The following is a 115343-nucleotide window of genomic DNA, read 5'->3' as shown; positions in this document are numbered from 1 at the left end:
GATAGGTGATGTATCAGCAGTAATTACTACGGATACACCAAACGGACATCCGGGCGTGGCACAGGTAGCTATACAGCAGGGGAGGCATCTGGCTAAAAACCTGGTTCAGATCATTAATGGAGAAGCAACCGTTCCGTTTAAGTATAATGATAAAGGGTCACTGGCTACCATTGGCCGGAATAAGGCCGTAGCGGATATCGGCAGGATTCACCTGCAGGGATTTATTGCCTGGGTGATATGGGGCGTGGTGCACATCATGTCATTAGCGGGTTTTACCAATAAAGGAACTATATTTTTTAGCTGGGCTATATCCTATTTTACCAAAAACAGTGATAACCGCCTGATCATCCGTTATTTTGATATTGAAACCCGGGCCATTGATCCAGAGCCTAAGTAAATCAATACCAAAATAAAACAAATGCCGGAAAGCTTATAGACTTTCCAGCATTTGCTTTAATACAGCCTGTGCAGCCCAAACGCGGTTACCGGCTTCGTGCACCACTACGGAGTTCGGCCCGTCCAGTATCTCGTCAGAAAGTTCCAGGTTACGGCGTACTGGTAAGCAGTGCATTACCTTGGCATCATTGGTGATCTTTAACTTTTCGTTGGTCAGCATCCATTCCTCGTGCTTACCCAGGATGTTGCCATAAGGCTCATAAGCCGACCAGTTTTTTACATAGATAAAATCAGCTCCTTTTAATGCTTCGTCCTGGTCATAAGCTATGTTTGCGCCCTGGGTAAAGTCGGTACAAAGTTCATAGCCTTTGGGCTGTACGATGGTAAAATCAACATCAGCTTTGCACATCCACTCAGCGAATGAATTAGGTACGGCCTGTGGTAGTGGCTTGATATGCGGTGCCCAGGTTAATACCACTTTTGGGCGCGCCGTAGTTTTTAATTCTTCGATAGTGATGAGGTCGGCCAGGCTTTGTAAAGGGTGACGCGTGGCCGACTCCAGACTTACCACCGGTACTTTACAAAACTGTACGAACTTGTTGAATATCATTTCACTATAATCCTCTTCGCGGTTCCTTAAACCAGGGAACGAACGTACACCGATAATGTCTGCATACTGCCCCATAACGCCCGCGGCTTCGCGGATATGCTCTACCGTGCTGCCATCCATGATCACGCCGTCACGAAGTTCTAAAGCCCATCCTTCCTTATCGATATTAAGCACCATCACATTCATGCCCAGGTTAAGAGCTGCCTTCTGCGTGCTCATGCGGGTACGCAAACTTGGATTGAGGAATACCAGTGCCAGGGTTTTGTTTTTACCCAGATCCTGGTTGGCATACGGATCTTGTTTTAGCTGCAAAGCTTGCTTTACAAGTGCATTGATATCGGTAACATCATTTACAGAAGAGAATAGTTTCATTAGCCCGGATATTTAATAGCGAATTATTGGTTTAAAACATTTACAAAAGCCTCTAAAAATCTGTCGGCGTGTGCTTTGGTCAAATTTAAAGCAGGTAATAACCGTACTACGTTTGGTTTAGCTTCACCTGTGAAGATGTGGTGCTTGAACAGCAAATCCTTGCGTGCGTTTGATAGCTCCTCAGGTAATTCGATACCGATCATCAGGCCCCTGCCACGTACTTCTTTAACCTGCTCCAGTTTCTTAAGTTCCTTGATCAGGTATTCGCCAATGGTTGAAGCGTTTTGTAACAGGTTATCCTCTTCTATTACTTCCAGTACGGCTAAACCTGCGGCACACGCCAGGTGATTTCCGCCAAAAGTGGTGCCCAGCATACCATAAGCCGGTTGTATTTTTGGTGAAATAATGATACCACCCACAGGGAAGCCATTACCCATACCTTTAGCCATGCTATAGATATCGGCATTTACACCGGCAAAATCCTGTGAGAAAAATTTACCTGTACGCCCGTAACCACATTGAACCGAATCGGCAATGAAAACAGCGTTATGCTGATCGCACAATGAACGGATCTTTTGCAGAAAACTTTCGGGTGCTACCTGTATGCCGCCAACACCTTGTATGCCTTCAATAATAACAGATGATATTTCATTTCCATGACCGGCAAAGGCTTGTTCTAATGCAGCTTCATCCGCCCATGGTAAAAATATTACGTTATCTGTTTCATTAATTGGGGCTACGATCTTAGGATTGTCGGTAACGGCGACCGCCAAAGAGGTACGACCATGGAACGCTTTGGTAAAAGCGATCACTTTTTTCTTGCCATTATAAAACGAAGCCAGTTTTAAAGCGTTCTCGTTGGCTTCGGCACCGGAATTACACATAAACAATTGGTAATCATCCTTGCCGGATACTTTACCTAATTTAGCTGCTAATTCTTTTTGGATAGGGATTTCGATAGAGTTAGAGTAAAAACCCAGTTGGTGTAACTGATCCTCCAAACGTTTTACATAATGCGGATGGGTATGACCGATAGATATTACGGCATGACCGCCATACATATCCAGATATTCAGTACCATGATTATCATAAACCAGGCTGCCCTGGCCTTTTACTATATTGATTGGGTTAACAGGATATACGTCGAATAAATTCATTTTTGAAAAAGATAATAGATTAAAAACTTAAATTAAACAGTGCTGTAATTGTGGCGAAAGCTTAAAAAGCGGTCGCCTTAAGTCGTAGCCCTGCGCGCTCATCTAAGCCAAATAACAAATTCATGTTTTGCACTGCCTGGCCCGAGGCGCCTTTAAGTAAATTATCCAGTATGCTGATGATTAATAGTTTACCCTCGTGTTTACTCACTTGAATAAAGCACTTGTTGGTATTTACAATCTGTTTCAGATCGATGTTTTTATTGGTTACATGGGTAAAGGGATGGCCTTCATAATAGCTTTTATACAATTCCAACGCTTTTTCCTCACTCAGATCGCTATCAGTATAAATAGAGGCTATAATACCACGGGTAAAATCGCCACGATAAGGTATAAAGTTGATGGCTTTGTTAAAATCGCCCTGTAATTGCTTTAACGATTGACCGATCTCATTTAAATGCTGATGGTTAAATGCCTTATAAACAGACAGGTTATCATTACGCCAGGTAAAGTGCGATGTAGGCGCCAAACTCTGACCGGCACCGGTTGAGCCGGTTGTGGCTGCTACGTGTACCTCGCTATTTAATAAACCTTTTGAGGCCAGGGGTAACAAGCCTAATTGTAAACAGGTAGCAAAGCAACCTGGATTAGCAATGTTATCGGCGGTTTTTATGGCTTCACGGTTTAATTCCGGTAATCCATACACAAAGCTTTTATTTTTGAATTTTGAGCTTTGAGTCAATCTAAAATCCTGACTCAGGTCGATTATTTTGATGTGATCAGGAATAACGGTTGATTCCAAAAACTTCTTAGCATCACCATGGCCAACACACAGGAAAAGCACATCTATAGCAAACGACAATTCGCCGGTGAAACGCAGGTTGGTATCGCCAAAAAGGTCGGTATGAACTTCATGAACATAGTTACCTGTGTTGCTATTGCTATTTACAAAAGCTATCTCTACATCGGGGTGGTTGATGAGTATACGCAGCATTTCGCCACCTGTATATCCCGCACCGCCGATAATGCCCGCGCGTACCTTATTTGATGTTGATCCTGTCATTGTTGGTTGATGGATAAGAGTATAAAATAAATTCCAGATCGCTCCGGTCGTTATTACTGATAAAATGCTTTTGACCGGGTAATATCTCTATTCCCTGTTCTGGTTTTAATTCGGTAACGTTACCATCTATATTGAAAGTAGCCCTCCCTTTTAAAATAAAGAATACCTGTGTAGCTTTTTCGTGGTAATGCAATTGCTCGGCAGTATCCGGTGGCATTAATTCCTGCTTAACAGACAATGCTTCGGTGTCAATAAAGGTCCAGCCGTGGCAATCATCACCCCAATTATAATGCTCAAGGCATTCGCCCTTAGAGAAAGCCCCCCGACCCCCTAAAGGGGAAGTTTGATCAACTGTTTTATTTTGAGTACTGTCCATTTATATTTTGTTAAGCATTATTTGCTCCCCCTTCAGGGGGCTGGGGGGCATTAACTTTATGATAGATCATAACCTGGTTGCCGAATATTTTCGAGAATCCTTTAACATCCTCGCCAGACCATGAATTATTCATTTCGCCATAGCTGCCAAATTTGTTTGACATCAGATCGTGATCTGACTCGATACCTACTACCTGGAAGCGATACGGGTGCAATTGTACAAATACCTTGCCGCTTACGTTTTGCTGGGTATCTGTTAAAAATGCCTCCATGTTACGCATGATAGGATCGTGGAACTGTCCTTCGTGTAGCCAGTTACCATAGAAAGCAGACAACTGATCTTTCCAGGTCAGCTGCCATTTGGTCAACACATGCTTCTCTAAAGTATGGTGCGCTTTGATGATCACCATTGGAGCGGCGGCTTCAAAACCTACGCGACCTTTAATACCGATAATGGTATCACCTACGTGAATGTCTCTGCCAATACCATAGGGCTGGGCAATAGCTTGTAAAGCCTGGATAGCTTTTGTTGGGTGATCATATCTTTCGTTGTCGATGCCAATCAACTCACCTTTTTCAAAAACAAGTTCCAGGTTTTTTACTTCCGATTCGGTAACCTGGGTAGGCCAGGCCTCTTCAGGTAATCCTAAATTAGAGGTAAGAGTTTCTTTACCACCTACCGATGTTCCCCAGATGCCTTTGTTGATAGAATATTTGGCCTTTTCAAAGTTCATATCAACACCATGTTTTTTCAGGTATTCGATCTCTTCCTCGCGGCTCAGTTTCAAGTCGCGGATAGGGGTAATGATCTGTACCTCGGGAACCAGGATGTTGAAGATCATGTCAAAACGTACCTGATCGTTACCGGCACCAGTACTGCCATGCGCTACAAATTCGGCACCTATTTCTTTGGCGTAGTTAGCAATAGCAGTTGCCTGGCTTACACGCTCGGCACTTACCGAAAGGGGATAAGTGTTATTTTTTAAAACATTACCATAAATCAAAAAGCGAACACAGGTATTGTAAAAGTTTTTGGTTTCATCAACCACATGGTGCGAGGTAACCCCCATTTTGTAGGCACGTTCTTCTACTCCTTTTAATTCCTCGTTGCTAAAGCCACCGGTATTTACAATAACGGAGTGAACTTCGTAACCAAGATCCTGTGTTAAATATATGCAGCAAAATGAGGTGTCTAATCCGCCGCTATACGCTAATACTACTTTTTTCTTCATCGTTTTTTGAGCTTAAGGCTAAAAGCGGAAGGCTTAAAGCTTTTTCTTTTCAATTTATGTGTATTTGTTATTATAAATTCATTTTGCTTTAGGTATTTCACCCTTCGCCTTTTACCTTAATCGTTATCGTGATGGATCCTTTTCTTAATGGCATTTTCAATACGCTCAAGCAAGGTAGCCTTGTGGGTGATCCTTTTCATTTTCTCCTCATCCTGTTTTTGTTTTTCGGCAGGATCAAACAGCATAGCGGTGCACATGCAGTTTTTACGCTCTTTGCTCATCAAAATATCGTAATTGACACAACTTTTGCAGCCTGCCCAAAAGTTCTCGTCCTGGGTAAGTTCAGAGTAGGTAACCGGTTCATAGCCTAATTCGGAGTTAATCTTCATTACGGCCAAACCTGTGGTTAAACCGAATATTTTAGCTTCCGGGTATTTAGTTCTGGAAAGCTGGAAAATGCGGTGTTTAATAGCTTTGGCTAATCCTGCTTTACGGAATTGTGGATTAACAATAAGCCCCGAATTAGCCACAAAATCGCCGTGGCTCCAGGTTTCAATATAGCAAAAACCTGCCCAGGTGCCATCCTTATGCAGGGCTATAACTGCTTTGCCTTCCAGCATTTTATTAGCAACATATTCGGGCGAGCGTTGGGCTATACCAGTGCCCCTGGCTTTGGCCGATTCGGCCATTTCAACACATATTTGAGGCGCATAATCTACATGTTGTGCAGTAGCAACCTGAATATCAAAATCTTGTATGGTCATTAAAATAGATATTACCGTTAAATTAATTGGCTTTTTAAGCCTTAATAATTAGATGGTTTTTAAAAGAATAAGTTTAAATACTTTATTCTTTAGCGGTGGTTTTGTTACAGGGAATTAATTCAAACCCGTGGCATATAGGGCCTTCGTCGGGGAGGGCAGCATAAAAAAACAGTTGAAACCAAAGCAGCGGCAGCCGGAGCAAATGTTGCTCTTATTGCGGGCTTATTTAAGCTTTGTAGATTCATTTTTTTGTGGTATTACTGTGTTTTTAATTTGGGTGCAAATTATTGCATAAAATTTTACTTATGCAAGAAAAAAATGATTTAATAACGTTAAGATTATATTCGGTTTTTTGAGGTGGCGGTTTCAGCCTTTAAAGACCAATGATTCGATGGCATACCCACCAACTTTTTAAACCTCAGATTTTAACATTTTTTTGATCAAAAACAGGGCGAAAAACCTCAAAAATCTTTGAAAAAATATAGAAGCTAACACTTTTAACAAATTTTTAGACACTTTTCGCGGCTTTTTAAAACTTTAAAAAGTTTTAAAAAATTAGTCTAATATTTAGATCGACTTTCTTTTAACTCAACGGCCCGGTTATCCAATAAGGAGAACCGGGCCGTTGGCAGGCACAAGAATGCGTTGGTTTTCGCTCAGAAGAAGGGGAGCAGATAGTTTTGACGGCTCCTATCATTTACTTTTTCTCTTCAAACTTATCCAACACAAATCTTAACTTCTTATTGGAGTCATCTACTCTTTCGGCAGTTAGGGTAACTTTTCCGTCTTTACCTTCAATGGTGAGGATGTAGTCTTTTTCGCCGTTTCCATCTTCATCACTGATGGTGGTTTTGATCACTGATTTGCCCTCCTTAAATGGTGTTTTCCAGTCACAGGTGTTTGATTTGATAGTCCCGGTAAGCGTTTGTTTCCCGTTTTCGATATTAACGGAAATGTTTTTGTCGATTATTTCAATAACCGTTTGCTCATCGACAGCCCTCTCCAGGTTGTTACTGCCATCCAGATGTTCGGTTTTTGAGGTTACCAGATTTAATTTCTTGTCGCATTGTGCCAGGCAAGCGGCACTGCCCGCTAATAGCAACAGCAGGGCGATAATGGTTGATTTCATGGTTTTTGCTTTATTTAATTTGAAACTTAAATAAAGATAGGTGTTTTAAATAGTATTATGCAATACATAGTACTATTTTATGAAATAAAATTCTTAATTATTTGATAATGAATAAGTAAATTATTTAATTGAAGTGTATAGTTAAAAAATAAACGCCTGATTAACGCTTAGCCACGATATCATTGATGATCATATCGGCGTGGATACGCGAATTTTCGATAAACCATAGATGAGTATCTAAGCCGCCGCAAACTACACCGGCAAGATACAGGCCCGGCAGGTTGGTTTCCATAGTTTCGGAGTTGTACCGCGGAATGAATTTATCATCAGACAATACAATCCCCAGTTTCCGGAGGAAATCAAAATTGGGTTTATAGCCCGTCATGGCCATTACATAATCATTGGGAACGGTTACCAGTCCGTCGGGTGTCTGGATATCTACTTCGTGCTGGCGAATGGCCTGAAGGTTGGAATTAAAATATGCCTTGATGCTGCCTTCCTTAATGCGGTTAATGATATCGGGCCGTACCCAGTATTTTACCCGGCTGCTTACTTCGCTGCCACGGATCACCAGGGTTACTTCGGCGCCTTTACGATAGGTTTCGAGCGCTACATCAATAGCCGAGTTGCTGGAGCCCACCACTACTACCTTTTGCAGGGTGTAGAAATGCGGATCCTGGTAATAGTGTTTTACCTTGGGCAAATCTTCGCCCGGGATATCCAGGTTAACTGCGATATCATAAAAACCGGTGGATAGGATTACCCTTTTTGCCTGATAGGTAGCTTTGCTGGTGGTTATGGTATAAGAGCCGTTGTGTAGGGTAACATTGGTTACTTCCTCAAATAGGTTAATGGGCAGGTGATTGGAAAGCGCTACGCGGCGATAATACTCCAAAGCATCGGCGCGGGTTGGTTTGTTGTGCACGGTTACAAAAGGTACCCCACCGATCTCCAGTTTTTCTGAGGTAGAAAAGAAGGTCATGGTTGATGGATAGTTGTACAATGAGTTAACCAGGCAGCCTTTTTCGACAATAACAAAACTTAAACCGGCTTTTTGAGCAGCCAAACCGCAAGCCAAACCAATGGGGCCGCCACCTATAATGAGTATATCGAGCATGTTGCGAAGATAGGCAGTTTGAGGTTTTGCAGGAAGTAATATCGAATAATGAATTTTGAATGACGGATATCGAAGTAATTATACCAGCGTGCTGCGGTGATAACCCCCATCAATTAGCGCCCTGCTGCCTTATCCTCGTAAAGTGTCATCACGGTGCTTGTGGCCATGGCTACCACCTTGTCTTCTTCGTTTTTTACTTCACATTTATAATGGGTTATGGTTTTACCGCTTTGTAAAGGTGTAGCGGTTGCCCTTAATTTCGATTTCCATACAGGCCGGTAAAAGTTTATTTTTAACTCTATGGTGGTAAAGGACTGACCTTCTTTCATCAGGGTGGAGTGCGCTGTGCCGATGGCAGCATCGGTCAGTTCGCAGATCAATCCGCCGTGGACTGTGCCTTGCTGGTTGCCATGGATCAAGGTATCGGCGTCAATCTCAACGGTGGCGGTTCCATGATCTACAGCTGCTATACGGATAGCTAATGTTTGCGATATGGCTGTGGGGTACCTCACAATAGTTTCCATATCGGGGGTAAGGGTACCAGCTAACAGGTGTTTTAAGTATTCTAAAACTGGAATCTTAGGCATGATGTAATTTTGTATTGGTGAGCAAAACTAATTACAATACGGCTCAATTAAAATATACGGTTTGTCAGGATTTGGCCATAATAGATAGGGGGAGAATAATGAATAATGAATAATGAATGTTAAATGTTGAAGGGGAAATCATTATTCTGTTTAACTAAACGTAAAAGATCTCTCCTGACGCCTCGTTCAGGATGACAGTTGGTTATAATACAATAGTTAAATCCCTTTTGTCATGCTGAACGGAGTGAAGTATCTATATTACAACTAACATAGTGAAGAAGATCCTTCGTTCCTCAGGATGACAATTGATTTTAGAAAGAAGTGGGGATGGTTCGACATTAGGTATTGGATGTTCTATATTTATCGAACCGGGAATATATGGAGGTTTTTCCAAAAATTAGGGCACAAAAAAGGGTAAGCTACTTTTATCGCGCCGCTCAACTCTCTACCCTTGCTGTGTTCCCACCCTGGGGGAGTTCAAGAGGAGCTGGCCGTAAAAGACTTACCCCGGCGCAAATATAGAAAAAGGTTTGTTTATGGTTAATAAATTGTTAAAAAAGATAACTGATTATCGTTTAGGTAATTATCTCCCAATGTGCCACTAATTGATCCCGACAGCGGCTAAGCCGCCAGAGGTTTTTTGCGAAAAGGGATCGTTTTATGCACTTTATACCGATCATTTTTGTTGTCGATTTCCTTTTCCAGTATGGTTAAACATTCAGCCAAAAACGTGTCACGGTATTCCATTTCCTGAAAATAAGGCCATAATTTGTTGAATGAAGCTACCGGTATATTCCGGGCGATGGTAAGATGAGGGGTGATTCTCCTGGTTTTCATTCTTAAAGCACCTTTAACCTGGTTAAACCAGTCCTCGGTTATTTTATCCAAATCTACTTTGGCGTATATGGTTCGGAAATGGGGACCGTGCTTAAAAAAGTCAAATCCATTAATTTTAAGCTTATGCTGTGGTATGGTTCGCACCTTAAAGCCCACCATTTCATAGAAAGGAGTGAGGAGCAAGGGTTTTAATGTAAGCTGATGAACCTCGTCCCTAAAAGATTCGATGGTGATGTGTGCCCGCGCGTACATCCCCGGAAACTTCCCGATGCGTTTAACACATTCCTGTTTAAATAAGCCAACTTTTTTATCCACGTGCTCTGGAGGGGAAATAACGGTAAGATAATCTCTGTTGTTCATGACTATGTGTTTAAAAAAGGTTTATCTGATCTATTTGGTTATCGGCTGCTGCTTGTCGGCTCATAATAGCTTCGGCGGTATTGGCTGCGGCTTTTTTGTTTTTAAATTCAAAAATTTTAAACGGCCGCCATTGTGGCTCATGAGCAAATGTTTCGCGTTTAAGCATAACCAGCTCATTTACCCAAAAAGGTTCCACCAGTTTTTTATGACGGAAATTTGGCCATAAGCGTTCAAAATCGGGCCCGGCAACGTCGCGGACTACCGTTATATGTGGTACAATAGCTTTGCGGATGCTCAGCTTTCTTTTAAGCTGGGTTAGCCATTCGTCAACAGCAGGGGTGATCCTGATGTGGGCGTAAATGGTCATGCGGTTATGCAGATGCTGGAAAAACTTAAAACCATCTACATGCAATAAAGCGGGCGGCAGCTCATTCAGGCTTTTCTCCATCCGGATTAAATTGGTTTCGGCCATAAAGGGCTTTTGCCGCTCTAGGTGGTGAACCGAAATGTGTGCCGGTGAATCCATGCTTTTATAATTGCCAATTAATTTAGCGGAGGCTTTTTTATAGCGGGCAATTTCGTGCTTTATAGCCTCTGGAGGCGAAAGCAGGAATAAATAGTCTTCATACATGTACATGGCAGCTGGTTTTGATGAAACAAAAATGCTAATATTTTTAGTAAAATACTAAATTTATTTTCATATTTGTGCATGGATGTTAAGCGGCATATTGTACATATCGACCTTGATTCATTCTTTGTATCCGTAGAGCGCAAATTTGACCCCAGTCTGATAGGTAAGGCAGTGATTATTGGCGGCTCGGTTGACAGGGGAGTGGTATCCTCATGCAGCTATGAAGCGCGGGCTTATGGTGTACACTCGGCCATGCCTACCCGGCAGGCGGTAAAGCTTTGTCCGCATGCTATTGTGCTTCATGGCAGCCATGGTCGCTATTCAGAAGCCTCACGCGAGGTTACCCAGATCATCCATGACTCGGTACCGCTTTATCAAAAAACATCTGTTGATGAGTTCTACATCGATTTAACGGGTATGGAGCGTTTTCATGATTGTTACCAGATTGCCAGCAACCTGCGCCAAAAAGTGATCCGCGAAACCGGTTTGCCTATTTCTTTTGGAATGGCATCGGGTAAAACCGTAGCCAAAATGGCCACCAACCAGGCCAAACCCAACGGACAGCTATATATAAAGCATGGCGAAGAGCTGGCATTTTTGGCACCACTGCCTATCGGTAAAATACCGGGCCTGGGCGAAAGCACTTGTCAAAAAATGTATCAATATGGTATTGAAAAGATCGGCGACCTGCAGCGTACCAATATCCGTTTTCTGGAGGCTGTTTTTGGTAAGGCTGGAAAATATTTATGGGAAAAGGCCCATGGGATTGATCATAGTGAGATCGTTCCGCATAGCGACCGTAAATCGATATCAACAGAACATACCTTCGGCAACAATGTGAACGATCCGCGTACGTTGGAAAATATTCTGGTATCTATGACCGAGGAGTTATCCGGCAAATTGCGCCGGGAAAATAAGCTATCCTCCTGCATGGCCATCAAGATCCGCTATGCCAATTTCGAAACCCACACACAGCAGCAAAAGATACCGCTTACTGCTGCCGAGCATATCCTGATCCCAGGCGTTAAAAACCTACTCAAAAAAGCCTGGAACCAACATCGCCCCGTGAGGTTGATAGGCGTGAGACTAAGCGACCTGTGTACCGGGAGTTACCAGATCAATTTATTTGAGGACAACGAAGAGCAGATCAGACTTTACCAGGCTATGGACAAGATTAATTTTAAGTTTGGCGATAAAACCGTTTGCCGCGCCGCCGGCATGGAAATAGGCACACGTAATTTTAACCCATTTATGAGAGGGTGATAATGAGAACCAAGATATTAGAGTCAAGAACCAAGAAAATTATAACCTGCGATAGCTTTAGAGGCATTTATGCACATCAACAATAAATGTTTTTTGCCTTGATTCTTGACTCTAATATCTTGATTCTTGATCAGGACTCGTGACTTTGAGCTCCCTTTCGGCCATAAAGGCAAAAGAATCGCGGTAGTCAACAGATAGCTTATCGCCTTTGAATTTAAAGTGGTATGGAGTCCCGGTGCCAATGCCTTTGATGGTTAATTGGTTATTGCCCGTGTATTCAAACCAGCGGGAGGGTTGATCTGTAATTGCACTTGATGTATGCACTTCTGCTTTGGGTGAGCTTTGAACGGTTTTTTCTTCCCTAAGCCAGGCTTGTCGTTTTTTTCCGCAGCAATTCATATGGTTATTGGTTTTTGTCGGTTAGTTTAAATAGAAAGCATGCCGCCCCCGAGAGCGCCAGCCAAATGATGATACCCTGTAACCATTGATTACACATTAGTACAGCAAAAGGGATGGCTACCCACATACTAAGGCAATAAAAGCAATCGAGCAGGTCTCCGAAGAAACCCTGCCCGAAAAGCTTTCTGAATTTGATCACGATATCAAATGGCCCATCTTCCTGTGAAAACAGGTGCGAGATGCGCCAAATGGCCAGCGTGCAAATTATAAAACCGGTGACGTTAACATCTGTCATGGATTAAGGCGCTCCATCATAATTTGTGAATAAGCATTGTATGGCCCCGAATTACCTGTATTATAACCATTGGTGACCCTTTGACTAGCAGTTAAACCAAAGGAATATATGGTAAAGTATTCTCCGGTTTTGATCCAGCCATCGCCAACGGGCCGTGGTTGTATCTGTGCGCTCACCAGGCCGGGATTACTGTAATCGTCTTGTGTACCTTTGTAACCAGGGCAGGCATCATGAACATTTGATGGATTTGATCCTCCTGGAAATGTATGTGAGCCGATAATGGTAAAATCGCCCTCGATATTGGCATTCAGATCAAGCTCTGTTCCCGGGCATCTTCCCATGGTTAAGCTGTAAGTATCCACAAAGCCATACGGATCATTGGCTTCAAATGAAAATACCATAGGTGTTTTTAGCTGTGCGTCGGTAAGGCGATACAATCCGCAGCCACCGCTTACAATAGTATTGTCATTCAATATGGCGCCAGTCATCTGGAATTGCAGACCTTTATTATGGATATACAGCGCGATCAGGTCGGTAGCGTTGGTTACGTGAGCGCCAGCGGCATCATAGCCATCTACCCGTACATAAAATGTACCAGGTGTGGTTATACCCGCTATCACATCATAAAGTGCGGTATTGAGCTGCATGTACCTGTCGAAATTGGAAAACTCCCAGTCAACGCCATCTACAAATATTTGCCGCTGGATGTTCATATAAGCCGGAACCGCGCCATTTAAAGTTCCGCCCACAGCTGGATAAAACGGACCTACATCGTCGCCGATATAATTGGGCTGGTTACGTTTGGAGAATTTTGGATGCTTATAATTCTGACTTACATAAGTCCATCCCGATGTTCCGGCGCGGTTAACACGGATAGTGTACCATCTGATTTTGTTATCAATGGCGCTTTTGGTAGCATCATACATACAACCCCGCATATCGATAGTGCCGTTCCAGGCGGCGCACTCTACATGAAAGCCAGCAAGGGAACTATTAACCGATATTACCCCGTTTGATTCCAGGTAATTGGAATCCCCATAACGGCGCAGTGAAGCTGTGGATGTGGAAGCCAGAGTATTCTGGTTACCACCAATGAAAACATTACCTAAGCTGCCGATGAGGTTGCCATTAAAGCAGGCCGATGAAACATGTACCGTTGATTCCGGTAAACACAGGTCTATCCTGCGCAGGTTTTGAATATTGTAGTAAGGTGCGCTTTCATACAATACCTGGTATGGCGAATAGCCTGTTACTTTTACGATAATATCTGGGTACAATACCGTGTTGATATCTTCGCCCGGGCCTACGTCCGATGCATCTTCCAAACCTGGGAAGGTCATATCAAAACTAAAGCGGAAGATATAATTCCCGTTCATGTCGGTAATGGTATCGCCAAGTAAACGTCTGTCGCCGGTCCCGGTATAGGCACCACCGAGCAGTTCGGAACCGGTACGGTCATACTCCTCAAAGGTGAGGGTTAAATTGGAACCCGGGCCGCTTAGGCAATACCTGTACAAGCCACCGATATTTTTAGCCAGTGAAATGTTTTCTGCCGACTGTGCCAATATTTGTTTGGAAGCTACAGCAGGAGTAGAAGAGACCAACTGAAAATTACTGGCCGCGAATGCAGAAACGCTTTCGTCTGCCGCTTTTAGATTCCTTTTTGTTTCCACAGGAGCACTCCTGGTATACTGTAACGCGGTATTAGCTTGTGTGGCTTCGTTGGTTAGGTCAAAAACTATCGGTTTAAAGTATGGCGCCGGATCGGGTGGATTAACCGGGCCGGGTATACGCTCAGGATAATACTTATTGATATAATCCTTGAGCAGCGGGTTCTTTAATGCCTGTAACAGTCCCGGATAGGTATCGATCACATATGGGAACCTGCGGCAAGGATTAAAGATGCATGAGCCGCTGTAAAGTGTTACATTACCGTAAACAATAAAATCGTTGATGTTTACCGGGGCTGAACAGGTGAGCACCAGGTCGTCAAAATCGGTATCGTTACCCGCATCGTTCGATTGAATATCAAAAACATAGTTACTCCCTACCTGGTGCGGAAAGGTGAGTTTGGTTTCTGATGCCTGGAACCCTGTACCCGGATCGTTTTGAATAATAATAGACCATTGGCTCCCGGTTACAAAAACAGAGGTACCTGGTGTGCCCGGATGAGTGCCATTGGCTGATGTAGCGCCTTGTACCACAAAACGCTGTGGAAAAGCGGCCCCTTTTGATTTTACGGTAACTGTCCAGTTACCTTGCATTGCAATTATCATAGCTATTGGTTTTAATTGAGCTTACTCTTGGTTCGGATTTTCGGCTTACTCCACTGCTTATTACTAATTGGTACTGAAGCGACAGGGATGCTGTTAGGGCCGGCATTCGCTTGCGGTTGTATTATTATTCATAAAATGTTAATACACTTAGGCTGATGTAAAATTAGGTGCACGCTACAAGAATCAGGTTAGTATTTATACGTAATATGGCGAGTAGTTTTACCCGAAATACGTGCGGTATCAACGTCAAAGAAGTGAGGTGTTCTCGTCTTTTTTACCATTGGTCAAAGGGTAAATACCATTTGTCAAACTGATTTTATTACGTAGTTGGAGAGGGCTTTCTTTGAATAAAAAAGAAACAAGATGGAAACCACACAACGTCAAACCTACCTGGATTGGTTAAGGATTTTATCCATTGCCGGGGTATTATTCTTTCATTCGGCTATGCCCTTTGTTAGTGAAGATGGCTGGCATATCAAAAACGCGGAAACCAGTAACCTACTCATGGAGTCGAACCATTTTTTACACCTTTTTCGTATGCCGCTGCTCTTTTTTATATCAGGTACGGTGAGTTACTATATGATGCAGCGGCGGTCGACCTTAAGTTTTATTGGTTTACGTTTTCGCAGGTTGTTTATTCCGCTGCTGGTAGGCATATTTATCATTGTTCCACCGCAGATCTACATGGAACGCTTGGCGCATGGTTATAAAGGCAGTTTTTGGGATTGGTACCCGAGTGTATTTAATTTTGTACCCTATCCAAAGGGCGGTAGTTTCAGCTGGCATCACCTGTGGTTTATTGCTTATCTGTTTATTTATGATCTGATATTTGCCCCTGTATTTGCCTGGATGATATCATCAAAGAGTAATGCTTTCAAACAAAAGCTTGCCGTGCTGGCTCAAGGTAAATGGGTATACCTGTTAATGCTGCCCGGTATAATTTGGTTTACTTTCACCAGCTGGGACTATCCCGAAACTAATGACCTGATACATGATGGCAGTTATTTTGTTTATTGGTTGTTTTTTCTGCTGGCTGGCTTTGTTTGCATATTACAACCTAAACTAATGAACAGTTTGGAGCGTAACCGCCGGTTTGCTTTAACCATAGGTTTTTTAACCCTGGTGATGTGGGAGGTTATGAGGTGGAATAAAATAGAACCGCAGCATGAAGAAAACTGGCCATTTCATCATATACTGTTTTCTTATGCTTTTACCGCGCTAAGGCCTATAATAGCATGGGGTTGGGTTTTGGCATTAGTTGGTTATGGTAAACATTATTTTAACCGCAGCCATAAGGTGTTAAATTACTTAAACCAGGCTGTATATCCATTTTACATACTACACCAAACAGTAATTGTTCTGATTGTTTATTATATTGTACAGCTACGAAATGAAAGTATCTTGTCCAAATATATTTATACTGTAGGCATCACCTTTTTTGTAAGTGTGTTAATTTATCATTTACTGATAAGGCCCTTTGCTTTAATGCGGTTCCTGTTTGGCATGAAACCCAAGGACAAACCCAAACCTGTAGCAGAGGTGCCTATAGGGGAAATAAGATCAGCCGCAACAATTTCTGCCTGAAATTTATAACTTAACCATATGAAATTTTTCCGGAAATATGTTTTCCCAGGATTATATGGTCTGCTGATATATTTTACGATCAGGGCGCTGAATGATATTGTAATTGACATTGAGTTCTGGAAACGTTCATGGGCTCTGAATTCACTTGAGATAAGCCTGAGCATATTAGTGGGATATTTGGGGATTGCGCTTTTTGAATGGTTGTTTCGTTATTTTGATAAAAAAGGAAGTGTTCAGTTAAGTTATAAAAGTTTGGTACGGGAACTGTTCATTTTTGTACTGGCTAATCTAATATTGATAAACTTGATATTTACCCCTATGGCTGCTTTTACTGATGACGGCCTTTCATGGGCAGATGCGGTAGATATCAACCTTATCCCCACGCTATATGCCATAATTTATTACGGAATAACGCGTACTAACACCTGGTTAAGGGCCTATGTAAATAATCAAATGCAATTGGAAAAACTAACCAATGATCACCTGGAAACCGAGCTGAAGTTTCTGAAAGCGCAGTATCACCCGCATTTTTTGTTCAACGCTTTGAATACCATCTATTTTCAGATGGACGAAGATGTGGATGGCGCTAAAAAAAGTACGGAGCTGCTTTCGAGCTTGTTGCGCTACCAGCTTTATGATCAGCAGCAACGTGTGGCCATAAAGCAGGAGTTGGAATATCTGCAGGATTATATCCAGCTACAAAAGATAAGGGCCAGCCAGAAAATGCGTTTGAGCGTGTTTTTTGACGAAGAACTTGCCGATCAGCTGGTATACCCTTTACTTTTGCTGCCGCTGGTAGAGAACGCTTTTAAATATATTGGTGGTGATTATAAAATTGATATTTCGGCTACTACCATTGAAAAAGGAATGCTATTTAAAGTATATAATGATGTACCTGCAACCATGAAGATAGCGGATAACTATAGTGGCATCGGGCACGAAAATTTAAAACGCCGGTTGGAGCTCCTTTATCCAAACAAACACCGGTTGATAGCCGGTGGTGAGGCCGGTAGTTATATTGCACAATTAGAATTAGAATTTTAGAACATGAGCCAGATCAGTTGTATTATTACCGATGATGAACCTTTTGCGCGGAAAGGTTTAGAAGGTTATGTGAAAAAAGCAGGCTTTTTTGACCTGAAAGCCCAATGCGAGGATGCCATGGAACTGGGGGCTGTACTGGCTCAGCAACCGGTGGATCTTTTATTTCTGGATATACAAATGCCGCACCTGACTGGTGTAGACTTTATCAAATCGTTACCCGACCCACCTAAAGTGATCTTCACCACGGCTTTTAAAGAATACGCTACCGATGGCTTTGATCTTGACGTACTTGATTATTTGCTGAAACCCATTTCGTTTGAACGGTTTATGAAAGCCGCATACAAGGCTAAGGATTATTTTGAACTGCGCAACAGCAATATCAAGAAAGCAGATTACCTGTTTGTAAAAAGTGAGGGTAAACTGGAGAAGGTGATATTTAATGATATATTATATATCAAAGGGATGGAGAATTATGTAGAGATCCATTTCCCCGGCCGGAGGATCATTACCCATAGCACACTAAAAGCATTGATGGAAAAACTACCTCAACAGGTTTTCTTACAAACACATAAATCGTTTATTGTATCCACCCCAAAAATTACGGCTATTGAGGGTAATATGTTGCATATCAACCAGCATCAGGTGCCTATAAGCAGGCAATTGCGGGAGCAGGTGATGTTCTCGCTGGTTAACCAACGATAAGGCTATAACTCCTTCTTCATGAGCAGGTCGGTTTGCTTGTCGCTGCCTAACATAAAAGGGTGACTGCCAAATACTTTAAAGCCGTGTTTTTCATAAAAGCTTAAAGCTTTTTGATTGTGCTCCCAAACGCCCAGCCAAACGTATTGTAAGTATTTATCCTTTGCCATCTGAAAAGCGAAATTCAATAATTCGTGGCCTATCTTTTTGCCATGGTATTCGGCTAAAACATAAATGCGTTCTACTTCAAGAGCCTTGCCGTCTTGCAGTTCGGTTTGTGCGGCATCCAGGTTTATTTTGATATATCCGGCAATGTTTCCGTTAAGCAAGGCAAAATAAAAGAGCGAACCCGGATTGTTCAGTTCGGCCCTTACCCGTTTTGATGTAAAAGCGTTTGAAGCATAAGCCTCCATATTCTCCGCCGTATTCAGGTGCGCAAAAGAATCAAAAAAGGTCTTTCTGCTGAGCGCCAACAGAGTAGGGGCATCAGCTATGGTAGCTTTTTGTATAATGATATTATGGTCTGTCATCAAATTCAATAAGAGTCTTAATCAAATTGCTCCTTCAAACGCACCAGCCGATCAATCATTAGGTTAAGCTTCTCTTCTTCATTCTTAAACATGCGCGGTTTTAAATAAAACGTGGTAAATAAAAACCAGATAATTATGGAACCGTAAGTGATGAGTTTAAAAAGGAGGGAGGAGTTTGATAGTACTTCGGCGAAGTAGAGTGCGAGGCCGGCACTGATGAGTAGGATGTAGATGTAGTAGAACCAGCCGATGATTTTTGTTCTTGTTTTTTGGTAGGCCTTCAGGCTGTCAAGGTACTCTGAGGGATTTTGAGTGGCATCGCGCTTACTCAAAATATGGTAGTGCCTTACTACGAGCGACAGGTACATCAACATAGTGACCAACACTATCAGGATGCCCACGGTGGTAATCCACGATTTAAAAGCCAGAAAAAAGGTAACAATAAATGCAAACGCTGCTATAGCCACCATGGCCACAATGGTCCAGTATAACTTGGTAGTTATGCTTCGGATCCCCTTCTTTACCTGTTTCAGCACATCATCCACTGAAAGTTGATCTGGTTTTGGCTGTCCCTGCCAAACCGACATCAGATGATCAAAGTCTTTCATACTGGTTAAATAATTCTGTTAATTTTTGTTTTATACGATAAATCTTCACTCTCAGGTTTCCCTCTGATATACCCGAAATATCCGCTATTTCGGGGTATGGCACTTCATCAAGCACCATGGTTATTATAATTCTTTCCGACTCCTCCAGCTTTGAAATACACTTGTACAGCAAAGCTACCTGCTCGTTTTTATCCGATAGTTCTTCCCTTTTTGTTTCGGCTATTTGAGGGGTTAACTCGTCTTTAGCCTGTCTTTTTTCTGATCGTAAATAGGTTAAACAAGTGTTTACAGCAATGCGGTATATCCAGGTTGAAATCATGGCCTGGTTGCGAAACTTCTCTAAATTTTGCCAAACTTTTAAAAATGTTTCCTGTAGCAGGTCATTCGCGGCATCATCATCGCCGGTGTAACCATAGCATAAATGGAATATCTTTTTAGAATTAGCTTCATATATTTGCTTGAATGCTGCTTCTTTGTTGGCCACGCGTTAATAGATTTTTATTGTTAGATTAATGTAAAGGCTATATGTTACAACTGATAATCATTCTTTTTAAACCAAACCAGCTTTTTTTCGGCATCATCAAGCAGGGTGTTATAACTGTCCAGGTAATCAAACTGCAGATCTTCGTGTAGTTTTCCAATCAATCCGCGTATCTTTTCTACCTGCCGGGTTAATATCAGTCTGATAGGTTTGTAGGTGGTACGCCTATCGGCATATTCCAGGTAGTTCACACAAAAGTTCAGGAGCAATTCTATCTCTACTTCTTTTGAACCTGCAAACTTGGTGTACTTGCTCAGCAATCTCAAAATTTTACGCATACCCTTTGCCGCATGATAGCTCAGTGCTGATAGCTGACTGAACATAAAACCTGCTTCGCCTTTTACTTTTTCAACAAAAGCTGCCTCATCATAGGCCTCAAATAATAAGTAAGCCAGCAACTCTTTATTTTCCTTTTTATAACGTGCCAAACGGAGCAAAAGCTCCGATAGCTGCTCCTGCGAAAGGTGCTGAGTCTCTTTTTTTATATGCTGTAAACCGTATGTGGTAATACTCATAATAATTTAGTATCAAGTAGTTAGTATCAAGTATCAAGATTTATATAAGTAATCGTAAAAGGAGCTTTATTCCTGTCTTGATACTTGATACTAACTACTTGATACTTTTAAAATTATTAATTTTTGTAGTTTAGCGCCCTGCAATTTGTTATATGCCAAAAAATAACCTGACTCTCTACATCTTTATCGCCCTTGTTTTAGGTGTAATAACCGGCTACATTTATAATGTAAGCGTAATTAATGCCATCAATGTAAAAATTAATACGGCCGATGTTAATATTAAAACTATTAACACCAAATTGGCTTTATTAAATGACACTACTGCTGCCGAGCACATAGCCTTGAGGGCGCAAAAAGTACAACAAACAAAGATCAGTAAAGATAATAATTCTATTCGCGAGGATAAACTGGAAGGTTTTTCTATTTTAAGTGAGATATTTTTACGACTGATCAAAATGATCGTGGCCCCCCTTGTTTTTACTACGCTGGTAGTTGGTGTGGCCAAAGTAGGGGATATTAAAGCTGTTGGCCGTATAGGTGGTAAAACAATGCTTTGGTTCTTAAGTGCCACGCTGGTTTCCCTGTTGTTAGGCATGCTGCTGGTTAACCTGTTTCAGCCGGGTAAAGCTATGCACCTACCACTGCCTGATAGTCACTTAAGTACCGGTATCAAGAAAACAGCCCTGTCATTTATTGACTTTGTGGGTCACGTTTTCCCACGGAGTATTTTTGAGGCTATGGCCAATAACGAGATCTTGCAGATCGTGGTATTCGCTATGTTTTTTGGTGTGGCAACCGCTGCCATTGGCGAGCAGGGTAAAATCGTGATCAAAGCCATGGATGCTTTTGCACACGTGATCTTAAAAATCACAGGTTATGTAATGAAAGCTGCCCCACTGGCTGTTTTTGGAGCTATTACGGCTGTAATTGCCAAGCAGGGGCTGGGCGTGCTATCTACCTACGGTATTTTTATAAGCGAGTTCTATTTTTCATTGGTCATGCTTTGGCTAATCATTATTCTGGTTGGTTTTATCGTATTAAAGAAGCCGGTGTTTAAACTGATAGGACGCATAAAGGATGCTATGCTGATAGCTTTCAGTACATCAACCAGTGAGGCGGCTTATCCTAAAGTATTGCTTGAGTTGGAAAATTTTGGCTGCAGCAATAAAATTGTAAGTTTTGTATTGCCATTGGGCTATTCATTTAACCTGGATGGCTCCATGATGTATATGACCTTTGCCTCTTTATTCCTGGCGCAATCATATGATATTCATTTATCTTTCGGCCATCAATTATCGATGTTGCTGGTGCTTATGCTTACCAGCAAGGGTGTGGCTGGTGTCCCCAGAGCGTCGCTGGTAGTAATTGCCGCCACATTATCTATGTTCAATATACCTGAGGCTGGCTTATTTTTATTAATCGGTATTGATCCTTTACTGGATATGGGCCGCTCAGCAACCAACGTTTTAGGCAATGCCATGGCAGCTGCAGTAGTAAGTAAATGGGAGGGAGAGCTTGATAATTAGTGAATTATTGATTTAGTGAATTAGTGATTTTAAGTGGTTTTTTAATTATTGATTGATTAAATAATAATGGAAGATAATAGCAAAGCAGCCTTTGCGGAGATATTCAGACAGCGAACTAAAAAGTTTGTTGTAGATAATATTAAATTTTTTAGAACTTTGCCGCCGACGGAGGAGGCTAAAATCATAGGCAGGCAATTGTTAAGATCATCTTCATCCGTTGGAGCTAACTATCGGGCTGCCTGTAGAGCACGATCACAAGCTGAGTTTCATGCTAAACTTTCTATTGTTGTAGAGGAAGCAGATGAAGCTTTGTTTTGGATGGAGGTTCTGATAGATGCAGGAGTAGTAGTAGCATCAAGTTTATCGGCATTGGCAGATGAAGCAAGCCAAATTCTTAAAATAGCTTCCGCATCAAGAAAAACAGTATCAAAAAATAACGATGTTAAATAATTCACTAACTCGCTAATTCACTAACTCACTAATTAATCCCATGTCCGATCGTTCCAAGAAAATATTTTTTGCGTGTACTATTATAGTACCTTTTATAGTGTATTGTGTTTATTACTATGGTATGATGATCAAGAATGCGCCATACCGCTTCTCTGATTTTGATTCCATGACAATACAATTCGGTCCTGTTGATAGCCTGATCAATAAATATGATTCCAAAACAGGTGATTATCAATATGTAAATAAGAAAGACTCTTTGGTAAAAATGCATTTGCGTTTAACCAGCGATGATCTACTTTATCTGCACCACAAGGCTGCCGACCTGGGTTTCTGGGATTTTCCGGTAAAAGAACTGGCCGATAGTACCAAGGGCAAAAACAAATCGATACGCTACATTATCGAGTTTAAGTATAAGAAGAAAAGTAAGCGCGTAGTATACGATAGTGGCTTTGTAGGTGACGTTAGGTTGATTGATGCCAATAAAACCCTGATCAAGGAAATAGAGCAGAGTTTATATACTGCCGAAGAAAGATTGAAGAAATAAAATAGATGGTATTGTTTATTTAATAATCAATCCCTATATTTGCACCTCGAATTTTAAAACAATAATTAACAAACATGTACGCAATAGTAAGTATAGCCGGACAGCAATTCAAAGTTGCAAAAGACCAGCAGATCTTTGTACACAGATTACAAGGCGATGAGGGCGCTAGTATTGAATTTGACAGTGTATTGTTAGCAGAAAACGAAGGTAAATTCAAATTAGGTTCTGATTTGAAAGGTGCTAAAGTATCGGCTAAGATCGTGTCTCATTTAAAAGGTGATAAAGTAATTATCTTCAAAAAGAAAAGAAGAAAAGGTTACAAAAAGAAAAACGGTCACCGTCAGCAATTTACCAAGATCGAGATCACTGGTATTACATTATAATTAAAGTTTAAACCTGGAGTTGCTTATCAATTCCATAAAAATATTAAGAAATGGCACACAAAAAAGGGGCCGGTAGTTCCAGAAACGGCCGTGAGTCGCATAGCAAACGCTTAGGTATCAAAATATTCGGTGGTCAGCCAGCAATTGCAGGTAACATCATCGTACGTCAGCGTGGTACCCAACACAATCCTGGTGTTAACGTAGGTATTGGTAAAGATCATACTCTATTTGCTTTAGCTGATGGACACGTAGTGTTCAGAAAAAAAGCTGATAACCGTTCATACGTTTCTGTAGTTCCGGTTGAAGCAGCACCGGTTGCTGAAGTTGCAGCTCCTGCACCAAAAGCAAAAGCAGAAAAGAAAGTAGTTGAAGCACCAGTAGCCGAAGTTGAAACTGCTGAAGCAGCACCAAAAGCAAAAAAAGCAGCAGCACCAAAAGCAAAAAAAGCTGATACAGAAGCAACTGAAGAAGCCGTAGCTGAGTAATTAGCTAAGCTAACAGATATAGAAAAGCCCTGATCAATTAGATCAGGGCTTTTTTTATGCTATCGCGAGATGATTCGTATAGTGTCACTCGTAACAGCTTTAAGATTATTTTGATTGCTGAACTTACGTGGACTTGACATCGTTGCGGGAAAAACCACTTATTTTTATCGCTAAACATCATTTTAAATGAAGAATAAAAAGGGATTCGAAATCCCGGCAGTACCTGCTGTATTATTATCTATTATAAGTGTTCAAGGTGGTGCCGCAATTGCTAAAGGCATCTTTCCAGTATTGGGTGCTGCTTCAACTTCTGCATTAAGAATTGTTTTTTCTGCTATTATCCTGGTTGTTTTTAATCGCCCCAATCTAAAAAGCCTGTCCAATACGCAATGGAAAGCGGTGGCTTGGTATGGGTTAACATTAGGAGCGATGAACCTTGTTTTTTACATGGCTATTGCCCGCATACCTCTTGCGTTGGGTGTTGCCCTCGAGTTTATTGGGCCGCTGGTGCTTGCTATGGCCGGTTCTAAACGTGTTGTAGATTTTTTATGGGTAATTCTGGCAGCGGTAGGGATAGCCCTGATAGCACCATGGGGCAATAATGGGTTAGATGTTATTGGCGTTCTCCTTGCCTTACTTGCCGGGGCATTATGGGCTGGTTATATTGTTTTAGGCGGACGTATCTCAAAAATAATGGACGGAGGTAAAGCCGTGAGTATCGGTATGATCTTCGCTTCTGCCGTGGTATTACCAGCGGCTATAGGTAATGGATTATTAACCCATTTTAAACCTCATATGTTGCTGTCAGGTTTTTTGTTGGCCTTACTCTCGAGTGCCATTCCTTTTACACTGGAGATGAGTGCTTTGCGCAGAATTCCTGCAAAGACATTCAGTATCTTAATGAGCCTGGAGCCCGCTGTCGCGGCGCTTTCTGGTCTTGTTTTTCTCCATGAATACCTCTCTTTGAATGAATGGATAGCAGTAGCGCTGATCATTATAGCGAGTGCGGGAGCTACTATGAAAACAAAGAATCCTGTACCCGAATCCTGATAAAAAAAGCCCTGATCAATTTGATCAGGCCTTTTTCGTTATGCGTTCCCTTCATTTGTTGCAGATGCCACCGGTAGCATGGCCAAATGTGGTAATAATGTTGAATCAATACTCTCTTACCAATAAACTATCGGCAAACTGACGCAGGTATTGGCGGCGCTCCTCGGGAAGATTGATATTGTCCAATGCCTTGAATGCTTTGTCGGCAAAGGTGTGCATAGCTTCTTCGGCGTATTTCCTTATCTGCAGCTCGTTATAAATACCAGTAACAGCGGTTACTTTCTCAGGTATGTCAAACAGTTGCATGGCGAGCCAGTTATTCAATTCATGTGCCTGATTACCTTTAGCCAACTCAAGTGCTTTGATAAGCAGGTACGTTTTTTTGTTGGAGATGATATCGCCGCCAACCTGTTTCCCAAATTTGTCGGGATCGCCATAAACATCCAGTATATCATCCTGTAATTGGAAGGCTACCCCCAGGTTCACACCAAAATCATATAATAGCTGGGCATCTGTTAACGATGCTCCACCTATAATAGCGCCAATTTTAAGTGTACCACCTAATAGCACAGCGGTTTTGAGGCGTATCATGTTCAGGTATTCGTCGATGATCACGTTGCTGCGTTGCTCAAAGCTCATATCGATTTCCTGACCTTCGCATACACCGGTAGCGGTTTCATTAAAAACATCCATTACCGGGCGTAAAATAGCATCCGGAACCCGCATCATCAGTTTGTTGGATTCTACCATCATGGCATCACCAGAAAGGATAGCCACATTGGCATTCCACTTTTCGTGTACGGTTATCTGGCCCCGGCGCAGTGGTGCATTATCCATAATGTCGTCATGCATCAGCGTGAAATTATGGAAAACCTCTATAGCTAAAGCTGGTTGAACAGCACTTTCTACATCGCCGCCAAAAAGGTCACAGGCCATAAGCAAAAGGGCCGGCCGCAGGCGTTTACCTCCAAGAGTCAGTATATAACTTATAGGTTCATATAAGTCTGCAGGGTGTTGAGGGAACTCAAGCTTGTCAATAGCTTCAGTTATCAATGCCTGCAAATCAGTAAGTTGTTTCATTCTTTATTGATTCATTGGTTCACTGGTTCAGTAGTTCATTGGTGTTTTATAGTGGATAGGTATTAAACAAACCACTAATGAACCAGTGAACTAATGAACCGATGAACTAATCTTGTACTAATGAAAAGTCAATTTGTTTTTTAGTCAGGTCGACATTTTTTACCCTGATCTGTACTTCATCGCCTAATTGGTATATCTTCTTTTTGCGCTGACCAATAATGGCGAAGTTTTTCTCGTCCAACGTATAAAAATCATCAGATATATCGCGTAAGCGGATCATGCCCTCACACTTATTCTCAATGATCTCTACATACATACCCCATTCGGTAACACCCGATATGATACCGGTAAACATATTACCAACCTGGTCTTTCAGATACTCGGCCTGTTTATATTTCACCGAAGCACGTTCCGCGTCCGCAGCTTTCTTCTCCATTTGCGAACTGTGCGAACATAGTTTTTCATAATGTTCGGCATTGGCTGATTGACCTCCGTGCAAATAATGAAACAAAAGCCGGTGCACCATAACATCGGGATAGCGGCGGATAGGAGAGGTGAAATGGGTATAATGATCAAATGCCAGTCCGTAATGGCTGCTGGTTTTAGTAGTATAAATAGCTTTCGCCATCGATCGGATAGCCAGCTGGGTAAGCACATTCTGCTCTTTTTTACCCTCCACATCTTCCATCAAAAAGTTAAGGGATTTAGCCGTTTCCTTGTCCGATTTTGTATTTACCTTGTAACCAAAACGTGCGGCAAATTGCGCAAAGTTGGCCAGGGCGTCGGGCTTAGGAGAATCGTGGGCACGGTACACAAAAGTGTATTTATGTTTACCTTTACCCAATTTGCTCACATATTCAGCCACCTTGCGGTTAGCCAGCAGCATAAAATCTTCAATAAGTTTATGGGCATCTTTGCGCTCCTTTACATAAACACCTGTTGGCTTACCATGTTCATCCAGCTTAAATTTAATTTCGGTAGCTTCAAAACTGATGGCACCATTTTTGAATTTACGTTCACGTAGTTTATAGGCCAGGGCGTTAAGCTTTAAAATCTCATCTACAAAATCGCCTGCTTTATTTTCGATCACTTCCTGAACTTCTTCGTAAGTGAAGCGCCTATCGGAGTAAATGACGGTTTTACCGTACCATTCATTAATTACATAAGCATTTTCGTCCAGTTCAAACACGGCCGAAAAGCATAATTTTTCTTCCTTAGGCCGCAAAGAGCAAAGCCCGTTTGATAAACGCTCAGGTAACATAGGTATAACACGGTCGACCAGGTAAACCGAGGTAGCACGTTCCAATGCTTCTTTATCTAAGGCAGAGTCGGGTTCTATATAATGTGATACGTCGGCAATGTGAACACCAACCTCATAGTTGCCATTGTCTAACTGTTTGAATGACAACGCATCATCAAAGTCTTTGGCGTCAAAAGGGTCGATAGTGAATGTGGTGATGTTTCTGAAATCGCGCCTTTTGGCTATTTCGTGCTCCGAGATAACATCAGATATGGCTTCGGCCTCATGTTCTACTTCGGCAGGGAAAGATAGCGGAAAACCATACTCAGCAAGTATAGCATTCATTTCCGTATCATTTTCACCTTGTGCACCCAGTACATGCTTGATCCTGCCGATAGGGTTTTTTGCTTCGGTTGGCCAGTCGGTAATCTCGGCAACTGCTTTTATTCCATTCTTAGCACCATTCAACTCGCTGATGGGTATAAAAATGTCGTGCATCATTTTACGATCATCAGGAATAAAGAACGCGAAACGCTCCGACAGTTTTACTACACCGGTAAATTCCATTTTAGCCCTTTGGATGATCTCAATTACTTCACCCTCTTTACGTTTTCCTTTGCTTTTGGCATATACGTATACTTTAACACGGTCGCCATTCAGGGCGTTGCGCAGTTTACGGGGAGCTATAAAAATATCGCTTTCAAATTCATCATCAGTAACAATAAAGGCCGAGCCATCATTGGTTAGATCAACTTTACCTTCAATAAACGTTTTTAACTCCAGAAGTTGGAACTTACCGGGCGAAAGTTCTTTGAGTACTGATTTTTTGGCTTCGTCTTTTAATATATCAAATATGATCTCGCGCGCTTCGGGGTCGCGAACATTTAGTTTAGCAGAAACTTGTTTGTAATTTAACGGTGTATTACCGTTTTGTTCAAATACATCAAGCACCATTTGAGTGAGTACCTGAACTATTGAAGAGTTATTTTTCTTTTTAGACATACATAAGTATTTGGTCAAAGATACGGAATTTGGGCATTAGCGGATGGGGGAGTTTTTGAGGAACAAGGACATTTGGAACAAAGAACAAGGACAGGAAAAACAAAAGAGTTTCTGGGATGATGATTGTTGGTGTAAAGAATATAGAAAAAATCCTTATTCTTTGCTCCAAACATTCTTGTTCCCTGAATTATCCCTGCGGGATGGATGCTATCAGACGTTTGGTATAATCTTGCTGCGGGCGATAATAAATATCATCGGGGTAACCTGTTTCGACGATCTCGCCTTTGTTCATCACCACCATACGATCAGATATATGCTTGATAACGGCCAGATCATGTGAAATAAAAATGTAGGTAAGCTTAAACTCCTGCTGTAACTCACGGATGAGATTCAATACCTGCGCCTGTACGGATACATCCAAAGCGGAAACTGATTCATCGCAAATAATAAATTTAGGTTGCAGAGCCAAAGCGCGGGCTATAACAATACGTTGCCTTTGCCCACCCGAAAACTCATGCGGGTAGCGGTTAAAATGTTCAGGCAAAAGATTTACCCGTTGCAGCAGTTCCAGTACTTTTTGCTTACGTTGCGTATCGTTGCTATAAAATTGGTGTACCTGTAAAGGCTCCATTAATGACTGCCCAACAGTTAGCCGTGGATTTAAAGAGGAGTAGGGATCTTGGAAAATAATCTGGATATCCCTACGAATTTCGCGTAAGGCATCTTTTTTTAAACTGCCCAGATCCGTTCCTTCAAAACTTACAGTGCCATGAGTAGGTTCAATGAGGCGCAAAATAGTTCGGCCAAGGGTAGTTTTGCCGCAACCGGATTCACCAACGAGACCAAGCGTTTCGCCTGGATAGACCTCCAGGTTCACATTGTTTACGGCTTTTACCACTTGCCCTGACGGGCCCAGCAAACCCGGATTAATGGGGAACCAGGTAGATAGTTTATCAATTTTTAAAAGAGGTTGCTGTTCATAAAGCGCTTTTTTACGATTGGCGACTTCTGTTTCAGTATAACTGTATCTGGCGCGGATGCTCTCGATAGTTGTTGATTGAGTATCCGGGGAACCATCAGCATTAAAAAAGTCGGCTATAACAGGTAGTTTTTTTAAGTGCTGATCAGGGGAGGGCCTGCAGGCTAAAAGTCCTTTGGTGTAGGCATGTTGTGGATTATTGAACAAGTCAGCTACAGAAGCTTCTTCCACAATTTGTCCTTTATACATCACCAAAACCCGGTCGGCAATTTCTTTGATCACGCCCAGATCATGCGATATAAATATAAGGCTGCGGCAACGTGTACTTTTGAGATTTAACAACAGATCGATAATGGCCTTTTGAACCGTTACGTCCAGCGCTGTCGTTGGTTCATCGGCTATCAATATCTCGGGATTGCAGGAAAGAGCCATGGCTATCATTACCCTTTGTTTTTGCCCGCCGGATATTTGATGTGGGTAGCTGTCGAATATAGTTTCAGGTCGCGGTAACTGAACTTCGTTAAATAATTCGATGGTCTTCTTTTTGGCTTCAGCATTACTCAGCCCTAAATGGAGTTTTATAGCTTCGGTAAGCTGAAAGCCACAGGTAAGCACGGGGTTTAGCGAAGTCATAGGTTCCTGAAAGATCATGGCCATCCGGTTACCACGAATGTGGCGCATATCAGCCTCAGGTAGTTCAAATAGCTTGGTATCATTCAATAATACTTCTCCATTAACTACCGTTTGATCGGTATTGAGTAAACGCATCAGGGCAAGCGACGTCACTGACTTTCCAGAACCCGATTCGCCCACAATACCTACTGTTTCGCCTTTTTTTAAAGTGAAAGATATATTTTTTACCGCTTTGAATAAACCATTAGCTGTTTTAAAATTAACCGAAAGATCGCTTATCTGTAACATTTATTGGCCTATTATGGTAACCAGTTCATCTTTTATCAGTTCTTCACCACGGTAGCGTCTTAACAGCTGTGCCGTTGCTACAACATCTTTTTGGCAGTAGGTGCATATACGCTCGAGTTGGTTCAGGTTCCAGTAAACATCGCCAACCATGCTGCCATCAATATCGTCTTTTGGGGTGGGGATGTCAAATATGGCAGTAAGCAGGTTGAGTGAGGTGTAGTTTTTATAATCGCCAAATTTCCAGAGTTCCATGGTGTCGATATGTACAATTTCCCATGGTTTTTTCCCGGCTAATTGTAGCTGAGGTGGAAATGGCAACCCATTGATCAGTAACCTGCGACAGATGTAAGGGAAATCAAACTCTTTACCATTATGCGCGCATAAAACCAAGTTAGGCGCCTGACCGAACAACAGGGCCGAAAACCGGGCAAGCACGTCCTTTTCATCATGGCCCGCGAATGATTTTATTCTCAACCCGATATCCTTATCTTTGCTGCCTGTAAATATCCCCACCGATATACAAATGATCTTACCAAACTCGGCCCAGATACCAGCGCTTTTATAAAAATTTTCGGCGCTTTCATCCTTGCGGAGGTTTTGGCTTTTAAGTTCCCAAAGCTTTTGCAAATGTTCCGGTACCTGATCATGTGAACTGTATTGAGGCACGGTTTCGATATCAATTACCATTAAATTATGCAGGTCATACTGTTCGAGCATTGGAATTACATTTTTGTGATGCCAATATAATGAATGTTTGGACTTTGAACGGTTCTATGTTTTAAGTTATATAGCCAACAATTGATTTTTTGACACTTAACTTATTACATATTATGTGAATCCATTATTTACTCAATATTTCAAAGCCTATATTAATGGTATTTCCATTTCCGTCAACCAGGGTAAGTATATGTTTGCCTGGAGGCGGATTAAGGGCCATCTGGTGAAAATCCTGTGTTTCGCCAACGTACTGATCATCCAGGTGCCAGAATATTTTCATGCCCGGAACCCGGTGAGCAGCATTACAGATCATCCGGCCCCGGCTACCATCGGCTTCAAGAGGTACATATATTTTGGCGTCATCTTTTGGGTATATAACCTCCATGGCATTACCATTCTCTGCCTGAATACAACCCGCGCGAAAAGGCGGTAATACATGATACTGATAATCTTTGGCTTTATAATAGTACTCCATAGAAGGGGGGAGTACAAACCACTTTTTATTGATCATATTATCCGGCGATTCGCAATTCCCGCTTACCTGATACCGCCCATCGGCCGAGAGATGTATCAATTTATGATAGGGGCAAACGGGTGCTTTAAGTCCTGATTTAGGAACCAGCATATCGTCGGTGTTATCACAATACTGCCCGGCGCGGTAACCACTTTGATGGCATACCTTTATTTTGACCATTTCGCCGGTTGGCATTTCAAACCAATCGCGCGATACAGGTAATAACCGGAAGATCTCAAACAGCGCGGGTGCCGCGGTATTAATACCTGTTAACCCGGGCCGGCCTTCGCCATCAGTGTTGCCCACCCATACACCAACCACATATCGTGGAGTAACACCTATTGCCCAGCCATCGCGAAAGCCAAAGCTGGTGCCCGTTTTCCAGGCCACACGCTGGGTGGAGCTGAACTGCTGCCAAAGCATTTCTTCACCTGGTCTCATAACCTCTTCCATCGCCTGGAATGTATAATATATGGATGCTGCATCCAGTAAGCCCGTTTTTTCCAGGTTAGGTTTTACTACTTTTTGTGGTATACTATAAACGGGGCTATGATAATCTGCCGGGTTATACTGACCATGATACCGGTCATAATGATTAAGCACCCGGGCCATATCAGCATAAGCTCCGCTTAGCTCCCATAGCGTATTTTCGCCACCGCCTAATATCAGCGACAATCCATAATGATCTGCCGGTTTGGTTAAAGTAGTGATACCTGCCTTTTGCAAAAAGTCATAAAAACGTTCGTATTTAAATTGCTGCAACATTTTTACAGCGGGTACATTTAAGGAGCGGGATAATGCCCGTGATGCTGGCACAGCGCCATCATATCCCAAATCAAAGTTTTCCGGGTGATAACCTGCTATCAGTGTAGGTACATCAGGCAACAGGCTGTTAGGTAATATCAAACCGTTATGCAACATGGAGGCATATAATAGAGGTTTTAGGGTACTACCCGGGCTGCGTGGAGCGTCAATCACATCCACATCACTTTCCATCTGCGGGTCTTCCCTGTGTGCTATATTACCCGCATAAGCCAGCGTAGCACCCGTTTCTACATCTAAAACAATGGCGGCAATGTTATTAATATCATTAGCTTTCAGAAGCTGATGGTGCTGTTCCAGGATATCATTAACCTGCTCTTGCAAGGCGGAGTTTATACTTGTTTGTAGCCGGGTATCGCCGTCAGGGTGGTGCTGCTGATCGTTTTTAAACCGCTGAAGTAGGTGAGGAGCCTGCTGTGGTAAAGGTACCGGGCGATCTGGCACAGGTTCCAGTTCAGCCAAAGCTCTTGTTGTACTGTCAATGACACCTGCCTTGTAGAGACGCTGAAGCAATAAGTTTCGTTTTTTGAGTAATATAAGCCTGTTTCTGCCGGGATGCACTAATGATGGTGAGTTTGGCAGAACGGCCATCGCCGCCATCTCTCCCCAGGATAATTTGCTAGGATCGCGCCCAAAATACCGCCATGAAGCGGCATCCAAACCGATTACATTGGTGCCAAATGGAGCATTGCTGGCATAAAGTGCTAAAACTTCGTTCTTACTATGAGTAAACTCCAACCGCAGAGCCATAAATATCTCTAAAAATTTATTCCAGATATTGCGTTTGTGCTTAGTTGCAAGCCTAATGACCTGCATGGTTATAGTGCTGCCACCACTGGTTACTTTTTTTGATGAGATATTTTGTTTCAAGGCCCTGCCAAAGGCTAAAGGATCAAAACCGGGATGGTGCTCAAAGCGTTTATCTTCAAAGGCGATGATACATTGCTTAAACTTATAGGGCACGCTGTCATTATAGGGAAAGCGCCATTGACCATCGATAGCAATAGATGCACCTAATAATTGTCCATTACTATCATCAATAACATATGATGTTGGACTTTTAAATAACGGATTGGGCAAACAAAACCAAAACAACAGGGTTAAAACAGTCAGAAATATGAGTATAAATATTACTTTTGGTTTTTTTAAGTAAATTTTGACGTGTTTTAGTACGGCTTGCATTAAAATATTTTCAATAAAGATATAATAAGCTTATACCGAAGTATAAATATAAAACAATTGCATAGTTTGACCACAAAAACAATAATGACAATACAAAAATTATCCATTATCATCCCCGCTTATAACGAAGGTAATACGATACATTTAATTTTGGATAAAATTAAAGAGGTAAACCTTGTCAATGATATTCAAAAAGAGATCATTATTGTGAATGATTGTTCAAAGGACAATACAGAACTGGCCATTGCCACATATCAACAGGCTAATCCCGATATTAATATACAATACTTTAAGCATGAAGTAAACAAGGGTAAAGGGGCGGCCCTGCATACAGGTATATCAAAGGCAACAGGGGAGTATCTTATTATTCAGGATGCCGACCTGGAATATGATCCTGCCGAATATAATGACCTGCTAAAACCGGTAGTATCTGGTTTTGCCGATGTGGTTTATGGTTCAAGATTTATGGGAAGCAACCCGCATCGGATATTGTTTTTCTGGCATACCATAGGAAACAGATGGCTTACTTTTGCTTCAAATATGTTCTCCAATCTGAATCTTACAGATATGGAAACCTGCTATAAATTGTTTAACACGCAGATGATACAGGGAATTCCGCTAACAGAAAAACGATTTGGCTTTGAGCCCGAGGTAACCATCAAGATTTCGCGCATCCCGAAAATCAGGATCTATGAGGTGGGCATTTCTTATTATGGCCGAACCTATGAAGAGGGGAAAAAGATAGGGTGGAAAGATGGTGTAAGGGCCATATTCTGTATATTAAAGTACGGGTTGTTTAAAGCCCGGTAAAAAGTTTTCAAAGTTAACATCCCAATACATTGTTTGCCCGGCTGTTATTTCGGTAGCCAGGCTGGCCATATTATTTTCGTCGGGCTTAAAACTGTTCATTTTCCAGTTACCGGATGAGGCAAGTATACCTCCATCCAATTCATGATCGCCGTTTAGGCTGGGGATATATTTCAGGTTATTATCTAAACCAATTGCGGTTGCTTTGGTTAATGCTTCTTTACGTGTCCAAAGTAAGTAAAAGCTGTTAATAGAGCCCTGATTGGCAATATAATGAATCTCGTCTTTACTAAAATAATCGGCAAGAATCTCTTTATAACTAAAAGAAGGATCCATCTCTTCAGTATCTACGCCAACTTCTGTGTTTGATATAGCAATTAAAACCCAATCGCCTGCATGAGACACGTTGTATTTTAAGTTTTGCTCGTATATGTATGGCTTTTTGTTGGCACTGATAACAAATTTAATGGTAGTAGCAGGCTGATTGGTATACTTGCTTAGTAAACAGCGCAATGCTCCTCGGCTTAATACAAACCGAAGCTTGTCTTTTTTTTGTACATAACGGTTAGCTCTTATTATTTCATCAGGTAATAATACTTTAAAAAAGTCATCAATAAATGTCAGATTTGAACTGATCCTGATACGCCAAACATCAACCTGGCCATCATTTAACTTATAATCACAACTCACGCCATTTTGCCAATTAATATCATCCTGGTATTTGATATGAACTTTAATTAAACACATAATATGGTTATTTTGGGGCGACTTTGTTTAGGCAGCTTTGTAATATACTTGCAAATATTTTATCATTAGGGGCCTTAAAAATAGAATTATGTCCGCCAGGTATTTTATGTACGTTAACTCCTTTTAATGCATATGGTTTCCAGCCAAGATATTCAAAATCGTCCATGTAAAAAGTACGATCCTCGGCTCTGAACAATTCAATAGTAATATTTCGGGCCTCTAATTTATAATGTTTTTCGGCAAGTATATTCATTTCATCTATTTTATTGGCATAACCAAAAAAACCTTCTTGCTTTTCGTCCTTGAATATCTTCCAAAATAATTTGGTAAAACCACGTTTGGCTACCTTACCCGTATGTACCACTGTGCTCGCGAAACCATTAGGGAATGATAAATTATATATCAATTTACGTAAAAAAAACTTACCCCGTTTTGTTTGCGTTATGATCCATGGATCAAAATAAGGTGAACGATAAGCGTATGTATCAAACATGGCCAGCATTTTTACCTGTTTGCCTTGTTCTTCGAGCTGTTTGGCCATTTCAAAAGCAATGATACCTCCAAAAGAATAGCCTGCCAATGCATAAGGGCCTGTAGGGTTTTGGGCCATGATGGCCGCATTATAATGCGCCGCGATATCAACAATGTTATTTAATGGCTCATCTATACCGTTAAGGCCCTTGGCCTGCAGACCATATACTGGTTGGTCGGCATCCATGCCTGATGCCAGGGTGTTGAATAGCAATACATTAAGCCCAGCTCCGTGCACAATATATAAAGGCATTTTATTGCCCGAAGGCTTAACAGGCACCAATGAATCCCATACGATTGATTTGCCATCCATCTCCAGCATTAAAGCCAATTTTTCAATAGTGGAGTTTTCAAAGAGAGCAGCGAGGGGTAGGCGTTTACCGGTAAGTTTTTCAATGCGGGTCATTACCTGTACTGCAATAAGCGAGTGACCACCGAGCTCAAAAAAATTATCGTAAATACTGATGTTTTTGATCTCCAGGAATTCCGACCAAACATCGGCTACCAGTTTTTCCACATCTGTTCTTGGAGCTATAAATAGATGAATGTTTTCGGCTAAGTTGCCGTGCTGATCAGCCAACGCTTTTTTATCAACCTTACCATTAGGTGTTAAAGGCATAGCTGGCACAATGATCAGGTTATCAGGAACCATATAGTCTGGCAGTGCCGATCTTAATGCAGTTTTCCAATCTTTTACCTGATCGGTTTCAGATTCGGCTTTATAGTTATCTCCTGTAACCACATAGGCCATCAATTTATCGATACCATTATTATCGGGCCGAGCCAAAACCACCGCTTCTTTAATGTTATATTGATTAACCAGGTGATACTCTATTTCGCCGGTTTCAATGCGGTATCCCCGTATTTTTATTTGCGAATCTATCCGGCCCAGGCATTCGATTTCGCCGTTGCTGAGAAATTTACCCATATCACCGGTACGGTACATTTTACTACCGGCGACTTTTGAAAAGGGATCGGCAACAAACTTTTCGCTTGTTAAAACAGGTTGATTTAAATAACCTTTAGCAACACCATCACCACTAATATATATTTCTCCTGCTGTTCCAGCTGGCAAAGGGTTAAGATATTTATCTAAAATATAAATGGCTGTATTGTCAATGGGTTTGCCAATGGTGATAAGTGCATCATCGGCTTTTATCTGTTTTACGGTTGACCACACAGTTGTTTCCGTTGGGCCATATACATTCCACAAACTTTCCGCCCGGGCTACTATTTTTTCGGCTAGTTCTTTTGGTAATGCCTCACCACCGCAGATAACCTTTAGCGGAGTTGTGGTATCCCAGCCAGCCTCAAGCATAATGCGCCAGGTATATGGCGTGGCCTGCATAATGGTAATGCTTTCTTTTTGGATGATGTCAAGAAGTGCACGCCCATCTTTCGCTTCCTGGCTGTTGGCTATGATTACCTGTGCACCACTGATCAAAGGTAAAAATAATTCCAGGCCTGATATATCAAAACTTACCGTGGTTACCGCCAGCAGTTTGTCTGCGGCCGTAATACCTGGTGCTTTTTGCATACTGTACAAAAAGTTAATTAAGTTATGGTGGACTATTTGTACGCCCTTTGGTAATCCTGTTGAGCCAGAGGTATATAATATATAAACCAGATCGTCGCCATGTACCTCAACTTCTATATCACTTGCAGGATACTGATCAAGTGTAGGCCATATATTGTCAATCAGCAATTCTTTTGCAATTGCTGGATAACGTTCTTTATAATTTTCGGATGTAATGAGCAGAACCGAACCGGAATCAGTAAGCATGTGGTTGATACGGTTTAAGGGGAATTGCGGATCTACAGGTACATACACCGCGCCTGTTTTCATGATGGCCAGCATTACCAATACCAAATTCGCCGAACGATCAAGCACAAATGCTACTTTATCACTTTTTTTTACGCCCTCGCTGATTAGCAATGATGCCAGCTGATTGGCGTTTTCATTTAACTGTTTATAGGTAATCGATTGATCACCAAATTTTACGGCTACATGATCGCTAAATTCTTTTGCCCGTTGGCTGATCAATTGATGAAGACCTGTATCTTTCGGGTAAGCAGAGAAGGTATTATTCCAGCTATTTAGTTGATCGATAAGCTCTCCGGAGTTTTTAGGCGGAATATCGGCAATGAGTATATCGGGGTTATTTACCAGTTGTTTCAATAAAAATTCAAAATCATCCATCATACCGCGGATAGTTGATGCTTTGAATAATTGGGTATTGTATGACCATTCCAGGGTAAGTGCCTCATCACGTCCGGATATATTTACAAATAGTTCGAAACTTTCATATTCGCGGGGATTACTTATTAGCTGATGTTGTAATCCGTTAAAATTAACATCATCATCAAGCCCCATATCAATATTAAACATGACTGGCGCCAGGGGTATGCGCGAAGCATCGCGGGGGATATTTAGGTTTTTGAGCAGGCTGCCGAAAGTATATTGCTGATGCTCATACGCATCTAAAATAGCCGAAGTACGTTGTTTTAGATAAGTCCTGAATGAAAGTTCGCCCTTTGGATAACTTCTGAGTGCAAGCAGATTAACGCAATGCCCAACTAAACCGTAATTGCCTGTAGCCGACTGCCCCGCAGCAGGCAAGCCCAAAGTGATCTCGTCCTGACCAGTTAAGCGTTGCAAAAAAATCTCAAAAGCCACCAATAGTGTAGTAACGAAGCTACTGTTGTTACTTTTAGCCAGTTTTTTTAAAGAAGAAGTCAGTTCGCTGTCTAAATTAAAATCATCGCGGTGGCTTTTATAGGTGCGTATGGCTGGGCGTGGCAGATCGGTAGGAATATTTAAGGCGTGGGTACTGCCTTTGAATTGTTCAAGCCAATAAACTTCTGTGTTTCTATATTCCGGAGTCTGCTCAAATGCCAATTGTTCAGCAGCATAATCACTGAAGAGGGGAGCAGGGGATAGTTGCGGCTGTTCATTATTGCTATAGGCATTATATAGTTTTCCGAGGTCTTGCATCATAATGCCTATCGACCATCCATCGCAAACTATATGATGGGCAATGAAGGTTAACAAGTGTTTATCACTGGCTAATTTGATCAGTGATATTTTAAACAGAGGGCCCGTGAGCAGATTAAACGGTGTTAAAGCATTTTGCTGATTTTGCTCATCGATAAGTGTTTGTTGTTCTTCGGCTGAGCGATCAGTAATATCCTGGTAATTGATTTTGAAGGCCAACTCTTTATAAATGCATATATACTTGCCATCGGCGCTAAAACATGATCTGAGCGCTTCATGCCGGTTAGTCAGATCCTGTAGCGCTCTTAACATAGCCTTATGATCTAATATGCCTGAGAGTAATAATGAAAATGATTCGTTATAAGCACAATTGGCCTCATCGCCGCCAATAAGACAAGAAGCCCAGATTTCCAATTGCGATTCTGTAGAATGGGCTATGCCTTGTAATTCAGGTCCGGCAAAAGGATCAAATTCAACCGGAGTAGTATTATATGTGTAGACGGCTTCCAAAATCAGTTGTTGCTAACTTTTACCTGTAAATATTGTCCTGGATTGTTTTCGTCACTGATAAACCAACCCGGATTACCGTCTTTATCACGCCCAAGTTTTGCACCAGGTACAGGCGGGGTTGTAGCTAAGCCATTTTGCATAACATGAGTTTGTTGCTGTTTTTCTGATGGCATAAACCCTGAGGCTATTAGTTCTGCAACACTTTCCTTGAATTTACTGATGATCAGATCTACTTCCTCATCCGTATGGGAAGCGGTTAAAAAACAAGGGAAAAGATCCCAGATATGAATGCTCTTAAGGCGTAGGAGTGTAAACAGTAATTCGCCGTAAGCCAGTTCATATTTGAATTTTATTTTCCAAAGCGAACCAAAATAGGGTACGTAAACAGGAATGCCATTTTGCTCACAAATAACGTTTAAGGCATCGGCTAATCGTTTAGTTCGTGCGTTCAGATCTTCCTGCAATGATGGGCCCTGCTCTTTCATATACAGCAACGTAGCCTTCCCGGCTGCCAACGCTAAAGGGTGACGAACAAAGGTGCCCGCGAAGTAAGTAACCCCAGCCTCAGGGGTAGAGTCGTTGCCATATTGCCAGTTGCCACCATCCAAAGCATCCATATATTTGCTGATACCGGCTATAGCGCCAATGGGCATGCCACCACCGATAACTTTACCATAAGTGCCCAGGTCAGCCTTGATACCGAACAGGGCCTGCGCACCACCCGGATGCATCCGGAAACCCGTTATTACTTCATCAAATATTAAAACAGTTTCTGATTGCTGGGTTATCTCTCTTACTTTCTTTAGAAATGCTACGGGTTGAAATTCCGGTCTGCGGCTTTGTACAGGTTCAACCAGTACAGCCGCCAGCTCGTGGGCGCGTTCAGCTATTATTTTTAAAGATTCTTCGGTGCCGTAATCCAGTATCAGCATATTTTGCACTACTTCGGGCATAATGCCGGGAGCGGCTGGTACCGTCTTCAATTTTTTAGTCCCGCGAACAATCACTTCATCATTAATGCCATGATAAGAGCCGCTAAAAGCCACAATAAGCGATCTGCCTGTAACCGTACGAGCAATACGCATGGCACCTAAAACGGCCTCGGATCCGGTATTGCAAAGGGCTGCCCGATCAAAATTGGTAAACTCGGTGATCAGCTTACAAACGTCGCCTGCCAGTTCATGCTGCGGACCTATTTCATAGCCTTTTTCAACCTGCTCCAGAACGGCTTTTTTAAGTTGATCTGTTTGATAACCTAAAAAGTTTGATCCAAATCCATTCAACGCATCAATATATTCGTTGCCATCGATATCCCATACATGACTGCCTTTGGAGCGGTTAACCACCAAAGGATATACAATTTCTTTAGTCAATGGCCTGAAACCACTTACCACACGGGGATCGGCCATGTATGGACGATCTTTTTGTGTTTGTGCTTTACTGGCGCTGGTTTTTGTATTGTACTGGGCGGTCAGTTCTTTTAAAAACGCCGCTTGTTTGTTGTTGAGTTCCAGTGTTTGCTTTTCGATACGAGCCGTCGCGCCAAATGGTTTTTTTAATTCTACTTGTTCTTCGGGACTGAGTTCGTATGTTATTGAAGGCTTTGCAGGTGCTATAACAGGAGCGGGGATACTATTATTTTGGATAGTATTGCCTTGTTGAATACCATTGCCGTTTTGTAAAAGCGCAAGCTGGTTGGTAAGCAACTGCAATTGTTGCGATATTAACCCAATGATCAGATCGTTATTTCCTGCACTGGTGTTTATAGTTGGTGGTATAAATGCCTGTTGCTGTGCTACTACCGGTGCCGGTGCAACTGCTTCCGGCTTCAAAACATCGGCAGGGAGATTGGCATCCAGATAAGATGCCAGCAGGTTTAAGCTGTTATACTCTTCAAATAATTTCCTAAAAGTAATCGGCACATTGAATGTTTTTTTAAGATTAGTAGCTATTTGTGTGAGCGAAAGAGAATCGAACCCTATTTCCATAAAACTCAGCCCTGTATTAGCCGCTTCTATTTCAATGCCGGCAGCATCTTCAAATATTTCTTTCAGTTTAGTAATTAAAATATCTTTTCTCATTGGTATGGTTTGCGTGATCGGGTTTTCTGTTTGTTGAACAAAAGCATCAGCTATTGTTTCAATTTTATGAGTAATAGCTGCAGGTTCGAGCCAGTATCGTTTATGATCAAATGCATAAGTAGGGAGATCGATCCTTTTCCTGTTCTGGCCTTGATAAACAACATCCCAATTAAGTTCTAATCCGCTTAACCAAAGTTGTCCCTGTGCTTTAAGAACAGAATAACATTCATCATTGGTTTCGGTTTTCTCAAATCCTGATATAACCGTTGCTTTCCTGCCTGCTTCATGCTGGCGTGTTAAGGTAGCTAATATATTTCCGGGGCCAACCTCCAGGAAAAGCCTGTTTTCATCCTGCAGTAAAGTATCCAAGCCATCGGCAAAACGAACAGTTCTGCGCAGATGTTGCGCCCAATAGGCCGGGTCGGTGGCTTCTGCTTCGCTCATCCAGTTACCGGTTACGGTTGATATTAATGGTTTTACCGGTGCATTTAATTTTATGGATCTTACTGCCGCCTCAAACGGGGCAATAACCTCATCCATCATGGATGAATGAAAAGCGTGACTGGTTACCAGTAAGCGGCTGGGTATGCTTTTTTCGGATAGATCAGCAGCGAATTTATTAATAAGATCATCCGGTCCGGCTACTACACACAATTTACGGCTATTGATAGCTGCTATAGATAAGCCATTTGGTAATAACGCTATAAGCTGATCTGCCGTTAAGCGCACTGATAGCATGCTGCCAGTTGGTACGCTATTGATCAGCCTTGCTCTTTCGGATACTAAAAACAACGCATCTTTTAACGTAAATACGCCTGCTAAATGGGCCGCTACAAATTCGCCAATGCTATGGCCAATTAAAACCTCAGGCTGTATACCCCAGCTCATCCATAATTTGGCCATGGCATATTCCAGGATAAATATGGCGGGTTGTGCGTTTATGGTTTGTTTTATTTTTTCGTGTGATTGTTCATCCTCTGTTTCTGGATATAATATTTGCAGTAATTCCTCATGTATAGTTCCTTGCAAAAGGGCTATACATTCATTCACTGCATTGGCAAAAACGGGCTCGGTTTGATACAGATCGGCGCCCATTTTGGCATACTGCGAGCCTTGACCTGGAAACATGAAAACTATACCGCTAATGTCTGTTTTTAAGTTTTTTGAAGCGGACGGTTCTCCAGGTGTGTTTAATTTAGATATCAATTCTCCATTATTGGTCGCTAATACAAACCTGCGAACATTAAATTCCGCCCTGGTGGAGTGCAGGGTGTAGGCAATATCATTCAGATTGACTGTGGGGTACTTTGAAATATAGTTGCCAAGGTTTTGAGCATACTGATTTAAACTACTTTCTGTTTTTGCCGACCAGCAGATCAATTTCCACGGCTTATCAATTCCCGGAGGAGTTGTTTTCTCTTCAAATTCCTCCAATACCACATGTACATTGGTACCACCCACACCAAATGAACTCACACCGGCACGCCTGATATCATCTGTTTCCCATGGGTTTAATTGCGCGTTCACATAAAATGGACTATTGGAAATATCAATGTTCGGGTTGATATGCTGATAAAATAGTGATGGCGGTATTTGCCGGTTACGCAAAGCCAAAACCGTTTTGATTAATCCGGCAACCCCTGAAGCCGCTGTTAGGTGGCCCATATTACTCTTTACCGAGCCAATAGCGCAATACTGCTTTTTGTCCTGTTCGCCAAAAGCTAGATTTAAACCTTCTATTTCAATAGGATCGCCAAGAGGGGTGGCCGTTCCATGCGCCTCTATATAGCTTATAGATGAAGCCTCGATCCCGGCATCATCAATAGCCATAGCGATAGCACCAGCCTGACCTTGAGCACTTGGCCCGCTAAAACTACTTTTAACCGAACCGTCATTATTAACGCCAACACCTTTGATAACACTGTAAATGGTATCGCCATCTTGCAGTGCATCTTCCAGATTTTTTAGTAAAACAACGCCTGCACCATCGCTAAAAACGGTTCCTGTTGCCAATTCGTCAAACGGGCGGCAATGCCCATCATTACTCATGATGGATCCTTCTTCATAAAGATGCCCGCTTTTTACAGGCGAAGTGATGGATGCCGCACCTGCAATGGCCAGCGAGCATTGTCCGTCGCGTATACTGTTTACGGCTTGAGCCACTGCCAATAAAGATGTCGAACATGCGGCATAAACGGCTACTGCAGGGCCTTGCAGATTTAATTGATAGGCTGTTCTGGTAGCTATATAATCTTTTTCATTTAAGAGCCGCACCTGGAAATGACCTATCTTTTCTACTATATCAGGATTGGTTAAAACATTGTTATCGTAATAAGTATTGTACCCACACCCGGCAAAAACACCAACAGTTCCCATGTATTTTTTAGGCAGGTGTCCGGTTTTTTCCAATACTTCCCAGGCTATTTCCAGGAATATACGTTGCTGGGGATCCATTAATTCGGCCGATCGCGGGTTGAAACCAAAAAACTCAGCATCAAACTTATCGGCCCCATCAATAATACCACGAGCTTTAACATAAGCAGGATTGTTTTTTATTGCAGTTGGAATATGTTTGTCTATTTCATCAACACTAAAAAAACTGGTTGTTTCGCGCCCTTCGGTTAAAAGTTCCCAAAACTCATCGATATTATTGGCTCCTGGGAACCGGCCAGCCATGCCGATAACAGCTATATCGCGGTTAGCATTATTCTCTTTGTTTTTTTTGCGGATTGAAAACTGTTTTGTTTCGTTTGTGCCGTTTAATAAACCTTCTAAACCCGCTATGGTAGGATATTGGTAAAGCTTAGTGATGGGTATAGCATAATTGTATTGCTGTTTTAACTCACTTACTATTTTTAAAGCCAGTAACGAGTTACCTCCCAATTGAAAAAAATTATCATCCAAACCAATCTTGTCCAACTGCAATAAATTCATCCATACAGTGGTGATATTTTTCTCTGTTATTGTAGATGGTGCTTTGTATGAGGTAGAAAGCTCTGGTCTTTGCAAATTGGGCTGTGGTAAAGCCTTACGATCTACTTTGCCACTGGTGGTTTTAGGTAGCTCATTTAACCATATATAAGCAGAAGGCAACATAAAATCGGGTAAATGCTTTTCTAAATGCTGACGTACCTTATCTGTATTTTGCGGTTTATCGGATGCGACAAGATATGCCAACAGTCGTTTTTGCCCTGCGGCATCTTCGCCAGCAATAACCACGGCCTGCCTGATGTTTTCTAACTGATTTAACAATACCTCTATCTCGCCTAATTCCACGCGGTTACCCCTGATCTTTACCTGGGTATCTTTACGGCCTAAATATTCAATATTACCATCCGGTAAATAACGGGCCAGGTCGCCGGTATGGTAAATGCGCGTGGTTTTATTTTCTGTTTCTGACCAGCTAACGAATCTTTCGATGGTTAGTTCGGGTTTATTTAAATAGCCTTCAGCTAAGCTTATACCAGCAACGCAAAGTTCCCCCGTTTCTCCCTCAGGTACTTGATGAAACAATTCATCCAATATAATGATGTCGGTATTATCAATCGGTATACCAATATTCGGTAAAAATGGCCAGAGCGATGGATCGCCATCCAACTTTAGTTGTGTTACTACATGAGTTTCTGTTGGGCCATATTGATTATATAATGTACAGCCGGGTAAAGTCTTAAAAAAGCTGGCAATCTGTGGGGTTATTTTCAATTGCTCACCTGCGGTCATAATCTCCTTTAGACAGGTAGGAAAAAGATCATTGCTAACGGCAGCTTCGGTTAAATACTGAAGCACCACGAATGGTAAAAATATCCGGTTTATCGATTGTGACTCAATATATTGTAAAAGTTGAACAGGATCTATTCGCAATTCGTCATTTATTAGCACCAGCGTGCCGCCGGTAGTAAGGGTAGCGAAGATCTCCTGAAAAGACACATCAAACGTAAGCGGAGCAAATTGCAGGGTGCGCGAACCCGATGCGGATGTAGAATGATCTTTTTGCCATAGTAATAAGTTTACTAATGCCAAGTGGCCCATCAGAACGCCTTTGGGTTTACCGGTTGATCCCGAGGTGTAAAGAACGTATGCACCCCGGTCTGTCGTTGAAGGTAACGGATTCACTTCGGGATAAACATGATCATTCAACAGAATATTAAGTGGCAGCTCTTCGAAAAAATACTCCTGAGCTTTAGGTGTTATACAGGTATCGATACCAGAGTCGGCTATGATCTGCTCAAGCCTGTCTTTGGGATATCCCGTGTCAAGAGGTAAATATGCCTTGCCTGCTTTAAGTATGGCTAAAACGCTGATGATGGTTTCAATGCACCGATAGGTATTGACGCCAATTATTACTGAATTTGGTGACGTTGAAATAATAGCGGCTGCCAGGTTATTGGAGAGCTGATCTAAACGGGCATAAGTAATACTTTCGCCATTATAAACAACGGCGACGGCATCAGGCGTTTTATTTAGCTGACGCTCAAATAACCCTTGGAGCAGAAGCGTATGATCTGTATCCTTTGACGATGTGATGCCGTTGTTATTATTCATAAGTTGACAAGGATAACTATCTGAACTGATCAGACCATTTATTAATTGGGTTTTAAAGTTAGTTGCAGGAACTTTAAACCAGGTCAGGATAGCGATTTTATACTTTTATATATTTAATATTTTAATTGTTATTAAGCACCGGTTATTGTTTGCGCTGTACTTTTTCCCAAACAGCACTTTGTTTGCCTGTAAAATATCTGATAATGCCAGCCAAAACTGCATAATTCATCACACAAAAATAATATGGTATAAACAATATTTTTATGCGAAGTTGTTTCTTCTCCATAATAAACCCTAATACCGCAAGCGTATAAAACAATATTTGAGCCAATAAAAGTAATTGGTATCCAGTAGCCCCAGGTTCAAGAGCCAATATAATATTGAGTACAAATGATAATATCAATAAAAAAGGGGTAATAGTCCATCGCAGAACGCGGTGACTGATGTATTGAAATGAGAGAACTGGGTAAACAAAAGGATTGAATAAGCTTTTTAACCGTAAAATAGATTGTATGCCTCCGGCTGCTATCCTTACCTTTCTTTTTAACTCTTCTGATACGTTTTCTGATGCAGTTTCTGTGGCATAAGCTTCGGGTTCGTATACAATCCGATATCCCTTTTTGGCTATCAGCATAGATATCATAAAGTCGTCCAGTACGGTATCTGCTGGAACGGGCTGATAAAGATGACGCCTTACACTAAACAATTCACCAGCCGCGCCAACAACCGAATACAGTTCAGAATCCCATTTTTTTAATGCTGATTCATACTTCCAATAAAAGCCTTCACCCGCGGCGCTGGCATCGGCATTTTCATCAAAGTGTACACGTTTTTCCCCGGCTACCGCCCCAACTGTGGCATCGATATAATGCCTGCAGATTTTTATCAGTGCATCTTTATTCAAAAATGTATTGGCGTCGGTAAATACAACTGCATCGGTATGTACAAATTCCATAGCACGATGTACTGCTGCTATTTTACCGTTCCGTTGCGATTGATGCAATAATTGGATCTGTGAATATTGTGCTATGATGTTTGGTGTATCGTCTGATGATCCATCAGTTACAAAAAGCAGGTTCAATTTCCCTGCAGGGTAATTTAATAAAAGAGTATTAGCTATTTTATCTTTTATAAACCCTTCCTCGTTATAGGCTGCCACAACCAGTGTGCAAGTGGGTAGGTTATCCAGATCTTCTGTTATTACTTTGGTACCCCTGAATATTCTTTTGATACGTATGATGGCATATAGAAGTATCCCATAACCCGCAAAGGTGTAAAATACAATAAGGAGGCTTATGGCTAATGTAATTTTCATTTGATGGTGCTAATAGGATAACCTAAATTGTTGCTATTTTTTGAATGGGTGAAATTCCACCAGATAGCTTTAAAAAGTACAGGTATAAAATTGCTGTTACCCGCTTTAAGATAAGCTATTAAATTCCGGGGGACTACAAAAAGTAAAAAATAAACGTAAAAGATCAGCATTTTACCAAATGGTGCGTTACGCCGTATAAACAGTATACGGTTGCGATTCATGAAATACTCTTTTAGTTTACTTTTTTTACCTACTGACACCGATTCTTTATGGTAGATCAATGCATCAGTACAAATCCAGACCTTATACCCGGCGTTCATGATATGTTCGCACCAATCCACTTCTTCGTAGTATAAAAAATAGTTTTCGCTCATTAACCCGGCTTTGTCTACAGCTTCTTTTCTGATCATCATAGATGCACCATGACAATAGGCGGTAGGGCCCGTGATATGATCATACTGGCCAGTGTCCTTTTGCTTAAAGCCAATGCAACTGTTACGGCAGGTATAATAATTCATGGGTGTATATCCTGCGTATTGTATCAACTGCTTGTCGCTGTAATACTTGATCATAGGCGATACCATCCCCACTTCATCTTTGGTATCCATAACCTGAACCAGTTTTTCGACCAGGCCAGGGGTAAATTCAGTATCATTATTGACCAGGAAAAGATAATCGCCGGTTGCTTCTTTAATCCCCAGGTTATTTCCACCTGCAAAACCAAGGTTGACCTCGGAGCGTATAAAAGTTACATGCGGATATTTTAAAGACCACTCTGGTAGGGGATTTGCTATACTTGCATTATCAACTACAATAATTTGAATGTTTTTGTAGCTGTTCAATTTTTCTATTGATTCCAACAAATCTTCAGTAACTGCCGGCTGATTAAAATTTACTGTAACAATAGAAACTTTTTTCATGTATAATGATTAAGACAGAAGTGATACGTTTACGAATTAATATTATCAAAAGTTAAGCCATAGCGAGGTGAAGCGCATAGTCAGAAGTGTGCCAGGCGTGAGTTGGAGTGTTGTAACATAAGGTTGTATTGATACAGAAGTATTTATAGTGTTATTTCTTAATCAGAAAAGATTATCTAAAAGTTAAAATCGTAATATAAAATAGCTATGGATGATGGAACGAAGCAAGTTTCATTGAGTAAAAATCGCCCCAAATTGCATTTCCCCAATTTAAACGGGATCAGGGCCTTGGCCGCCCTGATGGTGGTTATAGCGCATATTGAATTACACAAAGGCAATTTTAACATACCACGTATACCGCATTTTGATGTGCTTAATTTAGGCAAGATCGGTGTAACGGTTTTCTTTTCATTAAGCGGATTTTTAATAACCTATTTATTACTGGAAGAAAAGAAAAATTTCGGAGCAGTTAATTTTAAAGCTTTTTATATGCGAAGGCTTTTGAGAATATGGCCTTTATACTTTCTGGTGGTTTTATTTGGTTTTTTTATTTACCCGGGTGGAGCAGATAAAGCGTTATGGCTTTCCGTATTGTTTTTACCCAACCTGGCATTTTGTCTCAACCTGTTACCGGCTATTATGGATCCAATCTGGTCAATTGGTACCGAAGAGCAGTTTTATATTTTTCACCCTCATTTTTTCAGGCTCAAAAAGCTGAACCATATTCTTTATGCATTATTACTTTTTATCGTTTTTATCATCGCGATACAGGTAATATTTGGCAGGATTGCCAATGAGAGCTCAGCTTACCACATACTACATATATTTTTGTATTACGCCCGCTATGATAATATGATGATAGGGGCGGTGATTGCCGTTATTTATTACAATACCAAGCACCCGGAATTTGATTTTAAATTTCAACGTCTATTTAATGTGATCTTTAAAAGATGGTTTCAGGCCATATTAATGATGATTTATATTATTTACCTTGGGTTGTATATCAACTATGATATTCCGCATGGTGATGTTTTGATAGCATTTATGTCGTCGTTACTTATTGTAAACCTTTGCGAGGCTGGTACAAGCATCTATTCATTAAATCACAGATATCTGGATTATATCGGCCAAATTTCATACGGGATATATTTACTGCATAAATTTGTTTTATTCCTGGTGTTATTCCTGGTTAAAAAGTATTTGATCTCCCTGGGGATATTTATCGAAAACATCCTGATCTATGCGATGACAACAGGGGGGACTATCATCCTGGCTTCGGTTTCTTACTATGGATATGAAAAACCTTTTTTGAAAATCAAAAAGCGATTCCAAAAAATTACCCAGTGATAATTTATATCACCGGGCAATCAGTTAGTTAATTATATAGAGGATATTAATTCTTGGATACCTGATCAAGGCAATTTTGCAGCACCACGGCAAATTCCTTATCGTTTGGTGGAGCAAATATGGTATTATGCTCACCAGGGATATCATGCACATGAACGCCTTTTTGCGCAAATGGACGCCAGCCCAGGAATTTAAAATCGGCCATGTAAAAAGTGCGTTTCTTAGCTCTGAATAATTCAATGGCTATCGGTAATGGTTTCAGAATATAATTGCGCAATGCTTTTTCACTTGCTTCGTCTATCTCGTTATCATAAGCAAAAAAGCCTTCTTTCTTCTCGTCCTTGCCCGGAGCTATTTTCCAGAAAAGTTTAATGATCTTCCTTTTAATGATCAGACTCTTATATTCAATGGTGCGTTTAGGATCTTCTGCGAGCAATACCAAACTATAGCCGATCTGTTTTAAAACCAAAGTAGCTTTATTAAATATCTTTTTTAGTAAAGGATCATTAATAGTTGACAGATCTGCATAGGTATCAAACATGGCCAGCATTTTCACCTCTTTACCTGCGGCCATTAATTGATTGGCCATTTCATAGGCAATAATGCCACCTAAGGAGTACCCTGCAAGGGCGTAGGGGCCTTCCGGATTCTTTGCTACAATTTCGGCTATGTAATTAGCAGCTATCTCTTCCATAACATCCAATGGGTCATCAATACCATTCAATCCTTTGGCCTGAAGACCATAAACTGGTTGCTCAGCATCCATATTCATAGCCAAGGCATTGAATAATAATACATTCAAACCAGCGCCGTGTACAATATAAAGCGGCATTTTTGTGCCATTAGGTTTTATCGGAACTAAGGATTCCCAGGTGATAGAGGTCGCATCAACTTCAAGGCGGGCAGCCAATTTTTCTACTGTAGCATGTTCAAAAAGCGTGGCCAACGGCAAGCGTTTACCGGTTTCCTGTTCCAGGCGAGCCATAATTTTAACTGCTACCAGGGAACGACCACCCAGTTCAAAGAAATTGTCAAAAATACTAATGGTTTCCAAGCCCATTAACTCTTTCCATACATCGGCTACCAGTTTTTCATTGCTGGTGCGTGGCGCTACAATCTCGCCGGTACGTTGTATGTTGCTATAGTTTGGTTTTGGCAAGGCCTTACGGTCTATTTTACCATTAGGCGTAATCGGGATGGTTTCCATGATCACAAAATCATCGGGTACCATATATTCCGGTAATACCTCCAATAGGCCCCGTTGCCAGGTATCAAATTGCGCGCGCAGATCGTTATCACTTTTTTGATCATGGATGATCACGTAACCTACTAACCGCGGGTTTCCGGGAGTATCTTCACGGGCAATAACAACGGCTTGTTTTACATTGTCTTGTTTTAACAGATTTTGTTCTATCTCTTCCAGTTCAATACGATAACCACGTACTTTTACCTGGTGATCAATACGACCAAGGCAAACGATCTCTCCATCTTCACGTATTTTACCTAAATCACCGGTACGGTACATTTTGCTTCCGGGAATGCCCGAAAATATATCATTCACAAAACGCTCGTTTGTAAGCTCAGGGCGATTTAAATAGCCCTTGGCAACACCATCGCCACCAATATATATTTCGCCAATGGTTCCGTCTGTAAAGTTGTTCAGCTTTTCGTCAAGAATGTAAATCTGCGTGTTATCTACGGGTTTGCCGATCGAAATATCTTCGTCGCTGGTAATCTGTTTTACTGTCGACCATACCGTAGTTTCAGTCGGGCCATACATATTCCAAAGTTCGGAGCAACGGGCAAGGAGTTTATTGATCAGATCCTTAGGGAGGGCCTCACCTCCACAAAGTATCCGGAGCGGGAATTTGGTTTCCCAGCCCGCTTCCAGCATTACCCGCCAGGTATAAGGGGTAGCCTGCATTACGGTTATCTGATGATCAGTAACCAAATCGATCAGCGCGCGACCATCTTTAGCAGTAATCGCATCAGTAATAATCAGTTTAGCACCGGTTAACAGCGGCAAAAACATTTCGAGCCCGGCAATGTCAAAGGAAATAGTGGTTACAGCAAGCAGATTATCGCCGGTTTTTAATCCGGGTTTTTTTTGCATGCTGAGCAGAAAATTGACCAGATTATGATGTTTGATCTGTACACCTTTGGGTTTACCGGTTGAGCCTGATGTAAATAGTACGTAGGCAAGGTCATCCCCTGTAACTATAGTTTCTGGTTCTTCGCTACTATAGCTATCAAATTTAGCTATCGCATCTTCAATCAAAACCTCCTGTGCTACTGAAACAAAATGCCCCTTAAATTTTTGAGAAGTGAGCAATATTTTGGCAGCCGAATCTTCCATCATGAACTCTACCCGGTCTTTCGGATATTCAGGATCAAGAGGTACATAAGCCGCACCGGTTTTTAAGATGGCTAACAATGCGATAAGCATTTCGGGAGAGCGATCAACCGATAGACCAATAATATCACCTGTTTGTATCTTGAATGTGAGCAGGTGCCTAGCCAGTTTATTTGCCGCTTCGTTTACCTGTTTAAAAGTAAGTGTACGGTTTTCAAATACAACGGCAACCTCATCGGGTAGTTGAGCGGCACGATCTGCAATTAAATGATGAAGCGCTTTATCTCTGGGATAATCGGCCTGTGTATTGTTCAATGTATTTATAGCGTCTGTATTTACTGGATTGGACATTGTGAGACAATTATTTATCCGGTTAACATCTTTATGCCCTCGTCAATTCTTCTGTGCGTAATTACGCGGCAGTGTGATCGTGAGGGGTGTGAATAAATTTTTTATTGGCACCTTTTAATTTAAATAGCAACAATAACATGGTGAAAAATATCAGTGGCAGTTTTAGTGCCGCGTTGAACAGATTCCTGTTAAAGAACTGTCTGGGTATAGCAACAACAATACCAATGTAACAACAAAGCGTGGCTGCGAGCCATAGTTGCCAGTGAGGGCCTATGCCTGGAAGTAGGAAGGACATCAGCAACATAAAAGGCATCAATCCCAACATCAGTACCCGCGGTAATATTGACATTTGATATATTTCGTTAAAATAGTCAAAGTTTCCATGTAAAAATAGTTGCCCCAAGCCGCTGCTGCCATACTTTCGCAACAGATTAAATTGGGCCGACAGCCACCTTTTACGTTGTTTTTTAAATACTTCTGGGTTGCTTACTTTTTCATCATAAACCAAAGCTTTTTCGGCGTAGGCTACTCTTATTTTTTGGCGGGTAAGTATCAATCCCATCTCTTTATCAAAACCACCTACGGCGTCTATTTTACCCATGGTTTCCTTAAAGAGTTTGTATTCCAAAGCCATTCCAGAACCAATTATAGCTGCAGATAGTTTAAATAACCATTGCGAGTGTCTGAAAATGTGATTGTTAACTTCTTCGCTTATGGCATCAAGCACCGCTACCTGGGTATTGGTATTTTTGGCTACCCGGTGTCCCTGTATCACCCGTTCGCCCATTTGTAGCCAGTTGTTGATCTGGTGCAGATAGTCGGAGGCTGCTACATTATCAATATCAAAAACGATGGCCGCGTCGAAGCCATCAGCTGTATTTTCAATGGCTTTATTTAAGGCTTTTGATTTGGTGCTGTTCTCAAAAAAAACCTCCAATACCTGCAAGGGCATCTGTTTTAATTTTTCAATAGTTTCGGGTTTAAGGGAATCCGCAATAATGCAAACATGAAACAGATCTTTAGGATAATCAATAGTTAAGGCACTTGCGGCAGAGTTTAATAAAATCTCATCTTCTTTATAAGCACAGATATAAATTACAAACCGACTTAACGTAGAAGCAACCGGAGGTTGTTTAATGGGTATTAATTTCCCCGCAACTGAGAAAATAAATAGATAAATGCTGTATACACCCAGGTATATAAAAAGCACATCCATAATTATTGTTGCTATTAGTTTTATAATATCCATGTTTGTTATCTGAAAGGCGTTTTATATAAGTTAGCTATTAAGCTTTCTGTCTAAATTTAATGCCAATAAGTTTTTGATCTCCAGGATCCGATGCTCCCAAGTGTTTCCGGCCGCCACTTCAAGTCGTTTTTGCTGAAGATTGGGGCGGTCATTTAACGCTGTGTTTAAGGCATTGGAGAACTCGGTGGCATTGCTGCAATAGCTTACGGTATTGCCGGTAAATTCATGCAGATCGGTATTAAAATCTGTTGATACTACAGGTCGCCCCGAACCCAAGTATTCAAATAATTTTAAAGGAAATATGGAATTACTTACTTCGTCTTTTTTAAAAGGAATAATAGCCACATCAAAGCCTTTTAGAACAGCGGGCATCTGCTCATAAGGTACAGCACCTTTTAACAGTAGATTAGATGCCTTAAATACCGGATGCTCTAAGTAATCCTCATCAATAGGACCTACAAAAACAAAGTTTTTATCAGGGTTTTGCTGTAATACTTCGGCAAGCAGGTCATAATCAATACGGCGTTCTATGTTTCCAAAGTACCCGATCACCGGTTTCTTGATGTCTGATAAAATATTGGCCACCGGTAATTGCGGATCAAGTGCCTTTTGACTATGGGCTATATTTGCTGCATTAGGAATAAAAAATGAGTTACTGTTTATCTTTTTTTTGCTGTCCCGTAGCTGTTTACTGGTACAGATCACCATATCTACACTTTTTACTACAATATCTTCAGATATAAGCCCATGCCTTATCTGATATTCTTCAACCAAGGGATCAACACAATGATAAACGGTTAATAATGGTTTTATGAGTTGATGAAAAGTGGGATAGGTATAGTTGTAGGAATTGATGTAGATGTAATCCTTGATATTCAGGTTTTTAATTACCTTTTTTAGTCGTCTGGCAACAATTCCTTCATTGAATTTAACAGCTGCGCGGTACAAACGACCCTCGGGAAGCATATTGATTGATGGTACCGGAGGCGAAATAATGATCTTGAGATTGGGAATATCTGTTTGAATGTAACTGTTGGATGCCGAAAAAAAGTGTGGTTTACGAACACGATATTCTTTGGTATCTTTAAACTTAATATAATCCTTCCAGGTAAAAGGACGATCGACATAATACACAAAATTGTCTTTGGCCAAATGCTTGGCCATGGTATAGTTGGTCGACTCCAGGCGGCCGTCAAACTGCATCTGTGAAAAAATAATGATATGCCTGTTTTTGAGCTCCATATCAATTTTGTTCAGGTTCTTTTTTAAGCACTTTTTGATATACAATGCCTAATAATTCCACTAATTCAATATAGCCTAGTTTAAATATATCACCAAGCTTAAATTCCAGGTGTTTCTTTAGGGCCCAGTAACCAAATATAGCCCCGGAAAAGAATGTGAAAATGGATGCAATTGCTACGCCATAAAGATTATGGAAAATAAATATGCCCGCAAAATCGCCGGCTACATTTACGGCAAGCATAATAAACACCTTAATCATGTTAAGCTGTGGTTTGCCTATGATATCGAGCGTAATACCAAAAAACCTATCGATAGGCAACAACATCACAAAACACATGAATATACGGAAGATATTGCCTGCATCTGAGTGCTGATATTTGCCGCCAAAAAGTAAACCTATGACCAGATCGGCAGCTATAAATGAAACTATAGCAATAGGTATCAACGCTATGGTGAGCATGCCCGCATATTTCTTCATGATATAAGAAACATATTTTTTGTCATCGCGGTGAACGGCTCCCGACATTACCGGAAGCGCTGTAGCTATAAAAGCCCGCAGCGGTATCTCAAATATTTCCATAAGGCGCTGCGGGATGTAATAAACTGCCAGTAGTTCAGATGGAAACATCATTTTAATAATAAAAGTATCAGAACTGCGCAGCAAGTACGAGCTGATGGAGGTACCTACACTAAACTTGCCAAAATGAGCCAGTTCTTTGATGGATGCCCAGCTTTTACTGCTGATAGTTTTTACTTTTGACCAGCCAATAATAACTGTAATTAAACTGCTTAATATATTATTAATTAGATAACTATATAACGCGTTCTGAAAGCTGGCTTTCTGAAAAATGATCAATAGCAGTATACATATAAAAAATCCACCCTGATTGATGAGCTGTAGTAAGAACAATTTGTCAAAGCGTTCCTCGGCCTGCAGTATCCACATGGCTATGGCAGATGGGAGTGTACAAAGAAATATCAAGCTGAACCATTTGATGATCATCGCCATATTAAAGTTATTGCCGAAGTAGAAAAAATACATCAGAAAATTACCTACCCCAAATGCCAGTACTATCATAAAACCCAGATACCAGGCTGAGCCTGCTATATTAGCCGCGCGTGTTTTATCGGTACCTGCGTAAAACTTAATAAGTGAGGTTTGCATAAAGCCAGTACGAAAGGTATCGGCCAGGGTAAATACGATCAGGAAAAATATATAATCACCAAAGTCAGCTTTGGAAAGATAGCGGGCCATCAGCGATAGTATAGCCATGCCCAACACCGGCATAATGGCATTACTGGCTAAAGAAAGCGTGTGTTTATTGATAACTTTTTTAAGCAAACCCATGTATTATGCCTTTTCCCAGCTCTTAGTTGTGAAATTATATTTCTTGATCACCTTTGCTGGGTTGCCAACTGCTACGCTATATTCAGGTATATCTTTGGTAACCACACTGCCGGCGCCAATAATAGCATGTTTGCCAATGGTAACGCCAGCTGTAACCACGCTGTTGGCGCCTATCCAAACGTTATCGGCAATGATGATTTGTTTGGTGGTTACTTTTTGTAAACGGGGGGGAGTAGTGACATCCTCGTAGCCGTGGTTAAGCCCCGAAAGTACAATGTTTTGGGCCAGCATAACGTAATTACCCAGAGTCACGGGGCCTATCAATACATTACCGATCCCGATGCCACAATTATTTCCGATAATAACATCGCCAACTCCGTTATTAATGGTTGCCAGATCTTCTATAATACTATTGCTGCCCAAAGAGAAATTATTGAAGGGGAATATGTCCATTCGTGCCTTGAACCTGACAACAGACCGCTTGCCTCGTTTGTGAAAAAATGGATTGACAAACCAGCGTACCCACAACCTGGGTTTAGCCTCACCGCTGCGAACAATAAGCCAGTGTACAAAGCGCTTTAATCCAGGGTTTGATTTTATGGTTGATATTAGTGCCATTTAGTTAACTCCATTTTTGTAGTTTCTGCTCGTTTACCAACGGTTTTGCCAGGGCCTTTTCCTGTTCGTCATTATCCAGGCGCATGCAGGCCACGATTATAGCAATGGCTAAATAAAACATGATATTGCTGGGGTATTGTACCAAGGCCTGCTGGGGGAAATTACCTACATTGAAAGCAAATATGACGAGTATCATACCCATGCAATAGTTCTTAAGTTCGGGGTTTTTGATCCTGTAGTAATAGTTAATGCCGTTATAAAGAGCAATGTACATGAGTGTACAAAAAAGGATTAGTCCAATCCAGCCCATTTCTACAGCAACACGTACGTAACCGCTATCGGGAGGGAACTTTGATAACTCGGAATTTGGCGAAAACCGGCGCCCCCAAACACCAACCGAGCCGAGACCACCGCCTATTGGGTGCGATAAAATATATGGTTTTATACGTTTTTGATTCTCTGCCCGTACATTGTATGATGGGTCGCTCGAGGGGTTAAATGCTGTTTGGAACCGTTTGATCAATGGGTTGGAGGTAGGCATTACAATCAGAAAGCCGAGCATTAAACCTGCTGTAACAGCGAAGATCATTACCTTTTTATTGAAATTCAATACAGCGAGCATGAGTAATGATGCAGGGACGAGGACGTATGCTGCTCTTGTGCCTGAATAAAGCATCACAAAAAGAAAAAATGCTGCCATAAAGCCCAAGGCTATTTTTTTACGCAAGCTATGGTTACCCATAATTAAAGCGATGCACAGTAAAGCAGCAACAACCATGTTGTATGAAAAAGTAACCGGATCAGGAAAAATGCCGAATTTGCGCATATGCCCGTTTATAAAAAGCAGGCTAACCCTTAAGGGATCGGCATATAGGTAGTCTTTTTCGAACCAAAAGAAACCAATGTTTTCCTGCTGAAATGCAGATATTGCGGCAATACATGAAAAAGCCAGCCATAGCTTCAGCAAAAACTTGATGAAATCAACAGATCTGATGTGATATACAAATACAAAGTACATCAGCATAATAAAACCAACGGTACGTACCGTGTAAACCCAGGCAAGCCTTGATGTTGCCCAGGGATTGGCAACCTCTAACAGGTTATAGGCCAGCCAGATTAAGATAATATAACTGATGGGGTTTTTAAAACGCGACCAATCATGTTCTTTTCTCTGCTTGATGAAAAATCCCAGGATCAGCAAATATGTTATGGCGTCAAGCAGAGTTCCGATAGGGGCAATTTCCGGAACTATCTCTGATACATAATTCACAAAAAAGGAAGCAAATATTAGTATAGTGATGCCGAATTTAGGATAGGCTACAATGCCATATAAGATGGGAATACCTACAAGCAAGGTTAAAACAATGCTGCCTCCAATGATCCCGAATTTATAAACTATATAGCTGAAGAATAACGAAATCAATAACAAAAATAATATTACCACCTTATTGGATAGCTTTTGTGCGAGCACGCTTTTCCAAAGTGATAACTTTGTTTCATTATGATTCATGTTATTCAGCATTTGCTGTTTATCTGATTAAAAAAATAAAATTTTAACGACCCAGGCAAATGAACCAATAAACGCTACGATAACAGCAGCCTTACGAGATTTTTTTTGAACAGGACTTAAGCTTTCAAACGGGTCGAGTTTCTTTTTCTCTGGTTCTAACCTCATAATTAATATGATTTTAATTAATTATAGACCTTTATAGCGATAAGGAGATGCGGCTTATGACACCGAATCTTTTTTCTGATTAAAATCGGTTTTGTTAAGTATCCAGCCGGCAAATTTTGTATTAAGGCTGCGCAAATAGGCCACATTCGGTTTTTGCGTATTGGTAATGCTTTTACCCGATTCAAAAACAGCAATGATCTTATTGGCAAATAATAACCACTCCTTTGATTTGTTTAAAGACGTTAGCGGTGCTGTATCGATAATAACAATATCATACTTTGTTTTGAGATCATCAAAGCGTGTTTTCAAAAATGCTTCATCTCCAATTTCAAATAAGGTAACGTCTCCGCCATGGTTGCCAAGTACGGTTGCGGTACTGCTATTTACTTCCTGGGTATTAAGCGGGTTATTTTTAAAATAATCCTCTAGGTAAACGCCAGGCATAGCTGTTTTACTAACAGTAGGGTTGTCAAAATTTCCATCAATTAGCAATACCTTCTTATTGATCATGGAATAAGAATAAGCCAAACTAATAGCTAATAATGTTTTGCCTTCTGCCGCATCCAAACTGGTTATAGCAATGATTTTATCACCCTGAAGCTCCTGGTCTATCTCAAACCGCACAGATCTGATCAATTCTTTAAATTGCTTCATTTTATCCCGGTGTTCTACATCCCAAAGCTTTTTCAAGTCAAGGTTTTCGCCTTTAATAGGGGGGAGATAACCCAACAGGGGCAATTGCGTTCTGTTAACCAGGTCTGATGGGTCCTGGATACTTCTATCCAAATAAAACAGTACAAATAACCCAAGTAGGCAGGCAAATACGCTTAATATTACACTAAGAGCAATCAGTAGTAGTTTTTTTGAAGGTTGTGCTACATCAGGTGCAGCAATTTCAACTTGCCTCAGGTTGATGGAGAAGTTTGATTTCAGGTTGGTTTCGTTATACCGGTTTAAAACATCCAGATATTCCTTACCGGCAATATCAATGTCAAAATCATAGGTTTTTACGGTGGCGTCAAACGGTACCAGGCGCGAAAATTTGCCATTCAGATTGGCAAGCTCGTTATCGATAGATTTTACACTGTATTTAGCCAGGTCTCTTGAAATTTCGAGCGTCAGTTTTTGATGGATCAGATCGTCTTTGGCCACTAATGGATTAGTAACGTACTTATCTGACGACTGATTTATCTGTGTCGTAAGCAAGTTTTGGACAGAGTCTATTGTGTTTTTATAGCGTGGATTAAATCCACTGCGAACATATCTGTCTTCCAGGATATGTAACTGATCCTGAGTTGTAGTGATGGCTTGATTATACTTACTTACGGAAGCTTCTACATACTTTCTGTCGCCAGGCTCAAATTTACTGTTGATCGCGTTAATGGCGCCATCATAGGAAACGATGTCTTTTTCGGCCTGTAACTTTTTATCGTTATAAACCATGATCTGGCCAAAAATAGCCTTTGATTGCTCATCAAGACTTAATACACCGTTTTGTATCTTGTATTTCTGCAGTTCTTCTGTTTTTTTATCTAAAGCGTTCTTTTTTTCTTCAAGAAGTTTCGATAAGAAATTCACAGCATTAGTTTCGTTCTGCCTTACATTTTGGGTATAGTAAGCGATGAATTGGTTACACAAAGTATTTACTATAAATGCAGATAATTGTGGATTTTCTGAATCAAAAGTAACCGTAATGAAATCGCTGTCCTCATCTCGTGCTATAACAAGCTCTTTCATTATGGAACGCTCATCATATTTCATGGATATGAGGATGTCATTTAATTTATCTTCCTCTTTATCATACAACGATAAAGGTTCCATTCTTTGGAATTTGTTTTTAAATAAAGCTAAAGCTCTATCGCGTTCATAGGGGTGTAAAGCAGTTAGTTCTTTACTGAATTTACGAAACGGTACAGGATTACTCAGGTCGTGTATCATGAGTTGATAAGAAACCTGATTAATCAGCTTCTTGAGCTTCATAATGGCGATAAGATTACTAAACTCACGAAAAACCTGCTGCTCTTGGGCATTTATATTATCATCCTTATCCAATAGGTGTCTGGACGCATCAACAATACCAGTAGCAATCTGCGCATGTGATATATAGCTGTTGGGTAGGTTTTTAACAAGAAAAAAAGAACCGATTATCGTTACCAGCGGTACGATGATGAGTGTAGTGCGATATTTACGTAAAAGCTTAAAAAACTTGGCTATCTCCATTATTATTTAATCTCTTCTAATTTAGTACCCAATAATTCTTCAAGATTGGTTTTAGCTGTAAATGTGGCCAATTCAGCTTGTACTTTGAATGAGTTTTGATTGTAAAGGCTATTTAATTGCTCGTTATAGATCTGAAAAGTGGTTTCTCCTTTTTGAAAAGCGTACTTTAATTGTTTAACCGCACCTTCGGCATCAAGTACCGCATTTGAGCGCAATCTGAGTTCGGCCTGAGCTTCCAGGTAGGCAAAATAAAAGCGTTTTACCTGAGCTTCCAGGCTTAACAAATATTCGCTTTGCTGATACTCTGCTACTTTATACGTTTCCCTGGCTGCATTGGTTGTGGCTGGATTTTTAAGTAGTTGGCCTATGTTTAAAGATATAGACAATTGATATCCCTTAAAAATAGTCGGGGTAGCAAGATTGATAGAATTTTGGGGACTGTAAATATAAGATGCGGTTAAGCCATCGAGCCAGGCGAATTTGGTTGCATTGTAATTGCTTTTTGCGGCATTTACCTGGCTTTGTCTTAATTTAACTTCCGGATAGTTTTTCTTTGCTGTGGCTATCAGTTTTTCCAGATATGGGTAGGATATATCCTTAATAAAAGATTCCTGTGCATAGGTATTATTTGTGAAAACGATAAAGATTAATAGAAGGGAAAGCTTTATAATATTTTTGCTCATTAGTGTTATACTTTTTCTTTTTGAAACAATGCAGGTATGGTTCCCATAATAATCCTTAAATCTAACCAAATAGAATATTTTTGAGCATAAAAATTATCTAATTTTTTTCTTTCCCGTTCAGACATGTCTTCTTTGCCTCTTTTACTGATCTGCCAAAGCCCTGTTAAACCCGCTGGACCCAGAAAACGCATCGACCATTCGTTTGAGGTTAGCATTTCAGCTTCATAAACTGGCAGTGGCCTATTTCCTACTACAGACATATCGCCCACAAGGATATTAAATAATTGAGGCAGCTCATCAAGACTTGAATTGCGTAAAAATTGCCCCAGTTTAGTAATACGCGGGTCGTTTTTAATCTTAACAAATGCGGCTTTATTAGTTCCTGCTTCAGTTGCATACTGATTGTTTTCTGTTGAGAGCTTTGCCAGCAATTGATCGGCATCGGTGCGCATCGATCTGAATTTATAAAAATCAAATACTTTATATCCTGTACCTACCCGCTTACTTTTATAAAATACAGGGCCCTTTGAATCTAACCTGATCAATATGGCAATAATCAAAAATACCGGGGATAGCACAAATAGCATGCTGCAAGATATCAATAAATCAATTAAGCGCTTACCAATCGGCATTTTATAAGTTGTATCAACTTCTTTAGATAGCTCAAGCAATTTTGGTTTGATGAGTTTAAAGGTAACCAGGAAGTTAAGGCGCTCCCGCAGGTTATCAATAGGAAACGGAACGCTATAAAAATCGTGAACCTTTAGCTGCATGGCCCTTTGTTTAAGGCTTTTATCGTTATTAGATGATAAAAGAACAATGATAGACCCGTGAAGCAAAAAGCTTTTTTTGATCTCTTCAACTATTTTAAAACATTGGCCATCGGTATCAACCTCCATTAAAATAATATCAGGAACGGTTAGGATGGATTGATTACCCAGATACTCTTCAAGGTCGGCAAAAGAATCATTATATATTACTTTGAAATTACCATTAATACCGGTTGAGACCAATTCTTTTAATGCCGAACCAGCATACGCGATCTTAACATGAGAACCCGAGCTCTCGTTCCAATCAGATGTTTGTTGACTCATAACTTTCTAAAAGTTGGTTAATTGCGTTTTTTAATTCGGTTGGTTTAAAAGGCTTTTGAATATAGGTCTCGACTTTAAATGGCATTTTCCCTACCTGTTCATCAAGATCATGTGCCGCAGAAAGAAGGATCACCGGAAGATCACGGTAGAAACCACTGATCTTAACATTTTTTACAAATGATTGTCCGTCAAAATAAGGCATTTGAAGATCAGAAATAATCAGCTCAGGCATGTTACCATCCTCAAGCCAACCAAAGGCATCAATACCATTGTTTTTAACCACTATATCGTAATCCTTTGAAAGGATGAAGTTGAGTAATTTTAAAATACTTAAATCGTCATCAACAATAAGTAGGGTTTTTTTCATTCCAGAAGATTTATAAAACCTGGTTAATTAAGTTGTAAACATATTTTAATTGAGAAGCTAAAACAAGCTCAAGTAATCTTGTAGCTAATTCTTCAATTTCTGATGTACATTCAATTACTATACCGAAAGAATACAGAATGTACAGGTACGCATTTTATGAGCGCCTTTATTTGGTAATAAGCTCATATTATGTAAAAAGAGCGTAACAGAGGCATTAATTTCCCTTTTTAATAGCATATCTCTTTTGCCTGGACGTAGATAAAGTGAGGAATTTATTCCCGGTTAGGGAATAAATTTACTATGAGTTGATGTGATATGTAAGCAATAATTACGCTTTTGTATTAAAAAGAAAAAGCGATACAGCGAATTACGATTTTTCGATAATGGATAAAATATTACCCGCGGGGTCATTAAACCACGCAATTGTGGGGCCGCGATCATCGCCGTAAAGTATACCTTTTTCGTTGGTTTTAAAGTGCTCGTCATCATAAACTATAAATTTCACTCCCCGTTTTGTTAGCTCATCAACCGTTTTTTCAACATTATTTACTGTGAAATTAAGTATAGTGAAGGTGGCAGGCTGATGATTTGGTTTGGGGTAGATGAGGATAATATTCTCATCGTTTAATTGAAGGTTCAACAGGTTGGGCATCTCTTTATCTTCCTCAACGTTCAATCCTAATATATTGCCATAAAATTCTTTTGCTTTGGGTAAATCGTTCACTGAAAAACCACTAAAGGCGGTGTTGTATTTTAGCATGAGTTAATTGTATTTATTAATTAATAATTAAATCTGTTGATTTTTGTTTTATTTTTTAATATTTAATTCTTTAAAACTATTTACAGATCAAATTTACCCACATAAAACAGGGCGCGAAAGGGGAGAATATGACACATTAGTGGGGTAATTATGACATAATGCCAAGACCTGATAATAGATCCCGGTTACCAATTGGAGCTGGGATTTTATTTTTTGTGTCCATTCTTTTTGAATAAGTTAGCGCTCAATATGAACACATTTGCTGATAGAATAATTGCCTTTAACCAACAGCTTGAGTTTACCGGAGCCTTGCCTCCAGGTATCAGTATTATGAATCCGTTTAAAGAGAGCGGGCCAGCTATGCAGGTTTCGAGCCAGTTTTACCGTAAGTATTATAGCGATGAGCATCCGCGGCATTTGATATTGGGTATTAACCCGGGCAGGTTTGGCTCGGGTATGACGGGGGTATCATTTACCGATCCTAAAAGAATGATAAACCAATGCCAGATAGCTTTTTCCGGGGCTATGACACATGAACCTTCATCAGAGTACGTTTACGCAATGATAAATGCGTTTGGAGGTATAGCGGAGTTTTATCAACAGTTTTATATTCATTCTGTTTGCCCGCTGGGTTTTACTATTACGGGCGATAATGGCAAGGAAACCAATTACAATTATTACGATACCCCTGCATTACAGAAGGCGGTATATCCGTTTATTGTTGAAAATATACAGAAGCAAATAGATATAGGTTTTGAAACAGACGTTTGTTTTTGCTTTGGAACTGGCAAGAATGAGGCCTTTTTGAAAAACTAAATGATGAGAAACAGTTTTTTAAACAAATAGTGGCGCTGGAGCACCCTCGGTATATTATGCAATACAAGGCCAAATCAAAACAAGATTATATTGCTAAGTATATCCGGGAGTTTAGTAAAGTTCTTTTGTAACTCGATCACAGATCACTTGGTGGTGATATCCCGGTTATGGTCATCAAATTCTTTCCCGGTAGCTCTGTAACCACGTATAAAATCTGCCAACTGTTTCAGCTCGAAGTCGGTAAGCTCGGTACCTCCGGCATAATGGTAGCTATTGTCGGTACCATCCAAGGATATGGCACCAAGATATCCTTTATCAAAGTTTTTGGCGCTATCGGTATCCCGGTATAATTTATAAGCGCCTGAATTTATAGGATCAATGGCAATATTAATTTGAGTGCCATCTTGTTTATTTATTCCGATTGTAACGCCGCTGGTGATCATGATGTGTTGATTTAAATTTATAGACAAAAGGTGTATGGAATTGTTTTTAGAAAATTAATAAGATCTGGAATGCCTTGAATCAAAGTTACCACTGCAAATTCAATTTACAACAAAAATGAACCTTTTTTAAGCAATTATGCTTATCAGAAATCTTTCATTTTAAAACCCATCCAACTTTATCTTTTGTGACAAACATTTTAATGTTCATGTTTATTTGAATAATATGATAAGTACTTATGATATGCTTTTACGGCTGTTAGTAGCCGCGCTATTGGGCAGTATAATTGGATGGGAGCGGGAACGCAGGCAATGGACAGCCGGTTTACGAACCCATATGATGGTTGGTCTTGGATCGGCACTTGTGATGTTGGTTTCTACCTATGGTTTTAATGACGTTGTAGGTAAACCTGGTATAGCGCTCGATCCTTCGAGAGTTGCCGCCCAGGTAGTAAGTGGTATCGGTTTCCTGGGTGCCGGAACTATATTTTTTCTGCGCAACGAGATTGTGAAAGGTTTGACTACCGCGGCAGGTCTTTGGACGGTTGCCGCTATTGGTCTGGCTGTGGGTGGTGGTTTATACATTGAAGCGGTGAGCGCCACATTTATCGCGTTGATTATTCTTGCTGTTTTTAAGCCTTTTGAAAACAGGTTTTTCAAAAAAAACAGGTATCGAAATATCAGAATGACCTTGGAACAGAAACATGTAGATTTTGAAGCTATAGAAGCGGTTCTGAAAGCGAACAATATTCCGTTCAGGGAAATCAGTTTGTTTGCCGGTGATGGCAATGATGAGATCAAGATCACTATACAAAAACAATTCAATCAGCAGGAAACGGTGCTGACTGTGATTGCTGAACTGAAAAAGATCAAGGGTGTGAATGGGGTTGACTTTTTAAGCTGATGACAAAAAATGGAGATATAAAGTTACATTGAACCGCGAACCTCAGTATATTAATAGGTTTATGGAAAAAAGGATTTGTAGAACCGCTCACCTATATTACAAATTTAACAAGGTAAAGATGGATTTGGCATTGCAAGCTGGCTAAATCCTGAGATGGGAATAATAAAAGCGACGGTATCTGTAAATGAAAGTAGATATCCTGAGCTATTTTGGATATCTACTTTCATTATATTTTACCTAGATACATTAAAATCAACACTTGCTTTTTCATCGGCAGAATTACTACCGAGCACTAATTTATATTTGCCAGGATATAGTTTCCACTGATGGGCATCCAAATCCCATTTTTGCAGATCCTGAACAGGAACCATTAATGTGACCGATCCTTCGCTGCCTTTTTTCAAGTTAATACGCTTAAAGCTTTTTAATTCTTTAACGGGCATTCGTTCAAGCTTAGGGTATTCAACATATGCCTGGACAACCTCATCACCATCCATTTTGCCAGTGTTTTTTACATTCACTGTTACGGACAAGATATCAGTCTTTTTGTAGGCGCTTTTAAGTTTGGTATCCAGGGTATAGGCAAATGAGGTATAACTTAAACCAAAGCCGAACGGATACTCAACCGGGCCATTATAATACCGATAGGTGCGGCTTTTCATATTATAATCCTGGTAAGGAGGCAGATTGCTCATGTCTTTGTAAAAAGTAAGTGGTAAATGGCCAGAAGGAGATACGTCGCCAAATATCAGATCGGCCAGAGCATTGCCACCTTGTTCGCCCGGATACCAGGCAAATATAACCGCATCAACATATGGCTCAATAGCCGAAACATCAACATCACTACCGGCTGTGATAACCGCAATGATAGGTTTGGTTTTAACACCATTTCTCAATGCTTTAATGAAAGCTATCTCACTTGCAGGCAAACTCAGATCTTTTTTGTCGCCACCGCTATTTGATAAAAACGCGTCGCCTGCTTCACCTTCTAACACTGGAGATAGTCCAATCACCGCTATGGTAACATCGGCATTGCCAGCGGCCCATGTGCCACCAAAATGCGTCGTATCTTTGTAATCACATCCCAAATCATACTCAACTCTTGTTGATTTACTCACTGCGGCAGTTATACCCTCAACAAAGTTGATCACCTTGCTGCTTGTGCCATGATAGTTAGCTACCATCGCGTCAAGAGACGCGGCGTTGGGCCCAACAACCATAATACTGGATACATTGCTTTTGCTCAATGGTAAAATATTTTTATCGTTTTTAAGCAACACCATACTTTGCTGGGCTACTTTACGGGCAAGAGCTATATGTTGTGTATTGTGAATACTATCTGCTCCATAATTATGATAAGGGTTGAGTGAAGGATCATCATAAAAACCGAGTTTAAATTCAGTTCTTAAAATAGCACTTAAAGCCAAATCTATATCTTTTTCGGTCAACAGCTTTTGCTGAATAGCTTTTAATCCATCATTTTGTAAAATGGATGAGCAATCCAGGTTTACACCAGCCTTTAACGCTGCTGCTGCAACCTCAACCGCGGTTGGCAGGGTTTTGTGAGTTAGGTAAACATCATCAAGGGCGCCACAATCAGTAACTACATGTCCTTTAAATCCCCATTCCTTACGTAAAATATCGGTAAGCAATACTTTGTTAATAGAATTGGGCACACCGTTTACCCGGTTATAAGCGCTCATTACCGATTCCACTCCGGCATCTACCAGTTCATGGAAAGCATATAAATAAGTTTCACGAAGATCTTTTTCATCTACCTTAGCATCAAAATGATCACGCTCTGCCTCTGGACCGCTATGCACCGCGAAGTGTTTGGCTGTAGCGGAGGCTTTCAGGTATCTGGGATCGTCGCCTTGTAACCCCTTAACAAATGCCGAGCCCATACGGCCGGTTAAAAATGGATCCTCTCCATAAGTTTCCTGCCCACGGCCCCAGCGTGGATCGCGAAAGATGTTGATATTGGGTGTCCAAAAGGTAAGGCCCATGTATTGCAGGTGCCTGTCCTGTGCTATGGCCAGGTTATATTTAGCACGGGCTTCTGTTGATATGGCGGTTGATACCTGTTTTAAAAGATCATCATTGAATGTTGCCGACATACCTATAGCCTGTGGAAATATGGTAGCCTCTCCGGCACGGGCTACGCCATGCAAGGCTTCGTTCCACCAGTTATATGCTGGTATCCCCAAACGTGGAACTGCCTGGCTGCGATAACCCAGAAGAGATACTTTTTCTTCCAGCGTAAGCCTGGATAAAAGATCTTTTACCCTAATCTCAATCGATTGCGAAGGGTCTTTATAAAAAAGCTTTTGCTGCGCTTTGGTAGCAACAGTAATAAATAATATAGCCGTCATAATGACTGACGATCTGATAAGAATTTTCATGGTTGGAGCCATTTTTTGAGATTATTTTTTAAGTTTAATATTAAGGTTAATTCCATAGGTATGAGTAGGGGGCAAACTCGCGCCTTCAATACCTGCATATTTGATGTCGGGTGAAAAACCCGATTCAGGATCAATATTGTCTGAGTGTTTCATAATTGTCCAAAGATTACGACCCACTAAAGATACGGTTATACCTTCAATTGGAGAACTTCTTAAAAGACCTTTTGAAAAAGTATATCCAAGAGTAACCTGTCGCAATTTGATGAAACTACCATCCAGTACATTGAGTGCCGATATGTTTCGGGCTAGGGCCTGGTAATAATTTTCGGCGGGAACAGACACCGTATTTTTAGCCCCGCTTAATGTTACACCATCGCCAACAACCCCGTCTTCGCGACCAACAAGCGTTAATTTGTTCAATCCCCGATAAATGCTATTGTAATTGGTAGCTGATAATATTTTATTGCCAAACCGGTAATCGACCAGGAAGGAAAGGTTCAGGTTTTTATAAGTGAAATTATTATTAAAACCGCCATAAATTTTGGGTACAACACTTCCCATAGGTATACGCGGCCCAGCTACAGGTAATCCGTTGGTATCAAATATGATCTGCCCGTTTGTATTACGCAAATAGTCGTTAGCCATAATTTGAGGTCCTGGCAAACCTTTAACCAGGGCTGTAGCAGCATTCAATGGCCGATAAGTGCCAAAACTTATATTTGCCGATTGTGGAGTACCATCTGTTTGCAGGATCTTATTTTGTACAAACGTAAAATTAAAAGAAGGCCCCCATACAAAATTGGCTGTTTTAAAAGGAGTGCCGTTTAATTCTATTTCGATACCATTATTTTGAGTTGAACCTGTACCGATAAACCTTGTGGTAAATCCCGACGATATGTCCAGATCGCCCTTAATTATTTCATTTCTGGTTTTTCGATGAAAAAAAGCTGCGTCTAAACCTAATCGTCCATTCAGAAATTTAAGATCGATACCAATTTCAGATTCGGTTAAGGTATAAGGTTTTAAAAATAAATTAGGAAGGGTATTTGAAAACCCAGCCGTAGGAACTCCATTAACAGAATTATTAATGGTATAATACTGAGATGTGATATATGTGTCGGAGGGTTCTCCACTAGTTTGGGCATAAGAAACACGAAGTTTGCCAAAATCAAGTGCCGGTATATGTGTAAGCTCTGAGAATATAAAACTGGCGGATACTGATGGCGTAAATATGCCCCGGTGCCCCTGTGGCAAAGTAGAGTAAACATCAAATCTACCCGTATTATTAATGGTGATGTATTTCTTGATGGAGAAATCGGCAGTATAATAAGCTGAATGTGTTTCGCTGCTTTTATAACTGTAAAGGCTGTTTTTTACAGTTAGATTCTCATAACTATAGAAATAGGGGATAATAAAGGGCCCTCCAAAAAGCTTGGTATATTCATAGCTATTTTTACGCAAACTAGCCCCGCCGGATATATCAAAACTGAGCAGATCCTTTACGATATCATGTTTCGCACCAATAAGTATATCCGTATTCAGCTCAGATCGTTGTGTTTCTGATTGTTCGTCAATGTTACCTGCGCCTCCGGGACTGAAGGCTGTGCCAGTGGGTATAACGGATAGCCTTTTATCATGTAAAACATCATTACCGAGTCTTGCCTGGGCATATAGCCAGCTATTAAAATTGTACTTTGTTACTATAGCTGCAATAAGCCGTTGGCGACTGATATTGTTGACGAATTTATATACAGCAAAATATGGATTAGTTACATAAGAGTCGTTATTCCAGCGTAGTTCTGAACCATCGGCATTGGTACCAGGAGCTAGTGCAGCCTGGTTTACATTAGCGGCAAGATATTGTATATTATTGGCATTCATCGGTCCATCGCTTAAATTGGGTTTAAGGTTTGATGATTCTTGAATGTAATTGGCAACAATATTTAAACTGAGCTTTGCCGATACATTTTGATTAGCAGTAAGATTTACAGTTTTACGTGACAAACCACTGTTGCGAACAATAGAGTTATTGCTAAGATTGGAGAGCGAAAGCCTAAATCCTCCATTCTCTCCGCCTCCGTTGAATGCTATTGTATTTGTGTTGGATGATCCGGTACGGTAAAACTTATTAATATTGTCATTTACAGCGGAGTATGGATAATATTTGCCATCAAACTGAATGGTTGACTTACCATCCAATTTCTCACCCCATCCTAAATTACCTGTTGATATGGCTGTGTTTACATTTTGTGGCCGCAGACCATACTCTCCCTGCCCATAAACAGTTTGATAATCAAAAGTATTAACTGCTTTATCTAACTGGTAATTGCTATTTAGCTCAACTCCAAAACCAGAGTTTTTTTTGCTGCTTTTTGTGGTGATCAAAATAACTCCATTGGCAGCTCTTGCTCCATACAAGGCAGATGCGGATTGTCCTTTTAAAACTGTCAGGCTCTCCACGTCATCCGGGTTGATATTGCTAATCCCGTCGCCAAAATCAGCGCCGCCCCATTCATTTGCAGAGCCTCTTTGCGTATTATCAATCGGTATACCATTGATAATGAACAGGGGGGATGCCGCGCCGAAACTGGTTACACCCCTTAATAAAATGCGTGCCGATGAACCAGGTCCACCGTTCACGCCGTTGATACTTAAACCCGCAACCCGCCCTTCAAGCGAATAAGCAATATTGGTTTCTTTGGCCTTATCAAGTAAATCACCGTTAATGGTACTCACTGAGTATCCGACTTTTTTTTCATCTTTTTTTATGCCAAGAGCTGTAACAACCACCTCATTAAGTATGTTGCTAACGGATAATTGTATGACGCAGGGTGTAGTTCCTGATGCTCTTATCTCTCTTGTTTGATAACCCACGTAACTAACCTTTAGGATGGATTGCTCCGGGGCTTCAAATGAAAAAAAACCTTCCGTGTCTGTAGGGGTACCGGCCGTGGAACCCTTTACCATGACCGTAGCACCAGCTAATGGTTCGCCCTTTTCACCAATTACATGGCCACTGATTTTAATTACATTAATAATCTCCGCGGTAGGAGCTATAACAACAAGGTGATTGGCCAGCTCGGTGTAAGCAAAGCCTGAGTTTAATAAAATTTTATCTAGTACCGTTGTAACTTCTTCATTTTTTGCATCAATGGTTACTTTTTTCATTACAGGTACCTTGCGTTCACTGTAAACAAAGTGGTAACTGCTTTGGTGTTCAATTATAGATAATACCTTCCTAAAATCGGCAGATTGAAGATTGAGGGTTACACGTGTTTGGGCATGAGAACTTAAAACCAGAAAATTAAAGAATATTATTAAAGTACAAGTTAATTTCATTTATCAATAAGGACATTATAGTCAATATTTGCCGTTACACCATTCTTGTGTATTAAATTTACATAAATTTATAAGGAATAGATAGATCTGCCAGACCAGTACAGATAGGGGTAATTATATAAAAAAAATGTAACAATTGTTCGTTTTTCAGAATTTTGTTACATCAGAGGCAGATTCTTTAAAGGGTTAAGTAAACTTTAATTTCATAGGCAATTTAATAGATATAAATGGTTGAATTTTTAATCTTGTAATTAAAATTTTCGGTCATGCGCAATGCATCAAGAGCCTGATTTATGGTTTCCTTCTCAAAAACACCACTAAAGCGGTATTGCTTTAATGCATCATTTTTAAATTTGATGTCTACACCGTACCATCTTTCCATACGATCTGATAGCGTTGCGAAGTTTTCATCCCGGAAAATGAATTTATTTTGAGTCCATGAGGTTTCAACAACGGTGCTATCACCCTGCTGCAAACGGGTGAAAGTAGTAAGTACATAGCGCATACCTGAACCTGCATCAGCCGGATTAAGCTTAGTGTTTCGGCGCGTGGTTTTAAACGAACCATTTTTTACAATAAGTTTTTCGCTAGGTTTTAATATAATACGGTCAGAAGGCCTGTCGTCAAGTGTAACTTCTATGGTGCCTCTGATAAGGGTAGTTTCACTTTGCGGGTCATTGGGATAAGACTTTACATTGAAAGCAGTACCCAGTACCTTAATGTTCATTTTTTCAGTATGAATAATGAAGGGATGTTCATGATCTTTATGCACATCAAAAAAAGCCTCGCCACTAAGATAAACCTCACGGGTTTTACCCGTAAATACTGTAGGGTATTTTAATGTGCTTTGCGAGTTTAAAGTGATCCGGGTACCATCAGTAAGGACAATAGTCGACTTTTCGCGCTTTACCGTATTTTTATTTTGCCATGCATGGGGAGTGGTAGTAAGCAGGTTAATCCTTTTACTAACAAATCGGGAATAAAAAAACCAGGAGCAAGCTGTAAGTAAAATAACGGCTGCAGCGGCGCGCCAAACATAAGTATATGACTTTTTTAAATTAGGGATTGTAGCGGTATCTGCTTCCTGACTTTGGATCTTTGTTTTTATTTTTTGAAATGCCAAAGCATTATCCGCAAATTCGGTATCATTACTATTCCAGTAAATATTCAGGAACTCGAAATCGCGGCGATTTATTTCGTCGGAGTTTAAGCAATGTTGAAGCTCTTCGCTTTCTTCTGAGCTGATCTCATTGGTTAATTTTTTACTAACCAGCTCTATAAATCTATCATTGCCCATTTCTGATATTTCGTGCTTTTTATAGGTGGACAACTATTCTTGATAAAATACCTACAAGTTTATAAAAAATAGTTGCATAATACCAATAACCACACTTAGTGCCTTGAATAAATTGTTCGTATGCGTTTCGGGGTTGTTAAGTTTATTATAATTACTTAAAACAACACTTAACTTTTTAACAGCCCTAAAAAGCTGTGTTTGTACAGTACGTGGTGATATATTTAAAATTTCGGCAACTTCTTTATATTTCATTCCGTCCTCTTTGATCAACCTGAATACAATACGGCATTGCTGGGGAAGGGCGGTAATGGCTTTATCCATTCTGAAGATCAGTTCTTTATTTTCAATTTCCTTTTGTGGGTTGTAAGTGTTTACAAATTCAACGGAGTTGGTTTCTTCGATCTGTACCAGATGGATACTGGAATATTTTTTAATGTGATTTAGAGATTGGTTTTTTACAGCTACAAACAGGTAGGTTTCCGGGTTAAGTATTTCGGTTAAGTTTTTTCGGTTTAACCAGCATTTAACAAACACATCAGATACGATCTCTTCTGCTATTTCCCGTTGATTAACATACAGAATACAAAATTTAGTAAGTGAGTTATTTAACAAATGAAAGAAAAGCTCAAAAGCTTTTTCATCATCATTGCTGCAAATGAGTTTCCACAAGTTTAGTGTATCAACTTTTCTGTCTTTCAAAACCCGGGAATTTTAGTTAATCACTTAAATTTAAATCTTAATATCAGTATAACAATAATAAAACATTAATTGCTAAAATGGAAATTTTATTGGCAAAGTTTCAATAATTATTAAAAAAATTTAAAAAGTGTAGGCAATACACCTATTATTGTTGTCAGTTATATTAAATGCCATTTTACATGAAAAAAATTATTACGTTTCTTGTTTTAAGCTCTTTTAGCGCATTTCTGATGGCGCAAAAACACAATGTGTCCAAGCAGTACGTTGCCCCCGGTGATCCATTGGTGGAAAAGAAACTAGCCGAATGGCAAGATTTGAAATTCGGGCTTTTTATGCATTGGGGAACTTACAGCCAATGGGGGGTAGTTGAAAGCTGGAGCATTTGCCCCGAAGATGAAGGCTGGACCCAGCGTCGCGGCCCGTACGGAGCTACATATAATGGCTATAAAACAGCTTACGAAAATCTGCAAACTACATTTAATCCGGTTAAGTTTAATCCTGAAAAATGGGTGCAGGCTGCAAAGGATGCCGGTATGAAATATGTGATATTTACAACAAAGCACCATGATGGTTTTTGCATGTTTGATACTAAAGAAACCGATTATAAAATTACCAGCGCAAAAACACCATTTTCAACTAATCCCCGGAGTAATGTTACTAAGGAAGTATTTAACGCCTTTCGTAAAGAAAACTTTATGATAGGGGCCTATTTTTCAAAACCTGATTGGCACACCGAGAATTATTGGTGGCCATACTTTCCACCAAAAGACAGAAACGTAAACTATGATCCTAAAAAGCATCCTGAACGGTGGCAAAAGTTTAAAGATTTTACTTACAATCAGATTGGTGAGTTGATGACCGGATATGGGAAAGTAGATATTCTTTGGCTCGATGGTGGATGGGTTCGTCCTAAAAGTAGTATTGATACCACTGTTGAGTGGCAACGGGGTATTCAATATGATCAGGATATTGATATGCCTAAAATTGCCGCTATGGGAAGACAAAAGCAACCCGGTTTGATCGTTGTCGATCGTACGGTATCCGGCCAATATGAAAACTATACAACACCAGAACAAGAGGTACCCGAGGTGCCGCTTGACCATCCATGGGAAAGTTGCATTACCATGGGTAATTCCTGGAGCTATGTACCCGGAGATCATTATAAATCGGTACAGCAAATTGTACAATTATTGGTTAAAATAGTATCGCGTGGAGGTAATTTGTTGATGAATATTGGCCCTGGCCCTGATGGTGATTGGGATCCTGTTGTGTATGAGCGATTAAAAGGTATAAGCGCCTGGATAAAGATCAATGGCGAAGGTATTTATAACTCCAAATCGGTAGCTCCATATTCAACCGGTAATGTTTTTTACACAAAAGCAAAAAATGATAATGCCATATATGCTTTTATGTTATCCGATCAGGAGAAAGTAACCTTACCTGCAACTGTTTCTGTTAAAGCCCCTAAACCTAAAAAAATAATACTATTGGGCAGTAAGCAAAGCCTGAAATGGAAGCAACAAAGTGATGAAATAGTGATCAGTATCCCTACAACCCTGCAACAAAACACTGGTTTAACTGAGGCAGCCTGTTTTAAATTGGCATATTAATAATAGGATAAAAAACCACATCAAATTACCAAACAAGTATAACTCTGCGTTCATTGCAGTACTTAATTTTGAAACCATTACCCCACCACATAATGAAAAAAAATTACCCGGTAGTCAGCCTCGTATCTTATAAATTTTCAATAACAACATTGTTCATACTCTGTATTACTTTGGCAAATGCACAAAGTAAGTATGAGCTAAACGAAGGTTGGAAGTGTGCCCCGGTAAGCAAGGTAAAAGACGCGGGAATAGCCATTTCTCATACAACTTATAATACAAGTTCATGGATGCCAGCTGTTGTGCCAGGCACGGTATTAACCAGCCTGATAGCCGCTCATAAAATGCCCGACCCGTTTTACGGAATGAATAATGAGCAGATCCCTGATATTTATAGGACTGGTCGTGATTACTACACGTATTGGTTTGTAAAGGATTTTAAAGAGGCGCAACTCAGGAGCACTGATCAGGTCTATCTGAATTTCAGAGGTGTAAATTACAGCTGTGATGTGTTTTTGAATGGTCATAAATTAAATGACCAGCTTCATAAAGGTATGTTTTTACGTCAGTCATACAACATTACCAAATGGATGGCTAAAGATGGTAATAACAGGCTCGCCGTTATTGTATATCCTCCAGATGTAGTAGGCAATCCAAACGGAGGCCAGGGTGGTGATGGTACCATAGCCCGCAATGTGGGTATTCAATATACCGCAGGCTGGGATTGGATACAGCCAATCAAAGATCGCAATGCCGGTATATGGGACAAGGTGACTATAGAAAAAACAGGAGCGGTAAGGATTATTGACCCACATGTAGTAACTCTTGTACCAGGTGTAAGACAATCAGAGGGCCCGCAGCAATCAGCTATTATTCAAGTGTCCGCAGATTTACAAAACGCAAGCAGCCTGCCTGTTAGCGGCGAGCTAAAATATACTTTGGATGGCAACGCGGTTTCAAAAAAAGTTACACTCAAAGCGAATTCGACACAAACCATACAACTCAATGATTATTCCTTAAAAAATCCAAAGCTTTGGTGGCCGAGCGGGTATGGTGCACAGCATCTTTATCCAATGGATTTGCAGTTTGTAACCGCCGACAACAAAATATCTGACAAGGACGAAATAAAAGTTGGGGTTCGGCAGATCACCACGGAGTGGAACACTCGTACCGAGAGCAGACAGATCAACATCAACGGACAAAAGATATTTATTAAAGGAGGCAACTGGATAGTATCTGATGAAATGTTACGTTTTTCGGATGCTCGTTATGATGCCGAAGTTCGCTTTCACCGGGATATGAACCTGAACCTGATCAGGGTTTGGGGAGGTGCACTGATTGAACGTCCTGAGTTTTATGAAGCTTGTGACCGATATGGTATGCTGGTCTTTCAGGATATGTGGGGTTCTGGTGATTGTAACGGTCGTTGGACGGATCCGATGAAACTGGATGATCAATGGACGCGCAGAAAATACCCTGACGATCATGGCTTATATCTTAAATCAATTGAAGACCAGGTAAAATTGGTACGTAATTATCCTTCATTGGCTATTTGGTGTGGAGGTAATGAAATAACCCCACCCGAGGATATGTTGATAGCCCTGCGTGATAGTATCATGCCTAAACTGGATAATACCCGTTGGTTTATCCCTTATTCTAATTCAGAGGAGATGTCACGTAACGCCCTGGGCGGCAATGGAGATGGGCCTTATGGTATCCAGCCCTTGTCGACTTTTTGGGCGCATAAAACTTACCCTTTCAACTCTGAAGTAGGTTCGGTAGGGGTAAGCGATTACGAGTCGATCAAAAGATTCATTCCGGCCAAAAATATGGTATTACCCGAGTATGATGAAGCAACTGGCAAGACTAAAACCGATTCTGTTTGGGATTATCATAAGTATATTGGCTATGATGGTTTTATTGATAAATATGGCAAAGCAAAAGATGTAGAGGATTTTGCAACCAAAGCCCAATTGGTCAATTATGATCAATATCGCGGCCTGATGGAAGGTTTTAGTTCACATATGTGGGAGTGGTACACAGGCACTATTATCTGGAAAACCCAGAATCCGTGGACAGCCATGCGCGGCCAGATGTATGATTACTACCTTGACCCTAATGCTTGCCTGTATGGCCTGCACAATGGCAGCGAACCACTACACATTATGTATGATCCAACCGATGGTATGGTGATGGTAGCCAACAATACATTTAAGAGCCATACCAATATGATGCTGGTAGCTAAAGCTTATGATATGGATGGTAAAGAAAAAGTGCTTACCCAGGTATTTTCTGATGTAACGCCAACCACCGTTAAGCGTTATTTATCGTTAAAAGGAGAAATGAATAAATTGGCCAAAGACAAAGGAGCCTTCCTTTGTCTGCAGTTATTGGACAAAGATAAAAAGATCCTCAGCGAAAATATTTACTGGATGCCAGATGAAAAAGGAAACTATTCTGGCTTACAAAACATGCCTAAAGGGAACTTAAGCGCCTCGGCTAAATATCTAAGTGCTGACAAAGTAGAAGTGACTTTAGTTAATACAAGTAACGGCCCTTTGGCATTTTTCAACCGGCTGTCATTAACAGATGCAGATACTAAGCAAAGGGTATTGCCAGCTTTTTACAGTGATAATTATATAACCGTTTTGCCTGGCGAAGAAAAGAAAGTGATCATTGATTACAAAAACTCAGCCAAAAAGAACCTCACTGTAACTATGGGTGGCTGGAATGTAGTTGAACGGACAATATCAATCAACAAATAACAAAAAGAAAAGAATGAAGACCATTTCAAAATATTTGTTGGCAGCGGCATTTATTTTTACCTGCGCTGATGCTATAAACGCGCAGGAAACAGCCACCCGGTTTCCCTTGATCCCATATCCAGCCCAATTGGTAGCCGGTAAGGGTGCTTTTACTATAAGCAATAAAACCAGCATCACAACCGCAAAGCAATTTACTGACGAAGCCAATCAACTCAATCAGCTATTGCAAAAAGGATTAGGTAAAAAACTAACAATAATTAAAGGCAGTAAAGCCAATGCCATCAATTTGGTATATGATGTTGCTCTAACTGCACCAGAGGCCTATAAATTGACTATTAACAAGCAGCAGGTAATTATTACGGCCAAAGATCCGGCAGGTATATTCCATGCAATTGAAACTATTCGCCAATTGTTGCCGGTTTCTATTGAAAAAGGTAGAGTAGGTAAAACTTTACTATTACCAGCTTTAACTATTCAGGATCAACCAGCCTATGCCTGGCGTGGTATGCATCTGGATGTTTCCCGGCATTTTTTCTCGATAAGCTACCTGAAAAAGTTTATTGACAGGATGGCGCTTTACAAAATGAACAAACTTCACCTGCACCTGACAGATGATCAGGGTTGGCGTATCGAGATCAAAAAATATCCCAAGCTAACCGAAGGAGGTGCCTGGCGTATATTTAATAATCAGGATTCAGCCTGTATGAAAAAGGCTAAAGACAATCCTGATTTTGTTATCGACAAAGAACACATTATTCAGCGCGACGGAAAAATCATGTACGGCGGTTTTTATACCCAACAGGAAATGAAAGGCGTGGTAGCTTATGCCGCGGCTCGTCATATCGACATTATACCCGAAATTGATATGCCCGGTCATATGATGGCTGCCATTAACTCTTATCCTTTTTTAACCTGTAACGGTGAAAATTCATGGGGTAAACTGTTTACCAAACCTATTTGTCCGGGTTTAGAAACCACTTATGAATTTGCTCAAAATGTGTTCAGCGAGATCATGGATATTTTCCCGTCACAATACATCCATATTGGTGGTGATGAAGTTGACCGTACTGATTGGGGTAAATCTGCAGATTGTAAAGCCTTGATGGAGCGCGAAGGGATCAAAGATCTGCCCGCCCTGCAAAGCTACTTTATCAATCGCATGGAGAAATTCTTCAATTCCAAAGGTCGTAAGCTGATTGGTTGGGATGAGATTATTGAAGGCGGTATCAGTCCAACGGCTATCATTATGTACTGGCGTACCTGGGTGCCCAATGCTCCGGTGAAAGCAGTAAAAAATGGCAACACCGTCATCATGACTCCTGGGGAACCCTTATATTTTGATTATCAGCCAGATCAATACTCTATCGATAAAGTATACCATTTTAACCCTATCCCTAAGGTTCTAAATGCCGAAGAAGCTAAATCTATCATCGGTGCGCAAGCCAATATCTGGACAGAAATGATACCTTCTGAAAAAAGGGCTGATTATATGTATATGCCCCGCCTTACTGCCCTGGCCGAAATGCTGTGGACAAATCAACCTGGTAAATATGATTCATATCAGAAACGCCTGGTGAAACAGTATAGCCGCATGGATGCTATGAATATCAATTATCGCTTACCCGATCTTCCAGGATTATTGAATAATTATGTATTTATCGATGAGGGAAGTTTAAGCATCAGCAAGCCTTTGCCTTCTTTAATTATCCGTTATACTACTGATGGTTCTTTGCCCGATGCAAAATCACGGGAGTTACCAGAAGCTTTAAGTATAACTAATAATGAAACAGTTCGGGTTGCAGCATTCACCGCAAATGGTACACGCGGCGATGTTTATAATTTGAATTATAGCAAGCAATATATGCTTGGCCCGGTAAAAGTGAAGAGTACAAAACCTGGGTTAGATTGTAAATATTATAAAGCTTCCTTCAAACAAACCTCCCTGATGAAGAAAGCCAGGGTTGACAGTACGTTTACAACCACTGCTATCGAAGTACCATCAACGGTAAAAGCCCCATCATTCGGTATTGCCTACAAAGGGTTCATTAATGTACCTACTGATGATATTTATAGTTTTTATTTAAATGCCGATGATGGTGCCGTATTAAAAATAGGCCCAACAACAGTAGTTGATAATGATGGTAACCACTCTGCCCAGGAAAGGAGCGGACAGATAGCATTGAAAATGGGCTTACATCCATTTGCACTTGACTTTATTGAAGGTGGCGGTGGTTTTACCCTTAAACTCCAATATAGTGTAAATGGTTCGGCCCGGCAGGATATCCCTGCAGAATGGTTTAAAAATTAAATATCAGCAATGAAAAAAATTATTGGTTTACTATTACTGTTTATTATTAGCGTACAGGGCTTTTGTCAGGCTCCTCCTAAACCTTTTGGGCCTTTGCCAACTCAGGGACAACTCAATTGGCAGGAAACGGAAATGTATTGCATTATTCATTATGGTTTGGATACCTATACCAACAAGGAGTGGGGTTATGGCGACGAAGATCCTAAATTGCTTAATCCGTCGCAGTTTAGTGCCTTGCAGATAGTTGCGGCAGCCAAAGCGGGGGGATTTAAAGGTGTTGTGGTGGTAGCAAAACATCACGATGGTTTTTGCCTTTGGCCAACTAAAACAACAGAACACAACATATCACAAAGCCCATATAAAAATGGTAAAGGCGATATACTTCAAGAATATCGTGAGGCCTGTGATAAATTAGGTATGAAACTGGGGGTTTACTGCTCGCCCTGGGATAGGAATAACCCAAACTACGGTACTCCCGAATACTTAAAAATATACCAGGAGCAATTGCGGGAACTATACACACATTATGGCCCGCTGTTCATCTCCTGGCACGATGGTGCCAATGGCGGTGATGGATACTATGGCGGTAAGCGCGAAATACGTAAGATAGATCGCTCAACCTATTATGACTGGAAAAACACCTGGGGCATTACCCGCAAACTACAACCCAACGCGGTTATATTTGGCGATGTAGGTCCGGATGTACGCTGGGTAGGTAACGAGGAAGGCCACGCCGGTGAAACTTGCTGGGCCACATACACGCCTCATGCTCCGGATGAGGGTAAAGAACCTGGCAATGGATATGTAAAGGATTATGAGGGCACAGAAGGTACCCGTGATGGTAAATACTGGATGCCTGCTGAATGTGATGTATCATTAAGACCAGGATGGTTTTATCATAAAATACAAGATGGCGGCGTAAAATCACCTTATACTTTGCTTGATCTATATTACAAAAGTGTTGGTCGCGGCGCTGCACTTGATCTGGGTTTATCGCCTGATCAGCGTGGGATTGTTAATGAGATAGATGTAAAATCGCTTACCGAGTTTGGTCAGTTGCTAAAACAAATCTTTGCGGTAAATCTGGCAAAAGGAGCAACGCTTACAGCAAGTAACGTACGCGGTAAGAATACTGTTAAATACGGTCCGCAGTTTTTATTGGATAACGATCGCTATAGTTATTGGGCTACAGACGATAAAGTAACTACGCCTCAATTAACTATTGATCTGCATATCCCTAAAACATTTAATGTAATCAGGGTGCGTGAAAACATCAAATTAGGGCAACGCATCGATTCGCTCGCTGTTGACGCCTTTACCAATGGCAAATGGCAGCAAATTGCTTCGGCAACCAGTATAGGAGGGAACCGGCTTATCCGTTTAACACAAAATATTACAGCATCTAAATTAAGATTACGTATAACTGGTTCACAAGCTGCTATAGCTTTAAGTGATTTTGGTATTTATAAAGAGCCGGTTCATTTAACCGCTCCGAAGATCAGCAGGAACAAAAGTGGTGAAATAAGCATCAGTACCGAAGCTCCCGTAAATTCTATTCACTACACTTTAAATGGGCAAGAGCCAACCTTGAAGTCACCGCTATATAAAGGTCCTTTTACTATAACTGACGATGCAGTAATAAAAGCACGTAGTTTTGAAGGAAAAGATCAGCAAAGTGAGACTGCTTTTGTTTCATTAGGATATGCTAAGGCTGACTGGAAGGTTATTGATGCCAGTAATAATAACCGGGCCGAAAACGCTATTGACGAAAACAGCCATTCCATTTACAGTACTTTAAAACAAGAAAATACATCTTTTCCGCAACAAATAAGCATTGATCTGGGTAGCATTAAAGAAATAAAGGCTTTTGGCTATTTACCCCGTCAGGATAAACAATTTGATGGAATTGTTGATAGCTATGTATTCTACATTAGTAATGATGGTAAAGAATGGCAAAAAGTAGCTTCGGGCGAATTTTCTAACATTAAAGCAAGTTTGATAGAGCAGCCGGTTATTTTGAAAGAGCCTGTTAAAGCCAGGTATTTTAAATTTGAGGCAACGCATGTAATTTCGGGAAATGGTATTACTGTTGCTGAATTAAGCGTTTATTAATAAACTATTAAGTATTGGGTTTATGTTTGTATCGAATTATAAACCCAATACTATTTCTATATCAAATCATTCAATGAAAAAACAGATCTGTTTAGCCGGGTTACTGGCATTATTTTGTTCAAATTCATTTGGCCAGGCGCATAAACCGGCTGCGGCAAAGCAAGGTAGTTTAACTCAATATGTCGACCCTTACATTGGTACGGGGTTTCACGGTCACGTTTTTGTAGGTGCCAGCGTACCTTTTGGCGCGGTTCAATTGGGGCCAACCAATATTTCCGAAGGCTGGGACTGGTGCTCGGGATATCATATATCCGATTCAACTATCATCGGTTTTCAGCATACGCATTTGAGTGGTACCGGTATAGGCGATCTGGGCGATATTTCCTTTATGCCAACTACCGGACCTGTTAAAGTAACCAAAGGCACAATAAAAGATCTGCAAAGCGGATATACATCACTATTCAGTCATCAGGACGAGGTTGTAAAACCTGGTTATTATAAAGTTAAGCTAAAACGTTATAGTATAGGTGTAGAGCTTACCGCAAGTACAAGAGTTGGTATGCACAAATATACTTTCCCAGCTGCAAAAAATGCTCATATAGTGATCGATCTGAAGGAAGGTATCGGCTGGGACAAATCAATGGAAACCTACATCAAACAGGTTGATAAAAATACCATTGCAGGCTATCGTTTTTCAAAAGGCTGGGCGGTTGATCAGCGTATTTACTTTACCGCTGTATTTTCTAAATCTATCAGCAAATTCGAGGTTTATGACAATACAACACTTGCTTCCGGAACCGAGCTGAAAAGCGAGAAGACTAAAGGCGTGATCAGTTTTGCTACAACCAAAGGCGAGGTAGTTTATGCCAAAGTAGGTATATCACCGGTAAGTTCCGAAAATGCGATGCTGAACATCAAAACGGAGATACCAGGCTGGGATTTTAATAAGGTAGTTGCCGATGCTGATAAAGCCTGGAATAATCAACTTCAAAAGATCACTATTAAAGCCGATTCATTATCACAACTTAAAAAGTTCTATACAGCTTTTTATCACACCATGATAGCTCCATCTATATTTAACGATGTGAACGGGGAGTATTGGGGAACAGATAAAAAAGTGCATAAGAATCAGGGCTTCAATAACGTAACTACCTTCTCTTTGTGGGATACTTACCGGGCTAATAATCCGCTATCGACCATTATTCATCCGGAGCATACCAATGACATGATCAACTCTATGCTGGCTATTTACCAGCAGCAGGGTAGCTTACCAGTATGGCATTTAATGGCCAACGAAACCAATTGTATGGTAGGTTACAGTGCGGTGCCTGTTGTGGCCGATGCTTTGTTAAAAGGTTACAAAGGTTTTGACGCTAACCTGGCTTATGAGGCTATGAAAACAACCGCCATGCAGGATACCCGTGGTATTAAGTTTGTAAAAAGCCTGGGTTATATTCCTGCTGATAGTACTGCAGAATCCGTATCGATGGGTATGGAATATGCTATCGATGATTGGTGTATTGCACAGGTCGCCAAAAAATTAGGCAAACAAGCCGATTATGATTATTTCAGCAAGCGCGGTCAGTATTATAAAAATTATTATGATCCTAAAGTTGGATTTATGCGTGGCCGTTTGTCAGAAAACTCATGGCGCACACCTTATAGCCCATTCATTTCTATACATGAGCATGGCGATTTTACAGAGGGCAATGGCTGGCAGTATACTTTCCTGGTACCTCAGGATGTGGAGGGTTTGATAAACCTGTTAGGCGGCGAAGCAAAATTCAACACCAAACTCGACTCGCTATTTATCGCAAAGGGTGATATGGGTAAATTTAAATCGCCGGATGTATCTGGTCTGATCGGTCAGTATGCCCATGGTAATGAGCCAAGCCATCCGATGAGTTATTTTTATGATTATTCTGGCCAGCCCTGGAAAACTGCCGAAAAAGTAAGGTATATCCTTGATGATTTTTATACCGATAAACCAGATGGTATTATTGGTAACGAAGATGTTGGTCAGATGTCGGCCTGGTATGTATTATCGGCGCTTGGATTTTATTCGGCCAATCCGGCAAACGGACTGTATGTTTTCGGTAGTCCCGTTATTAACGAAGCTACTTTAAAATTGCAAGGCAATAAAACTTTCCATATCGTGGTAAAAAACAACGGCCCGCAAAATAAGTACATTAACGCGATGCTGCTAAATGGCAAGGTTTACAACAAAACCTATTTTGCATACAAAGACATCATCAACGGAGGTGAATTGGTAATTACCATGGGCAACAAACCAGGAACAGTCTGGGGAGTAGGTGATGCTAATAAAGCGGTATCGGTATTGAAATAAACCCCAATAGTTTGTCATCCTGAACGTAGTGAAGGATATATTAACCACGCGATAGGTTCTTCGCTATGCTCAGAATGACAAAATTTTATTTTTTGCTTTTATAAAGCTGATTATAAAAAATACTCAAACCATATTTAGCCGATTTCCATTTCTGGTCAAGATCGGCAGGAGCGGGGCCGGGGCTTTGAGCAAAGTTACCTGTGATAATATCCAGATCACCATCGCTATCGACATCTGCAGCTTCAAGCGTCAGTGTTTTTATTGGGACTTCACTCTTCTGCGTATATGATTTAAAGGTAAATTTCCCCTGGTCTGTATTATCCAGGTATACAAATGATTCATCAACCAGTTTCCCAAATTCAGGGAAGAAAGCTGTGGCCGCAAAATCAATATCCCCGTCTTTATCAAAATCCTCGGCTACTACTTTGGTAACACCATAAATCGGGTAAAAGAATTTCTCCTGAAATATATTGTTTCCCTGGTTGATGTTAAGACGGATACCGTGATAGGCTTTCAGAATATTAGAGTAATCGGCATTATCGCCATGTACAGTTACAATATCTGTAAGCCCGTCGTGATTATAATCAACCAAAACCATATCTGTTGTACCATAATTGGGCGGAAAACGTAAAACCCGCTTTGCTTTAAATTTGAGTTTATCCTTCTGATAAAAGATCCACACGCTTTCGTCCCCTTGCGAAAATAGAGCAACAATGTCTTTTTTTCCATCGCCATCCATATCCTTAATGTAACATTTGATAGCTCCGGCCTGGGGCATTAATACATCTTCAGAGTATTGTCCGGATCTATTCTTTTTAAACAGCGACAGAGAACCAATCTTGTTGCCGAAGTTGCAAACCACAATCTCGGGTATGCCATCATTATCCAAATCCTCGATTTCAGCGTGAACGGGCCGATGTAAGGCCGTAATTAATGGTGTGCGTTCACTATCCTTCAATTGCGAATAAGATCCCGTGCTGAGCTCCGTAGGAAATAGTTTGCCTATCTCCGTGAAATACGTATCGCCTTTATAAAAATTAAAATCAACTACGGGGGTGTTACTATTAAAAATTTTGGTTACGCCTTTACCATATTGCCAGTTATACACCTTTTTATAAAAATCACCTATCCAAAGGGTATTGGTAATAGAATTATATTCCAGGCCTGTTATTAATGATGGTGTAGTTTCTGCTATTGGCACATCCTCACGTAGAAATTGTTGTAGTGGACTGTTACGTGTCAGCCTTTTTTCATCTAACGATATACTATCGGGGGCATTAATGAGTATATAATTTATAATTTTGCTATATTCCTCATTAGTTAAAATAGGTTCGTCTGGAATGATGCGCGCCTTTTTTACGATCTCCCGTTCCTCTTCGCTTAAGCCCCTTAATGGATCATAATTAGGGTAGATGATACCCATGCGGCTTGCCATAACAGGCAATACGTGGTTTTGCCAAATCCTCTTAGTTAAACTCGCCGGATCGGGGGCCATATGGCAGTTGGTACAATATCTGTCGAAAAGCATTTTGCCTTCGTCGTTAGCCGGCAAATATCTTTTGGCAGTAAATGAATTGAGGCAAATAAGAGCGGTTAAAACAAAAAGCCCGGTTAAAATAAATGCTCTTATTTTCATACGAATCAATTTTGCCTGGTGATTTTTGCAGCTTTTATTTTTTCTATAACCTTAGCTGCCACCAACCGGCCTTGTTTGTTGCCAAAAACGATAGCATCCTTAAAGTGGATGCCTCCGTAAAAACGGGATATGGAAGCTTCTTCGGCTGCTTCATAGAAAGATTTGAAACTGCGCGGGCCAACGCCGTATGGCACTTCCGAATCATCGGTATAACCAAATTTATCGCCCAACAGGTACGTTAAAACCCCTGCGGATGCATTGGAAAGTACCGCATGCCCGCTTGGATATTCGGGGAATGGCGGGGTTTGCAAATAAGGCGTCCAGGTAATGTCGATATACTTGTTGATATAAGTTTCCGGGCGGATCCCGTTACTGCGGTATTTCTCGTCCCAGCAGCTAATAAAGGCATCCATGAGGGTTACAGCTTCAAGTGTGAGTACAGTTACCGAACGATCAAAGCTTAAATTAGCTTTTTTACATACAATACCGGCGATGTTCATCCAATGCCCTCCCGGACTGATCTTCTTAAAACCGATCATCATGTGACCAGATGTGGTAACCGCGAATGGGTTACAATCCCAAAAATTGGCGATAGTCACCTGCTCCATCGGGGGATTTTTGGAAACCTTATAAACATCATAAGCCTGCTTATAAAATTCACTCGTGCTATCGGTACTGAATGGCGTTGGCCGTACCGGTACAAATTCATTGGATGAGTCGATAAGCATCGGTCTTATCGTTTTCCAGTTCGGCTCCACAGCCTCCATATAGGTTGGGGGAGTAGGATACCAATTTTTACCGCCCTTTATAGGGGTATATCTTAACCTGCCGCTTAGTTTATTGTAATTATCACCTTTGGAGTACTTGATCACTTTGGCAGTCATTTCTGTGGCCGCAGCAATAGATTGCTTGATGATATCATCACCTATTTTATTATCTTTTAGCAAAGCAACATATTTATCCTCAGCATCCTGCAGCATAAAGCCAGATGGAAGCATCTGTTTACCTGTTTCAAGCATGCAGTATATCGCGGCAATTTGATAATTGTATTTATCTTTTTCAATGCTCAGTTGGTTATCATCCTTATAGCTTTTTATAAAATCGGCAAGCGGCACTATCTCTTTGTTATTTAAAGCCGTAAGGTTGTAAGCGCCCAACATCACGTAGTTATAATAACGGGCAGCTGCCGGTGGATTCACCACATCATGTATCATTACTGCCGATATCGCCTTGACCGTATTATCCAGCTGTAAATAATCGGGTAACAATTTTTTATTCTTTTGAGCATAGCTCGGAATTGCACTGCACAATACCAGCAAAAAGATGAATATATTTTTGATCATTAGTTTTCCTTATAAAATTGTAATGGCTGGCCAGATATGCCTATCAAAATATATTTTGAGCCGTTTATTTTTGTTTCTACCGCTGATTTTACATCTCCGGTAACCGAAAGTCCAGATGATAGCTTTGTTTCATATTTGAAACCACCTTTACCATCTCCGGTTAAGAGGCAGCCATAATTGGCATCAAAGCTCCCTAGTTTTAAGCGGTTGTCGGAATGATTGCCTAACAGCAGAAGATCTGGTTTGCCATCATGGTTAAAGTCGGCGGTGATTATTTGGGTTACCATCGAAAACTGGGCTTCAATCGGTAGTTGCGCTTTTACGAATTTGCCATTCCTGTTTAAAAAACAGCTGGTTTGCACGTCGTTAACGATAAGTTTCGTAGCCTTAGCCAAATCATCCGGACTAAAAATATCCTTCATTGTAGCATCACAGTAAGCTTTGTAGGAGTTGAATTTTTTACGCATGGGGTATATCTGATCGTTCAACTCATCGCGGCTTACAAATGGATAGCTCACTCCCTGGATATAAAAATTAAAGAACGGGTCGATAGAGCCATTGCCATCAAAATCGGCATAATACATTTCGGCAGGCTCGGTAATTGAGGCATGTATTTGCGTATTGGTACCCAGGTTGCCCGCTATAATGTCTGCTTTGCCATCACCATCTATATCGGTAATAGTCAAAGTATTCCAAAAGCCATTTTCCTGGTGATCAAAGTATTTGGCGGTTTCATCTACAAAGCCGTTTGTAGTATTGATATAAACCAGGATAGGCATAAATTCACCACAAATAACCAGGTCTTTACGACCATCATTATTTAAGTCAACCCATTGGGCGTCTTTTACCATACCACAAGCTGCAAATGGTACGTCGGTTGTAACAAAACGACCCTCACCTGCATTAGTTAACAGGTAGCTTTTGGGCGTTACAGGGTACTGGCCGGGAATAACATTAGCGCCTACAAAAAGATCTATTTTACCATCGTTGTTATAATCGCAGGGGCGTATACATGATTTACTACCGGTATTTAGTTGTGGCAGAGAGGTGGTTGATAAAGTGAAATTCCCCTTGCCGTCATTAAAATATAGCTTATCCTGTAAGTCGGGAGTGTTGGGCTCTACTAATGAATATCCTCCCTTAGCCACATACAAATCCGGTAAACCGTCGCCGTTGGCGTCAAAAAATACGGCCGCGGAGGTATTTTCATGGTTCAGATCTGACACTTCACTTGTATTAAATGTACCGCCTGGCTTTTGAATATATATTTTACCCGGGGTATTTTGGTCGCCACCAATAAATAGATCTTCGAGACCATCTTTGTTTACATCGGCCTTGGCTATAACCGGCCCTGTTTTGGAGCTCATAAAGAGCATCAGCAATTGACGCTTAAAATCGTTTATAGTAGTTTCGGTATGTTTATAGTCAATAATGGGTTTGGTTTGCGTTAGGATACTTTTACTTCCCCTGACTGCTGGTTTATAAACTACTAAGCCTGCTTTATAGGCAACATTTAAACGCTGATTAGCCTTCACATCAGTCAATAATTGTGAAGTTTGATCGGGCCATATTATCCGTATAGAATCAATTTTACTTTGATCGCCAAGACCAAAGTTGAGAACGGTAGATACGCAGGATAGGTAACCTCTATTCGGGTTAACCTCCTGGTATTGTACCTGTTTGTTGTTGTATACAAATACCTTAGCGCCTATGGCGTTTACATTTGGGCCGTCTTGTTTTAAGTTGACGGCCAGATAACTTTTTTTAGAAGTTTCCATCGTCATGTTTTGATAGATGGATGCTTCACTGTTGATGTTGTTGGTAACCAGGTCAAGGTCACCATCATTATCCAGATCGGCATAAACTGCTCCGCTTGATATGCCTGGTTTATTGATACCCCAATCCTGTTTCTTTTCGGTGAAAGTAAGGTCGTGATTGTTTTGAAAAACATAATTCGAGAGGGCAGTGGATGGCATAGCTTTTACCAGGTCCATTAACAGGTATGGTTCTTTGTCCATGGCTTTCTTAAGCTTATAATCGCCCCAGTACCGTAAAAAATCCTTGTTGGTATAATCCCTGAAATAACCGTTGGATATGAAGATGTCTTTATACCCATCATTGTCAAAGTCGGCCATAAGTGGACACCAGCTCCAATCGGTATTAGAAACACCCGCCAGCTGACCGATCTCACTAAAAGTACCATCACCATTGTTAAGCTGCAACATGTTACGCATGTATTGCTTATACAGATCCTGCTGTAGCATTAATTCAAATGATTCGTAATTTTCCTGCAGCTGCAAAAGTTTTTGACGACGATTGTCTGGTGGCAGCATATCAAGGGTCATGATATCCGGCAAACCGTCATTATTTATGTCGGCAATATCCACCCCCATTGAAAACTGCGAAAGATGCCTTAAACTTTGTTTGCTTTTATCAGTAAAAGTTCCATCCCCGTTATTGATATACATGTAATCGGGTTCGTTATAATCATTGGTTACGTAAATATCCTGAAAACCATCTTTATTGATATCAGCAATGGCAACGCCTAAGCCAAAAGTAAGTGGGTTTTGTATAATACCAGCTTTTTTTGAAACGTCAATAAAATGTCCTCCCTGGTTTTCAAAAAGTTTATTGCTGGCCAGTTCGTCGGTTTCTTTTTTGTTTTGAGCAAATTCCAGATTGCTTATCTTTTTTACATTATGATTAAGCAGAAACATGTCCAACTTGCCATCATTGTTATAATCAAAAAATGCGGCCTGAGTACTATAACCAGGATCGTCCAGGCCATATTCTTTGGCCTGATCTATAAATTTATTATTGCCTTTATTAATGAATAATTGATTGCGGCGTTTGCTGTTATCGCCAAGGCCCGAGTAGCATACGTAAATATCTAAAAGACCATCGCCATTTACATCGGCCATGGTAACGCCTGTTTTCCAATTACCTGTACGACCGGCCAGTCCGGTACCGGCTTCTTTGGTTATATCTTTAAATTTTAAATTGCCCAGGTTAAGGTAAAGCTTATTAGGGCCAAGATTACTGGTGAAGAAGATATCTTCGAGCCCATCGTTATTGATGTCACCTACAGCCACTCCGCCACCATTGTATAAATATTCGTATGATAATACATTCAGATGTTCATCCTCTATAAGATCGTTTTTAAAAGTTATGCTTGTTTGCTCAGGAGGTAGCAGTTTAAAAAGTGTTTGCTGTGCATGCAAGTGAGTGCAGGTAAAACATAGCACTGCGATAATTATCATGAAAGGTCTGATGCCGCCTTTAGGAGTGAATAATTTAAAAACAGACATAATAGGTTTATTTAAAACACAAATCGGTTAGGCACACTGCTGTTCTAAAAATAAGGTTTATAAAGCGTATAAAGCAAACAGGGAGACAAATAATGTCTCCCTGTTTGCTTAGAAAAAAAGTATGCTATTTATCCCACCATACCTTGGCTGTGAAGGTATCACCTCCAGTAAGCCTGGCAACAGCCGCTGCATAATTAGCAGCATTTGTTGATGGTAATCCAAGTGGATAAGGAATCCTTCTCGGAATAGTGGTAGCAAATTGGTTGGGATAAGAAACTGCTGTTAGAGCAGGATATCCTGACCGTCTCCAGTTTGACCAGGTTTCGTTGAAGTTAAATGTTGTTGATGTTGTAACGAAATACTCCATATTGATCTGTTGTAAAGCTGTAGCCGCAACCAAAGGATGAGCTGCTACATAGGTCGTAATGCTTGCTGCGGGTACAGATGTTGTACCAAACTGAGCTAAGGTTGCCATATCAGCAGTAAGAGCATTTGCATAGTGTGTGGCAGCAGTACCTGTATTCCAACCTCTTGTAGCCGCTTCGGCAAATAAAAGCTCACTTTCGCCGTAAGTCATCAGAAAATTATAGCGGTTGCGATCATCATATACTGCAAACTGAGGGCGGGAATATTTACCATCAGGAGCAGCGGCATCACCTGTAACCGCCGGATTAGCAGGGCTTGTGCCTGGATAGCCTGGAGCGTTTGAGATGTCAGTAGCACCACCTTTTAGGTCATAACCATTCGGCATACCTACCTGTAGGCTTGCTGTATTGATACCAACTATCTGGGTTTCATTAGCTTTTTTTCCAGTGCCGGTTGATATTTCGGCAATAGCGCTAATGCGTGGATCGGCGGTTAGTTTCATATAATCTATCAGGGTTTTTGACCATCGTACTTCCCTGAAATCATCTGTAACCAGTAATGCATTGGCGTCGCTGTTAGCATTTCCGTTTGTATTGTCGGCTTTTACTTTTGCATTATCATCAATAGATGCCATGGCTCCGCCCTTGTATGCCATTTCTGCATATTTCTGAGCGGTTACCGCGTCAACTTTAGTTAAACGCATAGCTGCCCTTAGCATTAGCGAATAGCCCAATTTTTTCCATTTGGAAACATCGCCTCCATAAAAAAGATCAGAAGTGGGCCCGGCTTTTGATGCATCAAGAGCTGTTGTTGCTTTATCCAATTGATCAAGCATCGAGGTATAAATGCTTTGCTGAGTATCAAAAACAGGTGTAACTATACCTTCTTTGGCTTGTCCCTCCTGCGAAAATGGCACATCGCCATAAGCATCAGTGATGCGTTGCAATATCATCATCCGCAGGATGGTTCCGCAATTGTCAAGGTTAGAAAGAGCCGCATTACCCTTAATAACATTCTTCATTTCATCAATTAAAGTAGATGAACCATAGCTGGTATTCCACGTTCTTGAGAAATAATCGCGTCCACTGCCAGCATAAATATATTTATCGCCATTTCCGTAGTAATCATAAGTAGATGCTAATGATTGCACCCACATACTTTGAAAAAGTAATTGATCATATCCGGAGTTTGAGAATTTAATTTGAGCTTGTGACATCAAAAAGGGTGCAGTAACCAAAGTTGGGGCTACTTTAGTAGGATCTGTATTGATCTGGTCGAAATTTTTAGTACAACCCGCTATAAAGGTGGCACCCATAAGCAGGCAACTATATATCAGTTGTTTTTTCATCTCTGTTATTTTTTAAATTTAAAGTTCACATTTAACCCATATGTCCTGACAGGAGGTACGCTTGTACCTTCAATACCGGCATAATTGATGCCTGGCGCAAAATTTGATTCAGGGTCAATGTTGTCTGTGTGTTTCATGATTGTCCAAAGATTTCTACCAACTAATGAAACGGTGATAGAGTTGAAAGGACTGTTGCCTAAAATATTTTTGGGGATACTGTAACCAAACGAAACCTGGCGCAGTTTAATAAAGCTGCCATCCAAAACATTTAAGGCAGAAACGTTGCGTGCCAGCGTTTGATAATATGTTTCGGCAGGTACATTAACTGTGTTTTTTGCACCACTTTCGGTTACACCAACACCAACCACGCCTGTTTCACGGCCTTCAAGAGTCATTTTGTTTAAACCGCGGAAAATGCTGTAATAATTAGTTGCCGATAATACCTTGTTGCCAAAACGATAGTCAACCAGGAAACCCAGGTTAAAGTTTTTATAGGTAAAATCGTTATTAAAGCCACCGTAAAATTTAGGTACAACGCTTCCCATAGGTATGCGTGCAGTAGTTTCGGCATTACCTGTAGCATCAAATATAATATTGCCACTGCCGTCACGTTTGTAATCATTAGCCATAATTTGCGGGCCCGGAAGACCTTTAACAAAAGCGGTAGTTGCATTTAACGGACGATAAGTGCCTAAGCCTAAATTTGCACCTGCAAGATCGGTTTCTAATACTTTGTTTTTAATATAAGTAAAGTTAAAAGAAGGCGACCAGGTAAATGTACTTGTTTTTACAGGTGTGCCATGTATTTCAACTTCTATACCTTTATTGCCAACAGATGCTGATGGAATATAATAGTTAGTGTATCCGGTTGACCAATCAAGAGTACCGCTAACGATCTCATTTTTAGTTTTTCTGTCAAAATAAGCTACATCCAATCCTAAACGATCATTCAAAAACTTTAACTCGGTACCAATTTCAAACTCGGTTAAAGTAAATGGTTTTAGATTAACATTGGGTAATTGAGAAGAAAAGGTAGCCGCAGGAACACCATTAATTGAATTAGCCACGCTATAGTAAACCTGGTTTGTAAATGGAACCGCTGGATTACTTGTTTTTGCGTATGAAACCCGCAGCTTTCCAAAATCAAGACCATTGATATGCGTAAGATCAGAGAATATAAAACTTGCAGAAACAGAAGGTGTGAAAAGACCAGGACCTAAAGCTTTTGATATACTGCTATAATAATCATAGCGTCCGGATGTACTTAAAACCAAAAAGTTTTTCACGGCAAAATCAGCAGTATAATAGGCTGAGTTCACCTGCTGTCTTTTAGGGTCATCATCTAAAGTACCAGAATCAGAGCCAATATTTCCAGCGAGTCTTTGCGCGCCGTTTGAAAGGTCATAGAAGTAAGGAAGGATAAGGTTGTTGGCATTGATATAAGTACCGTCATAATTACTTTTACGAATATTGCCACCCACAGACATGTCAAGGTTAAGGAAATCCTTAATCAAATCGTGCTTGGCGCTTAATAATACATCCGCGTTAAATTCGGTTGTTTGTGTTTGTTGTGTTTTTAAATTACCATTGCTGCCGCTCACATATGCTGTTCCGGTTGGCTCTACCCTAAAACGCTTGTCATGGATCTGATCATAACCTATACGGCCTTGCACATATGCCCAGGGAGTTAAGCTATATTTGGCCGATATCGAAGATATTAAGCGCTCCCTGTTTGAGTTGGTTATAAAATTATAAGCTGCAAAATAAGGATTGGTTACATATATATCATTGGTAAATGATTGTTCAGAACCATCGGCTTTTGTTCCCGGCGCTAAAGTGCTTTGGGCCTGGTTGGGTGCCAAAAACTGTACGTTGTTGGGGTTTCCTGGTCCATCACTTAAACCAGAGCGGTTTTTCTCGTTATCCAATATGTAATTGGCAACCAGATTAATGTCCAGATTTTTCATTACGGTTTGTGAACCGTTGAAGTTAAAGGTTTTCCTGTTAAGCCCGCTGTTTGGTGTAATAGCGTGATTGTTCATGTCTGACAACGACAAGCGGAAAGCACCGGTTTCATTACCACCTGTTAAAGCTACAGTATTGGTAAAAGTGTTTCCGGTTTTGTAAAATTTGGTATAATCGTCGCTGGTTTTTGAATATGGATGAGTTTTACCATCGATCTGAATTACCTGTGAACCATCAAGTTTAGGTCCCCATGCCAGGCTACCTGTACTTAAAGCTGCGGCAAGATTGGCTGGTTTAACACCCAACTCACCTTGTCCGTATTGGGTTTGGAAATCGGTATTGTCATAAATTTTATCCATCTGGTAATTGGTGTTGTATTCTACGCCAAAACCTGAATTTTTCTTACCCGATTTGGTGGTAATCAAAATAACGCCACCTGTTGCGCGGGTACCATAAAGCGCAGATGCTGATTGACCTTTCAATACCGTCATAGTTTCAATATCATCGGGGTTAATGTTGGCAATACCATCACCATAATCTGCACCGCCCCACTCGCCCGATTGGCCTCTTTGGGTGTTGTCCATTGGAACGCCATTAATAACAAATAGAGGACCCTGAGTAGAGCTGGTACTGGTAACCCCGCGTAATAATATACGGGCTGATGAACCTGCGCCACCACTGGTACCACTAATACTTAAACCAGCTACCCGGCCTTCTAAGGAATACGCTACGTTTGTTTCCTTCGCTTTATCAAGAAGGTCTCCCTTTACTGTCGTAAGGGCATATCCTAATTTTTTCTGTTCTTTTTTTATGCCCAAAGCAGTAACCACTACCTCATTGAGGTTGGTGTTTGCTATCAGCGTGATAGTTAATGAAGTTCTGTTGCCTACTGCTATTTCCTGGGTGGTAAAACCAATATAGCTAACTACCAATACAGTCTTGCTATCGCCTTCAATGCTAAAATTACCATTTGCGTCTGTTTGCGCGCCTGCATTTGAGCCTTTTATTCTGATACTTACACCAATCAGTGGCTGTCCTTTATCATCAACTACTTTACCGCTGATCTTTGCGATATTGTTGCTGATATTAAAATTTAAATTGTGGGTTAATTTAGGTGTTGCGTGTGCCGCTGTTTGCGTATTTATGAGAACTATACCAGCAAGGGCTAATTTACATAAGGGCAAAGATTTTGATATCCACGGCCTATGTACACCCATGGGGTGTTTGAAAAATTTCATATTTTACTGAATTTAAAGGGAGTTAATAACAAGGTACTATTGCAGCACCTGCATTTATAAACATTCAAAAATCATGGTGTCGGGCAGCAATTTCCCGCCGGGTAATTGTGCTTTGTGTAGGGTTAGTAAGCGTTTTTTACATAGGCCTATTTTTTCGGGTTTTTTAATTAATGTTGGTGTTAAATGCACACTTAATCGCCCGGGATTGCATCGGGCGTATAAAGTGATTTAATAAGGGACAATTAAATTTTAAGTATTGCCTACAAACCCAAGAAAAATATTTTGTTTTTTTAATTTATCAATATTATAAACCTTTAAATGATATAACGGCAAATTTTATTGTCAAAATGACAAATAAAAAGATCTATTTGCGATATAGAAAACAGGCCTGTAGTGTTTAATAACTACCTGTGCCGGATAAGACCATTGATGCCAGCTGTTCATCACGGTTGTATATATCCTTACGGAAATTAAGCTTGTTATTACGATCGGTAAAAGCAGTAAAATAGGCTATAAATACGGGTGTTTTATGTTTAAGTGTTATCTGTTGCTCCTTACCCAGGTGCATGGCCTTGTTGATGCGACTGGAAGTCCAGGTGGTATCGTATTTTAATAAAAATGAAGCCAATTTGGCTGGTTCGCCAACACGAATACAGCCGTGGCTGAAAGCCCTTGATGATTCGCCAAATAGCGATTTGGAAGGTGTATCATGCAAGTAAATGCTGTAACTATTTGGGAAAAGAAATTTAACCAAACCCAGAGAGTTTGCAGGGCCCGGCTTTTGTTTAATCACCGGTAAGCCATTTTCTTTCCCGGTGATGATCATATTGTGCTCGTTAACGTAGTTAGGGTTTCTTTTTATCTCGGGCAGTACCTCATTCCGGATAATACTTTCGGGCAGGTTCCAGTACGGACTAAAAACAATATACTGCATCTCTCCATAAAATATCACGGTTTGATGTACTTTTTGACCTACAACCACGTTGCAGCTCCATAATAAACTGTCGGCATGATAAACATGAAGTTTGAACTCGGGTATATTCACAGCCAGATAATCTGTATTCAGGCTTACTGGCAACCATCTGCAGCGCTCCATATTTACGATGATCTGCCGTATCCGGGTTTTCAAAGGAACGTTTAATTCGGCTATAGTACCAGCGCCTGCAATGCCATCCGCAGTAAGGCCATGCCTCAGCTGAAACTGCTTAAAGGCGTCTTTCAATTCATCATTGTAAACATTGCTTGTCGTATCTCCGCTAAAATCTTCCAGCTTGTAAAGTCGCTTTTTGATCTGGGCTATTACAGCGCTGGAGTCGCCGGGTTTTAACTTTTTTTCGATAATTATAGGTTGCCATTTATCCGTAGTATCCAGATGGCGATATTTGGCCAGGAAGTTTTTCAGCAGATCATATTGGCGATAAACAGGCTCAAATAAAGTTACGCCCGACTTCCCCGGCTTTTTTAGCAAACTATCCAGGTAATCGTTGTAAGACACTTTTTTGCGGGGCAGATACCAATTTACAGCACGCGTCACCGAGTCGCTCATGCCTTGAAAAGCCAGTTTCGAAAAGACGAAATATTGCGCGGTAAGCATCAGCTCGGTGGTGATATTTATTTTAGCCTTAACCTTGGTTGTTTTTGGGTGCGCGTCAAATACCAGCGAATCCAATGACTTTGGGTAGGGGATGGCCTTATATACACCCTCGTTTTGTAAATTGTTTAATCTATCAACAAGGTTGCCAGCTTGTTCTATTAATATACCTTTTTCATACCAGGCATAAGCAAACTTGCGCTTGTTATAAAACAGGTTAATATCCTTAGCATAGGGGGCAAAGGCGGGGTACTTTTTCAGGAAAATATTTATTTGTGTACTATCAAAAACAGACTGGGTTTGATCGCTAAAGCTTCCGGGGATGGTTTTATTCCATTCTTTTACGATCTTCTTTTTTATGGAATCAGCTTTTGATATCCTGTGTTTGGGATTTTGTTTACAGCTAAACAGAATAGAAATACCGGTGATTATAAGTAGAATATATTGTTTTAATGGTCTGTTTAGCATAGGGAATTATTTGTGTGAAAGATAGAAAACAAAAGGAGAAAAAATAATTTATAAAAATGTATACTAAATATATAGATATTATAGTATATTTGAACTTCAGAACATTCAAAATCATGTCGGGCAGTAAATTCATATTAAATACACACTTCGTTTTGCATCGTGCCGATGGCACAATGGTCATGTGTTGCTGTTGTTGAGCAACAGTTTCTGCCTCTCCCGCCTAATATCATATTTTACTGATCTCATTATTTAACATACATTTTATGAACGCTTACCTGGTAAATCAATTAAACAAGCCCGCAGTTGCCCGGCTATTAGCTGACTACCCTGTAGTTTACGGATTGTGCAGTTGTTGACGCTCAACTATTACCGTATCAATCAAATTCAATTCGTTTAATCTTACGCTATAAAAAAATGTTAACTACAAATAATAATACCAAATATCCATTTTTTGACCTGTCAGAGATCGTTGCCGATGCTGATCTTCCGTTTAAGCCATACCAGCCTTTGAAGCCTGTTAAAGCCGGCAATTATATACCAGATCTAAAATTCTATAGTACTTACAACCGCTGGCAACAGTTTTTTAACGGTGCCGAAGTGCACGGCCCTGTTTCATTAAGACATCTTTTAAATAAACCACTGGTAATTGCTTTTTACTCACATCACTGGCGCGATCATGGTTTTACCTTGCTTAAACAGCTTAACAATATCCATAATGAAATAAAGGCCAGCGGCGGAAATCTGTTGATCATCAGCGATGAACGCACCGAGGAATTGGAAAAAAGAGCCTGGGAGCACAGTTTTACCCTTAATTTTTATTACGACGAGCAAAAGGAACTGGCACAGGCATTCAGGGTATTCTCTGACGAAGATCCGGTTTGGAACAGGTTTTCAGGTATCGACGTAAATGCGCCGCTATTGGCTACTTACATTGTCGACCCATCCAAACAGATTGTATACAGCCATATTGATTTTGACTTCCTGGGTACATTTTCTGCCGATGATGTTATTGCTTCGGTTTATGAATCGGCATTGATCAACCACAGCAGAAAATCTGCCTGATCATCATCTTAAATAAAGAGATACCATGTCAAACGTAATTGATCCATTGCAAAAAATAAAGTCGAAAGTTCACCAACAGGTACTTTCGGCTAATCAGGAATATGTAAAACACTTTGGCGACAAAGGCGAATTAACCATACCACCAGCGCGGCAGTTTGCTATTTTAACCTGTATGGATGCCCGGCTTGATCCTGCCCAGTATGCAGGTTTGGCCGAAGGCGATGCCCATGTGATCCGTAATGCCGGTGGCAGGGCGAGTGATGATGCCATTCGTTCGCTGGTGATATCGCACAAACTGTTGGGTACCAAAGAATGGTTCGTGATCCATCATACCGATTGCGGTATGGCCTTGTTTACCGATGATATTATCCGCGATTTGCTGGCTAAAAGTTTGAAAACCGCCACTGTTGATGAACATGGATGGCGAAATACCGAAGAAAGCGGCGGATCAAACGAAGCGCGGCACATCGCTTTCCTTACTTTTAAAAATCTGGAGGCAAGTGTTGTAGAAGATGTGCAGCGCATCAGGCAGCATCCGCTGGTGGCCGGCAACATCCCGATTTACGGTTACATTTATGATGTACGTTCCGGTAAACTGATCGAGGTGCCCGAAGCTACCCACGCAGGCGAGGTATTGAATTGATCCTGAAAATGCAGCTGTGTTTTTAAAATCATTAAGGTAAAAAGCCTTTATTTAAATACCTTAGTGAGCTTTTAAACATCAGCCTTTATACATGAAGCCCGAAAAACGCGATTATGATGCCGTAATTGTAGGCTCCGGACCTAACGGTTTGGCGGCCTCCATTTTATTACAACAAAACGGTTTATCTGTATTATTGATAGAAGGTAAAAAGGAGATAGGAGGAGGGCTGCGTTCGGCTGAATTGACATTGCCGGGTTACCTTCATGATATATGTTCGGCTATACATCCCCTGGCAGCAGCGTCACCCTTTTTTGAAACATTACCACTGCAACAGCACGGGTTAGAATATATTTATCCAGAAATAGCGGCCGCGCACCCCTTTGATGATGGCACGGCCGCTATTTTAACCCAATCAATCGAACAAACCGCCAGCTTGTTAGGTGCCGATGAACAGGCATACCTCAAACTCATCAAACCCGTTGTACAAAACTGGCCGCTCATAGCACCCGATGCTTTAGGTCCGCTGCATTTTCCCAAGCACCCGTTGGCTATGGCCCAATTTGGCCTTGATGGCTTAACCTCTGCCAGCTTTTTAGAGAAACGTTTTAAAACCCAGGCCGCGAAAGGCTTATTTGCCGGGATGGCAGCACATGCCATACAGCCCTTAAGCAATTTAGCTACATCAGCCATTGGCCTGGTACTGATGGCGCAGGGGCATTTAAAAGGCTGGCCTGTACCAAAGGGCGGGTCAAAACAAATAGCTAATGCCTTAGCTTCTTATTTTATTTCGATAGGAGGGCAAATAGAAACCGACCGGTACATTGAGTCATTAAACCAGCTGCCATCTGCACACGCTGTATTGTTTGATATCACGCCCAAACAACTTCTGAAAATAGCAGGGCACCGGTTTTCATCCCTGTATAAATGGCAATTGGAGCGCTATCGTTACGGAATGGGCGTATTTAAGATAGATTGGGCTCTTAACGCGCCAATACCCTTTAAAGCCGAACAGGTTAAACAGGCCGGAACTGTACACATAGGCAATACATTTGAAGAGATAGCCATTGGCGAGGAACGTATTTGGAAAGGTGAACACCCCGAAAAACCGTTTGTGTTATTAGCACAGCAAAGCCAGTTTGATTCGTCACGTGCGCCAGAAGGTAAACAAACGGCCTGGGCTTATTGCCATGTACCCAATGGTTCGGAGAAAGACATGACAACTATTATTGAGCAACAGGTTGAGCGTTTTGCACCAGGTTTCAGGGATACTATATTAGCCAGACATACTTTTAATACTGTACAGATGGAACAGTATAACCCCAACTATATTGGGGGGGACATCAATGGCGGGGTTATCGATATTGGGCAGCTGTTTACCAGACCTGCATTGCGCTGGTCGCCTTATAAAACATCAGCCAAAGGGCTTTATATTTGCTCGTCATCCACACCACCGGGAGGCGGCGTACATGGCATGTGTGGTTATCATGCCGCTAAAAAAGCGTTGAGTGATATTTGGGGGATTAAGGTGAAGTAGCCTCAACAGAACAATTTGTCATCCTGAGCGTAGCGAAGGATCTGCTCTTCGATATGCCTATCTGTTAATAGATCCTTCGCTACGCTCAGGATGACACTGTGTAGACAAGTATTAATTCAACTCCAAAGTCACTATTGATTTAGCTGGTAATGTAACAACCAGTTTATCGCCATCCTTTTTCGCCCCGGTAAAATTACTCAGGTGTATTTTGTTGGGATCAGCGAAAGTGTTGATATTGGTTACATTGGCCGAAGTGAGTATCTGACCGCTTACTGCCGACCATTTGATATCCTGCAAACCCGTTGTAATGGTTATCGGGTGATGAATATCCAGGTTAACCAATGAGATATGTACCTTGCCCGCGGCATCCTGTGAAGCCGAAGCATTTACAGCCGCTATCTTTTTACCATCAACTTCATAATCGGGCACGTCTAATTTTATGGGCAGATATTTGGCATCCTGGTGAACTTTGTACATGTCAAATACATGATAGGTAGGGGTAAGCACCATTTTTTCTTTATCGGTTAAAATGAGCGATTGTAAAACATTAACAGTTTGCGCCAGCGCAGCCATTTTAACGCGATCGCTGTGATTATTAAAAATGTTTAGCGTGGTACCGGCTATCAGCGCATCGCGAAGGCTGTTTTGCTGATACAGGAAACCAGGGTTAGTGCCTGGTTCGGGATCTGTCCAAACGCCCCATTCGTCAACTATTAAGGCTACTTTCTTCTCCGGGTCGTATTTATCCATAATGGCCGAATGTTTGGTTACCAACTCCTCCATTTTAAGACAGTTTACCATGGTATTGAAATACTCGCTTTCGCTGAATGAGGTAGCTGAACCTTTTTTACCCCAGTTACCGGTTGGTATAGTGTAGTAGTGAAGCGACAGGCCGTAAAGCATATGCAGCGGGATGTTTTTCATGCATACTTCTGTCCAGTTATAATCATCGGCATTGGGGCCGCTGGCTATTTTTTTAAGCCTTGCGCCCGGATAATCCTTAGCAAAAGAGGCATAGCGTTTAAATTGGTTTACATAATACTCGGGTGTCATATTGCCACCGCAACCCCAGCTTTCATTACCCACACCCCAAAAAGTAACTTTATATGGTTCCGGGTGACCGTTTTTGGCTCTTTCCTTAACGACTGTGCTTGTACTGTTGGAATTTAAGTATTCAATCCATTTAGACATTTCTTCCACTGTGCCGCTGCCCACATTGCCTGCTACATAGGGCTCACACTTCAATAAACTGCAAAGTTCCAGGAATTCATGGGTACCAAAGCTGTTATCCTCGGTTACACCGCCCCAATTGGTGTTCACCATACGCGGGCGTTGTGCCGCCGGACCTATACCATCGCGCCAATGATATTCATCAGCAAAACAACCGCCGGGCCAGCGCAGATTCGGGATCTTTATTTTCTTTAATGCTTCAACAACATCAAGCCTGATACGATCCTGCTTTTTTACAGGAAGGCTCTTATCAACCCAAAAACCCCCATATATTCCATGACCAAGGTGCTCGGCAAATTGCCCGTAGATATTCTTATCAATGGTGGTTTTTGAATTATCACTAATGGTAATCGTTCCGGTTTGGCTAAAAGCTGTAGCCGAACCAAAACACAGTAAGCAAGTAAAGAGATGGGTAAGTGTTTTCTTTTTCATTGAATGAGGTTTTGATATTGGAATTGTAAAGAAAAGAAAAAAAATTAATAAGTGTTAAAATAACAACAATTAATTTAATTAAAATCATGTTTAATTGATAAGGCATATTTTGTGTTCAGAAAACAATTAATTGAAGTAGCTACTTATTGTTTAATAGGGTAGTGAAATAATCTGTAAATCCCGCGCTGTTGTAATTAGCAGTATTAGTATGTCTAAATACCAGTTCGCCTTTTTTATTAAATACCAGGGTAGTTGGGATTGTTCCGTCCATGATGTCTTCCGGTATATTACTGGCTAATGTATACACAGGTAAAACGTAATGATGTTTTTTCATAAACTCGTTGGCTTTTGTATAGTTGTTATCTACATCGGCCAGTATGAAAACCACATTGGGAGCATTTTTATACTGCTTATAGAACCCATTAAGGGTAGGCATTTCCGCGATACAAGGCGGACACCATGTGGCCCAAAAATTTACAAATATCACTTTACCTTTTAAATCGGCTGTATTTAAAATCCTTCCTGTGCTATCCCTGAAAGAGATATTAAAGGGGTCGGCTAAAGCTTTTTTCGATACCTGAACAGGGATGTCGGGCTTAAAAAAACCAATACCAATCAAACCTCGTATCAATAAAGCTTTCGCTGTTGGGTTTACCAGCATAATAACTATAATAGCCGCCGACAGCAGATAGGTAATATTACCAGCAGTTAATTTTTTCTTTTCCATTATTGGGTAAAGTCTTTGGTTAAAAATATAATTTCCCCGAGACTTCTATTACTAACTTTACTTCGATGAGAGGGGAAGGCAATTATAAGCTAAAAAAGTAACAAATAATGAATGACGATAACACCAGGATAATTTACAGAAGAACACCAGAGTCGGCGGCCATGGTGGCAAACGTAAAACAGGCGATGGAGATTACCACAAAACTTAACCGATTGACATTTAATGATGCTGATGAAATTCGAGCCCTATTCAGCGAGCTTATTGGCAAAGATGTGGATGAACGCTTTTCGCTGATCCCCCCATTCTATACCGCTGGTGGGAACGAGATCCGTATAGGGCGTAATGTCTTTATTAATCAGAACTGTACTTTCTATGATCTTGGCGGGCTCGACATAGGAGATGATGTGATGATTGGGCCGAATGTAAGTATTATTACCACTGGACATCCCCTTGATCCATCGCAACGTCGTTCCGTTACCATCGGAAAGCCTATTGTAATCGAAAGAAACGTTTGGATCGCCGCCAGTGCAATTATCATCGGTGGCGTAACAATAGGCAAAAACTCGGTTGTAGCCGCAGGTTCTGTAGTTACTAAGAATGTCCCACCGAATACCCTTGTAGGAGGAAATCCGGCGCGGGTTATTCGTTCAATTAGCGATGTACAGGATGCTGGTGGAAATTAAAACTGAAACAAATCATAGTTTATCATCGACAGTAAATCAGTGCGGAAGCTTGTCCCTGAGCAGGCCATAAACCCAGGTACCGGCTATGGCGCTCAGTAGCGTAACTATAATTACAAAGAAACCACTGCCTATCTGAGCAAACAGCGGACCCGGGCATGCTCCTGTTATAGCCCAGCCCAGCCCAAATATCAAGCCACCATAAACATTACCCCAGTGGAATTTTTTAACCGGGATAACGATAGGTTCTCCGGATATGGTTTTAGTCTGGAAACGTTTGATCAGTAAAACAGAAATAAGGCCCACAACAATGGCGCTGCCGATGATGCCGTACATATGAAAGGATTGCAGCCGGAACATTTCCTGTATCCTAAACCAGGATATCACTTCCGATTTAACCAGCACAATCCCAAAAAGCATTCCGATGATGAGATATTTAATGTTAGGCATATTACAAGCTAATAAGATAAGGCAAAATAAACCAGGTCATGACAAGGCCACCCGCCATGAAGCAGCATGTGGCTACAACAGATGGCCATTGTAAAGTTGAGATACCCATAATGGCGTGCCCCGATGTGCAACCGCCTGCATACCGGGTGCCAAAGCCCACCAGAAAGCCACCAATAACCATGAAAATGAATCCCCTTAGTGTGAGCAATTGATTAAAGTTAAATACATCATGCGGCAGGAGGCCGCTAAAATCGGTTATACCTTGCTGTTTAAGTAGGGTAGTGGTTTGTGGATTAATATTAACCGGATGATTACCCGATAAATATTGTGTGGCTATAAAACCACCCAGCACAATACCTGCAACAAAAAACAGGTTCCAGCTTTCCTTTTTCCATTCGTATTTAAAAAAGGGAATATTTGCGGGTAAACAAGCCGCGCAGATATGCCTCAATGAGGATGATATACCGAAGGCCTTATTGCCTGCCAATAAAAGAGCCGGAACCACAAGGCCAATCAATGGGCCAGCTACATACCAGGGCCAGGGTTGTTTTAAAATATCCATCATGATAATTATATTATTGTAAATATATTTATTGTGTCCATAATCCTGTAAACTAAATAGATCTGAGCCGCCGGTTGCCATGCCTATCTGGTTGATCATAGACTTAAAAGTATTTCATCTGCTTGTAAGCATAATTCAGTTATTGATTGTCTTTAGTATTGCCGATTGATTATAAAGAGGTTAGCAATATGCGTTAACCTCGTTGCCGATTGATTTGTTTACCTCACCCTAATTTGTAATATATGATAAAAACCTTACCTGAACTTTTCTGCAGATGCTGTTTAGTTATCTCATTTAGTCTTATTCTATCCCCATTTGCCAAAGCACAAACAGATGCTGATGCATTGATGATTCCCAAAGATTATTTCTGTGCCGCCGGTATGTATACTCACAGTAGCTGGGATCATTATTGGGAAGGCACTTTCAAGCGCGACAACCTTAACCTGGGCACTGTAAGCTCCAATACTTATAGCCTGGGTGGAAACTATGGTCTGTCAAATCGGATTAATTTATTGTTTATGGTGCCTTATGTAACTACCCATGCCACAGCAGGTACGCTAAGAGGCGAGCACAATTTTCAGGACCTGACAGCCTCAGTTAAATGGATGGCCCTAAAAGAGGAAATAGGCAAGGGCTTGTTCAGCTTTCATGCTATACTCTCCGGAACGATACCGCTAAGTAATTACCAGGCCGACTATTTACCCTTATCCATAGGGCTGCACAGTAAAAATGTGGCCCTACGTGGTTTACTGAACTATCAGGTAGGCCGCTTTTTTGTAGCTGGTGCGGGTCAATATATCCGCCGCAGCAATATTACTATCGACAGAAATTCGTACTACACAACCGAACTGCATTATACCAACGAGGTGCAAATGCCTAATCTGACCAATTTCCTGGTAAGCTCCGGCTACCGAAGTCTAAAATTTAATGCCGAAGCTGTATTGACCAAAATAACCACGCTTGGAGGTTTTGATATCCGTAAAAATGATATGCCTTTCCCCAGTAATAAAATGAACTCGACACTGGCTGGGGTAATATTAAAATACAGCCTGCAATCCGTTAGCGGACTGGAGTTTACCGCCGGTGGTAATTATGTTTTAAGCGGACGTAACGTTGGGCAAACCCGCACATTTTATGGAGGAGTTTATTACGTTTTTAGTACCAAAAAACAAAAATAAGCAGGTTAATACTTAAAGATGATCAATATGAAAAAAACATTACGCTATATAATCCCAGTCCTTGTTTCAGGTGTTGCTTTTTTGAGCTCATGTAAAAAGGATATTAATGATCGCACCGCAGCTTACCCAGCGCTGGCACCAACCAATATCGATTTGAATGCCGATACCTGGAAACCGGTGTTGGTAACCGATTTTAGTGTGTTGAATGTTGCCGCTCCGGATGCTTTAACTTCACCAGCTTATGTGGCCGATATTAACGAGATCAAAGCATTGCAGCGCAGCCTTAACGATGATCAAAAAGCGACCATCAAATACTGGAGCGCCGGCTCAGTGTTGCGGTGGAACGAGATCCTGCGCGATCTGGTAGCTAAACATAATGTGCCACCTTATCAAAACCCGGATGGTACCTACCCGGCGCCAAATTCGGCTAATCCTTTCAATTATCCGGAGTTTCCGTTCTCTAACCCACCATATGCGGCAAGGGCCTATGCCTACGTGAGTGCGAGCCAATACGATGCCCTAAGAGCTGCCTGGCATTTTAAAAACGTGTACAAACGTACCGCTCCATATAAAAACGACTCGGCTATAAAGCCACTGGTACCCACTTCCGATCTGCCATCATATCCAAGCGAAGATGCTGTTGTTGCCGGAACTACTGTGGAGATCATGAAGCTATTATTTCCTACAGAGATCGCTTATATACAACAAAAGGCCGATGAAGAAAAACTATACCGTATCATGGCCGGCGCCAATACCCGCGGCGAACTTAACGCGGGCGAAGCATTGGGTAAGCAGGTGGCTGCCATATTTGCTAACCGTGCACGTAACGACCGTGCTGGCAAAGCTATTGGCACACCTGATATCTGGAAAGGATTTGAAACAACGGCTACTGCCAAAGGCGAGCAGTTTTGGGTAAGCCTCGAAACCCCCAAAAGACCACCTATGCTGCCTTTGTTTTCAAAAGTTACTCCCTTTTTATTTGATTCGCTTACCGTGATTGCTTTAAGACCAGGTCCCCCTTATTTAACCAATTCACCTGAGTTTAAAAAAGAAACGGAAGAGGTATTATCCTTCAGTAAAGACCATTCACGTGCACATGAAGAGCAGGTGGCCTTTTGGGCTGATGGCGCGGGCACCTATACGCCTACAGGCCATTGGAACGCTATTGCTGCCGATGAATTTGTAAAGCAGAACTATAGTGAGATACGCTGGGCGCGCAACTTCGCCCTGCTGAACATGGCCGAAATGGATGCCGCTATTGTATGCTGGGATACCAAGTATTTTTATTTCAACCAGCGCCCGTCTCAAGCCAATCCAAACATTAAAACGCTGACCGGGATACCTAACTTTCCGGCATATACCTCGGGCCACTCCAATTTTAGCGCAGCGGCGGCGGCGGTATTGACCTATTTGCTGCCCGATAGAGGTAGCAAGTTTACTGATCTGGCTCATGATGCTGCCATGTCGCGGTTATACGGCGCCATACATTATCGCAGCGATTGTGAAGTGGGCCTGCAAACCGGAGCAAAAGTTGGTCAATACGCCGTGCTTAGAGGAAAAGCAGATGGAGCGGATAAATAGAGTATTGGGACCTTCTGACTATGAGACTAAAGGATTTTTGGATAAAGGATTAAAAAAAATGATCCATACAATTTCTTTTGTCCCAAAATCTCATAGTCTCATAATCTTTAATCAAAATAAATGTTACGTTTAACTACCGATCAAAAAATTTACTTCACACTAAGATTGGCCTGCGCCATGTGCTTTATAGGGCATGGTGCATTTGGTATTATCACCAAACCTATATGGTGCAACTATTTCGCGGTGGTAGGAATTGGTCATGATGCGGCGTACCACCTGATGCCGATTGTAGGCTCTGTAGATATTTTGTTGGGCATATCCATGCTCGTTTATCCTACACGTGCCGTTGCGGGTTGGCTGGTGATATGGGGCCTTGTTACCGCTACTATGCGTCCCTTATCCGGCGAACCATTTGCGGAGTTTATTGAACGTGCTGGTAATTTTGGTGCCCCGTTGGCATTATTAATCGTACAGGGTGGCATTAAAATGCCGTTAAAGCAATGGTTTGCCCGCATGAACGATCAGGTAGTTATTGAGTCACCGGTATTAAAAACAGTTGTAAACAGCTTAAGAGTTATCGCATTTTTATTGCTATTGGGGCATGGCTGGCTTAACCTGATACAAAAAGCCGGACTGCTGAAACAATACCAGTCACTGGGTTTTCATGATCCGGTCAAAACAGCGCTGATCGTTGGTGGTTTTGAAATATTGTCGGCTCTTTCTATACTCATCCGGCCATTTCAAAACCTGTTGCTGGTATTTATTATCTGGAAAATAGGCAGCGAATTATTTTACCCGCATTACGAATTGTTTGAATGGGTAGAACGCGGCGGTAGTTATGGTGTATTGCTGGCATTATGGTTCGCGGTAAAAAAGGCTCCCTCTGGTTTTCCAGCCTTTCCCCTGAGAAAGACCAATAATTTACAATGGAATTAAATTTAAACGGAATACCATACAGTTAATTAATCAAAGCCGAGGATAAGATCCCCGGCTTTTTTGTTGTTAATTATTGCTTAAACTTTATAATTTTACCGCTATGAACACTCCCGAAGAAAACTTCGCGGCGTTGGGTTTAAACCTGCCGCCCGCACCAAAGCCACTTGGCGTTTATAAACCATGTTTAGTTGATGGAAAATATCTTTACCTATCGGGCCACGGCCCGGTGCAGGACGATGCTTCCCTCATCATCGGTCGTATTGGCGATACCGTTTCGCAGGAAGATGGTAAGCTGGCCGCTCAGCAGGTTGGTTTAACCATGCTGGCTACCATTAAGGCCAACATTGGCAGTTTCAACAAAATTAAAAGAGTGATCAAGGTATTGGGTATGGTAAATTGTACCCCCGAGTTTGAAAAACACCCTTTTATTATCAATGGCGCCAGTGAGCTTTTTGCCAAAATATGGGGCGAAGAAAATGGCATAGGCGTACGCAGCGCAGTAGGCATGGGGTCGTTACCAGACAATATCCCGGTTGAGATCGAGGCCCTGTTTGAATTATTTTAGTGAATAGTGAGTGGTGAATAGTGAGTGGAAATCACAATAAAGATTCAGGTATTAAATAATTAATCGTGGTAATCCTTAAATCCCAAAAACGGCGAAGCCTTCTTGAACACCAATGAAAAATAGACAAAAGGTGAAAAATTAGGGTTCAGACAAAAAACTTACCATTCACTCCTCACCACTAACCAACTCTCCACCCATGACTCAAAACTGGTATACCATTGACGATATAGAAAAGCTGGATACCCCGGCTTTGGTAGTTTACCCGGAGAGGGTAAAGGCCAATATCGATCTGCTTAAAACCATGATCGATGATGCGGCCAGGTTACGTCCGCACGTAAAAACATACAAGAATAAAGAGGTTACCCAGTTGCTGCTCGAAGCCGGCATCCGCAAGTTCAAATGCGCTACCATTGCCGAGGCCGAATTATTGGCTATATGCAAAGCGCCCGATGTGTTGCTGGCCTATCAGCCGGTTGGGCCAAAGCTTTACCGTTTCATTAAGCTGGTGCATGCTTACCCGGCTACCAAATTCTCTTGCCTGGTTGATAATGCCGCTGCCGCGAGCGAAATATCGCAAGTAGCCGAAAAATACAAGCTGCGTGTAGATGTTTATCTCGATATTAACGTTGGTATGAACCGTACCGGTATCAAAGCCGGTTTTGAGGCGTTGCAATTATACATGGATTGTGCCGTATTACCGGGATTAAACCCTGTAGGCTTGCACGCTTATGATGGTCATATCCATGATGCCGATCTGGCTACCCGTGCCGAGCGTTGCAATACCAGCTTTGAGCCTGTTTTAAAATTGCAGGAAGATATCAAAAAGCGTGGTTATGCCGAACCTGTGATTGTAGCCGGTGGATCGCCTACCTTCCCCATTCACGCCAAAAGAGGAGTGGTAGAATGCAGTCCCGGTACTTTTGTTTATTGGGATAAAGGCTATCAGCTGGGCATGGCCGAACAAGGTTTTTTACCCGCTGCGCTGGTTATTTCCAGGGTAATATCCCTGCCGGGAGCCACCAAACTTTGCCTGGATGTTGGCCATAAATCTGTATCAGCCGAGAATGAATTAAGCAAACGGATCTATTTTTTAAATGCGCCCGAACTGGTACCTATAGGCCAAAGCGAAGAGCATTTGGTGGTAGAGGCAGGCGAAGGTCACACTTATCATATAGGTGATGTATTGTACGGTATACCGCATCATATATGCCCAACTGTTGCTTTATATGAGCGAGTATATACTATTGAAAATAATGCACTTAAAGGCGAATGGCTAAATGCTGCGCGCGACAGAAAAATAACTATCTGATATGTTTATAATTGATGCCCATTTAGACCTGAGCATGAACGCGCTTGAGTGGAACCGCGACCTTACCCGTCCGCTGGCCGAAGTTAATCAACGTGAACAAGGCCTCACTGATAAGCCTGATCGTGCCAAAGCTGTGGTTACCTTGCCCGAGCTGCGTAAAGGCAATATTGGCCTGGTAGTAGCTACGCAGATAGGGCGTTATGTAGCGCCAGACAACCCGTTGCCGGGCTGGCATTCGCCAGAGCAGGCATGGGCGCAAACCCAGGGCCAGGTAGCCTGGTACAAAGCCATGGAAGATGCCGGCGAAATGGTGCAGATAACCGATCTGCCATCGCTGGAGAAACACTTCGCGCTTTGGAACGATGGCCAATCGACAGCAAACAAACCCGTGGGTTATATTTTAAGTCTGGAAGGCGCCGATTCTTTCGTTACTGTACATCACCTGGAGCGTGCTTATAATTACGGATTACGTGCCGTAGGTCCTGCGCATTACGGCCCCGGTCGTTACGCTCAAGGAACCGATGCTACAGGCTATATGGGGCCGAAAGGACATGAGCTACTGAAAGAAATGGAACGCCTCAACGTTATCCTGGATGCCACCCATTTATGCGATGATAGTTTTTGGGAAGCCCTTGATCATTTTAACGGCCATGTTTGGGCCAGTCATAACAATTGCCGCGCGCTGGTGAACCACAATCGCCAGTACAGCGATGAGATGATCAAAGCCCTTATTGATCGTGGCGCGGTTATTGGTGCCGCGCTGGATGCCTGGATGATGGTACCCAACTGGGTGAGGGGACAGTCGACCCCTAAAGGTATGAACTGCAACCTGGAAGTAATGGTTGATCATATCGATCACATCTGCCAGATAGCCGGCAATGCGCTGCACATCGGCATGGGCTCCGACCTTGATGGTGCTTTCGGTCGCGAGCAATGCCCGTATGACCTGGAAACCATTGCCGATTTGCAAAAAGTACCCGCAATGCTCAAAAAACGTGGCTATACCGACCTGGATATCGAAAACATGATGCACGGCAACTGGCTGAGGTTTTTAAGGAAAGCCTGGGCTGAATAAAATAATAGAATTTGTCATCCTGAGCGCAGCGAAGGATCTGTTTGCCAATTTGCATATTGAATAATAGATGCTTCACTCCGTTCAGCATGACAAAAATTCTTTCCCCCTCTTTCCGGCGAAGCCGAAGAGAGGGGGAAAGAGCGAGGCAACGGGCGGGTGAGTCAAATTATCATCCTGATAACAGCATGGCTGTAAAGCCTCACCCCAGCCCTCTCCAAAGGAGAGGGAGTAAAATGTGCTATGTAAAGTTCTCTCCAAAGGAGAGGATTATTACATGAGAGCTTCGCCATTTAGGTGAGGCTTCCTCATCCTCGTGTAAAACAAACCATTCCATCCTATTATCTTTCCTTAATTAAGCCTAATTTGCAAACACTTGCTTCAAAAAAGCATTATCATCTATCATGAATGCAGAACAATCAAGGTTAAAAGATACTACCTGGAAAAAATGGGGCCCGTACGTAAGCGACCGTCAGTGGGGTACAGTACGCGAAGATTATAGCGCCAATGGCGATGCCTGGAGCTTTATAACACATGACATGGCCCGCAGCAAAACCTATCGTTGGGGCGAAGAAGGAATAGCCGGTATTTGCGACAGACAGCAAAACCTCTGCTTTGCCATAGCGCTTTGGAATAAAAAAGACCCCATCATTAAAGAACGTTATTTCGGTCTGAGTAACCCCGAGGGCAATCATGGCGAGGATGTAAAGGAGATCTATTATTACCTGGACAGTACTCCCACGCATTCCTACATGAAAGCGCTGTACAAATATCCGCAGCAGGTTTTTCCGTATGAATGGCTGGTAGCCGAAAACAAACGCCGTACACGTAAAGACCCTGAATTTGAGATCATCGACACCGGGATATTTGACAACGACGCTTACTTTGATGTATTTACCGAATATGCCAAAAGCGCTCAGGACGATATCCTGATCAAAATATCCGTTCACAACCGCGGTGATCAGGACGCCGCGTTGAATATCATGCCTACCATTTGGTTTCGCAATACCTGGGCCTGGGGTTATAATGACTATAAACCCCGTTTGACGGCCAATGGAGCAGGCAGGATAGAGGTATCGCACAAGGACCTTGATCAGCTATGGCTGCACACCGAAGGCTCGCCTGAGCTGTTATTTTGCGAAAACGAGACCAATACCCGCCGGCTTTACAATTATGATAACGGCATCAAATATCCCAAGGATGGCATCAATGATCATATTGTACATGGTTCGGATACTATCAATCCTAAAAATACAGGTACAAAGGCTGCTATTAACTATGATATTACTGTAGCCGCAAAACAAAGTATTACTATACGACTGCGTTTATCGCCCGATGCTAACTATAGTTTTGAAGATTTTGACCAGATATTTAAAACCCGCCTTACCGAGGCCGACCAGTTTTATAACGACATATACAGCAATAAAAATGATACTGACAGGAGTTTGATTCAACGACAAGCCTTTGGCGGTATGATGTGGAACAAACAGTTTTACTATTGCGATATCCGCCATTGGCTGCGCGGCGACCCGGCGCAACCCGCTCCGCCCGAGCAGCGCAAAACCGCCCGCAACAGCAAATGGATGCACCTGAATACCCGCGATATTGTATCCATGCCCGATAAATGGGAGTACCCCTGGTTTGCAGCCTGGGACCTCGCTTTCCATTGCCTTGCCTTGGCCCGCATTGATATGGCCTTTGCTAAAAATCAGCTTATCCTGCTTACCCGCGACTGGTACATGCATCCCAACGGGCAATTACCGGCCTATGAATGGGATTTTGGCGATGGCAACCCTCCGGTACATGCTATGGTGGCCTGGAGCATTTACAAAACCGATAAGGAAGCCAATAACGGCAAAGGTGATACTTACTTTCTGGAAAGAATATTTCACAAGCTAATGCTCAACTTTACCTGGTGGGTAAACCGTAAGGATGCATCGGGTAATAATGTGTTTGAAGGTGGTTTTTTAGGTTTGGATAATATTGGCGTTTTTGACCGGAATATGCCTCTGCCTTCGGGTCAGCACCTGGAACAGGCTGATGGAACCAGTTGGATGGCCATGTATTCGTTGAATTTACTGCGCATAGCTACAGAATTGGCCGCTGATGATAATGCCTATGCGGATATTGCCTCTAAGTTTTTTGAGCACTTTATTTATATTGTAGGGGCAATGTCAAACCTGGGCGAAAACAATGAAGGGCTTTGGGATGATGAGGATGGCTTTTTCTATGATCAGATTAGCTTCCCGGATGATGGCTCGATTAAAATGAGGGTACGCAGTATAGTAGGGTTGATCCCCTTATTTGCAACTGAGGTGTTGAATGAAAGTGATATCAGCGATAGCCCCATATTCCGCGACCGGATGAAATGGTTTGCCGAAAACCGGCCTGACCTGGCTTCGCTGGTTTCGCGCTGGAACGAGAAAGGTCCAAATGGTAAACATCTCATCAGTTTACTGCGGGGGTTCCGGATGAAATCGATCCTGAAATACATGCTGGATGAAAAGGAGTTCCTGAGCGATTATGGTATCCGCTCCCTCTCCAAATATCACCAGGACAAACCTTTCCATGTGGCCGTAAACGGTGTCGACTTTGGCATAGGCTATATACCTGCCGAGAGTGACAGCGGCCTGTTTGGCGGCAACAGCAACTGGCGTGGCCCCATCTGGATACCTATCAATTACCTCATCATCGATAGCCTACATCGTTTTTACGAGTATTATGGTGACGATTTTAAGGTAGAGTGCCCAACCGGCTCCGGCAATTATGTAAATCTCAAGGAAGTAGCCAATGAGCTTTATCGTCGCGTATCAAATCTCTTCCTGCGTGATGAAAACGGCAACCGCCCCGTATTTGGCCAATACCACAAAATGCAAACCGATCCGAACTTTAAAGATTACATCCTCTTTTACGAATATTTTGATGGTGACAACGGTCGTGGAGCCGGCGCAGCCCACCAAACCGGCTGGACAGGACTGATTGCCAATTGCCTGTATATCTAACGCTATATATTGATAGTCTGACGGTTTTTCTGTACCTTTATATCGATAGCAGCCCGGATCTCTTTTTGTAAGAGATCCGGGCTGTTTTAGTTAAAGAGAAAATAAACCTAAAAACGATTGTTTGGTATTTAGTTATTTATTAATTAGATAATTAATACTTTTTAAACCTTTCAAAACACCTCAATAATTTGTTAAAAAGTGTTAAAATGGCCGCGAAGCTTAATTAAACGATCAAAAAACAATTCCTTTTGCTCCGAAATTTGTTAAAAAGTGTTAAAATTCAAGGTTTAAAAAGTTTTTGACCCAGACAAAGCATCGAAAAACACCCCTGTTTTACTGTCAATTTATTGGAAAAATCTGGGAAAAAACATTCACCAAAATTTTATTGTGTAAAAAAGACACAATAAAATTTTGATCGATACAAAAATTATTTAGTTTTACTGTACCACTTATAAAAACTAAAAATTATCAGTATGAATTACAACAGGCGAAAGTTTATCCAAAGCGCTGGTGCACTGGCTCTTAGTGCCGTGGCTTTATCCAGCAAAGCAGGTTCATTATTCCATAATGTAAAAGGCGAACACGCGGTTGGCTTACAACTATTCACATTTTTTGGAGTTATTGATGAAGATGTAAAAGGAACGCTAACCAAAATAGCGGGTTTAGGCTATAAGGAGCTGGAATCGGCTTTTAGCAAAAAGGGCGGCTATTATGGTATGAATCCAAAAGAGTTCAAAACTATGGTTAACGACCTGGGTATGGCCTGGACGTCGCACCACGTGCTTGGGGCCCCATTTAAACTTCCTCCCGGAGCCAAAATGCCTGTAGGGGCCGATGGCAAGCCGCTGGTGATACCACCCATGAAAAACTTGCGCGAAAATATGCAGCAACTGGTTGATGAGGCTGCCGAAGGAGGGGTTAAATACCTGGTTTGCGCCAATTCGCCTACAGCTACGTTGGATGAGATCAAATCGACTATAGATGTACTGAACAAAACAGGGGAGGCCGCTAAAAAAGTAGGTATACAATTCGCCTATCATAATCACGATA

87 protein-coding genes and 1 other RNA gene (2 of these 88 cut by a window edge) are annotated in these 115343 nt (G+C 41.3%); 32 read left to right on the top strand and 56 right to left on the bottom strand.

The window, feature by feature from the left end:
- Positions 1–397, top strand: the final stretch of a protein-coding gene (locus ACTJKG_RS13870; RefSeq protein WP_440739544.1) for an NAD(P)/FAD-dependent oxidoreductase. It extends 902 nt beyond the left edge of the window; 397 of the gene's 1299 nt are visible here — the last part of the coding sequence; its start codon lies off the left edge, out of view; its stop codon occupies positions 395–397.
- 33 nt (positions 398–430) lie between these two features.
- Here ACTJKG_RS13870 and ACTJKG_RS13865 read toward each other — a convergent pair whose 3' ends face one another.
- The 12 genes from ACTJKG_RS13865 to ACTJKG_RS13810 all read right to left on the bottom strand — a co-directional run bounded on the left by ACTJKG_RS13865 (position 431) and on the right by ACTJKG_RS13810 (position 10633).
- Positions 431–1378 carry an N-acetylornithine carbamoyltransferase gene (locus ACTJKG_RS13865; protein WP_172333669.1) on the bottom strand — a complete coding sequence of 316 codons (948 nt, stop codon included), beginning with the start codon at positions 1376–1378 and terminating at the stop codon, positions 431–433.
- A gap of 23 nt (positions 1379–1401) precedes the next feature.
- The gene (locus ACTJKG_RS13860) at positions 1402–2535 is read right to left on the bottom strand and encodes an aspartate aminotransferase family protein (protein WP_172333668.1); all 1134 of its coding nucleotides are present in this window, start codon (positions 2533–2535) and stop codon (positions 1402–1404) included.
- 61 nt (positions 2536–2596) lie between these two features.
- Positions 2597–3595 (bottom strand): N-acetyl-gamma-glutamyl-phosphate reductase, encoded by a 999-nt coding sequence (argC, locus tag ACTJKG_RS13855; RefSeq protein WP_440739543.1) that lies wholly within the window; start codon positions 3593–3595, stop codon positions 2597–2599.
- The gene (locus tag ACTJKG_RS13850) at positions 3573–3971 is read right to left on the bottom strand and encodes a cupin domain-containing protein (protein ID WP_172333666.1); all 399 of its coding nucleotides are present in this window, start codon (positions 3969–3971) and stop codon (positions 3573–3575) included. The genes argC and ACTJKG_RS13850 overlap by 23 nt, the downstream gene beginning before the upstream one ends.
- 10 nt (positions 3972–3981) lie before the next feature.
- A complete protein-coding gene (gene argG / locus ACTJKG_RS13845) occupies positions 3982–5202 on the bottom strand; it encodes an argininosuccinate synthase (protein WP_440739542.1) in 1221 nt (406 codons plus the stop codon).
- A gap of 116 nt (positions 5203–5318) precedes the next feature.
- A complete protein-coding gene (locus ACTJKG_RS13840; protein WP_172333664.1) occupies positions 5319–5966 on the bottom strand; it encodes a GNAT family N-acetyltransferase in 648 nt (215 codons plus the stop codon).
- Positions 5967–6663: 697 nt separating this feature from the next.
- The gene (locus tag ACTJKG_RS13835; RefSeq protein ID WP_172333663.1) at positions 6664–7095 is read right to left on the bottom strand and encodes a hypothetical protein; all 432 of its coding nucleotides are present in this window, start codon (positions 7093–7095) and stop codon (positions 6664–6666) included.
- A 160-nt stretch (positions 7096–7255) separates the two neighbouring features.
- Positions 7256–8212, bottom strand: a complete 957-nt coding sequence (locus tag ACTJKG_RS13830; protein WP_172333662.1) for a YpdA family putative bacillithiol disulfide reductase — start codon at positions 8210–8212, stop codon at positions 7256–7258.
- Between the two features lie 113 nt (positions 8213–8325).
- On the bottom strand, positions 8326–8799 hold the full coding sequence (locus ACTJKG_RS13825; RefSeq protein ID WP_172333661.1) for a PaaI family thioesterase: 474 nt from the start codon (positions 8797–8799) through the stop codon (positions 8326–8328).
- 409 nt (positions 8800–9208) lie between these two features.
- Positions 9209–9307: signal recognition particle sRNA small type (ffs, locus tag ACTJKG_RS13820), an RNA gene on the bottom strand.
- Positions 9308–9420: 113 nt separating this feature from the next.
- Positions 9421–9996 (bottom strand): 2'-5' RNA ligase family protein, encoded by a 576-nt coding sequence (locus ACTJKG_RS13815; protein WP_440739541.1) that lies wholly within the window; start codon positions 9994–9996, stop codon positions 9421–9423.
- Positions 9997–10006: 10 nt separating this feature from the next.
- Positions 10007–10633 (bottom strand): 2'-5' RNA ligase family protein, encoded by a 627-nt coding sequence (locus ACTJKG_RS13810; protein ID WP_440739540.1) that lies wholly within the window; start codon positions 10631–10633, stop codon positions 10007–10009.
- A 72-nt stretch (positions 10634–10705) separates the two neighbouring features.
- Between ACTJKG_RS13810 and dinB the strand changes: the two genes are divergently transcribed.
- Positions 10706–11890, top strand: a complete 1185-nt coding sequence (gene dinB / locus ACTJKG_RS13805) for a DNA polymerase IV (RefSeq protein WP_172333658.1) — start codon at positions 10706–10708, stop codon at positions 11888–11890.
- Between the two features lie 111 nt (positions 11891–12001).
- On the opposite strand, the gene ACTJKG_RS13800 is transcribed toward dinB, so the two are convergent.
- The 3 genes from ACTJKG_RS13800 to ACTJKG_RS13790 are packed head-to-tail and all read right to left on the bottom strand — an operon-like array spanning position 12002 to position 14860.
- Positions 12002–12289 (bottom strand): hypothetical protein, encoded by a 288-nt coding sequence (locus tag ACTJKG_RS13800; protein WP_172333657.1) that lies wholly within the window; start codon positions 12287–12289, stop codon positions 12002–12004.
- 4 nt (positions 12290–12293) lie between these two features.
- Positions 12294–12584 carry a DUF1360 domain-containing protein gene (locus ACTJKG_RS13795; RefSeq protein ID WP_440739539.1) on the bottom strand — a complete coding sequence of 97 codons (291 nt, stop codon included), beginning with the start codon at positions 12582–12584 and terminating at the stop codon, positions 12294–12296.
- Positions 12581–14860 carry a hypothetical protein gene (locus tag ACTJKG_RS13790; RefSeq protein ID WP_172333655.1) on the bottom strand — a complete coding sequence of 760 codons (2280 nt, stop codon included), beginning with the start codon at positions 14858–14860 and terminating at the stop codon, positions 12581–12583. Before ACTJKG_RS13790 ends, ACTJKG_RS13795 begins: the two co-directional genes overlap by 4 nt.
- A 363-nt stretch (positions 14861–15223) precedes the next feature.
- Between ACTJKG_RS13790 and ACTJKG_RS13785 the strand changes: the two genes are divergently transcribed.
- The 3 genes from ACTJKG_RS13785 to ACTJKG_RS13775 are packed head-to-tail and all read left to right on the top strand — an operon-like array spanning position 15224 to position 18190.
- Positions 15224–16444 (top strand): acyltransferase family protein, encoded by a 1221-nt coding sequence (locus ACTJKG_RS13785; protein WP_440739538.1) that lies wholly within the window; start codon positions 15224–15226, stop codon positions 16442–16444.
- Between the two features lie 18 nt (positions 16445–16462).
- Positions 16463–17488, top strand: coding sequence for a sensor histidine kinase (locus ACTJKG_RS13780; RefSeq protein WP_440739537.1), 1026 nt, complete (start codon positions 16463–16465; stop codon positions 17486–17488).
- Between the two features lie 3 nt (positions 17489–17491).
- Entirely contained in the window at positions 17492–18190 is a 699-nt protein-coding gene (locus ACTJKG_RS13775; RefSeq protein ID WP_440739536.1) for a LytR/AlgR family response regulator transcription factor, read from the top strand.
- A gap of 2 nt (positions 18191–18192) precedes the next feature.
- On the opposite strand, the gene ACTJKG_RS13770 is transcribed toward ACTJKG_RS13775, so the two are convergent.
- The 4 genes from ACTJKG_RS13770 to ACTJKG_RS13755 are packed head-to-tail and all read right to left on the bottom strand — an operon-like array spanning position 18193 to position 20381.
- Positions 18193–18717: a GNAT family N-acetyltransferase gene (locus ACTJKG_RS13770; protein ID WP_440739535.1), complete on the bottom strand. Its 525-nt coding sequence runs from the start codon at positions 18715–18717 to the stop codon at positions 18193–18195.
- 17 nt (positions 18718–18734) lie between these two features.
- Positions 18735–19325, bottom strand: coding sequence for a hypothetical protein (locus ACTJKG_RS13765; RefSeq protein WP_440739534.1), 591 nt, complete (start codon positions 19323–19325; stop codon positions 18735–18737).
- On the bottom strand, positions 19312–19809 hold the full coding sequence (locus ACTJKG_RS13760) for an RNA polymerase sigma factor (protein WP_166086900.1): 498 nt from the start codon (positions 19807–19809) through the stop codon (positions 19312–19314). Before ACTJKG_RS13760 ends, ACTJKG_RS13765 begins: the two co-directional genes overlap by 14 nt.
- Before the next feature lie 44 nt (positions 19810–19853).
- The gene (locus ACTJKG_RS13755) at positions 19854–20381 is read right to left on the bottom strand and encodes a hypothetical protein (RefSeq protein WP_216650462.1); all 528 of its coding nucleotides are present in this window, start codon (positions 20379–20381) and stop codon (positions 19854–19856) included.
- A gap of 152 nt (positions 20382–20533) precedes the next feature.
- Here ACTJKG_RS13755 and ACTJKG_RS13750 point away from each other — a divergent pair, with 152 nt between their 5' ends.
- From ACTJKG_RS13750 to ACTJKG_RS13725, 6 genes are all read left to right on the top strand, one after another.
- Complete coding sequence (locus tag ACTJKG_RS13750; protein WP_172333650.1) at positions 20534–21907, top strand: dicarboxylate/amino acid:cation symporter; 1374 nt, start codon at positions 20534–20536, stop codon at positions 21905–21907.
- Between the two features lie 66 nt (positions 21908–21973).
- Positions 21974–22357, top strand: a complete 384-nt coding sequence (locus ACTJKG_RS13745; protein WP_172333649.1) for a four helix bundle protein — start codon at positions 21974–21976, stop codon at positions 22355–22357.
- A 121-nt stretch (positions 22358–22478) separates the two neighbouring features.
- Positions 22479–22901, top strand: coding sequence for a hypothetical protein (locus ACTJKG_RS13740; protein ID WP_440739533.1), 423 nt, complete (start codon positions 22479–22481; stop codon positions 22899–22901).
- A gap of 74 nt (positions 22902–22975) precedes the next feature.
- Positions 22976–23284, top strand: a complete 309-nt coding sequence (gene rplU / locus ACTJKG_RS13735) for a 50S ribosomal protein L21 (protein WP_090467954.1) — start codon at positions 22976–22978, stop codon at positions 23282–23284.
- Between the two features lie 50 nt (positions 23285–23334).
- Positions 23335–23769 (top strand): 50S ribosomal protein L27, encoded by a 435-nt coding sequence (gene rpmA, locus ACTJKG_RS13730; RefSeq protein WP_172333647.1) that lies wholly within the window; start codon positions 23335–23337, stop codon positions 23767–23769.
- A 186-nt stretch (positions 23770–23955) separates the two neighbouring features.
- On the top strand, positions 23956–24819 hold the full coding sequence (locus ACTJKG_RS13725) for an EamA family transporter (RefSeq protein ID WP_440739532.1): 864 nt from the start codon (positions 23956–23958) through the stop codon (positions 24817–24819).
- Between the two features lie 105 nt (positions 24820–24924).
- On the opposite strand, the gene ACTJKG_RS13720 is transcribed toward ACTJKG_RS13725, so the two are convergent.
- The 5 genes from ACTJKG_RS13720 to pbpC all read right to left on the bottom strand — a co-directional run bounded on the left by ACTJKG_RS13720 (position 24925) and on the right by pbpC (position 33276).
- Positions 24925–25899 carry a polyprenyl synthetase family protein gene (locus tag ACTJKG_RS13720; RefSeq protein ID WP_172333645.1) on the bottom strand — a complete coding sequence of 325 codons (975 nt, stop codon included), beginning with the start codon at positions 25897–25899 and terminating at the stop codon, positions 24925–24927.
- A 106-nt stretch (positions 25900–26005) separates the two neighbouring features.
- The gene (rnr, locus tag ACTJKG_RS13715) at positions 26006–28141 is read right to left on the bottom strand and encodes a ribonuclease R (RefSeq protein ID WP_440739531.1); all 2136 of its coding nucleotides are present in this window, start codon (positions 28139–28141) and stop codon (positions 26006–26008) included.
- A 187-nt stretch (positions 28142–28328) separates the two neighbouring features.
- Positions 28329–30041 (bottom strand): ABC transporter ATP-binding protein, encoded by a 1713-nt coding sequence (locus ACTJKG_RS13710; RefSeq protein WP_172333643.1) that lies wholly within the window; start codon positions 30039–30041, stop codon positions 28329–28331.
- On the bottom strand, positions 30042–30758 hold the full coding sequence (locus ACTJKG_RS13705) for a 3'-5' exonuclease (protein WP_172333642.1): 717 nt from the start codon (positions 30756–30758) through the stop codon (positions 30042–30044). It lies immediately after the preceding gene.
- Between the two features lie 124 nt (positions 30759–30882).
- On the bottom strand, positions 30883–33276 hold the full coding sequence (gene pbpC, locus ACTJKG_RS13700; protein ID WP_440739530.1) for a penicillin-binding protein 1C: 2394 nt from the start codon (positions 33274–33276) through the stop codon (positions 30883–30885).
- Positions 33277–33360: 84 nt separating this feature from the next.
- Between pbpC and ACTJKG_RS13695 the strand changes: the two genes are divergently transcribed.
- A complete protein-coding gene (locus tag ACTJKG_RS13695) occupies positions 33361–34086 on the top strand; it encodes a glycosyltransferase family 2 protein (RefSeq protein ID WP_172333640.1) in 726 nt (241 codons plus the stop codon).
- Here the strand turns inward: ACTJKG_RS13695 and ACTJKG_RS13690 are convergent.
- The 5 genes from ACTJKG_RS13690 to ACTJKG_RS13670 form a co-directional block, all read right to left on the bottom strand.
- Positions 34057–34830, bottom strand: a complete 774-nt coding sequence (locus ACTJKG_RS13690; protein ID WP_440739529.1) for a 4'-phosphopantetheinyl transferase family protein — start codon at positions 34828–34830, stop codon at positions 34057–34059. The two genes, ACTJKG_RS13695 and ACTJKG_RS13690, sit on opposite strands and share 30 nt — an antisense overlap.
- A gap of 7 nt (positions 34831–34837) precedes the next feature.
- Complete coding sequence (locus tag ACTJKG_RS13685; protein WP_440739528.1) at positions 34838–38866, bottom strand: non-ribosomal peptide synthetase; 4029 nt, start codon at positions 38864–38866, stop codon at positions 34838–34840.
- Between the two features lie 2 nt (positions 38867–38868).
- A complete protein-coding gene (locus ACTJKG_RS13680) occupies positions 38869–45489 on the bottom strand; it encodes an amino acid adenylation domain-containing protein (protein WP_440739527.1) in 6621 nt (2206 codons plus the stop codon).
- Between the two features lie 142 nt (positions 45490–45631).
- Positions 45632–46804: a glycosyltransferase family 2 protein gene (locus tag ACTJKG_RS13675; RefSeq protein WP_440739526.1), complete on the bottom strand. Its 1173-nt coding sequence runs from the start codon at positions 46802–46804 to the stop codon at positions 45632–45634.
- Entirely contained in the window at positions 46801–47724 is a 924-nt protein-coding gene (locus ACTJKG_RS13670) for a glycosyltransferase family 2 protein (protein WP_440739525.1), read from the bottom strand. The genes ACTJKG_RS13675 and ACTJKG_RS13670 overlap by 4 nt, the downstream gene beginning before the upstream one ends.
- Positions 47725–47931: 207 nt before the next feature.
- Between ACTJKG_RS13670 and ACTJKG_RS13665 the strand changes: the two genes are divergently transcribed.
- Complete coding sequence (locus tag ACTJKG_RS13665; RefSeq protein WP_440739524.1) at positions 47932–49071, top strand: acyltransferase family protein; 1140 nt, start codon at positions 47932–47934, stop codon at positions 49069–49071.
- Positions 49072–49117: 46 nt separating this feature from the next.
- Here the strand turns inward: ACTJKG_RS13665 and ACTJKG_RS13660 are convergent, their stop codons facing one another.
- The 12 genes from ACTJKG_RS13660 to ACTJKG_RS13605 form a co-directional block, all read right to left on the bottom strand.
- Positions 49118–51775 carry a non-ribosomal peptide synthetase gene (locus ACTJKG_RS13660; RefSeq protein WP_440739523.1) on the bottom strand — a complete coding sequence of 886 codons (2658 nt, stop codon included), beginning with the start codon at positions 51773–51775 and terminating at the stop codon, positions 49118–49120.
- A gap of 61 nt (positions 51776–51836) precedes the next feature.
- Entirely contained in the window at positions 51837–53024 is a 1188-nt protein-coding gene (locus ACTJKG_RS13655) for a glycosyltransferase (RefSeq protein WP_172333633.1), read from the bottom strand.
- 30 nt (positions 53025–53054) lie between these two features.
- Complete coding sequence (locus tag ACTJKG_RS13650; RefSeq protein ID WP_172333632.1) at positions 53055–54266, bottom strand: glycosyltransferase; 1212 nt, start codon at positions 54264–54266, stop codon at positions 53055–53057.
- 1 nt (position 54267) lies between these two features.
- The gene (locus tag ACTJKG_RS13645) at positions 54268–55614 is read right to left on the bottom strand and encodes an oligosaccharide flippase family protein (protein ID WP_440739522.1); all 1347 of its coding nucleotides are present in this window, start codon (positions 55612–55614) and stop codon (positions 54268–54270) included.
- Positions 55615–55617: 3 nt separating this feature from the next.
- Entirely contained in the window at positions 55618–56232 is a 615-nt protein-coding gene (locus tag ACTJKG_RS13640; protein ID WP_440739521.1) for an acyltransferase, read from the bottom strand.
- A 4-nt stretch (positions 56233–56236) separates the two neighbouring features.
- Positions 56237–57742, bottom strand: a complete 1506-nt coding sequence (locus ACTJKG_RS13635; RefSeq protein WP_216650460.1) for an O-antigen ligase family protein — start codon at positions 57740–57742, stop codon at positions 56237–56239.
- Between the two features lie 27 nt (positions 57743–57769).
- On the bottom strand, positions 57770–57907 hold the full coding sequence (locus tag ACTJKG_RS13630) for a hypothetical protein (protein WP_172333628.1): 138 nt from the start codon (positions 57905–57907) through the stop codon (positions 57770–57772).
- 54 nt (positions 57908–57961) lie between these two features.
- Positions 57962–60127, bottom strand: a complete 2166-nt coding sequence (locus ACTJKG_RS13625) for an exopolysaccharide transport family protein (protein ID WP_172333627.1) — start codon at positions 60125–60127, stop codon at positions 57962–57964.
- A gap of 2 nt (positions 60128–60129) precedes the next feature.
- The gene (locus ACTJKG_RS13620) at positions 60130–60810 is read right to left on the bottom strand and encodes a TolC family protein (protein WP_172333626.1); all 681 of its coding nucleotides are present in this window, start codon (positions 60808–60810) and stop codon (positions 60130–60132) included.
- Between the two features lie 5 nt (positions 60811–60815).
- Positions 60816–61904, bottom strand: a complete 1089-nt coding sequence (locus ACTJKG_RS13615; RefSeq protein WP_172333625.1) for a sugar transferase — start codon at positions 61902–61904, stop codon at positions 60816–60818.
- Entirely contained in the window at positions 61885–62271 is a 387-nt protein-coding gene (locus ACTJKG_RS13610; protein ID WP_172333624.1) for a response regulator, read from the bottom strand. The genes ACTJKG_RS13615 and ACTJKG_RS13610 overlap by 20 nt, the downstream gene beginning before the upstream one ends.
- A gap of 367 nt (positions 62272–62638) precedes the next feature.
- A complete protein-coding gene (locus ACTJKG_RS13605) occupies positions 62639–63031 on the bottom strand; it encodes a VOC family protein (RefSeq protein ID WP_172333623.1) in 393 nt (130 codons plus the stop codon).
- A gap of 249 nt (positions 63032–63280) precedes the next feature.
- On the opposite strand from ACTJKG_RS13605, the gene ACTJKG_RS13600 reads away from it, so the two are divergent.
- Positions 63281–63847, top strand: a complete 567-nt coding sequence (locus tag ACTJKG_RS13600) for a uracil-DNA glycosylase family protein (protein WP_440739520.1) — start codon at positions 63281–63283, stop codon at positions 63845–63847.
- A 143-nt stretch (positions 63848–63990) separates the two neighbouring features.
- Here ACTJKG_RS13600 and ACTJKG_RS13595 read toward each other — a convergent pair whose 3' ends face one another.
- Entirely contained in the window at positions 63991–64290 is a 300-nt protein-coding gene (locus ACTJKG_RS13595; RefSeq protein WP_172333621.1) for a hypothetical protein, read from the bottom strand.
- A gap of 223 nt (positions 64291–64513) precedes the next feature.
- Between ACTJKG_RS13595 and ACTJKG_RS13590 the strand changes: the two genes are divergently transcribed.
- Positions 64514–65191 carry an MgtC/SapB family protein gene (locus ACTJKG_RS13590; RefSeq protein ID WP_172333620.1) on the top strand — a complete coding sequence of 226 codons (678 nt, stop codon included), beginning with the start codon at positions 64514–64516 and terminating at the stop codon, positions 65189–65191.
- A gap of 233 nt (positions 65192–65424) precedes the next feature.
- On the opposite strand, the gene ACTJKG_RS13585 is transcribed toward ACTJKG_RS13590, so the two are convergent.
- From ACTJKG_RS13585 to ACTJKG_RS13570, 4 genes are all read right to left on the bottom strand, one after another.
- A complete protein-coding gene (locus ACTJKG_RS13585) occupies positions 65425–67593 on the bottom strand; it encodes a glycoside hydrolase family 3 N-terminal domain-containing protein (RefSeq protein ID WP_440739519.1) in 2169 nt (722 codons plus the stop codon).
- 21 nt (positions 67594–67614) lie between these two features.
- Positions 67615–70932 (bottom strand): SusC/RagA family TonB-linked outer membrane protein, encoded by a 3318-nt coding sequence (locus tag ACTJKG_RS13580; protein WP_440739518.1) that lies wholly within the window; start codon positions 70930–70932, stop codon positions 67615–67617.
- Positions 70933–71146: 214 nt separating this feature from the next.
- Positions 71147–72229, bottom strand: a complete 1083-nt coding sequence (locus ACTJKG_RS13575; protein ID WP_172333618.1) for a FecR family protein — start codon at positions 72227–72229, stop codon at positions 71147–71149.
- 51 nt (positions 72230–72280) lie between these two features.
- Complete coding sequence (locus tag ACTJKG_RS13570; protein WP_172333617.1) at positions 72281–72928, bottom strand: RNA polymerase sigma-70 factor; 648 nt, start codon at positions 72926–72928, stop codon at positions 72281–72283.
- Positions 72929–73107: 179 nt separating this feature from the next.
- On the opposite strand from ACTJKG_RS13570, the gene ACTJKG_RS13565 reads away from it, so the two are divergent.
- The 5 genes from ACTJKG_RS13565 to ACTJKG_RS13545 all read left to right on the top strand — a co-directional run bounded on the left by ACTJKG_RS13565 (position 73108) and on the right by ACTJKG_RS13545 (position 84067).
- Positions 73108–74538 carry an alpha-L-fucosidase gene (locus tag ACTJKG_RS13565; RefSeq protein WP_440739517.1) on the top strand — a complete coding sequence of 477 codons (1431 nt, stop codon included), beginning with the start codon at positions 73108–73110 and terminating at the stop codon, positions 74536–74538.
- A 92-nt stretch (positions 74539–74630) separates the two neighbouring features.
- A complete protein-coding gene (locus ACTJKG_RS13560; RefSeq protein ID WP_440739516.1) occupies positions 74631–77300 on the top strand; it encodes a glycoside hydrolase family 2 protein in 2670 nt (889 codons plus the stop codon).
- Between the two features lie 13 nt (positions 77301–77313).
- Positions 77314–79608: a family 20 glycosylhydrolase gene (locus ACTJKG_RS13555; RefSeq protein ID WP_440739515.1), complete on the top strand. Its 2295-nt coding sequence runs from the start codon at positions 77314–77316 to the stop codon at positions 79606–79608.
- Between the two features lie 9 nt (positions 79609–79617).
- Entirely contained in the window at positions 79618–81720 is a 2103-nt protein-coding gene (locus ACTJKG_RS13550; RefSeq protein ID WP_440739514.1) for an alpha-L-fucosidase, read from the top strand.
- A 73-nt stretch (positions 81721–81793) separates the two neighbouring features.
- Positions 81794–84067: a GH92 family glycosyl hydrolase gene (locus ACTJKG_RS13545; RefSeq protein ID WP_440739513.1), complete on the top strand. Its 2274-nt coding sequence runs from the start codon at positions 81794–81796 to the stop codon at positions 84065–84067.
- Between the two features lie 85 nt (positions 84068–84152).
- On the opposite strand, the gene ACTJKG_RS13540 is transcribed toward ACTJKG_RS13545, so the two are convergent.
- The 6 genes from ACTJKG_RS13540 to ACTJKG_RS13515 form a co-directional block, all read right to left on the bottom strand.
- On the bottom strand, positions 84153–85703 hold the full coding sequence (locus ACTJKG_RS13540) for an FG-GAP repeat domain-containing protein (protein ID WP_172333611.1): 1551 nt from the start codon (positions 85701–85703) through the stop codon (positions 84153–84155).
- Positions 85704–85708: 5 nt separating this feature from the next.
- Positions 85709–87046, bottom strand: a complete 1338-nt coding sequence (locus ACTJKG_RS13535; protein ID WP_172333610.1) for a vanadium-dependent haloperoxidase — start codon at positions 87044–87046, stop codon at positions 85709–85711.
- Entirely contained in the window at positions 87046–90354 is a 3309-nt protein-coding gene (locus ACTJKG_RS13530) for a VCBS repeat-containing protein (protein ID WP_440739512.1), read from the bottom strand. The genes ACTJKG_RS13535 and ACTJKG_RS13530 overlap by 1 nt, the downstream gene beginning before the upstream one ends.
- Before the next feature lie 124 nt (positions 90355–90478).
- The gene (locus tag ACTJKG_RS13525) at positions 90479–92068 is read right to left on the bottom strand and encodes a SusD/RagB family nutrient-binding outer membrane lipoprotein (RefSeq protein WP_172333609.1); all 1590 of its coding nucleotides are present in this window, start codon (positions 92066–92068) and stop codon (positions 90479–90481) included.
- Between the two features lie 5 nt (positions 92069–92073).
- Entirely contained in the window at positions 92074–95271 is a 3198-nt protein-coding gene (locus tag ACTJKG_RS13520) for a SusC/RagA family TonB-linked outer membrane protein (protein ID WP_216650457.1), read from the bottom strand.
- A gap of 397 nt (positions 95272–95668) precedes the next feature.
- Positions 95669–97330, bottom strand: coding sequence for a L,D-transpeptidase family protein (locus ACTJKG_RS13515; RefSeq protein WP_440739511.1), 1662 nt, complete (start codon positions 97328–97330; stop codon positions 95669–95671).
- Between the two features lie 414 nt (positions 97331–97744).
- Between ACTJKG_RS13515 and ACTJKG_RS13510 the strand changes: the two genes are divergently transcribed.
- From ACTJKG_RS13510 to ACTJKG_RS13500, 3 genes are all read left to right on the top strand, one after another.
- Positions 97745–98392, top strand: a complete 648-nt coding sequence (locus ACTJKG_RS13510) for a redoxin domain-containing protein (protein WP_172333607.1) — start codon at positions 97745–97747, stop codon at positions 98390–98392.
- 25 nt (positions 98393–98417) lie between these two features.
- Complete coding sequence (locus ACTJKG_RS13505; protein WP_172333606.1) at positions 98418–99035, top strand: beta-class carbonic anhydrase; 618 nt, start codon at positions 98418–98420, stop codon at positions 99033–99035.
- 91 nt (positions 99036–99126) lie between these two features.
- Positions 99127–100569, top strand: coding sequence for a phytoene desaturase family protein (locus ACTJKG_RS13500; protein WP_440739510.1), 1443 nt, complete (start codon positions 99127–99129; stop codon positions 100567–100569).
- A 111-nt stretch (positions 100570–100680) separates the two neighbouring features.
- Here the strand turns inward: ACTJKG_RS13500 and ACTJKG_RS13495 are convergent, their stop codons facing one another.
- Together ACTJKG_RS13495 and ACTJKG_RS13490 are read right to left on the bottom strand one after the other, a co-directional pair.
- Positions 100681–102231 (bottom strand): alpha-N-arabinofuranosidase, encoded by a 1551-nt coding sequence (locus ACTJKG_RS13495; protein ID WP_440739509.1) that lies wholly within the window; start codon positions 102229–102231, stop codon positions 100681–100683.
- Between the two features lie 139 nt (positions 102232–102370).
- A complete protein-coding gene (locus tag ACTJKG_RS13490; protein ID WP_172333603.1) occupies positions 102371–102958 on the bottom strand; it encodes a TlpA family protein disulfide reductase in 588 nt (195 codons plus the stop codon).
- Positions 102959–103065: 107 nt separating this feature from the next.
- Between ACTJKG_RS13490 and ACTJKG_RS13485 the strand changes: the two genes are divergently transcribed.
- A complete protein-coding gene (locus ACTJKG_RS13485; protein ID WP_440739508.1) occupies positions 103066–103641 on the top strand; it encodes a sugar O-acetyltransferase in 576 nt (191 codons plus the stop codon).
- Positions 103642–103677: 36 nt separating this feature from the next.
- Here ACTJKG_RS13485 and ACTJKG_RS13480 read toward each other — a convergent pair whose 3' ends face one another.
- Together ACTJKG_RS13480 and ACTJKG_RS13475 are read right to left on the bottom strand one after the other, a co-directional pair.
- Entirely contained in the window at positions 103678–104088 is a 411-nt protein-coding gene (locus tag ACTJKG_RS13480; protein ID WP_440739507.1) for a DUF6691 family protein, read from the bottom strand.
- A 1-nt stretch (position 104089) separates the two neighbouring features.
- On the bottom strand, positions 104090–104749 hold the full coding sequence (locus ACTJKG_RS13475; RefSeq protein ID WP_253952148.1) for a YeeE/YedE family protein: 660 nt from the start codon (positions 104747–104749) through the stop codon (positions 104090–104092).
- A 143-nt stretch (positions 104750–104892) separates the two neighbouring features.
- Here ACTJKG_RS13475 and ACTJKG_RS13470 point away from each other — a divergent pair, with 143 nt between their 5' ends.
- The 8 genes from ACTJKG_RS13470 to ACTJKG_RS13435 all read left to right on the top strand — a co-directional run.
- A complete protein-coding gene (locus ACTJKG_RS13470) occupies positions 104893–105828 on the top strand; it encodes a hypothetical protein (RefSeq protein WP_440739506.1) in 936 nt (311 codons plus the stop codon).
- Positions 105829–105855: 27 nt separating this feature from the next.
- Complete coding sequence (locus tag ACTJKG_RS13465) at positions 105856–107409, top strand: phosphatase PAP2 family protein (protein ID WP_440739505.1); 1554 nt, start codon at positions 105856–105858, stop codon at positions 107407–107409.
- Between the two features lie 120 nt (positions 107410–107529).
- Positions 107530–108345 (top strand): hypothetical protein, encoded by an 816-nt coding sequence (locus tag ACTJKG_RS13460; RefSeq protein WP_440739504.1) that lies wholly within the window; start codon positions 107530–107532, stop codon positions 108343–108345.
- 100 nt (positions 108346–108445) lie between these two features.
- Positions 108446–108910: a RidA family protein gene (locus ACTJKG_RS13455; RefSeq protein ID WP_172333599.1), complete on the top strand. Its 465-nt coding sequence runs from the start codon at positions 108446–108448 to the stop codon at positions 108908–108910.
- 196 nt (positions 108911–109106) lie between these two features.
- Complete coding sequence (locus tag ACTJKG_RS13450) at positions 109107–110219, top strand: D-TA family PLP-dependent enzyme (protein ID WP_440739503.1); 1113 nt, start codon at positions 109107–109109, stop codon at positions 110217–110219.
- Position 110220: 1 nt separating this feature from the next.
- A complete protein-coding gene (locus ACTJKG_RS13445; RefSeq protein ID WP_440739502.1) occupies positions 110221–111294 on the top strand; it encodes a dipeptidase in 1074 nt (357 codons plus the stop codon).
- A 401-nt stretch (positions 111295–111695) separates the two neighbouring features.
- Positions 111696–114293 carry an MGH1-like glycoside hydrolase domain-containing protein gene (locus tag ACTJKG_RS13440; protein ID WP_172333597.1) on the top strand — a complete coding sequence of 866 codons (2598 nt, stop codon included), beginning with the start codon at positions 111696–111698 and terminating at the stop codon, positions 114291–114293.
- A gap of 473 nt (positions 114294–114766) precedes the next feature.
- Positions 114767–115343, top strand: the 5' portion of a protein-coding gene (locus ACTJKG_RS13435; protein ID WP_440739501.1) for a sugar phosphate isomerase/epimerase family protein. The gene runs 356 nt beyond the window's last position; only the first 577 of its 933 coding nucleotides appear in the window; the start codon lies at positions 114767–114769; its stop codon lies beyond the right edge, outside the window.

This window comes from Mucilaginibacter sp. 22184, from assembly GCF_052045695.1.
In the GTDB taxonomy this organism is placed as follows: domain Bacteria; phylum Bacteroidota; class Bacteroidia; order Sphingobacteriales; family Sphingobacteriaceae; genus Mucilaginibacter.
Note: the sequence above shows the minus strand (reverse complement) of the source record. Positions and strands in the feature narration are given on the sequence as shown.

What these genes read in the sequence shown, in the direction of transcription:
- ACTJKG_RS13865 (WP_172333669.1), bottom strand. Translation starts at nt 1,378, where the DNA reads ATGAAACTATTCTCTTCTGTAAATGATGTTACCGATATCAATGCACTT.
- ACTJKG_RS13860 (WP_172333668.1), bottom strand. Translation starts at nt 2,535, where the DNA reads ATGAATTTATTCGACGTATATCCTGTTAACCCAATCAATATAGTAAAA.
- argC (WP_440739543.1), bottom strand. Translation starts at nt 3,595, where the DNA reads ATGACAGGATCAACATCAAATAAGGTACGCGCGGGCATTATCGGCGGT.
- ACTJKG_RS13850 (WP_172333666.1), bottom strand. Translation starts at nt 3,971, where the DNA reads ATGGACAGTACTCAAAATAAAACAGTTGATCAAACTTCCCCTTTAGGG.
- argG (WP_440739542.1), bottom strand. Translation starts at nt 5,202, where the DNA reads ATGAAGAAAAAAGTAGTATTAGCGTATAGCGGCGGATTAGACACCTCA.
- ACTJKG_RS13840 (WP_172333664.1), bottom strand. Translation starts at nt 5,966, where the DNA reads ATGACCATACAAGATTTTGATATTCAGGTTGCTACTGCACAACATGTA.
- ACTJKG_RS13835 (WP_172333663.1), bottom strand. Translation starts at nt 7,095, where the DNA reads ATGAAATCAACCATTATCGCCCTGCTGTTGCTATTAGCGGGCAGTGCC.
- ACTJKG_RS13830 (WP_172333662.1), bottom strand. Translation starts at nt 8,212, where the DNA reads ATGCTCGATATACTCATTATAGGTGGCGGCCCCATTGGTTTGGCTTGC.
- ACTJKG_RS13825 (WP_172333661.1), bottom strand. Translation starts at nt 8,799, where the DNA reads ATGCCTAAGATTCCAGTTTTAGAATACTTAAAACACCTGTTAGCTGGT.
- ACTJKG_RS13815 (WP_440739541.1), bottom strand. Translation starts at nt 9,996, where the DNA reads ATGAACAACAGAGATTATCTTACCGTTATTTCCCCTCCAGAGCACGTG.
- ACTJKG_RS13810 (WP_440739540.1), bottom strand. Translation starts at nt 10,633, where the DNA reads ATGTACATGTATGAAGACTATTTATTCCTGCTTTCGCCTCCAGAGGCT.
- dinB (WP_172333658.1), top strand. Translation starts at nt 10,706, where the DNA reads ATGGATGTTAAGCGGCATATTGTACATATCGACCTTGATTCATTCTTT.
- ACTJKG_RS13800 (WP_172333657.1), bottom strand. Translation starts at nt 12,289, where the DNA reads ATGAATTGCTGCGGAAAAAAACGACAAGCCTGGCTTAGGGAAGAAAAA.
- ACTJKG_RS13795 (WP_440739539.1), bottom strand. Translation starts at nt 12,584, where the DNA reads ATGACAGATGTTAACGTCACCGGTTTTATAATTTGCACGCTGGCCATT.
- ACTJKG_RS13790 (WP_172333655.1), bottom strand. Translation starts at nt 14,860, where the DNA reads ATGATAATTGCAATGCAAGGTAACTGGACAGTTACCGTAAAATCAAAA.
- ACTJKG_RS13785 (WP_440739538.1), top strand. Translation starts at nt 15,224, where the DNA reads ATGGAAACCACACAACGTCAAACCTACCTGGATTGGTTAAGGATTTTA.
- ACTJKG_RS13780 (WP_440739537.1), top strand. Translation starts at nt 16,463, where the DNA reads ATGAAATTTTTCCGGAAATATGTTTTCCCAGGATTATATGGTCTGCTG.
- ACTJKG_RS13775 (WP_440739536.1), top strand. Translation starts at nt 17,492, where the DNA reads ATGAGCCAGATCAGTTGTATTATTACCGATGATGAACCTTTTGCGCGG.
- ACTJKG_RS13770 (WP_440739535.1), bottom strand. Translation starts at nt 18,717, where the DNA reads ATGACAGACCATAATATCATTATACAAAAAGCTACCATAGCTGATGCC.
- ACTJKG_RS13765 (WP_440739534.1), bottom strand. Translation starts at nt 19,325, where the DNA reads ATGAAAGACTTTGATCATCTGATGTCGGTTTGGCAGGGACAGCCAAAA.
- ACTJKG_RS13755 (WP_216650462.1), bottom strand. Translation starts at nt 20,381, where the DNA reads ATGAGTATTACCACATACGGTTTACAGCATATAAAAAAAGAGACTCAG.
- ACTJKG_RS13750 (WP_172333650.1), top strand. Translation starts at nt 20,534, where the DNA reads ATGCCAAAAAATAACCTGACTCTCTACATCTTTATCGCCCTTGTTTTA.
- ACTJKG_RS13745 (WP_172333649.1), top strand. Translation starts at nt 21,974, where the DNA reads ATGGAAGATAATAGCAAAGCAGCCTTTGCGGAGATATTCAGACAGCGA.
- ACTJKG_RS13740 (WP_440739533.1), top strand. Translation starts at nt 22,479, where the DNA reads ATGATGATCAAGAATGCGCCATACCGCTTCTCTGATTTTGATTCCATG.
- rplU (WP_090467954.1), top strand. Translation starts at nt 22,976, where the DNA reads ATGTACGCAATAGTAAGTATAGCCGGACAGCAATTCAAAGTTGCAAAA.
- rpmA (WP_172333647.1), top strand. Translation starts at nt 23,335, where the DNA reads ATGGCACACAAAAAAGGGGCCGGTAGTTCCAGAAACGGCCGTGAGTCG.
- ACTJKG_RS13725 (WP_440739532.1), top strand. Translation starts at nt 23,956, where the DNA reads ATGAAGAATAAAAAGGGATTCGAAATCCCGGCAGTACCTGCTGTATTA.
- ACTJKG_RS13720 (WP_172333645.1), bottom strand. Translation starts at nt 25,899, where the DNA reads ATGAAACAACTTACTGATTTGCAGGCATTGATAACTGAAGCTATTGAC.
- rnr (WP_440739531.1), bottom strand. Translation starts at nt 28,141, where the DNA reads ATGTCTAAAAAGAAAAATAACTCTTCAATAGTTCAGGTACTCACTCAA.
- ACTJKG_RS13710 (WP_172333643.1), bottom strand. Translation starts at nt 30,041, where the DNA reads ATGTTACAGATAAGCGATCTTTCGGTTAATTTTAAAACAGCTAATGGT.
- ACTJKG_RS13705 (WP_172333642.1), bottom strand. Translation starts at nt 30,758, where the DNA reads ATGCTCGAACAGTATGACCTGCATAATTTAATGGTAATTGATATCGAA.
- pbpC (WP_440739530.1), bottom strand. Translation starts at nt 33,276, where the DNA reads ATGCAAGCCGTACTAAAACACGTCAAAATTTACTTAAAAAAACCAAAA.
- ACTJKG_RS13695 (WP_172333640.1), top strand. Translation starts at nt 33,361, where the DNA reads ATGACAATACAAAAATTATCCATTATCATCCCCGCTTATAACGAAGGT.
- ACTJKG_RS13690 (WP_440739529.1), bottom strand. Translation starts at nt 34,830, where the DNA reads ATGTGTTTAATTAAAGTTCATATCAAATACCAGGATGATATTAATTGG.
- ACTJKG_RS13680 (WP_440739527.1), bottom strand. Translation starts at nt 45,489, where the DNA reads ATGAATAATAACAACGGCATCACATCGTCAAAGGATACAGATCATACG.
- ACTJKG_RS13675 (WP_440739526.1), bottom strand. Translation starts at nt 46,804, where the DNA reads ATGAAAATTACATTAGCCATAAGCCTCCTTATTGTATTTTACACCTTT.
- ACTJKG_RS13670 (WP_440739525.1), bottom strand. Translation starts at nt 47,724, where the DNA reads ATGAAAAAAGTTTCTATTGTTACAGTAAATTTTAATCAGCCGGCAGTT.
- ACTJKG_RS13665 (WP_440739524.1), top strand. Translation starts at nt 47,932, where the DNA reads ATGGATGATGGAACGAAGCAAGTTTCATTGAGTAAAAATCGCCCCAAA.
- ACTJKG_RS13660 (WP_440739523.1), bottom strand. Translation starts at nt 51,775, where the DNA reads ATGTCCAATCCAGTAAATACAGACGCTATAAATACATTGAACAATACA.
- ACTJKG_RS13655 (WP_172333633.1), bottom strand. Translation starts at nt 53,024, where the DNA reads ATGGATATTATAAAACTAATAGCAACAATAATTATGGATGTGCTTTTT.
- ACTJKG_RS13650 (WP_172333632.1), bottom strand. Translation starts at nt 54,266, where the DNA reads ATGGAGCTCAAAAACAGGCATATCATTATTTTTTCACAGATGCAGTTT.
- ACTJKG_RS13645 (WP_440739522.1), bottom strand. Translation starts at nt 55,614, where the DNA reads ATGGGTTTGCTTAAAAAAGTTATCAATAAACACACGCTTTCTTTAGCC.
- ACTJKG_RS13640 (WP_440739521.1), bottom strand. Translation starts at nt 56,232, where the DNA reads ATGGCACTAATATCAACCATAAAATCAAACCCTGGATTAAAGCGCTTT.
- ACTJKG_RS13635 (WP_216650460.1), bottom strand. Translation starts at nt 57,742, where the DNA reads ATGAATCATAATGAAACAAAGTTATCACTTTGGAAAAGCGTGCTCGCA.
- ACTJKG_RS13630 (WP_172333628.1), bottom strand. Translation starts at nt 57,907, where the DNA reads ATGAGGTTAGAACCAGAGAAAAAGAAACTCGACCCGTTTGAAAGCTTA.
- ACTJKG_RS13625 (WP_172333627.1), bottom strand. Translation starts at nt 60,127, where the DNA reads ATGGAGATAGCCAAGTTTTTTAAGCTTTTACGTAAATATCGCACTACA.
- ACTJKG_RS13620 (WP_172333626.1), bottom strand. Translation starts at nt 60,810, where the DNA reads ATGAGCAAAAATATTATAAAGCTTTCCCTTCTATTAATCTTTATCGTT.
- ACTJKG_RS13615 (WP_172333625.1), bottom strand. Translation starts at nt 61,904, where the DNA reads ATGAGTCAACAAACATCTGATTGGAACGAGAGCTCGGGTTCTCATGTT.
- ACTJKG_RS13610 (WP_172333624.1), bottom strand. Translation starts at nt 62,271, where the DNA reads ATGAAAAAAACCCTACTTATTGTTGATGACGATTTAAGTATTTTAAAA.
- ACTJKG_RS13605 (WP_172333623.1), bottom strand. Translation starts at nt 63,031, where the DNA reads ATGCTAAAATACAACACCGCCTTTAGTGGTTTTTCAGTGAACGATTTA.
- ACTJKG_RS13600 (WP_440739520.1), top strand. Translation starts at nt 63,281, where the DNA reads ATGAACACATTTGCTGATAGAATAATTGCCTTTAACCAACAGCTTGAG.
- ACTJKG_RS13595 (WP_172333621.1), bottom strand. Translation starts at nt 64,290, where the DNA reads ATGATCACCAGCGGCGTTACAATCGGAATAAATAAACAAGATGGCACT.
- ACTJKG_RS13590 (WP_172333620.1), top strand. Translation starts at nt 64,514, where the DNA reads ATGATAAGTACTTATGATATGCTTTTACGGCTGTTAGTAGCCGCGCTA.
- ACTJKG_RS13585 (WP_440739519.1), bottom strand. Translation starts at nt 67,593, where the DNA reads ATGAAAATTCTTATCAGATCGTCAGTCATTATGACGGCTATATTATTT.
- ACTJKG_RS13580 (WP_440739518.1), bottom strand. Translation starts at nt 70,932, where the DNA reads ATGAAATTAACTTGTACTTTAATAATATTCTTTAATTTTCTGGTTTTA.
- ACTJKG_RS13575 (WP_172333618.1), bottom strand. Translation starts at nt 72,229, where the DNA reads ATGGGCAATGATAGATTTATAGAGCTGGTTAGTAAAAAATTAACCAAT.
- ACTJKG_RS13565 (WP_440739517.1), top strand. Translation starts at nt 73,108, where the DNA reads ATGAAAAAAATTATTACGTTTCTTGTTTTAAGCTCTTTTAGCGCATTT.
- ACTJKG_RS13560 (WP_440739516.1), top strand. Translation starts at nt 74,631, where the DNA reads ATGAAAAAAAATTACCCGGTAGTCAGCCTCGTATCTTATAAATTTTCA.
- ACTJKG_RS13555 (WP_440739515.1), top strand. Translation starts at nt 77,314, where the DNA reads ATGAAGACCATTTCAAAATATTTGTTGGCAGCGGCATTTATTTTTACC.
- ACTJKG_RS13550 (WP_440739514.1), top strand. Translation starts at nt 79,618, where the DNA reads ATGAAAAAAATTATTGGTTTACTATTACTGTTTATTATTAGCGTACAG.
- ACTJKG_RS13545 (WP_440739513.1), top strand. Translation starts at nt 81,794, where the DNA reads ATGAAAAAACAGATCTGTTTAGCCGGGTTACTGGCATTATTTTGTTCA.
- ACTJKG_RS13540 (WP_172333611.1), bottom strand. Translation starts at nt 85,703, where the DNA reads ATGAAAATAAGAGCATTTATTTTAACCGGGCTTTTTGTTTTAACCGCT.
- ACTJKG_RS13535 (WP_172333610.1), bottom strand. Translation starts at nt 87,046, where the DNA reads ATGATCAAAAATATATTCATCTTTTTGCTGGTATTGTGCAGTGCAATT.
- ACTJKG_RS13530 (WP_440739512.1), bottom strand. Translation starts at nt 90,354, where the DNA reads ATGTCTGTTTTTAAATTATTCACTCCTAAAGGCGGCATCAGACCTTTC.
- ACTJKG_RS13525 (WP_172333609.1), bottom strand. Translation starts at nt 92,068, where the DNA reads ATGAAAAAACAACTGATATATAGTTGCCTGCTTATGGGTGCCACCTTT.
- ACTJKG_RS13520 (WP_216650457.1), bottom strand. Translation starts at nt 95,271, where the DNA reads ATGAAATTTTTCAAACACCCCATGGGTGTACATAGGCCGTGGATATCA.
- ACTJKG_RS13515 (WP_440739511.1), bottom strand. Translation starts at nt 97,330, where the DNA reads ATGCTAAACAGACCATTAAAACAATATATTCTACTTATAATCACCGGT.
- ACTJKG_RS13510 (WP_172333607.1), top strand. Translation starts at nt 97,745, where the DNA reads ATGTTAACTACAAATAATAATACCAAATATCCATTTTTTGACCTGTCA.
- ACTJKG_RS13505 (WP_172333606.1), top strand. Translation starts at nt 98,418, where the DNA reads ATGTCAAACGTAATTGATCCATTGCAAAAAATAAAGTCGAAAGTTCAC.
- ACTJKG_RS13500 (WP_440739510.1), top strand. Translation starts at nt 99,127, where the DNA reads ATGAAGCCCGAAAAACGCGATTATGATGCCGTAATTGTAGGCTCCGGA.
- ACTJKG_RS13495 (WP_440739509.1), bottom strand. Translation starts at nt 102,231, where the DNA reads ATGAAAAAGAAAACACTTACCCATCTCTTTACTTGCTTACTGTGTTTT.
- ACTJKG_RS13490 (WP_172333603.1), bottom strand. Translation starts at nt 102,958, where the DNA reads ATGGAAAAGAAAAAATTAACTGCTGGTAATATTACCTATCTGCTGTCG.
- ACTJKG_RS13485 (WP_440739508.1), top strand. Translation starts at nt 103,066, where the DNA reads ATGAATGACGATAACACCAGGATAATTTACAGAAGAACACCAGAGTCG.
- ACTJKG_RS13480 (WP_440739507.1), bottom strand. Translation starts at nt 104,088, where the DNA reads ATGCCTAACATTAAATATCTCATCATCGGAATGCTTTTTGGGATTGTG.
- ACTJKG_RS13475 (WP_253952148.1), bottom strand. Translation starts at nt 104,749, where the DNA reads ATGATCAACCAGATAGGCATGGCAACCGGCGGCTCAGATCTATTTAGT.
- ACTJKG_RS13470 (WP_440739506.1), top strand. Translation starts at nt 104,893, where the DNA reads ATGATAAAAACCTTACCTGAACTTTTCTGCAGATGCTGTTTAGTTATC.
- ACTJKG_RS13465 (WP_440739505.1), top strand. Translation starts at nt 105,856, where the DNA reads ATGAAAAAAACATTACGCTATATAATCCCAGTCCTTGTTTCAGGTGTT.
- ACTJKG_RS13460 (WP_440739504.1), top strand. Translation starts at nt 107,530, where the DNA reads ATGTTACGTTTAACTACCGATCAAAAAATTTACTTCACACTAAGATTG.
- ACTJKG_RS13455 (WP_172333599.1), top strand. Translation starts at nt 108,446, where the DNA reads ATGAACACTCCCGAAGAAAACTTCGCGGCGTTGGGTTTAAACCTGCCG.
- ACTJKG_RS13450 (WP_440739503.1), top strand. Translation starts at nt 109,107, where the DNA reads ATGACTCAAAACTGGTATACCATTGACGATATAGAAAAGCTGGATACC.
- ACTJKG_RS13445 (WP_440739502.1), top strand. Translation starts at nt 110,221, where the DNA reads ATGTTTATAATTGATGCCCATTTAGACCTGAGCATGAACGCGCTTGAG.
- ACTJKG_RS13440 (WP_172333597.1), top strand. Translation starts at nt 111,696, where the DNA reads ATGAATGCAGAACAATCAAGGTTAAAAGATACTACCTGGAAAAAATGG.